Here is a 115,343-nt window from a genome sequence, read left to right as displayed (position 1 = left end):
GAGTTAACTCTATGTTTTTGTACAAAAAATTAAAGTCATTATATCCGGCCTTTAGCTTTTCCAGATTTAATAGCTCTCTTTCCAGCATATCTTTTTCAAAGCGGTCATAAGGCTGTATCTTTTTTAGTATATCCTTACCAAATGGGGTAAGAAGCTGAAGTTCATTCAGTACAAAGTTTAAACCTATTTGACTTCGGCTATGTTTATTTAGAAACTTATTCATAATTAAAACCTCCTATATATCATGAACAACATCAAAAACTGGTAGGCATATGCTATGTCTAAGCTTATATAAAAGTTCTTCAGGAGAAAAATCGTACCCATAAGGAGAAGTAGGATTTGAGGTGATACATAAAATATTTATGGGGTTTAAAACCTTTAAAGTACAATTAAGAAAGAGTAAATTTTCATATGTATTTTTATCTATTAAAATTTTTGTTCCATCTTCAGCAATAAAGTTTTTATTTTTTAATTTTGAAGGATTTTGCAGTAAAGTTTTAAATAAATTTGCAGTTAATGCTCCTTTTATAAAAATATCAGTGATGGAATCATCAATAGAATCCGATATTTCTTTTGAAATATTTAAGGAGGTAAGGCTGTTAATAATTTTTAAGTTTCCTCTGTTATTTCTAAGAATGCAACGCTCATCTATTGAACTATTAAGACATCTTTCTGTAAGAAAAGTATTATCAAATGATGGCAGCATAAGCATAGATACAGCATGAGAAGTATCGCTGACAACCTTATCTATATTTCTATTTAATGAAGCACCAGTTGCAAGGATAGCACCTTGATTTATATTTCGTCCTATAAAAGATTTTCTATTAATTGCTCCATCTACAAAGATTTTTTTGCATCCACAATCTTTTAGAATTTCGCATACATGTTCCATTTGAGAATTTAGAGAAGGGCCTGCAAGGTCAATATAACCATCACTTAAAGCTTTCACTATTATTACTTCTCCCATGGAAGTATGTATGTCAGTAGTATTAAAAATTTCCCTGGTAATATCGCTGTTTTTTAAGCAGTCTTTAGCCGTTGCTATAAATGTGCCTTTTTTTATATAAATTCTAGGCTTAGGTGTGAAAGTCACTGCATCAACATCTTCACCATCTCGTCCTATAGAAGTTATACCTATGGAATAATCATTAGAAGAAATATTAGAAATCAGATAATTTAAAACTGTAGTTTTTCCAGCATTTTTATCCATTCCTATTATAGAGATTATAGGTGACTCTTTTGTTATATCTATTATAGATGTATCGCTTCTCATACTTAAACCTCCATTAAAAGTTATCAAGGGAAACACATATAGTATTTCCCTTTGAAGAAAAGCTATTTTCCATTTCGCTTCCTTCGCAACAAATCTTTTGGCTCTATGGATATTGAAAGTCCTTCATGTAACCCAGATACTCCTGTATACTTGAAAGGCCTCTCTCCATTGCATATTTCACATTGACAGTTAGAGGAATAGTCTTTTGGCTCAGTGTAAGTAGTTATTACTCCTTCAAAATTTCTTAGTATAACTTTGTTAGTACCTTGAGAAATTACATAGTTAGGCATAACAGGTATTTTGCCGCCTCCATGGGGGCCATCTACTACAAAAGTAGGCACACAGAAACCAGAGGTATGTCCCCGTAACCCCTCTATAATCTCGATACCTTTAGATACAGGAGTTCTGAAATGTTCAAGACCAAAAGACAAATCACATTGATAGATGTAGTAAGGTCTTACTCTTATTTTTACTAATTCATGGACTAGAGTTCTCATAACATGTACACAGTCATTTACACCTCGAAGGAGAACTGATTGATTTCCTAAAGGGATACCTGCATCAGCTAGTTTTGCACAAGCAGCAGCTGATTCTAGAGTTATTTCATTTGGATGATTAAAGTGAACATTAACCCATATAGGATGATACTTTTTTAGCATATTTACTAAGTCATCAGTGATTCTTTGAGGCATTACAACGGGGATACGACTTCCAATACGTATTATCTCTACATGAGGTATTTCTCGTAATTTTTTTATTATATACTCAAGAGTTTCATCTGAAACTAAAAGAGCATCTCCTCCCGATAAAAGGACATCTCTTATCTGCGGAGTGGCAGCTATATATTCAATAGCTTTATCTATTTGATTGAGAGTGAGGGCTTTATCGTGATGGCCGGCAAATCTTCTCCTAGTACAATGTCTGCAATACATAGAACATTTATCAGTTATCAAAAGAAGAACCCTGTCAGGATATCTATGCGTAAGACCAGCTACAGGAGAATCTGAATCCTCATGAAGAGGGTCCTCTAAATCTGAAGAGGATTTGTGAAGTTCTAATATAGTTGGAATTGCTTGCTTTCTGATTGGATCAAAAGGGTCTTTAGGATCGATAAGACTTAGGTAGTATGGAGTTATAGCCATACGAAGTGTCCCAAGACATTGTCTTACACCTTCTTCCTCTTCTATAGTAAGAGGAAGGTACTTCTTCAGTTTTTCTAAGGTTGTGATTCTATTTTTAAGCTGCCATTGCCAATCATTCCATTGTTTATCAGGAACATCTTTAAAAAGATCATAACGCCTATAAACTTTCATAATTACCCCCTATATTAATTATATATATCTATTTTGGAATATATTTCTTAGGGTTTCGCTTTCTCTCAATTCTTCAAGTGTAATAGCTGCATGGTCTTTAGTGTAGCCATTTCCAACTATCATAGTTACATCTTTGCCGATACCTTCAGCTCCAAGAGCTGCCTTAGTAAAGCTTGTTGCCATTGAGAAGAAATAAACTATACCTTCATCTTTTACAGGAAGTATGCAGGACATTTCAGTATTTGGGATGTTTACACAGCTTATTGAAATATCAACTTCCTTTCCTCCATTAGCAGCTAAAGTTTTATTCAATACATCCATAGGAACTGTCGCATCACTTATTATTGTTTCGTGACACAATTTCCAATCTTTTAATTCCTTAGCTTGAGAATCTTTTCTTACCATAGCTATAACTTTACCTGTTGGACCAACTCGCTTCATAGCTTCATAGCAGCATAACATTCCAGATTTTCCGGCAGCACCTAGAATCAAAACACTTTGACCTGGACGAACAAGTTTTGCTGTCTGAGCTGGGGCACCTGCAACGTCAAGAGCTGCAAGAGCTAGATTTTCAGACATATCTGAAGGGAGCTTAGCATATATGGCACTTTCAAATAATATAGCTTGTGCTTTAACCTCAACTCTATCAATATCTTTTTTTATGTTTAAAATCTTTTCTATCTTTAAAGGAGTAAGAGATAGAGAAACTAAAGAAGCTATTCTATCGCCAACTTTTAAATCTATATCTTTAAGATCTTCGCCGATTTTAGAAACAGTTCCTATAAACATTCCGCCAGAACCTGTAACAGGGTTTTGCATCTTACCTCTTTCATTCACTATTGACATGATTTTTTCAGCAATCTTATAAGAATCCCCTTCAGCTTCTTTTTCTATTTGAGTGAAAGAAGCTGAGTCTATATTTAGAGCTTGAACATCTACGAGTATTTCATTTGAATATATATCCATATTGTTGTCTATTTTATAAGCAGCTTGAGTTAAAACTCCTTTTGGTTCAATAACTCTATGAGTTCCATATTTACATCCTTTAGTCATAATAAAACCTCCATAAAATTTATAATTATTTTAGACCTAACATAATTCTTGCTTCATCAGGGGATGCAATTTCTCTTCCTAAAAGAGAAGATAAAGCTACAGCTTTTTCAACAAGCTCACTATTAGATTTAGCTAGTTTTCCTTTTGAAAGATAAACATTATCTTCAAAACCCACCCTTACATGTCCTCCAGATATTATAGACATAGCAGCCATTGGGAATTGGGCTTTTCCTATACCTGATACGGTAAATGTACTTCCAAAGGGTATACTTTCACGCATAAATGAAAGACTTCTTAGATCAGCTGATATACCTCCATTTACTCCCATAACAAAATTAAAATGCATAGGAGACTTGATATAACCTTTTTTATTTAATCTTAAGGCCATATCAATCATTCCTTTATCAAACACTTCAATTTCAGGCTTGATATTTAATAATGACATCTTTTCAGCAAATTCTTTTATTGTATTTTCAGTATTTACGAAAATATCATCTCCACCAAAATTACAAGTACCACAATCTAAGGTAGCCATTTCTGGATTCAAATATATTGGCTGTAATCTTTCCTCATTTGACATACCTACAGCACCACCTGTAGAAGGCTGAATTATTATATCTGGGCATCGAGATGTTATAGCATCTATACATAGTTTAAATCTATCTTTTGATTGAGTTGGAGTACCATCATCATTTCTTACATGAAGGTGGATTATGGAGGCTCCAGCTTTATAACATGCCTCAGCTTCATCAGCTATTTCTTTTACTGTATAAGGTACATTAGGGTTATTTTCCTTCATAACCTCTGCGCCACATATGGCAGCAGTTACAATTAGCTTTTCCATTACAGTCAACCTCCTGATTTTTTCTTTGCTTTTCTTTTGGAACTACACAAGTACCAGAAGCCCTGCATACAACTATAGGTTCTTTTAAAATATCACATGCAGAATCGTTTACATCAGGGCGTGGAACTATAATTTTTTTGGCTTCAAACATCATTTTCCTTGAGGTAGTTCCAAAGCTTATAATTTCTCCTGTAGCTTCAATGTAGTCACCAGCATAAACAGGAGCTAGAAATTCTACATTATCATAAGCTCTGAAAAGACCTTCATCACCATCATTCATGATAAGAAGCTCAGTAGCAACATCACCAAAAAGCTGAAGAATTCTGGCTCCATCTACTAAGTTACCGCCATAATGAGCATCATGGCTGCTCATCCTTAATCTTATTAAGGATTTCAAATTAAAACCTCCTTTGATTTTAAATCTTAAATTTTTAAGTCTTTGGTAAATTGAAGAAAATTAAATCTTTAGATAGTTAATAGATATTTGTGAAATGAATTTAGAGTAAGAATTGATTTTAAGCAAATAAAAAAGCACTGAGGTTTCAGTGCATAGATGCTTAAAAATTATAGACTACCTATGCAATGAAAAACCTTCTTTTCATTACATAAATAGCGCTCCATATTTTCATGGCAGGAGTAAGGATGTTGTACCTTAATCCCAAGAATTTATAGATGAACCTATAAATTCTTTCGGCAAATAAAGAATTCGCTTATATCCTAAGGGGTTCATCCCGGGTTTTAATATATGCTACCACTTTATTTGCGCCTCTATTTATGTTAATTATTCTATATGATTTAATTATAAATTTGCTTCAAATAAATGTCAATAATCTATCGTAGGACAGAATAATACAAAAAAACTGATTAACCATGAAGGGTAATCAGTTTTTAATTTAGTTATCCTCAGTGTGGATAACTTTTTCTATTTGTTGTGGATTGGTTATTACTATTTTTCCACCATCTAATTCTACTTTTATTTTATTGCCTTTAATTTTAAGAGAATCCAAATATTCATGTGGTATTTGAAATCTTCCTGCTCTATCGAGAATCATGAGTTCTTCATGAGTTTCTTCGTTTCCTTCTAAGGTAAGACCTTGAGATATAGACTGAAGCTCTTGTGCATAACTATCTTTTCTTATAAACTCTGAAGAAGTTTTACCATCTCGGATAGCTACAACTCTTTGAACTTTGGCTGACAGCTGTCTGTCATGAGTTACTATTAGAATTGTGAGTCCTAATGTGTTGTTAAGTTCCCTAAATAGATCCAGTATCATAGATGCAGTTTTAGAATCAACAGAGCCTGTAGGTTCATCTGCAAGAAGCAGCTTTGGATTGTTGCAGAGAGCTATAGCAATAGCAACTCTTTGTTGTTCACCGCCAGAAAGCTGGCTTAGTTTACTGTTTTTTCTATGAACGATACCTGTCATATCTAAATACTTTAATGCTTCATTTCTCATATCTTTAGATTTTCCGCCTATGGATAAAGCAAGCTCTATATTTTCAGCAGCTGTTAAATAAGGAATTAGATTTCTCGCATTGTTTTGCCACACGAAACCAACAGTTTCTCTTTTATAAATTTCTATTTCTTTTTTTGTAAGCTTAAATAAATCTTTACCATCTACAAATAGCTTTCCAGCAGATGGGGTATCAAGGCAGCCTATCATATTTAAAAGGGTAGACTTTCCACTACCACTATTTCCTATGATAGCAGTAAGTTCTCCCTCTTCAACAATGAGATCTAAGCCTTGTAAAGCTACAACTTCTAAATCAGCAGTTTTATAAATTTTTATCAGGTTTTCACATTCTATTATATTACTCATGAACTATTTCACCATCCTCTAAAGTAAATACATTATCTGCTATTTCCAACATGTTGGGGTCATGAGTGGTCATAACTATTGTGATATCCTGATCTTTTATCAGATCTTTAAATAATTTTACCACTTGAAGCGCCGTTAGAGTGTCCAAAGCGGAAGTAGGTTCGTCTGCAAAGATAATTTTAGGTTTAGGACATAAGGCTCTAGCAATTGCAGCCCTTTGGACTTCTCCGCCTGAAAGTTCTTGAGGAAAGTGGGAAGATCTTTTTAAAAGCCCTACAAGCTTTAAACATTCATTGACTCTTTCTTTTCTATCCTTTATTTCAGGTCTTGATACTCTAAGAGCAAATTCAACATTTTCATATAGTGTCATATTAGAAAGAAGTGCGCCAGATTGAAATACAAATCCTATTTGAGTTCGTCTAAGTTCATCTTGTTCAGAAGGAGATAGTGTAGTGATATCTTTTCCGTCAAACATTATACTGCCGCTAGTTGGCATACTCATAGCACCTAATAGGTTTATAAGTGTAGTCTTACCAGAACCTGAACGACCTTTAAGTATGGTGAATTTGTTCCTGTTTATAGAGAGGGATATATTCTTCAAAACAGATAAAGTTTCATCACCAATTTTAAAATCCATACAAAGATCTGTTGTTTTAATCAATTCACACACACTAATCATCTCCTAACTTTAAGGCTTGATTTAAATCTAGTTTTTTAACTATATTTATAAGAACTAAAAGACTTATAGAAAGCATTATAATCATAAATATTGCCAAATTAATGTATCCTGATATATAAGAGACAGCTTTAAAAGGTAATATTATTTTTTCATTAGGATTTGTTGACAAATTAAGCATAGGTATAAATATGTTTGACGCAAATCCTCCAATGGCAAGTCCCATTACCATAGCAGCACCAGATATAAAAATTTGTTCGTTTATAAGAACGGTTATAACTTTCTTTAGTGTAAGTCCCATTGCACGAAGTATTCCAAAGTCCAATGTTCTCTCTTTTATAGAGAGTATCCAGTAAATTAAAAATCCTAATGTAGTTATTATAAGAGAAGCTATAAATGATAGTGAAAGAAGTCCATTTGTACCTTGAATTATAGGCGATGTTCTAAGAGCAACTAAATCATTATAGGTTAAATGAATATTTTCATAGTAAACTTTATTTTCTTTTACTGAATCAAAGATAGTACTGTAAGATGAACTATCACTTTTTTTCATCCATATCTCATAAGGCTGAATAGAGCACATAGCATCTATATATTTTAAATTCATGACTACAAAGCCAGATCCAAAGGATAAATTAGGGTCATAACTTGGCCAATAATCTATAATTTCACCAACATAACATTCTAGATAGAGATTTCCATCAAATCTTACATCAACTCGCGTTCCTTTAGAAAGTTTCAAGTCTTCAGCTACTTTTGAAGAAACTAAGATAGCTTTAGGCTCTTTAGATAATAAATTTAGATAGTTATACCAGTGATGAGGTAAAAGACTAGAGTCAAACCAAGCTGTTTTGCCGAATTCATCAGGAATTATACCTATTATTTGAGTTTTTTCTGAAGAGAGATTTCCATTAAAATTTAATCTCCCATTTTTGGATTTTAATACTTTTGTAGTAGACTCTATTCCATCTATTTCTGTGTAAGGAGCATAGTCTATATCTTTGTAAAATACTCCAGCAGCACTTGTACCATCTGAATTTAAAGCGGATACTGAAGTACTAGAACTATCCTTCTCATCTTTTTCGGTCTTAGCAGGAATCCACCAAGGTCGGATTACTATATCTGCACCATTTAAATATTTAATTCTATTTTCTGCCATAGTGTTTATAGTGGAAGCAGCTTTAAGATTAAATATTCCAGTAGATAAAGTAAGAATTAGGAATATCATAAGAAAGCCATTTTTTCCATTACTTCTAGTTATATTTGTAAGGCATATATACATTGAAGGACTCCACTTGTCTTTTCCTAGCTTTAATATAAATTTTATTAAATAAGGATAAAGCCTTAGCATTACAAGACCAATACCTAATATTAGAATTGTAAATGATATATACATAAATGGAGAAATAGGTAGATTAGATGTTTCAACATTGGACACATTTAGTACACTTTCAAAGGATTGAAATTGATATACAGCATATAAACCAATTGCTAAAAGTACTACATCAAAGTAAAATCTTTGCCATATTGGTTTGCCCTTTCTAGATTTTGATCTTTTTTGAGCAACTATGCTGTCTTTTGAAGAAAGAGCTATAGGTATAAACATTATAAGGAGAAATGCAAAAGCAGAAACTAAAGCATAAATCCATTCCACATGAGTTATTTTTATATCAAGAGGAGGACGAGAAACAAATTTTAAGAAACCACTAGTTGCACCAAATACTCTGGTTATTAGATAAGCAACAAAAGGGCTTATTAATACAGTTATAAAAAATAATATAAGGTTTTCACTTAGATATACCTTTAAAACTTGAAGTTTCGTAGCACCTCTGCTTCTCAAAAGTGATATTTCATCTTTATCATGCTCTAATATTAATGTTGATACCATGAATATATAGATTATTATCATAAGTATTACTGGAGAAGCTATGGTCCACATAGTTATGGATAACTGTTTAGTTTTTGGAACATACTCTTTTAATGTATCTAATGCCGCTAAATAGATTGAAGAATTTTTCTTTTGGTTGAAATCTTTTGAAGCAGTATCTAATGTTTTTATAGCATTAGGTAGATTAGACACATTTATATTCGTATAGTCCAATACGTATTTTATATTATAGGAACTTAAATAAAAGTTATCTTTGTACATGCTTAGCTTCATCAACGAATCATAAGGAATAATAATGGTATCTGATAGAAGAATATTTCCATCTTTCCAATAGCTGCTATCCTTATTATCAACCTGGAATACACCAGCTATTTTAATTTTTATAAAATTATTAGTGCTGACTTGCCTAAAAGCAAATGTATCACCTACTCTTAAGTCAAAGGTACGTTTTGTAGATTCTGAAATAATTCCCTCTATAACGTCAGAAGAACTATCAGAACTAAAAAGATTACCATCCATAATGTTTATATTGTTTTCGATATCACTGATAGCTTTCAGTGATATTCCCGGGCCTTTTTCATCTACAAGTTCACCTTTGTCATTGTATTTTGATACGGAAAAGTCATTGCATGCGATTTCTGTTTTTTTACTCATCACAGGCATTCCCAAATCATCAACTATATTTTTAATTGAATTATCAAAGGAACTGTTTGAAGTTTTAACCTCTTTCATTAAATTTTCAACGTCTTTGCTTTCGAAATCACCGCCAGTTAATTTTTTGTTGGCAGTAAAAATTCCAGGAAATATATTATCTACTTTTTGGAGTTTTTCTAAGTCAGTAGCAAGAATTTTTTTGAATATGGAAGATGTATACATTGGCACCGCAGTTATTATGGAGGTAGCCGTGATGAATCCTATAAGAAGACTTATTACAAGCCACTTATTTTTCATCATCTTTTTATATAAAAATGAAAGCATATCCTTCACCCCCTAGTTACTTAAAACTTCGTCACCCTCTGACAAACCAGAAAGAACTTCGAATTCTTGAGAACCTTCTATTCCTAGGGTGATGAATTTTTCAACTCTGTCTCCATCCTTTAGGACCCTTACATAAGGGGCAGAGTTATAATATTTTACTGCTGACTTTGGAACTTTCAATACGTCATCTTTAGAATCTAAAAGGATTGATAATGTGATTGAAGAACCTAATTTTTCTGGAGAAAGTCCATCCATTTCTATACGGATAGAGTTGTAACTTTTATTATCCTTACCACTTTGAAGCATGGATTGGAAAGGCGTTATATCTAATTGTGATATCTTTCCCTTCTGGTTATCTTTATTAGTAACGTCCATACCTACTTTTAATGCATCAGTTTTTTCAACAGTTCCTTCAACTACTAGTGAATTAATATCAGATATCATATATATAGGAGCACCTGCAGATATCATCTGACCAGGAATAACATAAGGATACTGATATGTTATTTGACCGCTTATAGGAGCTACAAGTGTAAGGTTTGCAAGGTCATTCTTTAATTTATCTACTTTGAGTTTTTGAAGTTCTAAATCCAATTTAATTCTGTCTATTTCATTTTTAGATGATTCAGGATTTGCTAAAAGTTCTTGATAAGAGTTACTAATTTGATTGTATGCTAATTGAGCTTGCTTTAGAGAAAGCTTTATATCATCAGTATTCAATTCAGCAATAGCTTGTCCTTTCGATACTGTATCGCCAACTTTTACATGAAGTTTTGTAATTACACCTGATCCATCTTTAAAAGAAGCAATCTCATTCATTTTAGGAACGATAAATCCACTCAAGGATAGTTCTTGGATTATTGAACCTTTTGATACTGGAACTGTTTTCATTTCAATATCAATTGGAGTTATAAGAGGAGGAACTATAACTGTTTCCTCTTTTGAAAGGCAACCACTAAATGTGACTGTAAGTGATGCACAAATTATACAAAGTAATATCTTAAAGCGCTTCATAATAATACCTCTTTTCATTAATCAATATTAATTATCTAAGATTATTTCATCACCTTCGGTAACTCCTGATATGACTTCAGCTTCAGTTTCGGTAACTACACCAAGAGTTACGAATCGTTCTATTTTGTTTTCTCCATCTTTTATTTTCACATAAGTTTTATCATTAAAACTTCTAACACCTTTTGCTGGTATTTTTATTACATCAGGTTTTTCCTCTATACATACTTTAAGGCTTATGGAATCGTGTATTTTATCAACAATTTCTTTAGGAAAAGAAATTGTAATACTAGGATTTTGCTTTTTAGAGTTTGTCTTAGAATCACTATTGTTTTTTGGTGGTATTCCTATTATTTCACCTTCATTATTTTCTGAATCAATTACTTTCATTCCAAGCTTTATATCATCTGAAGTCGAAGCAGGAAGTGTTAAAATTCTGCTGTTGATATCAGCTACGGCACAAATCTGCATATTTACATGTAATTTTGAGCCGGTAACAAGATTTTCGGAAATAAAAGTTATATTTCCATCCATAGGTGATATTATACGAAGGCTATCTAAATCTTTTTGAGCTTTCTCCACATTTAACTTTTCTATCTCAACTGCTAAACGTGCATTTTCCTTTTGTACATCTGTAGAATTGGGATTATTTAAAACTGAGTCGTATTGGTTATTTACTTTTTTATATAAGAGTTTTGCTTCATTTAAAGCGAATTCACATTCAGATGTGTCAAATTCAGCAATGACATCCCCCTTTTTCACATCTTCACCTTGGTTAAAGTTGAATTTTAGAAATGTTCCACCTACGCGTGTAAGTGAGATAATCTCAAATTTATCATAAGATATACCTGCAGTTATGGGGGCAGTTTTAGTTATAGTACCTCTAACTGCTTTTTCAGTTTTTAAGGTTCCAAGGGTAACAGGCTGAAAATTATCAAATTCATTAGTTGTGCTACTTTTGCAACTAGAAGCTGTAATCATACATGATGCACAGAGAATTAGGGACACTAACAATTTATTTCGACTAATCATAGCATTCCTCCAAAAATTTTATAAAATAGAAAATTGTTTATACTATATATTACGAATGGAAAATTACAAAGTAACTTAGTTTTTGAATTAACTGAATAAAAAATATATTCAGTTAAAATGTTGACATATTAATAACATAATGTTAACATTTTTATGAAATATAAAATTTAATATTTATTTAATATAGTTACTTATTTTTAGTATTAAAAGGGAATGTCAGTGAGAATCTGAAGCAGCCCCCGCTACTGTAAGAAGGACGAAAGCTTATTTAGATATTTTATATCTATCCACTAACTTATTAAGTTGGGAAGGATAAGCAATTAGGATGATATCAAGTCAGGAGACCTGCTATATTAATTTATTTAATTAAGTCTTTCGGTGGGAGAGAGTTAACTAAAGTGAAACTCAAAAAGTTTAATGGAGATTGTTTCAAGTTAACGAACCACAAAAGTGGTTCGTTTTTTATTTGCCTCTATATAAATGAAATGAAAGGATGTGAAATTCAAATCACAGTATAGGGAGCAGATAATATAAATTTTATATAAAAACAAGGGGGAAAATATGAAAGGGAATTTTAAAAGAATAATATCAGTATTAATAGTATTTTTGATGATAGTATCATTAAATGCTGATTTTATACCTGCTTCAGCAAATGCTTTTAAAACTGTAAAGAAAGATACTACATTAAATTGGTCTCAATTTTTAGGTAATTTAGAACTTCAAGGAGTATCAGATGCTAAGACACCTAGAACTAGTGAAGAGCTTAAAGAGAATTGGAGATATTATGAAAATGGTGGTTGGGAAGTTACACCAGGCACTCCTATAGTAGTTGGAGATTATGTTTATTGCTACGTAAATGAAAAAATCCTAAAAATAAATTCAGAAACTGGAAAAGTAGAAGCAAGTGCATCAGCACCTGGCAGTGCTATGTTCTTTATTTACGCATGTTATGGAGATGGGAAAATATTTGTTCCAAGAAAGAATTTAGAAACAGGAGTATCTAATATTATTGCATATGATGCTGATACTTTAGAACAATTATTTGTGACAGAAAATATAAAAACTAAGGCTGATTTACAAACTCCTGTCATGTACTACAAAGGTTATATTTATTTCGGTACTTATGGAGGAAATGCTGTTTACGGATGTTATCCAACAAAGGATAATGACACTACAAAAGCAGATGAAGTTGTGAATGCAACATGGACTAAAACTACAAAAGCAACTGTTGGATTTAGTTGGAATGGGGCAACATTTATTGGTGATACATGCATCTTTGCTGATAATGGAATAAAGAGAAGAGAAGGAAGTAATGTTTACGCTGTTAATTATAAAACTGGAGAGGAAATAGATAGATTTACTTTGCCTAAAAATGCAGAAGTAAAATCTACAATTGTATATTATGAAAAGAACAATAGGGTATATATATCAGCAGCAGATAATGGACATGCTAGTATAAGATCTATGGAAGTGAATAAAAATGGTACTTTTAACAAAGAAAGCTTAAAGACATATACTTCAACAACTGAAGGTGGAGGAACACAGTCTACACCTGTAATTTATAATGATAGATTATATCTTGGTGGCGGTGGAGCAACTATGGGTTCTGCAGAGCCATTTCATGTAATTGATGCAAATACATTAGAGGAGATTTACAAAATAGATGAAATCATAACTAAAGGATCTGCAGCAATAACTACAGCATATGCTACTAAGGAAAACAATCAACAAGTATATATTTATATGGTGCCTTATGCTCCTGACAATGACCAAGCAGCACTTTATATAATTAAGGATTCTGTTGGACAAACAGCTCCAGACTATGAGAAAGTTTTAGGGGTTGGTACATCACAATACTGTTCTCAAAGTATAGATATAGATAAGAATGGAAATTTAGTATTCTATAATGATGCAAAGATATTATATAGCTTTGGAAAAAAGAACAAAGAAAATTCCATAATAACAGGAAAAGATGTATTTAATCAAATAGATAGACTTCCGGAGACAAATGACTTTAAATATTATAATGATTTTGAAATAAGAAGAATTAAAGAACGTTATGATAATCTTAGCAGTGAGGAGAAAGCTAAGGTAACTAACATTCAAAAGCTTAATGATATATTATTAGTTTCTAGTGAAAATCCAATTGAAAGAATGAATAAAGGAATAGAATCACTTCCAGCTATTGAAGATATAACATTAGAGCATGAGCAAAAAATACAAACTCTTATTACTGGATATAATAGTCTTTCAGACGAAGAAAAAAGTAAAATAGTAGGTTCTGATAAACTTGTAGCAGCATATAACAAAGTTGTTCAATTACAACAACAAGCTCAGGTTGATACAATTATAAAAGATATAGATAATCTACCTGATAAGGATAAATTGACTTCAGATGATAAAGGATTAGTTGATGCTATATATTCTAAAATAAGTAATTTAGATGAAGACTTAAAATCAAAAATTACAAATATAGATAAACTAGAAGCTACCAAACAAAGAATAGAAGATATAATTAAAAAAATGAATTATGCTAATGACTTAATAAAGGAAAAATTAGACGGAGTAGAAATAACATTAGATTCTAGAAGTGTAATTTTAGAATTAGATAAAGTGTTAGAAGGATTATCAGAATCAGATATTAAAAAGTTAAATAATTACGAGTACTATCTAAGTCCTGCAAAAGCTAAAATAGTTAATCTGCTTATTGATAAGTATGTATATATAGATGGTAAGGATGTTGAGGTAACTTCTAAAAATATTGATAATCTTAAATCCACTATTGAAGAGATAAAATATTATTACAATGGAGTTCTGAATGATGACAAAAAGTACATTAAGAACTATGACAGTTTAGAAAGAGTAGAAAATAAAATTTCACAATTTGAAAGCAATAATAATGGTGAAGATAGCAATAAAGGACCAAATAAATTACCTACAACAGGGGACGCAGCAGGATATACTTCGCTTATAACTATGATACTTTCTTGTGGAGGTATAGCTGTTATTAAAAGAATAAAAAAATAATCTTTTCATTAGATAACTTTATAGAATAGATAACTATGACACATGGCCTTTGGTGATTTCACGAAGGTCATGTGTTGTAATTTATTCTATAGTATATATTTATATACTGGAGGTAATAAGAAAATAATATGAAAAAAAATACTACGAGAAAAGTAATTTTATTTTCAATAATAGTTTTATTCGTAATATCTTCCCTAGTGAAACTTAATATAGAACCATCGGATTATAGTAAAAGCATATATAAAGAAGTAATAAAGGCAAATAAACTTATAGATAAAGCCGTCATTGGGAATGACAATGGAGAATATTCCAATAATGAAATTAAAAAATTAAGAAATAGCATATCAATATCTCAAAATACAGTAGATAGTGATTCTAGTACTGTAGAGGAAGAAAAAGAAGTATTCAATTCTTTAAAAAATGATATAAAGGCATTTAAAAAAGCCCAAAATAAAAACTCAATTTCAAAAGGAGAAGTAGAAAAGATAAAGGAAGATGACGAAGAAGTTATAAAGGAAATAAAGTTAGATGACACCTCTACTATTAAATGGACAATAAAGGGAAAGACAGTGAAAGAGGCTTCTCCTATTAATTTGGATACAAGCTCTGAATCAGTAAACAAGGAAAAAATACTTGAATTGCTTAGCAATAAAAGTGTAGATAAATATCTAATATCATTCAGGCATAATGGAGCTTTTCCAGGCTTTATATCAATGAATTTGGAAAACAATAATGATTTTAAAGAGGCATTTCTATATTCATATAATGAAGAGAGTAACTCATTATCATATTCAACAGATGTTGCAGTAAGTGAAGGAAAGTTAATGTTTTCAGTGAATGAAGGTGGAGACTATATCATTACTGATAAGAAAATAGAGACGTTAGATAAGGAGAATTCGGAAGAATCTAAAGGGAATGAGGAGTCTAAAGATAATAATTCTGAATTAGCTGAGAATGTAGATGGGACTTCTTCAGATAACGAATCTAAAAATCCTTCGAATGGAGATAAAACCTCAAAACCAAATGGAGCAGCACCTCCTTCCAATGACAATACATCATCAGATAAAAATAATAATGAATCAAAACCAAAATCTAAAACATGCACTATTGAAATTAGATGTGATACAATATTGAAAAATATGGATAAATTACGACCTGGATTAGATAAATATGTACCGAATAATGGTGTGATTTTAGCAACTACTACGGTAGAAATATATGATGGTGAAAATGTTTTTGATATATTGAAACGTGTAACAAGAAATAAAAAGATTCAAATGGAATTCAGAAATGATCCTGTATATAGTGGTGCTTATATTGAAGGAATAAATCATTTATATGAATTTGATTGTGGAACAGAAAGTGGATGGATGTATAAAGTTAATGGTTGGTTTCCGAACTATGGATGTAGTCAGTACAAGGTTAAGGATGGAGATGTTATCTCTTGGGTATACACTTGTGACTTAGGAAAAGACGTGGGAGACCAGTACTATGATAAATAATTAATGAGATAATAAAAATATATTTATAGAAATATACATACTTATAGAGTATGTATATTTTTTTTCAGAATAAATTAAATAAAAATATTAAATTACAATTATTATTTGTAATATTTTATAAATTATATATTAATTTCTGTAATTTTATAAAAATGTAAAAATTTAAAAGGATTATTTTCAGAAAAAGAAGAAGTTAATAATGTAAATAAAAGTAAATAAAAGTAAAATACTTGGGGAGGTATGAGATGAAAGAAGTTATAAGAATAAATCAATGTATTGATGACATAGAGGATGAACTTATAACTATAAGAAGAGATATCCATAAATATGCTGAGTGGGGATGGACAGAGTTTAGAACATGCTCTAAAATATCTGAATATTTGGGAAAATTGGGTTTTAATATTCGAGTAGGCAGAGAAATTTTTGATAGGCAGACTATGCTTGGACTTCCTAATGAGGAGACTTTAAAAGAACAAGAAGAGAGAGCAATATCTCAAGGTGCATTAAAAAGATATTTAGAGAAAATGTCAGGAGGATATACTGGGGTGCTAGCAACTTTAGACACAGGAAGAGCTGGTCCAACTTTAGCATTTAGATTTGATATTGATGCTAATGAAGGCATAGAGGCAGACTCATTAGAACATAGGCCTTTTAAAGAGGGATTTGCTTCTATAAATAAAGGAGCTATGCATTGTTGTGGTCATGATGGTCATACTGCCATAGGGCTTGGTGTATCAAAAATATTAAAAAATTTAGAAAATGAACTTTGTGGAAAAATAAAAATAATATTTCAGCCTGCAGAAGAGGGAGTAAGAGGAGCTTATTCTATGGTTAATGCAGGACTTTTAGACGATGTTGATTATTTACTAAGTGGACATATTGGATTATCTACAGAAAATGTTGGACAAATAGTATGTAATACCAGTGGATTTCTTGCAACTTCAAAGATAGATGTAGAGTTTAAAGGGAGAAGCACCCATGCAGGGGCTACTCCAGAAAAGGGTAAAAATGCACTTTTAGGAGCTGCAACAGCAGCTTTAAATCTTCATACAGTATGTCAGCATGGAGATGGCTCTTCAAGAATTAATGTTGGTGTTTTAAAGGCTGGTACAGGAAGAAATGTAGTTCCTGATAGGGCTGAAATGAAACTAGAAATCAGAGGAGAAAATGATCAGATAAATAGTTATGTAGAAAAGCGTGTTAAAGAAATTATAAAAGGTGCTGCAATCATGTATGACTTAAGATATAACATAACATTAGCAGGACAGGCCATAAATGGAAATAGTGACGTAGAATTGGCGAAGATTATAGAAAATATAGCTAAAGAGATTCCAGAAGTTACAGAAATAATAAAACAAGACAAATTAACTGGTTCTGAAGATATAACACATATGATGAAGAGAGTTCAGGAAAATGGAGGTAAGGCAGCTTACATGATGTTTGGAACTAAAAGAGCAGCGGATCATCATAATAATTACTTTGACTTTGATGAAAGAGTGCTTAAAATTGCAGTAAAAACTTATGTTAGTGCTGCTTTATATATAAATGGAAGGGAGGATAGAACGTAAAAGTAAGTTATTAATAAAAAATGGAGGTGTATAAAAATGACTGCGCAGAAAGAGCTAAAGGGATCTAATAAAAAGACAGGAGGATTTTTAGGCTGGGTAGAAAGAGTAGGCAATAAGATACCACATCCATTCATATTATTTTTAATACTTATAGTAGTAGTTTGGATAGCGTCAGCTATATGTTCACAATTAGGTACTAGTGTAACAAACCCTGTAGATGGTAAAGAAGTTTATGTAAAGAGCTTGTTATCAGGCGAAGGAATTGTTTATATGTTAAAAAATATGGTAAAGAACTTTACAGGTTTTGCACCATTAGGCCTAGTGCTTACAATGACTTTAGGTATAGGTTTTGCTGAGCATATAGGGCTTATATCTGCATTTATGAGAAAAACAATGCTTGGTGCTTCTCCAAAGCTTGTAACATTTATCATTATGATTATAGGAATTGTAGGTAATATAGCATCAGATGCAGCCATAGTTATAGTTCCATCAATAGCTGCTGCCATATTTGCATCCATGGGAAGACATCCTTTAGCAGGTATTGCTATAGGTTATGCATCAACAACAGCTGGATTTAGTGCAAATTTAATAATAGCCGGTACAGATGCACTTCTAGCAGGAATTAGTACAGAAGCAATTCACATAGTAGACAAAAATTTATCTGTAACTCCTGTTGATAATTGGTTTTTCATGTTTGCATCTACATTTGTATTAGCAATAGTAGGAGTAATAATAACTGAAAAGATAATAGAGCCACGACTTGGTGAGTACAAAGGCAAAAAGTCCATAGAAGCCAAGAAAGTAACTCAAGAAGAGAATAAAGCTCTTAAGAAAACTGGGATAGCAGCACTTATTTATATAGCTGTATTAGCCATTTCAATAATACCTAAAAATAGTTTCTTTAGAAATTCTGAAACAGGTGGTATAGTGCCATCACCATTTTTAGATTCCATCATTCCATTGTTACTATTCTTATTTGTGATAATGGCATATGTATATGGTAAATCAATAGGGGAATTAAAAAAATTCTCTGATGTACCCAAGCATATGGCAATTGCTATAAAGGATATGGCATCATATATAGTTCTTGTGTTTGTAATTGGGCAATTTATTGCATTCTTCAATTGGAGTAATTTAGGTTATGCTATAGCAGTAAATGGAGCAGATGCATTAAAGGCATCTAATATGACAGGAGTTCCTTTATTTATATTATTTATATTATTTGTAGCATTTGTAAATTTATTTATGGGAAGTGGATCAGCAAAATGGTCATTGCTTGCACCTATATTTATACCTATGTTCTATTTATTAGGATATAATCCTGCCTTCACTCAATTACTATATAGAATAGGTGATTCAACTACAAATATCATAAGTCCATTATTCCCATACTTCCCTATAATCTTAGCTTTTGCTAATGAATATGACGAGAAAGCAGGAGTTGGTACTATATTATCTTTAATGATTCCATATAGTATAATAATGCTTGTAGTATGGATAATATTTGCAATCATATGGACTCAATTAGGATTACCAATAGGTCCTGGAATAGGTGGAATAGGTCTTTAATAAACTTTTAGGAGGCTGATTATCTAAATATAATCAGCCTTTATAAGAATGGGGGATTTAAGTTATGTTGAAAGATGAGATAGAAAGACTTATAGAAGGGGAATTGAGCAATATTATTAGAATTAGAAGAGACATTCATCAGTATCCAGAGTTAGGTAGAAATGAATTCAGGACTAGTGAATTAGTATATAATGAGCTTCAAGGTCTTGGCTTAGAAATTCAAAAAGGAGTGGGAGGCACTGGAGTTGTAGCATTACTTAAGGGAAAAAATCCAGGTAAAACATTTCTATTAAGGGCAGATATGGATGCACTTCCTATAGATGAGGACACTGGTTTAGACTTTAAATCAGAAAATAAAGGTGTGATGCATGCTTGCGGACATGATATGCATACCTCTATACTTTTAGGAACTGCTAAGGTTTTATCAAATATGAGAGAGCATATAAATGGAAATGTAAAGTTTATATTTCAGCCTGCAGAAGAGTGCAATCCTGAAGGCGGAGCTAAGTTTATGATAGAAGATGGGGTGTTAGAAAATCCTAAAGTTGATGCTGGGGCTGCACTTCATGTTTGGAATTTTCCAGTTGGAAATATAGGGGTTAGATATGGGGCTATGATGGCCCAATCAGATAGGATATTTATTAAAGTAAAAGGAAAGAGTGCCCATGGATCTGCACCTCAACAAGGAGCTGATGCAATAGTTGCTTCGGCATATATTATAACGGCGCTTCAAAGTATAGTGAGTAGAAATGTGGATCCGTTAGAAAGTGCAGTTGTTACAATAGGAGCTATAAATGGAGGATACAGGTACAATGTCATAGCTGATGAGGTTAATTTAGAAGGGACAGTAAGAACCTTTAATAAAGATATTGCATATATTATGCCTCAAAAAATAAGAAGTATAGTAGAAAATATAAGTGAAGCTATGGGATGTCAATGTGAGTTTGATTATGTTGAGGGGTATGCCCTTACTTATAATGACCGAGAACTTACAGAACAATTAATGGTAGGATTAAAGGATATGTTAGGAGATGAAAAGGTAATTATGCCTGAAAAACCTGCCACAGGAGCAGAGGATTTTTCGGCTTTTACTAAATATATTCCATGCACATTTATGTGGCTTGGGTGCGAATCAGAGGTGAATAAAGGAAAGTGCATAATTCACAACCCTAATTTTGTTTGTGATGAAGGGGCTATTCCTGTTGGTATAAAAGCCCTATGTGGAGCTGTTTTAGAGTATTTGAAATAAGAAAAGGTATAGTCAAACCTTAAACTCTAAGTTTGACTATACCTTTTTTAATACTTATCATAATCTTTGTGCAAGACTTTTTCTCTCTTTTTCTCTTTACATCTGTTACATATGGCCCATATTAAAAGTACTATAGAACCAATGATTATTGAGAGATAAAAAAGTGATATTAGAATCATAATAATATACATATTAATTTTACTCTGAAATAACTACAGCGGTTCCATAAGCAACAATTTCAGCAGCACCGGCAGCTATTGCAGAAGAAGCAAGTCTCATACACACTATGGCATTAGCTCCTTGAGCTGTGGCATCATCAACCATTCTTCCTATAGCAATCTGCCTCGCTTCTATAAGCATTTCATTGTAGCCTGTCATTTCACCACCAACTAAGTTTTTAAAGCTTGCACCTATATCTCTACCAATATTTTTACATCTTACTGTGCTTCCTTTGGTTAAACCTATTACTTCTACTATTTCTTTTCCTGGAATATTATCAGTAGTTACAATTAACATGGTATCGCCTCCCTATTTGAAATTTGGTTCAAAATCTTATTTACACAATATTAACATATTTAGTAATCTTATTCAAACAATCCAATCTTAAATTAACTATAATTTTTTCCCCGTAGATATATCTATGAATGTAGACTTTCCATTTTCATATATACATACACTAGGTATTCCATCACCTTTAGGTACAGAAATAGATCCTGGGTTTATATATGTTACACCATCTTTAGTTAGGCATTTTCTTACATGGGTATGACCGGTTATGATTACATCTGCATTGTAGGTTGATGCTATTTTTTCAAGATCACAGCCATCTTGATTATGACCATGAGTCATTATGAATCTTGTACCATCTTTTTCATAAACTATGTATTCACTTATTAGTGGGAGATCTAAAACCATGAGGTCAACCTCAGCATCACAATTTCCTCTAGAAATCAAAATAGGTATTGGACATTTTTTGATTTCTTCTACTAGGGCTTTAGGATTATAACCATCTAATATTGGATTTCTTGGACCATGGTAAAGTATATCTCCAGCACATAAAATCATATCGCAGCCGCTGAAATATTCTAGAGCTTTAGAAAAATTTTCGGGATATCCATGAATATCAGATAATATTGCTATTTTCATTAATGACACCTTCTTTAATTACTATTTTGAATAATATTTTAATATATATTTGATTTTATAACAACATAATTGTAAAAAATGTGATATAATAGTAATATATTTACATAAAGTAAAGCAAAAGCAATTAAATAATTGGTTTACAAATTATTAATAATAATTTTATGGAGGATGATTTTATGAAATACGAGAAGATAGTACTACCATATTCCTATGATGCATTAGAGCCATATATTGATGCAGAGACTGTAAATATTCATTACAATAAGCACTTACAAACCTATGTAAACAATCTAAATGCACTTTTAGAAGGCTATGATAAATTTACCGATGACAAGTCACTTGAACAAATACTCTCACACACAGACAAGATACCAAAGGATATTAGACAAGGTGTAATAAACCAAGGAGGAGGAGTAGCAAATCATAATTTATATTTTTCACTTTTATCTCCAAATCCTAAAAAATCACCAGAAGGAAAATTATTAGAAGAGATAAATAATACATTTGGTAGTGTTGAAGAGCTTAAAGAAAAATTAAGTGCAGAAGCAATATCTCAATTTGGATCAGGATATGGATGGCTTGTAAGAACAAAACATGGACATTTAGAAATAGTAAAGACACAAAATCAAGATACACCTTTAAGTAAGGGACTTAAACCAATATTAACTATAGATGTATGGGAACATGCATATTATCTAAAGTATAAAAACTTGAGAGCTGATTATGTTAAAAATATATGGAATATAATCGATTGGGCTAAAGTTGAAGAATATTATAATTGCTAAACTAAAGAAATTTGAATTATAAAACAACATCTTATGGAAGAAGCATATAAATGTTGATTAAAAAGTAGATAACCAAAACAGGTACGATATTACAGAAAAATAAAACATTCTAGTAATAATGATACCTGTTTTTTTTACCATACAGAATTAATCGAACTGTGGCTAAGGGGGGAATTTATTTTGAAAAGAGCCAGTAGTAAGGAAGTTGCTAAAGCTTCATCTCAAAAAGGAAGTGAAAGCAAGAAAGACACGAAGGAGAAAAAACAGAGAATAAATAAAAGTACTATCACTGAATATAATGCTTATTTATTTCATGAAGGGAAAAATTATAATGCCTATGAAATTTTAGGTTCTCATGTAGTCACAGAAAATAATAAACATGGGGTTAGATTTTCAACTTGGGCCCCTAGAGCAAAGAATGTATGGGTGGTATGTGATAAAAATGATTTCCAAATTAATGATGAATACAAGATGACTAAACTTTCAAAAGGTGGAATTTGGAGTGCATTTATAGAAGGGATTGAACCAGGAACATTATATAAATATGCAATAAAAAGTGAGAAAGGCGAAGTTATATTTAAGTCAGACCCATATGCAATAATGTCTGAGATAAGACCAAACACTGCTTCCATAGTATATAAAAAGGAAAGATTCAAATGGACAGATAGAAATTGGAATTTAAGGAGAAACAGAAAAAAACTTTATGAGAGCCCTATAAACATATATGAAATGCATATAGGATCTTGGAGAAGAAATGATGGAAAGTTCTTAACTTATGATGAGTTATCGGAAAAATTGACTGATTATTTAGAAAATATGTCATATACTCATGTGGAATTTATGCCGTTAGTTGAATACCCTTTAGATGAATCTTGGGGTTACCAAGGAACTGGATATTATTCTCTTACATCAAGATATGGAAATATAGAAGGATTTAAAAGGCTTGTCAATAGACTTCATGAAAAAAATATTGGGGTAATACTAGACTGGGTACCAGGACATTTCTGTAAAAATCTTTATGGATTATATATGTTTGATGGAACACCAACTTATGAGTATGAAGAGTTTTGGAAAGCTGACAATAAAGGATGGGGGACCTTTAATTTTGATTTAGGACGACCTGAAGTTAGAAGTTTTCTTATATCTAATGCAATGTATTGGATAAAGGAATTTCACTTAGATGGATTGAGAGTGGATGCAGTTTCAAATATTCTCTATTTGAACTATGGAAGAAAAGATGGAGAGTGGATTCCAAATAAATATGGCGGAAATGAAAATATAGAAGGCATAGATTTTTTAAAGGAACTAAATAAGGCTATATATGATGAAAACAATAATATAATGATGATTGCTGAAGAGTCAACTACATGGCCAAATGTAAGCAAGCCTTTAGAAGAAGGAGGATTAGGATTTAAATTTAAGTGGAATATGGGATGGATGCATGATTCTTTAGAGTATATGGAACTAAGTCCAGAAGAAAAGAAGAATAACCACAACAAATTAAACTTTGCAATGATGTATCAATATAGTGAAAACTTCATTCTTTCAATATCTCATGACGAAGTTGTTCATGGTAAAAAATCATTAATAGGAAAGATGTATGGTGACTGGTGGAATCAATTCGCTGGGGTGAGGATGTATCTATCCTACATGATGGGACATCCAGGGAAAAAGCTTACCTTTATGGGAATGGAGTTTGCACAGTTTATAGAATGGAGAGAATATGAAGAGCTTGAATGGAACCTTATAGATGAATTCCCAATGCACAAGATGACTCAGGATTTTGTTAGAGATTTAAATAAACTTTATATAGAAAAGAAAGCATTATGGGAACTTGATGATAGCATAGATGGCTTCAAATGGATAGATGCTGATAATAATAAGCAAAGCATAATTAGTTTTATGAGAATGGGCAAAAAGGAAAAAGACACTCTTATCTTTATATGTAATTTTACTTCGGAGGTGTATTACGATTTTAGAGTAGGAGTACCTCATTTAAGTGACTATGTTGAAATTATGAATAGCGATAGTAAAAAGTATGGAGGATCTGGACAAGTCATGGGAGACAGTCCATTAATAGTTCAAAATATAGCAAGTCATGGGCAGCCTTATAGTATAGAGATAAAGGTTCCACCAATGGCTGCAATAATTATAGGATTAGATGATGGGAGGAAATGTTAATGAAAGTACTTATAGCAGCTTCAGAGTCACATCCTTTTATAAAGACAGGGGGACTGGGTGATGTTGTTGGGGCATTACCAAAGTCATTAAAAAAGGAAGGTGTAGATGTTAGAGTTATCATTCCAAAATATAAAGATATAAGACAAGATATAAGAATGGAACTTAACTTTGTTAAATGGTTTATGGTAAGGCTAAGTTGGAGAAATCAGTATTGTGGCGTATTTGAATATACTCTTGATGGTGTTAAGTACTATTTTATAGATAATGAGTATTATTTCAACAGAGATGGACTTTATGGTTACTATGATGATGGAGAAAGATTTGCGTACTTTGACAAAGCGGTGCTTGAAGTTTTAAAAGAGATAAACTGGAAGCCTGATGTTATACACTGCAATGATTGGCATACAGGAATGATACCAGTGATGCTAAATGTTGAATATAAAAAGGATGATTTTTACAAAAATATAAAGACCGTATTTTCCATTCATAACATATTATATCAAGGAGTATTTGATCCAAAGGTACTTCCAGACATATTTGGGTATGATATGAGCTTGTTTAATGATGGAAGTCTTGAATTTTATGGCGGTATGAGTTTTATGAAAGGAGCATTAAATTATTCTAATAGAATTTCTACAGTAAGCAATAGCTATGCAGAAGAGATTAAGACACCTCAATATGGGGAACGCCTTGATGGAATTCTAAGAGATAAAAAAGATAATTTAAAAGGTATCCTAAATGGAATAGATTATAGTGAGTATAATCCAACAGTGGATAAATATATATTCAAAAAATATAATCTGGATACTTTCGAAGAGAAGAAAAAGAATAAAGTAAAACTTCAGAGAGAATTAGGGCTTACCTTAAATAGAGATATTCCTGTCATAGGAATGGTTTCAAGACTTACAGCTCAAAAAGGTGTAGATCTTATTATGGATGTGATAGATAGGATACTTCAATATGATGTGCAGCTAGTCATACTAGGAACTGGAGACAAATATTATGAGGATCAATTCATCAATCTTCAAAGGAGATACAAAAATAAGGTATCAGTAAATATAAAATTTGATAATGCACTTTCCCACAGAATTTATGCTGGATGTGATATGTTCTTAATGCCATCTTTGTTTGAACCATGCGGTTTAGGTCAGATGATAGCTTTAAAATATGGAACAATACCTATAGTTCGCGAAACTGGCGGACTTAAAGATACTATACGTTCATACAATAAGTATGAAAACAAAGGTAATGGCTTTAGTTTTAAAGGATATAGCTCTAATGAACTTTTAATTATGACAGAATATGCCCTTAAACTATTCCAAAACAAAGATATATGGATGACTATTGTAGCAGAAGCAATGAATGATGATAATAGTTGGAGTAAATCTGCAAAAGAATATAAAGAACTGTATAAATCGGTGATGGAAAGTTAGAAAGTAAAGAGGAAATAAAAGCAGCTTTATTAGGAGGAGCATATATGGATACGATGAGCAAAAAAACTTTCATAAAAAACTATCAAAGTAAATATAGAGAACTTTATGGTGAGGAAGTTGAATTTGGAAGCAATCAGCAGAGATATGAAGCTTTAGGAAGTCTTATAAGAGAGATGATTTTAAAGATTTCTATGGATACAAACAAGCGATATAACTCTACAAAAGAAAAGCAAATATATTATTTTTCTATGGAATTTCTTCTAGGAAGACTTTTAGGAGATACCCTTTTAAATATGGGAATGCTTGATGTTTGCAGAGAAGGGTTAAAGGAACTTAATATTAATTTAAAAGATTTGGAAGAATGGGAACAAGATCAAGGTCTAGGTAATGGAGGTCTTGGAAGGCTTGCAGCATGTTTTTTAGACTCAATGGCTTCATTAAATATAGCAGGACATGGATGTGGAATAAGATATAAATATGGATTTTTCGAACAAAAAATTATAAATAGAAAACAAGTAGAACTTTCCGATAACTGGCTTAGAGAAGGAAATGTGTGGGAAAGGAGGAGACAGGACAAAGCTGAAATAGTAAAGTTTGGTGGCGATGTAAAAGTTGAAAATGTAGATGGAAAGCTTATTTTTCACCATATAAATTATGAGCCAGTCTTGGCTGTTCCTTATGATACCCCTATAGTTGGATATAGAAATAAAGTAGCAAATAACTTAAGGCTTTGGAGTGCAGAGGCTGTAAACAATGAATTTGACTATTCATCCTTTAGAAGAGGTGACTTTCTTAAGGCCATAGAGTACAAAAATTCAGTGGAATTAATATCTCAAGTGCTTTATCCAGAAGACTCTTTCTATGAAGGAAAAATGCTGAGATTAAAGCAGGAGTATTTCTTTGTATCTGCAGGAGTTCAAAGTATAATAAGGCACTACAAAAAACACAAAGGAGATATATTGGACTTTGATGAAAAGGTAGCTCTTCATATAAATGATACTCATCCTACTTTAGTAATACCTGAACTTATGAGAATTTTATTAGACGAAGAAAATCTATCTTGGGAAGAAGCTTGGAGAATTACTACAAATACTGTATCTTATACAAACCACACTATAATGTCAGAAGCTCTTGAAAAATGGCCTGTAGATATGTTTAAAAAGCTTTTACCAAGAATTTATATGATTGTAGAAGAGATAAATGAGAGGTTCTGCAAAAGTCTATGGGGAAAATATATAGGTCAGTGGGATAAGATATCAAGTATGGCTATTATAGCTGATGAATATGTAAAAATGGCTCACCTTGCAATCGTTGGAAGCCATAGCGTAAATGGAGTTGCAAAGCTTCATACTGAAATATTAAAGAAGGAAGAAATGAAAGATTTTTACTACTTCTATCCAAATAAGTTTAATAATAAAACAAATGGAATAACCCATAGAAGATGGCTTATAAAATCTAATCCAGGGCTCACAAATCTTTTATGTGATACCATAGGAGAATCCTTTATAAAACATCCTACAGATTTGCTAAACTTTGAAAAATTTGCTAATAAAACCGATATACAAGAGGAACTCGGAAGAATAAAACTGGAAAACAAAATGAATTTAGCAAAAATAATAAAAAACAAAACAGGCATCATAGTAGATCCAAATTCCTTATTTGACGCTCATGTAAAGAGAATTCATGCCTATAAGAGACAGACCTTAAACTGTCTTAGAATAATGGATTTGTACAACCAGCTTATAGAGAATCCAAACAAGGATATTATACCAAGAACATTTATATTTGCAGGAAAGGCAGCGCCTGGATATTATCTAGCTAAGAATACTATAGAGTTAATCAATTCAATAGGAGAAGTCGTAAATAACGACCCTAGAGTAAATGAAAAGATAAAAGTTGTATTTCTAGAGAACTATGGTGTTTCCCTTGCAGAGGATATAATTCCAGCAACAGATTTGAGTGAACAGATATCAACAACCACTAAGGAAGCGTCAGGAACATCAAATATGAAGTTTATGATGAATGGAGCTATTACTATAGCCACATTAGATGGAGCCAATATAGAGATTCATGATGAAGTTGGTGATGAAAATATATTTATATTTGGAATGAACTCTAGGGAGGTATTAAATTATATAGAAAATGGCGGCTATTCTGCCGTGGAGATGTGCAAAGAAGATAAGAAACTTGAGAGAACAGTTGGAGATCTTATAAATGGGAAGTACTGCCAAGATAAAAATGCCTTTAAGAGTATCTATGACAGTTTGATGATTTACAACGATGAGTTCTTTGTACTAAAGGATTTTGAGTCCTATCTAGATATTCAGAAAAAAGTAGATGAAACCTTTAAAGATGCAAGAATGTGGCAGAAGATGTGCGGTATAAATATAGCTCACTCTGGTATATTTTCATCAGACAGAACTATAAAAGAATATGCTGCAAGTATATGGGGTTCAACTCTTTTATATAAAAACTTATAAGGAGGCACGCTTTGAATGACCTTTGCTTTTCACAATTCGCAGTCAAAGGGATATAGGAATCCCTTTGGTGCTGTGAAAAAAGGTACAAAAGTTGAAATTATATTAGAGACGGAAGTGTTCAGTAAAGTTGAATTAAACCTAACATTCTTTAATGAAAGAAAAGAAAATATAGTAATGAATTATGAAAATATGGGTGGATTAGGTGCGAGATACAAAGCTGAAGTCTATACAGAAAATGAATTAGGTCTGATAAATTATTACTTCACTATAGAGAATAATGACAATAAGTATTTCTATGGTAACAATGATGAAGCCCTAGGGGGAGAGGGTAAGATATATACAGAAAACCCTAAACAATATCAGATTACTGTTTATGAAGATCAGTATATTCCAAATTGGTATAAAGAAGGAGTAGTTTATCAAATCTTTGTAGATAGATTTTTTAATGGAAATGAAGATGGTCATATAAATAGTCCTAAAAGAAATAGCTTTATATATTCAAATTGGTACGATGAGCCTATGTATATAAAGGATATGGATGGAAGTATAGCCAGATGGGATTTTTATGGTGGGAATATCAGAGGCGTTATAAATAAACTTCCATATTTGAAGGACTTAGGAATAACTATTATATATTTAAACCCAATATTTAAAGCTTTTAGCTGTCATAAATATGATACGGGTGATTATGAGAAAATTGATGAGATGTTTGGTAGTGAAGAAGACTTTAAGGAACTTTGTTTTAAAGCAAAAGAAAATGGAATTAGAATAATACTTGATGGAGTGTTTAATCATACTGGTGCAAATAGTAAATACTTTAATAAATTTGGAGAATATGAGGGATTAGGTGCTTATGAGAGCAAAAAATCCCCATATTATAAATGGTATAGATTTAGAAAATTTCCAAATGACTATGAATGCTGGTGGGGAGACAAAAATCTTCCTGACGTAGAAGAACTTGAACCTAGTTATTTAGATTATATAATAACTGGCAGAAATTCAATTTCGGCAAAGTGGATAAAACTAGGGGCCAGCGGATGGAGACTGGATGTTGCTGATGAACTTCCAGACAAATTCATAGAACTATTAAAGCAAAGAATAAGAAAAGAAGATAGAGAATCTATTTTAATAGGTGAAGTATGGGAAGATGCATCAAATAAAATTAGCTATGGTGAAAAAAGAAAATATTTATTTGGAAATGAGCTTGACTCTGTAATAAATTATCCGTTTAGACAGGCGATAATTGATTATATCATTGGGGATATAACAGCAGAAAACTGTAAAAGGCATATGCTAAGTATTTATGAAAATTATCCAAGGGATATATTTTATAGCAATATGAACTTACTTGGAAATCATGATACAGAGAGAGTTTTGACTAAGCTTAGAGGAGATATAAGAAATTTAGAATTGGCTGTCCTAATGATAATGACATTACCAGGGGTTCCTCTTGTATATTATGGAGATGAGGCAGGTCTTACTGGGGGGAAAGATCCTGACAATAGAAAAACTTATCCTTGGGGCAAGGAGAATAATGAAATTTTAAGCATATATAAGAAGCTTATAAGTCTTAGAAAAGAAGATGAGATATTTGTAAAAGGAGATTTGTCTATAGTTTCAATTTCAAAGGAAATTTTGTCATATAAGAGAAGCTATAGAAATAACCATATAGTAATAATAATAAACTCATCGGATAAAAGTAAGACTATTTCAGTAATAGATTTATTAAGATATCAATTTAAGCTTGATTTAAAAGGTGCTGATGAAAAGTTCAAAAATCCTACAATTATTAAGCCTAAAGGCTATATTATTTTAAAGGATTTATAGAAAAGAACTAAGCTTGATCAGTTGAAAAAGGGGGAGAATTTATGAGAAAGAAAGAGATTGTAGCCATGATTTTAGCTGGTGGACAGGGCTCCAGATTAGGGGTACTTACAAAAAATTTAGCAAAGCCAGCGGTTCCTTATGGAGGAAAGTATAGAATAATTGATTTTGCTCTTAGCAACTGTGCAAACTCAGGTATCTATACTGTAGGAGTATTAACTCAATACAAACCTTTAGAACTTAATTCCCATATAGGAATAGGGGTCCCATGGGATTTAGACAGAAGAGATAGTGGGGTTAGTATATTACCACCATATCAAGAAGAAAAAGGCGGGAAATGGTACAAAGGTACTGCAAATGCTATATACCAAAATATTGAGTTTGTAGATAGTTATGACCCAGAATATGTACTAATATTATCTGGTGATCACATATACAAAATGGATTATTCAAAAATGCTTGATTTTCATAAATCTACTGGTGCCGAGGGAACTATAGCTGTAATAGAAGTTCCTGAAAAAGAAGCAAGTAGGTTTGGGATAATGAATACCAACGAAGACATGTCTATATATGAATTTGAGGAAAAACCACAATATCCAAAGAGTAATAAAGCGTCTATGGGAATCTATATATTCAACTGGAAACTTCTAAAAAAATATTTAAAAGCTGACGAAAATGATAAAAACTCTAGCAATGATTTTGGGAAAAATATAATTCCATCCATGATAAGAGACAAGAGGCATATGTTTGCTTATCCATTCCAAGGATATTGGAAAGATGTAGGGACTATAGAAAGCCTTTGGGAAGCAAATATGGATTTATTGAGAGAAGGAAATGAACTTGATCTTTACGATGATAATTGGAAAATATTCTCCGCAAACTCAGTAAGCTCAGCACAATATATAGGTGCAGAAGCGAAAGTTAGAAATTGTCTTCTTTCAGAGGGCTGTACAATTCATGGAAATGTTGAGAATTCAGTATTATTCCAAGATGTATCAGTAGGGAAAAACTGCGTTATAAAAAATTCTGTAATAATGCCAAATGTAAAAATTGGAGATAATGTAATAATTGATAAAGCTATAGTGGGAGACAGTGTAAAAATAAAGAAAGATTCTTTAATTGGGGATGGAACAAAAATAGAAGTAGTGGCTAGTGAAAGAGTACGAAAAGAAGACTTTTTGGATGTGGTATAACGTATATAGGGGGTAATGTTATGAACAGATGTTTAGGGATAATAAATTTAGATGAAAGTGAAAGACGTATGGAGGAACTAGTAAACAATAGACCTCTTGCATCAGTTCCTTTTGGGGGAAGATATAGAATAATAGATTTTGTTCTTTCAAATATGACTAACTCAGGCATAGAGAGTATAGGAGTGTTTACTAAAAATAAGTCTAGATCCCTTATGGATCACATAAGTAATGGTAAGCCATGGGATTTAGATAGAAAGACAGATGGACTTAGAGTATTTAATTTTGGAGATGATATACCATTCCTTAATGATGTACACAATTTTTATAACAATATAGATTTTTTAGAATTAAGCAAATATGATTATGTATTGTTATCGCCATCATATATGATTTGTAATATAGATTATGCTGAGGCATTAAAAGACCATATTCAAAGTAAAAATGATATAACTATAATATATAAAAATGTTCGCAATGCAGATAGTGCTTTTGAAGACTGTGATGTAGTGAATTTGGATGAAAATAAAAAAGTTGTTTCTATGGGGAGAAATATAGCTAGATCCTCTGTAGCTAATATAAGCATGGAAATGTATATAATGAAAAAGAGTTTATTTATAGATATGCTAGAGAAGTGTATGCTGAACGGAGTATACAAGAAGATAAAGAGTTTCATTAATAATAATGTTGCAGCATTGAATGTAGGTACTTATGAATTCAAAGGTTATCTTGCGTGTATCAATTCATTGAACAGTTATTATAATGCAAATATGGATTTGTTAAAGAAGAAGGTTGCAAAAGAATTGTTTAATAAGGACAATCCTATTTATACAAAGGGAAAGAGTGAACCTCCAACAAAGTATGGGGCTGAAAGCAGTGTAGTAAACTCCATGGTTGCGAATGGCTGCTGTATAGAAGGAGAAGTGAAGAATTGTATACTCTTTAGAAAAGTTAGCATAGAAAGGGGAGCCAAACTAGAAGATTGTATCATACTTCAAAAATCTTCTATAGGTGAAAATACAATTCTAAAGAAAGTTATAACAGACAAGGGAACAGAAATTAAAGCTGAAGGATATTACAGCGGATCAGAGTTCAAGCCTTATGTGGTAAACAAATTACAAAATACAGTGAAAGAGAAGGAAATAATTATAAAGTAAAATATAGATGATCTTATTGTTAGAAGGCGGTAACGCCTTCTTTATTTTTGGAAAAGATTCTGTTGACAAAATTATCAAGTGAGATTATAGTGTATATATAGAATATAAACAGTATGAACGGTAATAACAGATAAAACTATAAGGTGAGGATAAATATGAGAATAATAATATCAAATAGCAGTGGCATGCCAATCTATGAACAGATAAAAGAACAAATAAAAGAAGCTATACTTTCAGGAGAAGTAGCTGAAGGGGATATGCTTCCATCTATAAGGCAGCTAGCAAAGGATTTAAAGATAAGCGTTATTACAACGACCAGAGCTTATAATGATTTACAGCAAGAGGGTTTTGTCACCAATGTTCAAGGCAAAGGATGCTATGTGCTTCCTCAAAATAATGACATGATAAGAGAGCAGCTACTTAGGGAAATAGAGGAATCATTTATAAATGCATTTAACAAAGGCAGAATAGCGAAAATTAGTAAAAGTGAACTTACAGAAATGTTTAGTATGATGTTGGAGGAAGAGAATTATGAGTAATGCTATAGAAATTAAAAATGTTACAAAAAGATTCAAGGAATTTACACTTAATGATGTGTCTTTCGAATTACCAAAGGGATACATTATGGGATTAATAGGTCCTAATGGAGCAGGTAAAACTACAACAATAAAGCTTATTTTAAATATGCTTAAACGTGATAGTGGAACTATAAAGGTTTTAGGACTAGACAATATAGATGATGAGTCAAAAGTAAAAGAGGAAGTGGCTGTAGTATTTGATCAGCCCTATTATATAGATGAGTGGAATTTAAATGATGTAGAAAAAGCTGTAGGTATGTTCTATAAGAAATGGGATGGTAAAGTTTTTGATTCTTATCTTAAAAGATTTGGACTTTCTAGAAGCAAAAAGGTAAAAGACTTATCCAGGGGTATGAAGATGAAGCTTATGATAGCTGTTGCATTTTCTCACAACGCAAAAGTCCTTATACTAGATGAGCCAACAGGGGGACTTGACCCAGTAGCTAGAGATGAATTTATAGATCTTTTAGGAGAGTATATTCAAGATGGAGAGAGAAGTGTAATATTTTCAACTCATATAACTTCTGATTTAGAAAAGATAGCTGATTATATAACCTTTATAAGGAAGGGAAAAATCATCTACACTGGCACAAAGGATGAACTTTTAGAAAAGTATTGCATAATAAAGGGTGGAAATGATGACATAATGCTTTCAGACAAGAAAAATATTATAGGATTAAGAGAGCATTCAACAGGTTTTGAAGGGCTTATAGATGTAGAAAATTTAAGAGGATTTTCGACTCACGTTATAACAGAAAAAGCTACTTTGGATGATATTGTAGTTTATATGAATAAGGAGGATCATTAGTATGGAAAAGACAATTAAGTGTTGTAAACTAGATTTTATGATGATAAAAAGCTATTTGGTTAAGAACATAGCCTTGCTTTTAGTAATGAGTATATTTATCTCAGTAATGAATAAGAATGTAATAATGATTTTGGGCATGATGGGCATATATGGGGTTATGGTTTTGAGCTACCCATTTGTATTGCAAGAAAAGAATGGAATAGATAACTTTTATGGTACTCTATCTTTGAATAGGAAGATTATAGTGAGAGGAAGATATCTTTTCACTATAGGACTTGGAATATTGAGTGGAGTTATTTCTTTAATAAGCTGTATAGTTTTAAATAAGATAATGAGTTTCGGAATGAGCATAGAAGAAATAGCTTTTACTGCAGCAATCATGTTCGGAATATATATAGTTTTAGCTTCATTACAATTACCAATATACTTTAAATTTGGGTACACAAAGGCAAAGATGTATGCAATGTTTCCTATATTTTTAATACCTATAATAGCAGTTGGAGGAACAACTCTTATAAAAGATAGACCAGAACTTATAGAAAAAATAAAATATATAGGAACAATGATAGAAAATAATTCTTTGGCTTTTGGGGTGATGATAGTAGCGGTAGTACTTCTTATAATGGAGATATCACTTATAATATCATCAAAGTTTTATGAAGAGAGGAAAGAGTAGCTTATGGATTTCAAAGATATAATAATTATATCTGCTACTATTATTTTCGTAGTACTGACAATTAAATTCATGCCTAATAATCCGTTAAGCATAATGACAAACTATATAAAGACTTGTTTTAAAATAAAAGTTAATAATTGAAAATCTAAACGAGTTATCCTAGCAACTAGGATAGCTCGTTTAAATTTACCCAATATCTTTTAGGCATATAACCCCTTTGCTGGCGTGGATTAAGCCGCTCTTTTATAGTAGTGGATTTATAGAAACTTTTCCAAAGCTCTTCATAATCCTCATTAATAGAACTATTAGATAGCTCATCACCTTTTTCTTGGGAAAGCGGAGCTATTATGGATTCCTCCTTGTTATAAAATATGGCTAGCTCCCTAGTGTGATCATGAATTATAAAATTTTGGTCACTAAATCTATTTGCAAAATGATTTATAAGAAGGGGGAGAATGTTATAGTCAGGAGTTATCTTTGAATAAAATACCATTGGAGAAACCTCTTTAAATCGAACAAATCCTGTGAATCTATGAGCTTCAAGAGTGACTCTGCGGCAATATTTATCTACCAAAATTATAATATCATTATTTTTTGCTAGTGAAATAGAAGATCCATACTTAAAAGCTAGTTTTAGATATTTAAAAGCTAATGTAAATGAGGCATTTGTATCGTAAAGATAGAGATAATAAACTTGCCTTAATATATCTTTATTTAATTTAGTTTCAATGGATCTGTATACTTTTTCTGCTTTTATTTCGTCAGTTTCTACAAGTACTTCCATGTTTAAAAAGTTTGAGCAATGAGTTATAACGCTATGAATTTCTACATTCATGGTTCGTAGATAGAAACTATCGTAAATAGCTGTAAGAAATCCTTCGAAGGAAGCATCAAATATTAAAGTTTTAATCATATTACATTTCCCCCGTAATTTTTGTGCTTGTTATTGAAGTAAGTACTGTTTGAGAGAAAAAGGAAAGCTGTTCAAAAGGCTTTTCAGAATCAGCAGTTAGATCTACATTTGGACTTAATGCCCTATATAAGGTATCTTCTCTAAACTTTATATCACCATAGTATCTTCCGCTGCAGGTTATAAAGTACACAGCTCTTTTTAGTGTTATATTCATTTTTCTGAGATCTTCAAAGGTAAGTGGACCAAGTCTTCTGGCACTTATTATTTTCCTAGCACCCCTAAAACCTATACCTGGAATTCTTATTAATGTTTCATAGGAGGCTTTATTTATTTCCATAGGGAATTTATCTAAATTGTTTAAAGCCCAAAGACATTTAGGGTCTACATTCACGTCTAAGTTAGGATTTTTATCATTTAAAATCTCATTTACGTTAAATCCGTAAAGTCTCAAAAGCCAATCAGCTTGATAAAGTCTGTGCTCTCTTAAAGTTGGAGGCTGAGTAACTTCTGGAAGGAGTTTGCCGCTATTCACAGGAACATAAGCTGAGTAGTAAACTCTTTTTAATTTGTATTTATCATACAGATTTTCGGAGAGATTTAGGATTTTTAAATCTGTTTCTTTTGTAGCACCAACAATCATCTGAGTGCTTTGCCCTCCAGGAACGAACAAAGGGGCTTTTCTAAAAATTTTTCTATCATCGTTATTTTGAATTATAGATTTAGAAATTAGAGACATAGGAGTAAATATATTTTTGCTCTCTTTGTCTGGAGCTAAAAGCTTTAGAGAATCATTTGAAGGAAGTTCTACATTTACACTCATTCTGTCTACAAAAGAACCGGCTCTCTTTACAAGAGCATCATCAGCACCAGGTATTGCTTTAAGATGAATATATCCATTAAAGCTTTCTCTAAGCCTTAAACGTTCAACTACATTTGTAAGCATTTCCATGGTATGGTTAGGATTTTTTATAATGGCAGAACTTAAAAATAAACCTTCTATATAATTGCGTCTATAAAAATTTATAGTTAAATCAACAACTTCATCTACTGTAAAGGATGCACGTCTCACATCATTTGATTTTCTATTTATGCAGTAAGCGCAGTCATAAATGCAATAGTTTGTAAGCAATATTTTTAACAAGGATATACATCTTCCATCAGGTGTAAAGCTATGGCAAATTCCACACGCTGAAGCATCCCCAAGAGAACCTTTGGAAGATTTCCTATTGGAGCCTGATGATGAACATGATACATCATACTTAGCTGCATCTGAAAGAATCTCCAATTTTTCTTTTATATCCATCACAATCACCTCTACTACTAGTATACCAAACGTATGTTCTTTTTGAAACAAATATTTTTCTTTTTAGAGCATAAAAAAGCCTATCAAAATTGATAGGCCGCTAGTGTAGACATTGTGCAATTAGGGTACAATATTTTTTAATCTATGATTATTTGGCTAAATGCAAAATATCTATAAATTTATTTTTATCTAGAGGAATATAATGACCTACTGTAGAGGTATTATTATTTGTAGCTCTTAGAGCCATTTCCTCAAAATGTTCATCACCAATATTTAGTTCACTAAGAGTTGTTTTTAGATTAAGAGATGAGAAGAACTCTTTTAATTTCTTAGAAAGAATTAAGGCCATCTCCTTTTCTGTATAATTGTGATAATCAATTCCGTATAATCTATTAGCTAACTGAGCTAATTTTTTGGGTTTATTTAATGCCATATAATGAGTCCAAGCAACTAGAACTACTGACATTCCTTCACCATGAGTTATACCATATTGTGCACTTAACTCATGTTCTATTCTATGAGATCCCCAATCACTAATTCTTCCTGTATCTAAAAGATTATTGTGAGCTATGGATGCTAGCCATTGAACTTCAGCACGAGCATTATAATCTTTTGGGTTCATCATAAGTCTTTCAGCATTAAGCATTAATGCTTTAACTGCTCCTTCAATTAAATAGTCAGTAGTATCAACATTTTCTACATCTGTAAAGTAACGCTCTAATAGATGAGAAAGTATATCTGCTAGTCCACAAGATGTTTGGTAAGGTGGAAGTCCCATTGTAAACCTAGGATTCATCACTGCAAATTTAGGGATTATTAAATCACTTTCAACTCCAACTTTTAAAATTCCGTTAGATATAATTGAGCAATTTGAAGTTTCAGATCCACTTGAAGGCAAGGTGGTAATAACGCCTATTGGAAGAGCTTCTTTTATGTTACTTTTTCCTTCAAAGAAATCCCATACATCTCCATCATAAGGAACTCCAATAGATACAGCCTTAGCAGTATCTATTGAACTTCCTCCTCCTACAGCTAGAACAAAATCTACTGACTTTGATTTGCCTAGAGAAACTAAATTCCTAACTAATTCTATCTTAGGGTTAGACACAACATTGCCTTCTTCATAAAAAGCTATATTTAACTTTTTACAAGTTGAATGAACAGTATCCCATATTCCAAGATCCTTAATAAAGGATCCACTATAAACTAAAAGCAAAGATTTAACATTATATTCTACGAAAAGTGCCTCTATTGATTTTTCAGCACCATCACCAAAAATAACTCTTGCAGGATTATTGTATTGAAAATTTATCATAATAAGCCTCCTATAATTATAGTAAGCTATGTAAATGGAGCTTATTTATTAAATGTAGTCTAATTTAATGTTTAGAGATGAACACTTATCTTCCCAATTAGAACTTAACTTTTTATCAGTCACTATCACATCTATATTGCTTAAATCAGCAAAGATAGAATTTGTTGATTCTGAAAACTTGGTGTGATCTACTACCAAAAAGTTTTTTCTAGATTGCTTAAGCATACATGCTCTAACCATACCTTCATTGACATTATTGTCAACAAGTCCATAGTTTATATCTACAGAAGGGCAGCTTATAAAACTTTTATCTGCCACAAAGTATTGTAGAGCTTCAGTGGTTCTGTAACCAACAAAAGAACTATTTCTTGTAACCAAGGTTCCTCCTAGACATACAACTTTAACGTTTGAAGTAGCTTCATTGCATAGGTTACAAATTTTTAATGAATTAGTTACTATAGTAACATTGATATTAGCCAAGATTAATTCTTGAGCTAATGTTAAACATGTACTGCTAGAGTCTAACAGTAATAAATCATTTTCTTCTATATAAGTATTAATAATATGTTTTGACATCATTGTCTTTTCTTTTACGAAATAGATTTGTCTAAGCTGTAATGGAATTCCTTTTGTACATTTCTCAGGGAGATATGCACCACCATGAATTCGAACTAATTTATGGTCTTGTTCCATTTCTTTTAAATCACGTCTAATTGTTTCTTCACTACAGCATAATTGCTGGCTTAATTCAGATATTAAAACACTACCATTAGAATTAAGCTCTTCTTGTATCTTACTTTGTCTATCAATTTTCAACATTTCAGGGTCTCCTTAATAACTAAAATTAATTGTTAAACGAATAAACACATTATATAACACAAACCAAATAAAAACAATATAAAAGACCTAATAAAACAATATAAACAACAAAAAACAAAAAAATATATCAAAAACTCACATAAATATATTTACTTTTGAAAGAAAATGTTGTATATTGTTGACATGACGTATAGAAAGGAGGCGGAAAAATGGAAGAAAACAAAATTGTGCTAAAAGCCGCAAAAAAACTTTATAATCAGAAATTAGTAGCAGGAACTAGCGGAAACATAAGTATGAGAAAGATAGATAGCAGTGATAACAGCTTCTTTATAACACCAAGTAGTCTTCCTTACGACACAATGGTTGAAGGAGATATAGTTGAAGTTGAAGGCAATGGAGTAACTAAAAACCCAAATCAAAAACCATCATCAGAATGGAAAATGCATTTGGCTATATATAAAAAGTATCCTAATATCAATGCAATTGTTCATACGCATTCACCTTTTGCAACTAGCTTTGCTGTAACTAGACAGGATATCCCTCTTATTTTAATAGAGATGAAACCGTTTTTGGGAGGAGATATCAAAGTGGCACCTTTCAAACCTGCAGGATCCGCAGAATTAGGAGATGCGATACTTCCTTATTTAGAAGATAGAAATTCTTGTTTATTAGCAAACCACGGTACTATAAGCTGTGGAAAAAATATGGACGAGGCATACACTGCAAGTGAATATGTGGAGGATGCTGCAAAGATATATTATTATGCTAAGACATCAGGAACTCCTATTATACTTGAGTAAACTTTAATAATTAATTGTTAAACGAGTAAATGATTTTGTTGATCAACAATTTTCTATAAAATAAGTCCAAAAACAACATTTATAAAATATAAATAAAATTAATAATGACAACGTTTATATTATTTTAAATTATAAGTTTTAAGCAAAATTTAACTTCAGGCTGATGACGTGAATAAATAAGTTTATTTAAAGGGGAGATTAACAATATGGAACAAAACTCAAATAAAAAAGGGAATTTTCTAGGCCTTCTACCATTAATAGTTTTTTTAGTGCTTTATATGAGCACGGGTATTTTTACAGGTAGCTTTGATAACATGCCTCTTATGATAGGAATTATGATAGCATCTGGTATTGGACTAGCACTAAAAAAACCAGGAGAAAGAAAACCAACTACTTTTGATGAGAGAGTATCAATGTACTGTAAAGGCGGCGGAGAAGAAACATTAATTTTAATGGTAATAATCTTCTTACTTGCAGGAGCTTTTTATGGTATAGCTAATGAAATGCATGCAGTAGAATCTGTCACTAATCTAGGACTTTCAATATTACCTTCTAAATTAATACTACCAGGATTATTTCTAATAGGATGTATATTAAGTTTTTCAATGGGAACTTCAATGGGAACTGTAGCAGCATTAATGCCAATAGCTGTAGATATTGCTAATAAAACTGGATTTAATATAGCCTTAGTTAGTGGAGTTGTTGTAGGCGGTGCAATGTTTGGGGACAACCTATCATTTATTTCAGATACTACAATAGCAGCCACTCGTACACAAGAAGTATCTATGAAATCAAAGTTTAAAGCTAACATACTTATGGTATTACCAGCGGTAATTATAAACTGCATATTATTATCTATGCAAACAGCATCTACTCCTATAACTCAATCAGTATATAATTTTAATATTGTAAACCTTATTCCTTATGTTGTAGTTATAGTATTATCATTAGTAGGATTAAATGTTATAACAGTTATGACACTTGGTGTTGCTTCAGGAATTATAATAGGAATCATACATGGAGATTTTACATTGATATCTTCTTTAGGTATTATACATACAGGTATGACTTGGATGGAAGATATGTCACTTATAGCGATACTGGTAGGTGGTATGGTAGCCTTAATGAACTATCTAGGCGGAATAGATTGGCTTCTTGAAAAGTTAACTAGAAAAACAAAGACAGCAAAAGGCGGAGAATTAAGTATAGCTGCTTTAGTAAGTTTACTAGATATAGCTACTACAAATAATACAATTTCAATAATTGCGACAGGTCCTATTGCTAGAGAAATAGCTGATAAATTTGGAATCGCTAGAGAAAGGGTTGCAAGTATTCTTGACTTATTCTCATCAGCATTTAATGGATTGCTTCCATATGCTGGACAATTATTAGTGGCAGGAGGTATTGCAAAAATCTCACCTATGTCAATAATGCCTTATGTATGGTACTGTATACTTATGCTTATATTTGGTACTATATTTATAATTATTGGATGGCCTAAATTTAAGAAAAAAGACGCAAAACAATTAGAAACTAATTTACAGTAAGAGAAAATTTGTGATTTGATAGGAGGAAAATAAAATGGATAAATATTGTAAGCATTTTTTAATGGATACAGAAGAAGCAAAAATTTATTCTAAAGATGTAGTAAAATATTTCGCTCCTGATGAGAAGCTGGAAGCTAAAGAGATTGGAGACGGAAACATAAATTACGTATTTAAAATATGGAATCCTGAAACAGGAAAATCTCTAATTATAAAGCAGGCAGACACTCTTTTAAGATCTTCTGGAAGACCTTTAGATGTTAGACATAGCAGAATCGAAGCAGAAATTTTAAAGATACAAGGACAATTGGCACCAACATATATACCTAAAGTTCATCATTATGATGAAATTATGTGTGCAATTTCTATGGAAGATATATCAGAATATAAAAATTTAAGAAAAGAACTTATGGATGGAAAGACATTTAGTCATTTAGCAGAAGAACTATCTACATTTCTAGCAGATACCCTTCTTCCAACAACAGATTTAGTAGTAGGTAGAGCAGAAAAGAAGGATAGAGTTATAGAGTTTACAAACAAAGAGCTTTGTGATATTAGTGAAGACTTAGTTTTTACAGAGCCTTATTACAACTATAAAAATAGAAATATAATTATAGATGAAAATAAAGAATTTGTTGAAGAGCATTTATATAACAATGAAAAATTAAAAGCTGAAGTTGGAATGCTAAGAAATAACTTTATGAATTGTGCACAGTCACTTATTCATGGGGATCTTCATTCAGGCTCAATTTTTGCTAACGAAAAAGGAATCAAGGTAATAGACCCTGAATTCGCATTTTATGGACCTATGGGATATGATATAGGTAATGTTATAGGAAACTTATTCTTCTCTTGGGCTAATAAATTCTATACTGACAATAAAAATGAAGAGTTTTTAAATTGGATAGAAAAAACCATAGAAGATACTGTTGATCTTCTTATAAATAAGCTTTCAAAGAAATATGATTTAGTAGTTACATTTGACCTATACAATAAATATTTCAAAGAAAATTATCTTAAAGAAGTATTGGCTGATTCCATGGGATATGCAGGAACTGAAATGATAAGAAGAGTAGTAGGAGATTCTAAAGTTATCGAAGTAACAAGCGTTGAAGATATGAAACAAAGACTTCCTTTAGAAAGAGCTTTAATCAAGATGGGTATTGCTTTAATAACTGATAGATATAAGATTACAATGGGAAAAGATTTAACTGAGAGATTTAATTTAATATTAGCATAATAGTGACATATGATTAATTTACAGAACATTTAAAAGTTATGATAAATATAGAAAAAGGTGATATATATGAAAAGAATGGATGAAGGATTAGCTTTTTTGTTACAGTATGAAAATGTAGCATGGTATGAAGGTGGAAAGGTAAGAATTCTTGATAGAAGAGTTTATCCAAGAGAAGTGCGTTTTGTAACATGTACTACATATATGGAAGTAGCTTATGCTATTAGAGATATGGTAACCCAAAGTGCAGGACCATATACAGCAGCAGGAATGGGAATGGCCTTAGCAGCTCATGAAATAGAACATAAGACAGAGGAAGAACAAATAAAATTCCTTGAGAAAGCTTCTTATGATATATCACATGCTAGACCAACTACTGCAAATCGTATGGGAATCATAACTAATAACTGTTTAGAAGCAGCTAAAAAAGCTTTATCACAAGGAAAGAATGCATCAGAAGCTATCTTTAATACTACTGTAGATTCGTTGAATAGACGTTATTCTACAATGGAAAAGGTAGGAGAATATCTTGCAGATATGTTTCCTCAAAACGGAACAATAATGACTCAATGTTTTGGAGAGACTATCATAGGAATGATGCTTAGAGCTGCTAAGAAAAGAAATAATGATATAAAAATTTATTGTGCTGAGACTAGACCATATTTGCAAGGAGCAAGATTAACTGCTAGTTGTTGCAGCCAAATGGGTTTTGATACCACAGTAATAACAGACAATATGGTAGCATATACGATGCAAAATAAAAATGTAGACTTATTCACTTCTGCAGCTGATACAATAGCTAGAGATGGGCATATTGCAAACAAAATAGGAACTTTACAAATAGCTATACTAGCCAAACACTTTGGTATACCTTATTTTGTAACAGGAATACCTGATATAGGGAAAAAGAGTGGAGCAGATATAATTATAGAAGAAAGAGATCCTAAAGAAGTTTTATCATCTGGTGGATTTAAGAATACATTAGATACAGTTAAGGGAATATATCCATCTTTTGATATTACCCCACCACATCTTATTAGTGGAATTGTAACAGATAAGGGGATTTTCTCAAGCTATGATTTGCAAAGATACTTTGAAACAGAGGTTCAGCAATTTTACTAGAAACAATGTGATAAAAATAAATGAAGAAAAATCAGCTTTAGATTTAAAATAAAGAAAACTTAGCAGTTATCTGCTAAGTTTTTTTATTTATAACATAATTACTATCTAAAATTATTTATCAAACTTGTTTTTGCTTTTTATTCTTAAAGAATATTATAGCGTAATTTGTTAGAGCTACGAAAGCACTTAATACAGCTATATAAAGAAGATAACTTCCAATATGGAATCCTAAAGCTTCTGCAAGAATTGCCACATAAAATAGTACTGTAGATGCCTTACCAAAGAAATTAGAAGGTATTACGGTGTCCTTTTTGTACAAAAATACTCCTGATACTATCATACTTAAATCTTTTACAGCTATTACTATAAACACCCAAAAAGGTATTATTTCTTTAACTGATAGACAAAATAGTACAGTTAGAAGCATTAGTTTATCTGCTAAGGGATCAAGAACTATGCCATATTTAGTTACTAAATTAAATTTACGAGCTATGTGACCATCTAATACATCTGTAAAACCTGCGATTAAAAATATTATCGCTCCGTAAATAAGACCTTGAGTACCATAAGAGAAAAACACTAAAACAAAAACAGGAATCAAAAGTAACCTTATGGTTGTTAAAATATTAGGTAAGTTCATATAATCTGGCAGTCAATTCTGCCGCACCTCCCCTGTATAACGGATATATACTTGTAATTATAACATATAATTAATCTTAATAATACTTAGTCATTTATAAAACAAGTTAAAAATTTGAAAAAATTATAATTTTGTTAATAACATCTTGAAACTATGCAAAATCATTGACTTTCCTATATCTTTTTTGATATTATAAACTGTCATTGTTATAGTAAAAGTTTACGGTTTAGGGAATATTATAATAAGGCACATACTTTAGAGTAGAGGAGGAAAGGCAAAGCTGAAAAATCAGTGAAGCCGAAAAAATATGTCATCATTCGTAGTTTTAGGCGCTCAATGGGGCGATGAGGGAAAAGGAAAGATTACAGATTACCTTGCAGAAAAAGCTCACGTAGTAGTTAGATTCCAAGGGGGAAACAACGCTGGTCATACAGTTGAAGTAGAAGATAAACAGTATAAACTTCACTTAATACCATCAGGAATATTATACGATAACAAAGTAAACATAATAGGAAATGGTGTTGTTGTTGACCCAGAAGCATTACTAAGTGAAATAAATTATCTAGAAGGTTTAGGCGTAAGCATAACTCCAGAAAAATTAATAATAAGTGATAGAGCCCATGTTATAATGCCTTATCATAAAGTATTAGACGCTTTAAAAGAAAAAGCTAGAGGAGCAAACAGCATAGGAACTACTGGAAAAGGTATAGGACCATGCTACACAGACAAATTTGAAAGATGTGGAATAAGAATTTGCGACCTTATCAATAAAGATGTTTTAAAGGAAAAGCTTCAAGAAAACCTAACTCTAAAGAACAAATATATAACTAAGGTATATGATGGAGAAGCTTTAGACTTTGACACAATATACAACCAATATGTAGAGTATGCAGAAAAGGTGAAACCATTTGTAAAAGACGTTTCTGTAATATTAAATGAAGAGATAAAAGAAGATAATAGCATTTTATTTGAAGGTGCTCAAGGTATGCTTCTAGATATAGATTATGGAACATATCCATTTGTTACTTCCTCTAATACTACAGCAGGAGGCGTAAGCAGCGGAGCTGGTATAGGACCAAACAAGGTAAATGAAGTAATAGGAATAACTAAAGCTTATACAACAAGAGTTGGAAAGGGACCTTTCCCAACAGAGCTTGAGGATGAAACAGGAGAATGGATAAGAACTCAAGGTCATGAGTATGGAGTAACTACAGGAAGAGCTAGAAGATGTGGATGGTTAGATATAGTTATCGTAAATACATCTGTTAGAGTTTCTGGATTAACATCTCTTGTAATAACAAAGATAGATACATTAGCAGGACTTGATAAGATAAAGATGTGCGTAGGATATGAATTTGAAGGAAAAGTTATAGATTACTTCCCAGCATCATTAGAAGATTTAGCTAAATGCAAACCTATCTATGAAGAATTCGAGGGATGGGGCGAAGAAATCAAAAATGCTAAGACTTTTGATGAACTTCCAGAAAACGCAAAGAAATATTTAAATAGAATAGAAGAGCTTACTGGCGTAGAAATATCTATAGTTTCTATAGGACCAAAGAGATCTGAAACTATAGAAGTTAAGAGAAATAAATAATATAAAAAATGAGAATGGCATTACTGCTGTTCTTATTTTTTATATTTGTAGACATGCTATAAATATAGTAAATGGTAGAAAACAAAGAATTTTACATTAACTTTACAAATCATAGTTAGAAATATAAATCTAAAATAGTATAATTAAATTATTGTGAATTAAATATAGTAATCTATATTTATGGATATAAATATAAAAGTAAGTATAAAAAATATTACAATATTTAATGCAGAAAGGAAGTTGGAAGATGGGGAAACGATTTGAAAAGGAGTATGAGTTCTTTTATCATGACCTTAATTACAGGAAGGAACTTTTACTAACTTCACTTGTAAACTACTTTGGTGACGTAGCCATGGTTCAAAGCAATGAAGAGGGAGTAGGGATAGAGTTCCTAGATGAAAATAATATGGCATGGGTTCTTTATAAATGGGATATAAAGATGATAAGGTATCCTGTCTATGGAGAAAAGCTTAAGATAAGCACCACACCTGTAGCATTAAAGAGATTCTATTCTTATAGAATTTTTGAGGTTGTAAATGAAGAAGGAGAAGTTTTATGCGAGGCTATATCTATGTGGCTTTTGATAAACACAGAAAAGAGGAGAGCTATAAGGATACCTCAAGTTATGTTTGATGCTTATGGTACTAACAAAGATGAGGGTCTCAATATAGAAATGGATGATATAGAAGAAATGCAAAATCTAGCTTTTGAACAAGATTTTAAAGTTAGATATAGTGATATAGATACAAATATGCATGTGAATAACACTAAGTATATAGATTGGGCAATAGAAACCATTCCATTAGAAGTGGTAAAGACTAAAAGATTAATTAGACTAAAGATGGTTTACAAGAAAGAAGTTCATTATGGTCATATAATTAGGTCTTTATGTGAAGAAAAGGAAGAAGGACACTATATACACAAAATTGTAAGTGATGAGGGCATAGAGGTTAATTTAGCAGAATCATTTTGGGAGTAATTATTTTAAATAGCATAAGATGAAGGAGATTATATATGAAGAGATTAATGGTGAGTGATTTAGATGGTACACTTTTGAATGAAAAGGGTATTGTATCAAAAGAAACAGTGCATGCAGTAAAACAAGTAGTAAAAAAGGGTAATATATTTGCAATAGCCACAGGAAGGATATATTCTCAAACAGAGCATGTGAGAGATGCACTAGGTGATGAGATATTATGTATCTGTAGTAATGGGGCAGTAGTTTATGAAAATGGCAATATAATAAGTAAGCATCCACTATCAAAAGATAGTGTAGAGAAGCTTCTAAATATAGACTTAAGTAAATATAGCAGCAATATAGCTTTAAATGGATTTACTATAGATGAATGGATTACGACAACTTTTGATGAGTTTATGGATGAGCTTGGAAAGCGCACAGGTACTCCTTGTCGAGTATGTTCTTCCGAGGAATTTAAAGGTCATGAGTGCCTAAAAGTATTCTTTTCAAGCTTAGATCATGAATGCCTTGTTGAACTGGAAAAGGACTTGAAGGAGCAGTTTCCGCATTTGGAAATAGTATTTAGCCATCCATCATGTTTAGAGGTGAATGAAAAGGGAATATCAAAATTTAGAGCATTAGAAAATTACTGTAAGAGAACAGATATAGATGTATCAGATGTTATAGCATTTGGGGATGCTTTTAATGATTATGAAATGCTTAAAAATGTTGGACATCCTTGTCTAATGGGAAATTGCCTTCCAAAATTGAAAGAAGCAATAACACACGGAACTGTAATAGATAGTAATGTGAATAATGGAATAGCAAAATATTTAACTAAAAACTTTATATAGTTTATAAATAAAGGGTTTAACTTCTGTATCTATGGCAATACTTAAAGAAAAATAACTTTAGGAGGAAGTCATAGTGATAGCAGAAGTTGTACCTAAGCCAAACAGAGAAAGTAGAAATATGATAATAGTATTATTTCTAGTATTCTGTGTAGGCTTTATTTTTGGATCTACAGCAGCAAATCCTGTTGAGATTAAGTATGGAGATGTTGTTCAAAAAGATGAAATTGAAATTGAAGCCAGCGCTCCTGTATCTGAGGAAGATGCAAAATCTAAAATGATTGAAAAGAACAAAGATATCTTGGTTTTAGCTAACAAGGAGAATGATTTAGATAGTGACTATATTCCTGAGGATTTAAGAGAACTAAATATTCCATTTAGTTTTAAGGGATACAATGAGCAGAAGGAAATGAGAAAAGAAGCTGCAGATGCATTGGAGACAATGATAAAGGAAAGTCAATCCAAAGGACTAAAGCTTGTTGGTGTATCGGCATTTAGATCTTTTGACTCTCAATATAATATATATAACAATTCTGCAAAAATGCAGGGAAAAGCACATGCAGATAAATATAGTGCAAAACCTGGTATGAGCGAACATCAAACCGGACTCGCCATAGATTTGAGTACTCCTTCCATAAAAAATGAGCTTGTAGAGAAATTTGATACCACAAAAGAAGGAATATGGCTTAGAGATAATTGCTATAAATATGGATTTATAATAAGATATCCTAAGAGTAAGGAAGATATAACTGGATATGCTTATGAACCATGGCATGTGCGGTATGTAGGAAAAGAAGTGGCACAAGAAATCTATGATAAAGCTTTGACTTTAGAAGAGTACTTAAAAGAGAGAGAAGTTGTATAGATAAGAGTGAAAAGGTGATGGAATGATTTTAAGGCTGGCTATTATAAATGAAAGAGTATTTTTAGGTAGTGATATTTTAGGCTGAAGATGATAAAGCCTAAAGTATTACTGCCTTTTATGGTTTTGGGGTAAAAAAATATATGAGACCTTCATGTTAGAAGATCTCATTCTCTTTGTATATCTAAATAAAACTATTTATTATTAGTGATATCATTTTTCACTGCTTTAGCTGCCGCTAGGGCTGAACTCCAAGCCCATTGAAGATTAAAGCCACCGCAGTCTCCATTTACATCTAAGACCTCACCACAGAAGAATAAATTTTTACATAGCTTTGATTCTAGAGAATTAGAGTTTACTTCACTAGTATCTACGCCACCAACTGTAACTTGTGCATTAGAAAATGAATTAGTATCACTGACTTCAAATGCCCATGATTTTAAAAGATTATATATGTTTGATTTTTCTTCCCACTCAAGCTCGTAACATGGTTTATGAAGGGAAGATATATGAGCTTCCTTTAAAATAGTTGGAATGAGCTTCTTGTTTATTATTCCGATAAAGCTTTCTGTAACACTTCTATGACCAAACATTCCAAAATGACCTTCTAAAAAGTTAATTAAAGTATCTTCATCCATATCAGGAAGCATATCTATTTTTATCTGAACCTTTTTTTTCATACTTAAAGCAATGGATGCATTACTGCTAATTTGAAGAATAGGAGGACCAGATATTCCATAATCAGTGAATAGTATTTCACCAAATTCTCTTCTAATAAGTTTATCATTAATGAATAAATCTACCCAACCGTTAAATTTCACACCTGATAGAGCTTTTAAATGAGGATAGTTTAACTTTAACTGAACGATACCTGGAAGCGGATTTATTATATTGTGGCCTAAAGTTTTTGCTAAAGTATAACCAGAACCATCAGAACCTGTGTTAGCTGCACTTTTTCCACCAGTACATAAAATTAGTTTTTTACAACTGAAGGTGTCCTCACTATTTTTTATAGACAAAGTAAAACCTTTTTTGGTTTTTATTATTGAATTTACTTTGTGGTTGAGGTATAAAGGTATTTCTCTATCATCTAAAGCCATTCTAAATATATCTATGACTGAAGAAGCTTGAAGGGAACGAGGATACATTTTACCGTTCTCTAGTTCTATTAGAGGAAGACCTAAAATTGAAAAGAAATTTATAGTATCGTTTACCGAAAAGTTTTTTAATGTGTCTGTAAAAAAGTCATTATTTTTGCTGTGATAACTTAAAAAAGGTTCTTTTATAGAACTATTAGTTATATTACATCTACCATTTCCGGTAGTTAAAACTTTTTTGCATATTCTATCTGTACCTTCAAGAAGGACAACATCAAGTCCGAAATCTTTGCAGGCAATAGCACACATAACTCCTGATGCACCGCCACCTATAATTATAACATCATGATGATTCATAAGTTTATCTCCTTTATTTAAAATAGAGTCTAATAAAATCAATAGGATTTATCATTAATTATATCATAGAGTAAAAAAACTAAAAGTTTTTTGAAAAAAATTATAAAAATATGTTGACATAGAAGCAGAATTTCGGTATTATAGTCTATGTCAGGTTCGCAAGAACAAATGACAAATGAATGTGATGAATAACTGGCTCCTTGGTCAAGCGGTTAAGACACCACCCTTTCACGGTGGTAACAGGGGTTCGATTCCCCTAGGAGTCACCAAGTATATGGGCGCATAGCTCAGCTGGGAGAGCATCTGCCTTACAAGCAGAGGGTCACAGGTTCGAGCCCTGTTGTGCCCACCATATACGGCCTAGTGGCTCAGTTGGTTAGAGTGCCGGCCTGTCACGCCGGAGGTCGAGGGTTCGAGTCCCTTCTAGGTCGCCATCACATATTTAAATAACAAACACTTTTGTGTTTGTGCACATATGGCTCCTTGGTCAAGCGGTTAAGACACCACCCTTTCACGGTGGTAACAGGGGTTCGATTCCCCTAGGAGTCACCAATGTATATGGGCGCATAGCTCAGCTGGGAGAGCATCTGCCTTACAAGCAGAGGGTCACAGGTTCGAGCCCTGTTGTGCCCACCATATACGGCCTAGTGGCTCAGTTGGTTAGAGTGCCGGCCTGTCACGCCGGAGGTCGAGGGTTCGAGTCCCTTCTAGGTCGCCAATTTTATATGCTGGCATGGCTCAATGGCAGAGCAGCTGACTTGTAATCAGCAGGTTGTAGGTTCGACTCCTATTGCCAGCTCCAAGCTTGGATTTTTATCCAAGCTTTTTTATTTTGTCTTTTTTATGATAAAGTATCTAACTTATGTTAGATACTACTATTAGGAGATATCTTAATTGCTATACTGCTGCCAATTCCTGCAATAATTCCAGTTAATATATAATAAACAAAATTTGGGGTAAAAATGACATATATACCTAAAATACTAATAATAAGTATAAATAAAAGTATACAGCAGACACAAAAAACTGATTTCCACTCTTGTTTGATAGCAATATATGAACTAATTTTTTTAGTAAATAATAAAGACTCTAGGATTTTCCTAGAGTCTAGCGTTTAATCTTTTTAGATTTTTACATATTCTTATGTCATCACCATAAAACTTAGATACATCAAAATTACCTAGAAGCCTAGAAGTTATTCTTTCAGAGTAGGTTTGAAGAAGCTGTTCCATAGTAAGATTTGTTGATATAATCATTTTATTTTTAGTTAATATCTTTTTGTTGATTAAATTAAAAAGCTCACCTTTTGAAAAGTCATTTATGTTTTCTGTTCCAAGATCATCTATTATCAAAAGGTCTGAATTAAAAATAAGTTCTTCTAATGGCTTATTATCATCATATCTTATAGATCTTAAATCCTTTATCAGTTCCTCTGCTGTTCTGTACACTACCAAAAAACCTCTATCTAAAAGTTCTTTTGCTATGCAGTGAGTCATAAATGTTTTACCTGTTCCAGAGTTTCCATAAAACAGAAGATTATCTGAATGAAGTTTAAAAGTATCCACATAGGCCAAAGCCTTGCTATAGATGTTTTCTATGTTCCTTCTAGGAGTTTCTTTTTCTGAGCCGTTTTTACGTGAATTAAATAATGAGATATCAAATGTATTAAAATTTTCGGCTCTAAGCATATCAGCAACATGAGAGTCGCTATAATAAAGGTTAATAAGTTTTTTATTAAAGCAGCTACATTTAGTCACTCCTATGAAGCCTGTATCTTTACATTTAGAACAATTATAGTGCAGAGATAAATCGTCCATATTATATCCATTAGTAACTAAAAGTTCACTTTTCTTTACTCTAAGGTCTTCAAGTTTATTTTTAAGGTTTTGAAGCCTTTCTTCTCTGTTTGGAATGTCTTTAAAGGAAGTCATAGCGATCTCTAAAGAAAGCTTACTGATAGATTGCTCTACATCCATAATTTCAGGATGATTTTTGAATATTTCTTCTTTACGATTTTTTAGAGCCTCTCGTTCTCTGTATCTTATGTCATCATATATTTTTAATACTTTTTCTTGATAACCTTTAATCATCGTCTTTATCCCATCCTAATAATTTTCTTTCTAAAGATTCAAAATCATAGCTTCTCTGATCAAAATTATTAAAGTTACCTTTAGAAATTGGAGAAGCATTGAATTTCTGTTTTTTAGTTACAGACTTTTTAGTATCTTTATTAGCTATATCTTGCAAAGTTTTTATATTATCCTTTTTCCAACTATTAAGTATACCATCGATATACTTAAAGTCTGCTCTTCCAAGTCTATCAAAACATATTTTGCAAGCCTGTTGAATTACCTCTACTGAAAAGTCCCAAGTATTCACCCATTTATCAAGAAGTTCTTCTTGAGGTTTCATTATTTCAGCATCTTTTATTCCAAGGAAACTTAAGATTTTTCTGTAGTTAGACCATTTATCTTCATGTTTTTTAATATAATTTTGAGCTTCATCAATATTTTTTATTCCTCCATCATGCCACGCTAAAGCAACCTTTTCAAAATATCTTGAATCATATTTTCCTTTTGAAACGCAATATTGTATTAAAAGAAGAATTAGTTCTAGTGAAAAACCAAGATTGTTTTGCCAGCTTATGTAAGTTGACATTTCTGTTGGAGATAATGGTCTTCCAAGTAGACTTTCAATTTCCTCTAAAGTATCTTTTAAAGAGTTCTTGTTTAGTTCCTCCAAAAGATTGATATCTTTATTTGAGGAAGAATTCTCATCATTAGATAAATTCATAAATTCTATACTATAATTACCGTATTTATCTACGGATATTAATTTTATAACGCCTTCGTCACTCCAATAGTTAAGAGCATTCATAATATCAGATTCTAGGAGATTTAAGGCAGAAGCAAGTATAGATGAGCTTACACCTGGTTCTCCATTTAAACTGTATTTAAGAAGAAGTAAGTAAACCTTGACGAATTCTCCTCTAGCTTTAATCATGTATTTTTCTATAAAAACATTACTTACTGGGGTGTAGTTTAGAGAAGAAGATTTAAACATAAGGGTACTCATAAGCATCCTCCTTTCATTTTAGATTTACTTAACTACTCTATTATAGCAAAGGCGAAAAAATCTCTCAACATATAAAAAATGAATATAATATGGTAAAAGAGGGTAGATTAGAAGAGGAAGTGCCAGAAATACATGACAAAAGGAGTGGACATTTATTGGAATCAGGTAGTAGGAGCAGCCATGGTAAGCTGCTTATATTGATTTTAGCATCAGTCTTACCATGGCTTGCAGTTTTTTTTATAGGAGAAAGTAATTTAGCCTATGGAGTATATGTAGACGACAATTTGATTGGATATGTAAAGAATAAAGAGGATATAGATTCCTCACAGATGCAGGTGCAGAGTTGTTTAGCTGCTAATTATAGTGATACATACGTTGATGAAAAAATCAAATTTGAAAAATTCTTTGTAAAGAATGATGTTTTAGCAGATACAGATGAATTAAAGAAAAACATACTTACGGCATTAAACCCTAACATTGGATGTTACAATCTTAAAGTGAGTAATAGGTCTTTAGGGGTAGTAGCAGATAAAAAAAGTGCCAATTCTATAGTAAATAAGGTTGCAGATTATTACATAGATAAGAATGGGATTGAAAAGGATCAAATAACTGAAACCGGCATAAAAAATTCTGTAGCACTTGAAGAAACTAAGTCAAAAGTTAATGAGATACCAAATGAAGATAAGTTGTGTGAAGCTATAATAGCTTTTAATGAAAAGACGAAGAATGAAGGATTAAAGATAGAAATAAAAAGCAAAGAGAAACATGATGAAGATATTGAACCATCGATAGTTATAAAAACATCTTCTGAAATGTTTAAAGGACAGGAGAAGGTTTTAAATGAAGGTACACCTGGCACTAAAGAGGTGGTAAAGGAAATAACCCGTATAAATGATACCAAAGTCAATGAAAAGGTAGTTAAAACTACAGTTACTAAGGAACCAGAAGAAAAAATCATTCTTAAAGGTACAAAAGACCCGATAAAAGAAGATATAGCTTTTCTAGATGTTCCATCCAGAGGAACTGTAACTTCTGGCTTTGGAATAAGATGGGGTAGACAGCACAATGGGATAGATATAGCAGCAAATATAGGAGATCCTGTAAAGGCAGCCTTAGATGGAGTAGTCACATATTCAGGATGGATGGATGGCTATGGATATCTAATAAAGTTAAATCATGGTGATGATATAGAAACTTTGTATGGACATTGTAGCAAGCTCAACTCTAAGGTAGGGGATAAAATAACTAAGGGCGAAGTTATAGCCCAAGCAGGAAATACTGGTAGAAGCACGGGTCCTCATATACATTTTGAGGTCAGATATAAGGGGGTTCCTAAGGACCCTACAAAATATATCCTTAAATAAGCACATAAATATAAAAAAGTTCATCAATATCAAAATATATCTATAGATATAAATTTTGATATAAAGATGAACTTTTTATTATGAGAAAATCATATTTAAGTCGGGAAGGCCCGCACCCTGTATTTCTTTTGGAAGATTTATATCTCTAGAGCATACCTTTAGAAGAGAATTTACATCTTTAAAAGCAAGCTTTGGATTGTTTTCAAGAATTAATGCACAGACTCCGGATATAAATGCACATGCTGTAGATGTTCCTGAATATACGGCATAAGGTTCTTCCAAATGAGGAGGGTAAAGCTTTATTCCATTTCTTTCAGGGATAAAAGTTTTTACTGTATTTAGAGATATTATATTAGTACAAGCTGCACTTATATCAGGCTTATCAACTTTTTGAACTGGACCAGCAGAAGAATATTTATATCTTTGATATCCACCATTAAAGGTATTGATGCCTCCTACAGTTATAACATTCTTACAAGAGGCAATACCCATCAAGGTACCTTCGGTAGACTCATTACTACCTGCTGGCACAACAGGAATTAAGTTTTTCTCTTGAGCCATATCAAATAGCTTTTCGAATAAATCATCAATAAAAGTATTTGTGATTAGAAGCTCAAATGGAAGACAAAGCACCCTTATATTGTATGATTCGCTATCTTCAATAAGTTTTGACAAACTGTAAAGTACATCAGATACATAACCCCTGCCATTGCTGCCAAATGCCTTGTAAACGCAAAGATGACTTTGAGGAGCTACTCCTTTAAATATGCTGTCCTTAGAAGAAATGCCACTACCGCATATTATGCCACTAATACAAGAGCCATGACCACTATCATCATAAGGATAGTTAAACTTATTTATTATATCAAAAAATAAATTTATTCTATTAGGATTAATTAAATCACTATGAGGATAGACCCCAGTATCTATAATACCTATACCTATACCGGCTCCAGTGATTCCGTATTTAGGATTAAGATAAGTACGATTTGCGCTTCTTAAATTTATACCCCTTAACTCATGTCGTTTACCACATAGAAAACAAAAATTATCCAGAGATATATACTGAACTTCAGGATATTCTATAAGCCTTTCAATACTATGGGCAGTAAGAGAGGCGCTTATTATTTTCAATGAATAAATAGAACTATATACTGTACCTTTATAAGATATGATTTTACTCACTATATTTTTTTCTAAATCTTTATATTTTATCAGAACTCTAAAGGTTTTAAGTGTCCTTTTGTCCATAGATCTTTTCAATTCTTCATGTAACTTATTCTTAAAAGAAAACATAAATAACCCCTTAACAATGATTTCAGTATATATTATATGTTATACTGATTAATTTGTTGATAAAAATCATCACTGTTAAGAGGTTTATTTTGAAGAAATATGTTTAGAAAAAATACTATTCTATGTTAAACTCTTCTTTGCAAAGAGCAAGGAAAGCTTTAGCTGTAGGTGACAGTGTACGCTTAGAATTATACACTAGATAAATTCCCCTAACCATCGAAACTCCCTTAATAGTAGAAGCATTTATCTTGCCACTTTCTACATAGTCTTTGCATACATTTTTTGATAATATAGAAATTCCAATACTAGTCTTTACAAACTGAACTATGGTGTCTAAACTATTTACTTCACATAATATATTTAATTTATCTAGATTGATATCACAATCGAGAAGCTTGTCCTCAAAAGTTTTTCTTGTAGCAGAGTCACGTTCTCTCATTATAAATTTATATTTTAACAGATCTTCTACTGGTATCTCGGAAGGAAGCTTAAGTTCAGGACTTGATATTATAACAAGTTCGTCATCCATAAGTTTAAAAGAATTAATTTTGTCACCCTGAACATGATTTCCGACTATACCCATTTCACAACTTAAATCTTCAATAGCCTGAACTATTTCCCCAGAGCCTTCCTCTTTAATGTTAAATTTTATATGCGGATACTGAGTACCGAATTTATCAATTAAATGAGGAACTATGGTATTACATGGTGTAGTACTGGCACTTAAATTTAATGAACCAGAAACATTGTTGTTAAAATCGCATATACAATTTATAGCGTTATTTCTAGTGTTTATGATATCTAAAGCATACTCTAAAAAACAACGCCCTGCTGGAGTTAAATTTACTTCCTTAGAAGTCCTGTCAAAAAGCTGAATATTTAAATCTTTTTCTAAGCTAGCAATATGAGAACTTATAGTTGGTTGTGATAAGTATATTGTATTTGCAGCCTTTGAGAAACTCTTTAATTTGGCTACACTAATAAAAGCTTCAATTTGTTTAAAATCCATTTGTATCCCCCTTAAATCACACTATAATAAATCAGCTTTTCCACTTGAATATTATAATTCCTACAATCATTATAGCAATTCCAATAACTTTAGAAAAGCCAAAAGAAAGCTTTTGTGAATCAAAAAGACCAAAAGCATCAATGATTCCAGCTGTTAAAAGTTGAGAGACTAATATTGTGGATATAGCATAAGTAGGACCTAAATCACCTATGCCTTTCATTACTGTGAAAGTTATAACGGCACCTAAAACTCCACCTAGAAGATAGAGTTTATTTGCAGAGGCAAGTTCTTTAAAGTCACCTTTACCAAAGAATAAAACTATTATAAGGGTTAATAGAAAAGCTATACCTTGAACAAGTACATTAGTTTCCCAAGTACCTATCTTTTCTTCAAGTCTTGTATTGAAAACTCCTTGAAAGCTCATAGCAGCACCAGCTATTATAGAAAAAATTATTCCTATCACGAAAAACTCATCTCCTTTTACCTATTTTTTAATCAGTTAAAGATAGTTTTTCCAAAAAAATAAAAACAACCCTAGCAAATTTTACTAGGGTTTAGAATAAATAATTATAATTGCTTCTATTTAATTTTTTTTAAATTTGTCATTGTTTCTATATAGGCATTTTCTATTTCTTCTTCAGTAAATCCTAAAGATAAACCTAATGCCAAGAAGTCATCAAAGATAGTTTTATAATGATCTTTTGATGAAGTTATAACAAGATCGTTTATGTCTATGTATAGTGTTAAAAATTGATCAGTTAAACAGTATTCACTGTGTCTAGGATTTAATGTTATATCTGTATAGCATTTATCAATACCTATACTTAATATAAAAAATAATGAGTAAAGATAATCTTCTAAAACAACTTTTCTATCTATTGAGTCTTTTTTACCCCAAAATCTAAAACAATTAGTTGAATTAGCTAATTTACCAATTTGAACGTGAAGTCCTAATGCTTTCCTTTGTGATAAAACATATTCATCTAATTCATGCCCTTCTACTAATTTATCATTAAGAACTCGTTGAAGGTCAAATAGTTTGTTTAAGTTCATACAACAAGGCCGCCTTTCTTTTCTATAAACTCAAATATTCTAAGCAATATTAATATTGTAGACCATAAAAGAATTTTTGAAAAGATAAGTAATCGTTTCCTAATTAAAATATTTTTCAAAAAAATTTAAAAATTTTTAAGAGGATAAGATTTTATTATAAACTCTTTTTTACCACCTGTAGACTTCCAAAGCTCTATTCTATTGATTTTTATCATCTTTACATTGGGAGATAAATTGTTATAAGCTTTGTTTAAATCCTTGGAAACGCTATTTATGTTATTTAAAGCCACATACATGCTGTTTTCGGTTTCTATATCTCTAACTGAAAATCCATGAAGCTTCAATGTATCATTCATAATTCTGGATAGTCTTCTTATATATCCTTTATTTTCTATTTCAAGACTAAAAGTTTTAGCATTTTCATCAGAAAATAAGGTAGAACCTAATTCTACTTTAAATGTTTTATAAGGTTTTAGTATATTTGAAATTATTTCATCAAACTTATCCATGTTTGGATTATCAATGACACTTAAAGGAATGTGAAAAGTTGAGTTACTGCGAGAAAGCCTGTACTTCCTTGCTATATTCCTTTGAAGAGGTTCTATTGATTTGTAAGATTCATCATCTAGCAATGCTACTATATAGTACTTCATATTTATATTGTCATTACATAATGCATAAGCTTAAAGCACAATGCTGTAATGCAATAACCTCCCTTCAATAGTCTTAATGACTTATATTTATATATTTTACCATATCAATTATAACATATATTATTTAAGCAAATATACACAAATTTTAATTATCAGATTATATTACACATTAATTAAGTAGATGTAAATAGAAAATTGTCAAGAATTATTAATAAATAACACAAAAAAACATTGTTAAAAACCATGTATATTATGATATAATGAGATTTATGAAAGTATGGTTAAATAAAAGAATATGATTTTTATTTATTGAAGAAATGAAATATCATATAAATTGTCATGCATTATTATAAAAATATTATGCTATTATATAGCTTAGAAATTTGTATGCATGGATAAAATTATACTTATAAGAGTACAAATGATACAAAAAATGAATTGAAAATTTTATTAGTATATCAAGAAGTGGGAATACTATTAATTAAGTATCAGACAGAGTTTTGATATTAGATTTTTTGATTATATGGTTTTGGTGAAAAAGATTTTGTGGATTATGAAATAATGAGATAAGGGTGGAATAGATGGAAAAGCTTGTTATAAATGGAGGAAGGCCTCTTAATGGAGAGGTAAGTATTAGTGGATCAAAGAATGCAGCAGTAGCTATATTGCCAACGGCTATAATGGCTAGCAGCAAAGCATGTGTTATAGATAATATACCAGATATTGAAGATATCAATTGTTTAGAGAGAATAATAGAATCCTTAGGATGCACAGTTAGGAGAACAGGAAATTCTCTAACTATAGACAGTACATCTTTAAATGTTTTAGAAGCATGTACAGAGGATGTAAGACGTATGAGAGCTTCTTACTATTTAATCGGTGCTTTGTTAGGAAGATTTAAAGAAGCTAGAGTTGAACTTCCAGGGGGATGCCCAATAGGGGTTAGACCTATAGACCAGCATATAAAAGGTTTTGAAGCATTAGGAGCAGAGGTTAAGATAGAGCATGGTGCAGTTATAGTAAAGGCAGAAAAACTTATCGGAACAAATATATTTTTCGACGTTGTAACTGTAGGTGGAACTATAAATGTTATGCTTGCAGCAGCTCTTGCAGAGGGAACTACGGTGCTTGAAAATGCAGCTAGAGAACCTCATGTAGTAGACGTTGCAAACTTTTTAAACTCTATGGGAGCAAATATAAAAGGTGCAGGAACTGATGTTATAAGAATAACAGGAGTTAAAGAACTTAAAGGCTGTGATTACAGTGTAATTCCTGACCAGATAGAAGCTGGTACATTTATGATAGCATCCGCTGCTTGTGGTGGGCATGTTAAGATAAATAATATAATTCCAAAACACTTAGAATCTATGGGGGCTAAGCTTATAGAGATGGGTGTTGATTTAGAATATGGTGACGATTATGTTGTTGTAGACAGCAGTAGAGAATTAAAGGGAGTAAACCTAAAGACAGCCCCATATCCAGGATTCCCTACAGATATCCAGCAGCCAATGAGCACATTATTATCCATATCTAAGGGAAGAAGTATGGTAAATGAAAGTATTTATGAGTGCAGATTAAAGCATGTTGATGAGCTTAAGAAAATGGGTGCAAATATCAAAGTTGAAGGAAGAACTGCTATAATAGATGGAGTTGATAAGCTTACAGGAGCAGTAACTAAAGCTACAGACCTTAGAGCAGGTGCAGCTATGGTTATAGCAGGACTTGTAGCAGAGGGAACGACAGAAATATTTAATATTGATCATATAGATAGAGGTTACCCTCATATTGAAAATAAATTTAAAGCTTTAGGAGCAGATATAAGAAGGGAAACCGTTACGGAGGAGTAATATGAGATTTTATTCTTTATATAGCGGTAGTAGTGGGAATAGCATCTTTATATCTTCGGGAAATACAAATATTTTAGTAGATGCAGGCATGCCGGGAAAGGCCATAGACAGCGCTTTAGATAGTATAGATATAAACCCAAAAGATATAGATGGAATTTTTATAACTCATGAACACATAGATCATGTTAAGGGTGCAGGAATAATTTCTAGAAAGCATGATATACCAATATATGCTAATGAAGAAACTTGGTGTGCCATGGAAAAATCATTAGGTAAGGTTAAAGAATACAATATAAAGGTTTTAAAAGAAAATCATGTCCTCATAAAAGACATAGACATGATAAATTTTTCAATACCACACGATGCTGCGAATCCAATTGGTTATACAGCTATCTGTGGGAATAAAAGGATAAGCATAGCTACGGATCTTGGATGTTTTACTGAAGAAGTTGAGAGGAATATAAAGGATTCTAATGTTATACTTCTGGAAAGCAATCACGATGTAGAAATGCTGAAATTTGGACCATATCCTTATAATTTAAAGAGAAGAATATTGAGTAACGTAGGACACCTGTCTAACGAAGCTTGTGGAAATGCTATAATGAATTTATTAAATGGAAACCATAAGAATATTATACTTGGGCATTTAAGTAAAACTAATAACTATCCGGATTTAGCATATGAAACAGTCACATCAGTACTTAAAGAAAATGGCGTTAAATTAAATCACGATGTGACAATAACCCTAGCGGATAGAAAGGAACCTAGCAGTTACATAGAGTTTTAGTTTAATATAGATATTTATAGGCATATGAGAAAAGGAGACAGGTATGAAAAATATTTTAAAAAAAACCTTATTTTTAACCATGACTATAATTTCCTTAACTTTAATGGGATGTAATAAAGCTGATAAAGTCAGCATAAACAACAAAGACAAAATAAAAAATATGAAACTTTTGAATGAAGAAAATAATCTATTAGACTTAGAACTTTATTTTGATGACTCTACAGATGAATCCAAGGCAAAAATAGGTATGGAAGAACTTGTTATGGATAAGGAAGAAGTTGTAGGAGAAACTCTTGTAAACTCATTGATTGCAGGTCCATCTCTAAATAGCAAGCTTAAACCTATTCTGCCTAAAGATACAAGACTTTTAAGTTTTTCAATAAAGGATGATATTGCTGTAGTAAATTTAAATAGTCAGGCGATTATAAAAATGAGTGTTACTAAAGAGGAGGCATGTATTAAGGGTATAGTAAATACTTTATGCCAGCTTCCTAAAGTTAATAAAGTTAAATTTTTGATTGAGAATAAAGACATCGAAACTATAGGTGGGAACTATAATACTATGGAGCCTATAGGAAAAGATGATATATTAAAAATAATAGATTCAAAATAAAATAATCAATAGATAAAAAAATGAGATACTAATGTATTGAAATTATTCCATATTTATTTATAATATAAGAATAATAAATATACAATAATTTAATAAAAAGGGAGAATGAATAAGATGAGTTTGTATGCACAATGGACCGACATGGTTGTTGACTATGTTAAAACAAAGGGAGAACAAGCTTTTTGGAATGAGTATAGCAATATAGAAGAAAGAATATATACAAAAATTTTAGCTAATCATGGAGAAGTTGTAAAAACAACTATAGCTGATTTAGCAAAAGAATTCGGAGCTACTAATGAGTTTGTTATGGGATTTGTTGATGGAATCAATGATAGCTTAGTTACTCCTTTAGATTTAGAAGAAGTTGAAGCAGATACAACTTTAGAACTAAATATAGATTTAGAAAAGCTATATTTCAATATGTTAGACGCAAAAGCTGATTACTTATATGAACTTCCACAATGGGATGGAATATTCTCAGACGAGAAAAGAAAAGAAATTCAGAAATCATGGAGATCTTCTAAGACTATAGTTAACGAAAACAAAGTTGGAAGAAATGACCCATGTCCTTGCGGCAGCGGCAAAAAGTACAAAAAGTGCTGTGGCAAAAACGCTTAATATGATATGATAGGTCTTACTGAAAAGTAAGACCTTTAGTTTTATATAAAAATCATCAAGGAGAATGAAGAATGAATATAACCCTTATAACAGTAGGAAAAATAAAAGAAAAATTCTTAAGAGATGCTATAGATGAGTACTCAAAAAGATTAAGCAAATACTGCAAACTTGAAGTTATAGAAGTGGCAGATGAAAAAACACCAGATAATGCTTCAGAAAAGGAAGAACTTCAAATTAAAGAAAAGGAAGGGGCCCAAATCCTATCAAAAATCAAAGATAATGCCTATGTAATAGCTATGGATCTAAAAGGAAAGACACTTTCCTCAGAGGAATTTTCATCTTTCATAGATAACTGTGGCATACAAGGTAACTCAAATCTAGTATTTATTATAGGAGGAAGCCTTGGACTTTCACAAGATGTTTTAAATAGAGCAAACTATAAATTATGTTTCTCAAAAATGACATTTCCACACCAACTATTCAGAGTTATGCTTCTAGAACAGATATATAGAGGATTTAGGATAATTAAGGGAGAACCGTATCATAAATAAATGAGATGCAAGAAATTTAATCTTGATAATTAGTTTAGAAATAAAAAGATTATGTTTTAAAACTAATCTAATAATATAAATAGCAACAAAGCTTTTTATAGTTAATTCCAGCATATCCAATACCACCTCCTAACTATTATGAAATAATTACCAATAGTCCAAGGAGGATAAAACGTTTAAAACCTCCGTAGCCATCCATTACGGAATTGTTAATATAAAAAAGGCGATTATACATATCACAGAATATCCTTTATATTATGTAGCATTTACAGCATGCAACCTTAAGTTGCATATATTAAAAAAATAGAAAATGTAAGTTGGTGTACTACTCATTATTTATTAGTTACAATTTAAGTATCAATTAAATAGGGGGATAACAAAATGATATTTGGACAAAATCTACAGTTTCTTAGAAAAATGCATGAAAGAATGACACAAGAAGAATTGGCTGAAAAAATGAATGTATCCAGACAAACGGTATCCAAATGGGAAATGAATTCTGCCTTTCCAGAAATGGAAAAGGCTATTCAACTTTGCAAACTTTTTTCTTGTTCTTTAGATGAAATAATATTAGGAAATATGAATTCAGATAATGAAGCTTATACAAATATTCGTGTAGAAAAGGTTCCTTTATTCAGATATGTTAAATATACAGTAATTAGTAGTAAACCAGAAGATGATGCAAAAAAACATGTGTATGATTGGGCTATTTTAAATGGTATTGAGAACCCCGAAATAATAGGTTGGAATTTTCCTTTTGTATCACAAGAACAGGTAAATGTATATCATATGCATGGCTATGTAGCAGCATGTATAATACCAGAGAATTTTTCAGATGATTGCCCAGAGGAAATCATACAAGAACATCATCAGTACGTAGCTATTACAATCAAGGAACCGTTTAAGGCGCCATTTACGTTAATTCCTAATGCATACAAAACACTTATACGATATATGGAAGTAAATAGTTTAAATCATAAACAAAATAAAGAGGTTTTATCATGCTTTGAAAAAGAATACAATAAAGATGGAGTTTCTTATATGGATGTATATATTGCTGTCGAGTAATGATAATATGAATAAAATAAATGCAATAACAAATGTGATAAGGTGTAAAGTATGCTAAATATTAAATTAATTTTGACTGTTTATAAAAATCAATCAAAAAAAGATTGCAATTAGATAAATACTGTGATATACTAAATAAGTAGCGAAGTGCTAACAAAAAAAAGTTTCATTTAGGTAAATAGTTTCTTGAAAATTAGAGATTATTATATCAATTTAGAATCTTTAATTTTAGGAGGAATATTTATGACAGATAAGACAATAACATGCAGAGATTGCGGAGCAGAATTCGTATTTTCAGTAGGAGAGCAAGAATTCTACAAGGAAAAAGGATTTGAAAATGAGCCAACAAGATGTCCAGCTTGTAGAAGAGCTAAGAAGGAACAAAATAGAAGATAATTTTTGATTATTAAAGGTTGTAGTTTATACTACAACCTTTTTTAAATTTATCATAATAAAAGGAATTATGTAATGAATAGATTTGAAAGAATAAATAGTGATCAAAAGATAATTGAAGTTTTATTGGATAAATTGGGTTGTGATGAAAATTTTATAGAAGAAGCAAAAATAGCTGCAATATTACATGATATAGGTGCAATATAAGGAAAAATAATCATTATGTTTATGAGTTCTTTTTATTAAGGCCATACAGAGGAAGGAATATTGCATCCATTGCAGCAAAACAGATATTTGATAAATTTTTAGGAGAGTGGAAATTATATGTTGCACCATCAGGAACAAATCCAAGGGCAGAAAAGTTTTGGAGAAAAACCATTAGCGACTATACAAATGGGAACTTTGAAGAAAAACATGATGTAACATTTGACGGATATAAACTAATATTTACATTTAACAATATATCTAAATAGATAGTACAGGCTATTTAATAATATTTTAGACAAGACAAAAGATAACACAAAAAGTCGGGAATAGCCGCCTAAAAAGAGATAAGATGTATGTACAGACAGGGGGAATGGTTATGGGATGGATTGAAGGAATAGGTGAAGCTATAAGTTACATTGAGGAGAACATCACTGAAGAAATTGTAATAGAAGATATTGCAAAAAAAGCATTTATGTCTCCGTTTTATTTCCAAAAAGGATTTGCAATGCTTTGTGGTTTTACGGTGGGTGAATATATCAGACAACGCAGGCTCACACTTGCCGGCAGTGAGCTTGTTTCAACTGATGAAAAAATTATTGATATTGCTCTGAAATATGGCTACACTTCACCGGATAGTTTCACAAAAGCCTTTACTCGATTTCATGGGATAACACCTACTGCTGTTCGAAAAGATGGAGCAATGGTTAAATCATTTGCTCCACTGAAAATCAAATTTTCATTGGAAGGTGGTTATATTATGGATTACAAAATTATTGAAAAAGATTCGTTTACGGTAATGGGCATATCAAAGGTATTTAAATATGATAGTGCAACTGCAGAAATCCCACAGTTTTGGACAGAGCATTATAAAAAAGGAAATGGGAAATTTGTATGTGGAATGTATGGGGTTTGTATAGATGAGAGCATGGATTCAGATGAGTTTGAATATTTGATTGCAGATAATTATAATCCGTCTATAGAGATACCTAATGGCTTTGTTACAAAAATCATTCCTAAACACATGTGGGCTGTTTTTGCTTGTAAGGGTGCAATGCCAAAATCTTTGCAAGATGTGAATAAAAAAATCTTTTCAGAATGGCTACCTAATTGCAAGGATTATGAAATTGCAGCAGGGTACAATATTGAAATGTATACAAATATAGCTGATTATCCAAAAGGTAATCAAGATGAGAACTACTACAGCGAAATTTGGATTCCTGTTAAGAAAAAATAATTCATGACATGAAGTTAAACGTAAAAGCACTATTCTTGAGGGGGTAGTGCTTTTTTGTTTTAAGCATATTAACTAAATTATAAATAGTATAGGATGTGACTTAGACATGAAAAAGTATTATATGATTACAAAGATGTGATAAAGAAATTGCCTTTAAAAGATAAATATACAAAGGATGAGCTATTAATAAATGATTTTTTAATGAAGTATGTTTATGAAAACTTTATAGAGGAATTAGAAAGTTTAGATAATCCAAAGGAAGTTTTATTAATACCATTAGGAAAAGCTGTTGAAGAGGTTTTATGTAAATTAAAGGAGCAGGGAATCATAGGAGAAAATCAAATTCTCACAGAATTTCCACATCCATATGGTGCTAATGTTAATAGGCTTATTCAATTTGAACAGAATAAGGAAAATATGATTAAACTTATAGAAGAGTATGCTTCCTTTAAATAGATAGTATGATTTTTAAGCAAAAATTCATTAGAAAAAGAAATTAGGTAACTTAAAGGTTTCTAGAAACTTAAAAGTGCCTAATTGTGAGTTTATTGTTTAGCTATTATTATATAGTCATAGCAAGTGATTTAAGCCTTATAAAAAATTAGGAGAGTGATTTAAATGAAGTTTAACAATAAAGAAACAGCAGTAGTAGTGGTAGATCCACAAAATGAATTTTTACATGAGATGGGTGAAGGTTATAAATTGGCTAAGGATGTTGTTAAAGCTAACAACACTATAGAAAATATGATATCTTTACTTAAAACAGCAAAGGAAAATAGATATAAAGTGTTCGTATCACCACATTATTACTACCCTCACGATTACACATGGAAGTTTGGTAGCAATGGAGAGCATATGATGCATCAAATGAAAATGTTTGAGAGAAAAGGTCCTTCAGAGGCTGTAGAAAAAAATTCAAGAGCAGATATACTTGATGAGTTTAAGCCATATCTTGAAGATGGAGAGACTATAATTGCAAGTCCACATAAAATTTTTGGACCACAGACAAATGATTTAGTATTACAACTAAGAAAGCAGAAGATAGATACAGTAATACTTGTAGGAATGAACTCAAATATATGTATTGAATCACATATGAGAGATTTGGTTGAACAAGGTTTTGAGGTTTATATAGCAAAAGATGCAACAGCAGCACCGGGAGAAGAAGCATATAAGGCAGCTGAAGTTAATTTTGGAATGCTATCAAGCGGATCATTAACAACAGAAGAAGTACTAGAAAGATTAAAATAGATATTGATATTAATAGGCACAGAGTGTACCGACCCCAAAAGTTAGACCAAAAAATCTAACGATTGGAGGTCGGGTTTTTAATGGCGAAATATAGATATGAATTAAAAAAGGAAATTGTTACTGCTTATCTAAATGGTGAAGGTGGCGATATTCACCTTGTTAAGAAATACGGTATTCCTGATAAGGATAAAATCAAGTTGTGGGTGAATAATTACAACTCATTCGGTGATGACGCTTTAATGCGTTCCCGAAAACAAAAAAACTATCCTTTCGAAAAGAAACTTTTTGTTGTAGAATTATACCTATCAAGTGAGATTTCATATAGAGACTTGGCAATCCAAGAAGGTATAACCAATCCAAGCATGATTGTTAACTGGGTTAACCGCTTTCGTGTAGCCGGTCCTGATGCTTTTAGACCTCATAAGAAAGGTCGGAAGAAAATTTTGGATAAGACTAAGACAAATATAAAAAGAGAAGAAACAGTCTCCGAGGAGAATTCAAACTAAAAGACCTTCTCTCATACACTGGTATGCCAAAGGTAACATATATGTATTGGAAAAAACGATTTGATAGAGACAATCCTGATAAGGAAATAAAGGAAAAGATACTTGAAATCTGTAGGAACAACAAGGATTATGGTTATCACTTATTATGACCTTATTATTTACTAATATAGGTATTACAAAAGTGTTGGGGGAAGAGAAGGTGCCAGATATAAAAGACTTTAAAAACATATTAGATGTCAGTGGAAATCCAAAGATACAATTAAATGATGATTATGAAACAAATATAGACAATCCATTTTCAGATATGGGGGCTTGGCATGGATATTATTTACCCAAGAAGGATATGAAAGAGCTATATGGAGGATTTCCTGGCCCATTGATAATTGGAGAAGAGTATCCAATTAATTTATCAAATATATTTAGTAAATTAACTATAATAAATGCATCGAATAATACTAAATATGATTTGTCAAAGGCTAAAACATCATTTGATTTTTACCCAGGTACACTAGTTCAAAGCTATGAGTTTGATGATTTAGTGCTTAATTTAAGGCTTATATTTGCAACTAACAGAACAGCTTTAATTAAGACAGATATAGAAAATAAGGGAGATAAAGATTTAGCATTAAACCTTCAATGGTCAGGAAGCATATTTAATAAATCCCCATATTACACTGCTAAAGATGAAGCAGGTAATAAATCTTATGATTTAAATTTAACATTAAAGGAAGAAGATAATGGTGTGGAGGTTAACTTTAAAAATATAAGGTCAACATGGGGATTTTTCTCTACTAATGAGACTAAGTTTGTAAGCAACCATGATAGAAAAACGCAAACAACTATAAATGGAGATTCATACATTACAAAACTTGTTGAAGAAGTTAAAATAGGTCCTAAAGAACACTTTAAAACCTATTCTACAGATACATATGCCTTTACAGAAGATGAACTTGAAAAAGAAGAAGATAAAGTTGAGGAATTATTAAAGAATGGAGACTCATATTTTACTAAAAACCAAGAGCGTTGGCAGAATTATTTAGCCAATACGTTTAAGGATTTAGATAAAACTGTAGATAATAAATATAGAAATGCTGCAGTAAAATCAATGATAACTTTAACAACTAACTGGCGAAGTGCTGCAGGTTCATTTAAACATGATGGAGTGATCCCATCTTTATCCTATAAATGGTTTGTAGGATTTTGGGCATGGGATTCATGGAAACAGGCTGTAGCTACATCTCATTTTGATGGTGAATTGGCAAAAAACAATATAAGAGCTTTATTTGATTATCAGATAAAAGAAGATGACAATGTAAGACCTCAGGATGCAGGAGCAATAATAGATGCAGTATTTTATAATAAAGATGAGGCTAGAGGCGGAGATGGTGGCAACTGGAATGAAAGAAATTCAAAACCTGCTCTAGCAGCATGGTCTGTGTGGAATGTTTATAAAGCTACAGGAGATAAAGAATTTCTTAAAGAGATGTATCCAAAATTGGTTAAATATCATGACTGGTGGTATTCAAATAGAGATCATGATGGCAATGGTGTAGCTGAATATGGCGGAATGGTTCATGATTTAAATAATAGTGAAGAAGAAATAATCTTAGCGGCTGCTTGGGAAAGTGGAATGGATAATGCCACTAGATTTGATAAGGAAGGTCAAGGAGAAGGAGATATAGGAGTAAAAATCTTTGAAAATAAAAATAAAGATGGAAAAATTGTAGGATACTCAATTAATCAGGAGTCTGTTGACCTTAATGCTTATCTATATGCAGAAAAGGGATTTTTAAAATCCATGGCTGATGAATTAGGATATAAGAAAGACAGTAAAAAATATGATGAGAGTGCTAAAAAGCTACAAAGTTATGTAAATGATAATATGTATGATAAAGAAACTGGATTTTATTATGATTTACAAATCAATGAAGATGGAAGTCAGAAAAAACTTCTTGTAAATAGAGGAAAAGGAACTGAAGGATGGATACCACTATGGGCAAAAATGGCTGAGAAGGACCAAGCAGATGGTGTCAAAGACAATATGATGAATCCAGATGTATTCAATACATTTGTACCTCTACCAACTGCAGCAAAGGATAATCCTAAGTTTAATCCCAATAAATATTGGAGAGGACCAGTTTGGTTGGATCAAGCATTATATGGAGTAGAGGCTTTACAGAATTATGGATATTATGATGATGCATTGGAACTTTCAAAAAAATTATTTGATAATGCTGAAGGATTAACTGCGGATGGCCCTATAAGGGAAAACTATAACTCTGAAACAGGAAAGGGGCTCCATACAAAGAATTTCAGCTGGTCAGCATTAAGTTATTATTTAATGTATAGAAATACTTTAACTCGAGATGTAACAACTTCACAAACGTCTTTAGGAGAATTAAATTCTGAAGATAAAACTATTTATAGTGAAAATAACATATCTACAAAGATATTAATAGGTGGAGTAGCCATATTAGCAATAGGTGGATTGTTCATTTATTTAAACAAGAAAAATAAACAATCTAAGATATAAATTTAAAGGTCTGTATCAAAATGATTCTAAGAATCATCTTTGGTACAGACTTCTTTATTTTTATAGGCAATTCTAAAATTACAGCTTATTGTAAACTTAATTTTAAAAATTGGTTGACAATAATAAGCCGATATAATATTATAAAATAAATTGGGGGAGGATAAAAAATGGAGAATACAAAAACTACAATAATGATCAGATGTGCGTTATTTACGGCTCTTATAGCGATAGGGGCGTTTATTCAAGTACCGGTTCCTTATTTAGATTATTTTACGCTACAATTTTTGTTTGTGATTTTATCTGGAATGATATTAGGACCTAAATATGGAGCTATTTCTGTTGTAATTTATGTTTTAATGGGACTCATGGGAATACCTATATTTGCTGCAGGAGGAGGTATTCAATATATCTTTAGACCAAGCTTTGGTTATTTATTAGGTTTTATAGCAGCAGCTTTCACAGTTGGAATAGTAGCAAAGAATATTAAGGCTAATAAATTTTCAAAGTATCTAATAGCAGCATTTTCAGGATTTATAGTAACTTATGCTATAGGAATCTTTTATAAATTTATCATATTAAATTTATATTTAGGAACTCCTACAACATTATGGATTATATTTTTATCTTGTTTTCCACTAGATATACCAGGGGATATACTTTTATGTGTCATTGGATCACTTTTAGCAAGTAAAGTAAATTCAATTTTAGGAGTTAAATATGACAAATGTAGATAGGATAAAAAAACAGGTTTTAGAAGGAAAAGTTTTAGAAAAAAAGGATATAATACTCTTATTTAAAGAGGATACTTTTGAATTAGCTAAAGCTGCTGATGAAATAAGAAAAACCTTTTGTGGCAATAAATTTAGCATTTGCACAATTATCAATGGAAAGAGCGGAAGATGTAGTGAAAATTGCAAGTACTGTGCTCAGTCTATTTATTTTAAAACCAATATAGAAGAATATGATTTATTGAGTCAAGATACTATTAAAAACAGTGCAAAATCCAACTATAAACAAGGAGTACATAAATTTTCTATAGTTACATCTGGAAAGAGAATGAGTGCAGAAAATATAGATAATTTATGTGATATATATAAAAGTATACATAGCGATATTCCTATAGAGCTTTGTGCATCTCATGGACTTTTAGGGTATGAAGAATTGAAAAAATTAAAAGAGGCAGGTGTTATTCGATACCATAATAATTTAGAAACATCAAAGAATTACTTTAAAAATATATGTACAACCCATACCTTTGATGAAAAGATAGAGACAATAAAGAATGCAAAGCTGGCAGGACTTGAGGTATGTAGTGGAGGAATTATTGGATTAGGTGAGAATATGGAGGATAGAATGGATATGGCATTTACCCTTAGAGAACTAGAGGTAAATAGTGTTCCTATAAACATACTAAATCCAATTAAGGGAACCCCATTAGAAAATCAAACGCTATTATCTTATGAGGAAATAATAAAAACTATATCTTTAATTAGATTCATTCTTCCAAAAGCTGAAATCAGGCTTGCGGGTGGACGAGCACTATTATTAGATAAAGGTTTTGATGCTTTAAAAAGTGGAATAAACGCATGTATTTCAGGGGACATGCTGACAACTTCAGGGATAAAAACAGAAGAAGATATTGAAATGATAAGAAAATTAGGGTTCGAGGTGTAATATGAGCAAAGGGATTTTTATTACAGCTACTGGAACAGATGTAGGAAAAACCTATATTTCGTCTCTGATAATAAGCAAATTAAGAAAAGCAGGTATTAATTGTGGCTATTATAAAGCAGCGCTTAGTGGGGCAGAAGAGATTAATGGAAAGCTGATTCCAGGTGATGCCTCATATGTATATGAAAAAGCGAATATTCCTGGAGACCCAAATAAATCGGTAAGTTATATATTTGAAGAGGCTGTATCACCTCATTTAGCGGCTAGACTTAATAGAGAAGAGGTAAGATTAAATAAGATTAAAGCTGATTTTAATAGAATAAAAAGTGAATGCGATTATGTAGTAGTGGAGGGGTCAGGTGGAATCATATGTCCATTATATAAAGGAAAAAAGACTATCATGCTTACTGATGTAATAAAGGAATTTAATTTATCAACCATAGTAGTAGCAGATTCAGGTTTAGGAAGTATAAATGCAACTTTATTGACTATGGAATATATTAAGAGTCAAAATATAAAAGTTAATGCTTTAGTTTTAAATAGATATAACGATGATGATATCATCCATAGAGATAATAAAAAGTATTTTAAAGATACCCTAAGTATTCCGATTTATATATGTAAAGATAATCATGGAAATCTTAATATAGACAGTGAAAAGATTATGGATTTATGCACAGAAATTTAAAATAGCTAGAACATCTTTTAATTATATATTTTAAGAGGTTCTAGCTATAACATTTTGTCTGAAGGTTAGAGGTCAATCTATTCAACTATGGGTTGAATCCTATCAACGCTTCGGTTATTGAATAATAGAAATGTCTATATGATAATAAGATTATGGTCGACCAAATAATTTTGAAAAGGTGACGGTAATGAAGATAGAGATAGGAAAGATGATAAAGAAATTAAGACTAAAGAGAAGCGTGACTCAAGAAGAATTAGCTTTAAAAATGGGAGTATCTTGTCAGGCAGTTTCTAAATGGGAAAACGGAATTACTGCTCCAGATTTAGCATTGCTTCCAGAGCTTGCTGTATATTTTGGAGTAACGATAGATGAACTTTTTGAAATGACGGATGAATCCCATCTAGAGAGGATTCAAAACATGATAATAGATGAGAGGATGCTTAGTGAATATGATTTTAACTACGCTAACCAATTTTTGTTAGATAAGATAAATGAAGGAGGGAATGAAGCTGTATATTTTAGAACTTTAGCTGATTTATATGCTCATAGAGCAGAGGAATATAAGTATTTAGCATCAAACTACGTTAAGAAAGCCATTGAGCTTGATCCAGAGAACAAAGATAGCCATGCTATTTTAAACTGTGTTTTGAATGGTATCATTCCTGACTGGAATGTATCAAATCATCATGAGCTAATAGACTATTATAAAGAATTCCTAGAAAAGAATCCTAACTATGCTAGAGGATATCTGTGGCTTTTAGATTCACTTATTGAGGATGGAAGAACTGAAGAGGCAAGAGTTTATCTAGGAAAAATGAGAAAAGTTGAAGATGATTTGCGTGTACCATTGTATATGGGACTTATCTTGAAAGAAGAATGTAAATTAGAAGAAGCTGAAAAAGTTTGGAATGAAATGTTGGAAAGATATTCTGAGAACTGGTTATCAAGTGCTTCTTATGCTGATTGCATGGTAAAGCTTTGTAGATATGATGATGCTATAGAATATTATAAAAGAGCATTTGAACTTCAGCCAAAGCCTAGATATACAGATGCTTTTGAAGCCATAGCACACATTGAGGAAATAAGAGGCAACTATGATGAAGCTATCAAAGCTAGAGAAAGTCAAATAAAGTTATTGAAAGAGGAATGGAATATATATTTAGGAGAAACAGTAGATTTTCCGAAAAGAGAAATAGAAAGGCTCAGAAATTTAAAATAATCAGTATACTGAAAATTCATCGGGAATATATATAAATTAACAGTTTTTCTGTTTAATCTATATCATAAGGAGATGGATCTATGAGCGGTATTGGACAATATGTTTTTCCTGTGATTATGGTTATTCTAGGCATAATAGCTTTATATCTTTTGATATTTAAAGTGTTTGGATTAACCATAATTGGTACAAATGAAGTAGGAGTTGTAGAAAAATGGTGGTCGCCAAAAGGAAACTTAAAAGATGGTAAATTTATAGCCTTGAATGGAGAAGCAGGATTTCAGCCAGATGTATTGAGGACTGGTATACACTTCAAATCACGTTTGTTATATAAAATTATAAAAAGTCCTTTAGTAACTATTTCTCAAGGTCAGATTGGATATGTATTTTCAAGAGATGGAGAAGCATTAGGTGAGACTCAAACATTAGGACGAGTTGTTGAATGTTCAAACTATCAAGATACTAGAGCATTTTTAGCTAATGGGGGACAAAAGGGTCCTCAAAGGACTATCCTTAGAGAGGGAACTTATGCATTTAATTTAAGCATCTTTATAATACTTACAGAGGCCACAAATTACTATATCAATATTGGAGACAAACTTGAGATAGATCAAATTTCAAGAATGGCAGATGATTTGAGAACTCAAAAGGGATTTAGACCAGTAGTCATTAAAGAAGGAAGCAAGAATTCAGCAGGAGAAAGCATAAAAGATCCAATGGGTATAATTACAGTTCAAGATGGCCCATCACTATCCAATGGTGAAATAATAGCACCAGTAGTGGGGGATGACCCTAATGACCAAGAAACCTATCATAATAATTTCCAAAATCCTGAAGCATTTTTGAAGGCTGGAGGATATAGAGGAAAGCAGTATCAAGTAATAAGTGATGGTACTTATTTCATTAATAGATTGTTTGCAAGCGTAGATATAATTCCTAAGACTATAATTCCTGTAGGATTTGCAGGGGTCGTGAACTCATTCGTAGGAAAGAAAGGTGAAGACGTATCAGGAAGCAGTTATACTCATGGAGAGTTAGTTGAAGAAGGGTGTAAAGGAATATGGGTAAATCCTTTGAAACCAGGTAAATATGCGTACAACCTTTCAGCAGGAATATTGACACAAGTTCCAACTACAAACTTTATACTAAAATGGGTTCAAGCAGAAGTGGGTGGACATAAATATGATGAGAACCTTAAAGAAGTAACATTAATAACCATGGATGCATTTGAACCAACACTTCCGCTATCTGTTGTCGTTCATATAGACTACAAGAAAGCACCTCTTGTAATTCAAAGATTCGGAGATATAAAAAGACTTGTAGATCAGACTCTTGATCCTATGGTTTCTTCATATTTCAAAAATATTGCCCAGAAAATGACGCTTATAGAACTTATTCAAAATCGTTCAGAAATACAAAAACAATCTACCGAAGAGATGAAATCAAAATTCCAAAACTACAATCTAGAACTTGAAGAAGTGCTTATTGGAACTCCTTCACCTAATGGGGATAAAAAGATTGAAGAAATTCTTAAGCAGCTAAGTGATAGACAGCTTGCTAAAGAAAAAATAGAAACTTATAGTAGTCAGATGAGGGCTAGTGAAAAGGAAAAGGAACTAAAGGAATTCCAAGCAAAAGCAGAGCAGCAATCTGAATTGACCAAGTCTTCTATAAATATAAATATTCAGGATAATATAGGTAGAGCAGAACTTCAAAAAGCAAGGCAGGATGCTGAAAAGCAAAAGACACTTGCCGATGCAGAAGCATACAAGGTTAAGAGACTTGCTGAGGCAGAAGCGGAAATGAAGGCTAGACTTGGAATAGCAGAGGCTATAGCAATTAAGGAACAGGTTAATGCTTATGGCGGTCCTCAATACCAAGTTATCCAAGATGTAATGAGCAAATTTACAGAGGCTATAAGGGATGGCAAGATTAATATAGTTCCTAATAACGTAGTTACTATGGGAAGCAGTGATGGCTCTGGTAACAATGTTAATGCTGTAGAAAGTCTTCTTGCTGTGCTATTATCAGAAAAGCTTGGAGTAGATTTTAAAAATGATAATGAAGAAAGTGATTTTACTAAAAAAATGAAAGAAGACATATACAAAAAGATGAATGAGGAGAATGCTAAAAATAATACAACCATTGAAGTTCCTTTAAACAGTGAAAATTAGCCTTATTGTATTCAAATATGTAAAAAAGTACTACTCACTTTAGAGAAGTACTTTTTTATTTTTAAATAATAAAAATATTAAAATAAATATGATAATATAGTATTAACAAGAAGAAAATGGAGGCACGGAAGATGGAAAATAAAATTAAAATTGGAGTAGTAGGATACGGGAATTTAGGTAGAGGGGTCTTAAAAGCAATAAAAGAACATAATGATATGCAGTTAGAAGCTGTATTTACAAGAAGAGAAGAGGTTTTTCTTGAAGATGGAAGCAAAGCTATACATATCTCTAAAATTAATCAATATAAAAATAAAATTGATGTTATGATACTTTGTGGTGGCTCTGCCACTGATCTTCCACAGCAAGGACCAAACGTTGCAAAGATGTTTAATACTGTAGACAGCTTTGATACTCATGCAAAGATACCTGAGTATTTTGATAGTATGGATAAGGTTTCAAAAGAAGCGGGAACATTAAGCATAATTTCAGTAGGCTGGGATCCAGGTTTGTTTTCATTAAATAGACTAATGGGTCAAGCTATACTTCCACAAGGAAATGATTATACTTTTTGGGGAACAGGAGTAAGCCAAGGCCATTCAGATGCAATAAGAAGAATTGATGGAGTTAAAGATGCAAAGCAATATACCGTACCAAGAGAAAATGCATTAGAAAAAGTTAGAAATGGAGAAAATCCAGAGCTTAAGGATAGGAAAAAACATCTTAGAGTATGCTATGTAGTGATAGAAGAAGGTGCAGATAAATTAAGAATAGAGAACGAAATTAAAACAATGCCTAATTATTTTTCAGATTATGATACAGAGGTTAATTTTATAAGTGAGGGGGAACTAAAAAAGAACCACTCAGGAATGCCTCATGGAGGATTTGTTATAAGAACGGCAATTACAGGTGACGGAAATAAAGAAAAAATGGAGTTTTCTTTATCCTTAGACAGCAATCCAGAATTCACATCAAGTGTATTAGTTGCTTATGCTAGAGCTATAGCTAAAATGCATAAAGAAGGAAGAACCGGAGCATGCACAGTTTTTGATATTCCAATGGCATATCTCTCGCCAAAAACGGGTGAAGAATTAAGAAAAGAGTTGCTATAAGGTGTAATGAATTTAAAGCTTTATATTAATTATAATGTATCATCAAGTTTATTGATGATACATTAATCTAAAATAAAATTATCTAAGACATTGATTTAACTATTTATTATATGCACATAGTTCGTAAGCAAATACTACATTTAAAGTAAAAGGATAATCACAACTACTATCGTATACTTTAAATGATAAAATATCATAGGTTCCAGGTTTCATAGAGCATGAAGCACTTAAAAGAATACCTGAATTTAATAATGTGTATATACCTAGGTTTCCACTTATATAATTTTTGTCAGGATTAAAGTTTTCACCTAAATAAGAAAGTGTAACTAATCCGTGAGATTCCTTTGATTTTATGGGAAAGAATTGATCCTTACCATTAGATACATAGATGATTTTATTAGAGTCAGATACCTTGACATCAGTACAACATGGAATAGTTTGAGGGATTAGTATTCCAAATGCAACTGCTTGTCGTCCACCATTAAATGTAGAACCTAATGTTGCATTAATTTCAGTTGGAGAATGAGTTGATAATATATAAGCTCCTGGTAATATGGCTAAGGAAGGAACACGAATTCCTATTATTTTTACGAAATTTGTATCTAATCCCTTGATAATGGGATAAATTGAAATAGGAGAAACTGCTTTTAGAGAATCTAGTAACTTCCAGCATGATCCATTAGTTTTAAAGTATAGGTATTCTGGAGTTGTATTGTTTATTCCAGCATAAGTGTTTTCTGCATCAGCGGCAATAATTGTATATTTAGATACAGGAAGACCTGATTTGTCTGTTATAGAAATATTACTTAAGCTTATTGGGGCTATACCCTTTGGAATTACTGCTAGGGCACTTTTGTTATTTGGAGAGAGACCCAAATATCCAGTAATACCTAATGGAGCGAAGTCATCTACTGGTATAGATACAGGAGTTACATTAGTAACATTTGAAGTATTAGTCAAATCGAAATTAAGTTTATAACCATTATCAAGGTAATTAGTTAGAGATACAGTTTGGTTAGGCAATAAATTTCCTGTAATTTCATCATAGTTTAACCATCCAATTGTGTTTGATAAAGTTCCAGGACTATTTTCTTTTGCATATTGAACAGATATCATTATATTTACCTCCTAAAGTTTATTTTATTATTTTAATAAATATAAAAAACAAGCTAAGTTCTTACTTAGCTTGTTAAATTTTAAAAACAAAAAATAAAATTAGTTAATTTTATTTTTGCAACACTCACATAATGCATAAGTGAAGACAGCATTTAAAGTAAACGGAGTGTTACAACTGCTATCGTTCACCTTAAATGACAATATGTCGTAGTCCCCTGGATTTAAGTGACATGAAGCACTTAAAAGAATACCTGAATTTAATAAGGTATATTTTCCTAAATTTCCACTTATATAATTTCCATCGGAATTAAAATTTTCGCCTACATAAGAAAGAGTAACTGTACCACAACATTTGTTGGATTTTATTGGGAAAAACTGTTTTTTACCGGGACATACATAAATAATTTTATTATTTGGGGAAACTTCTACATCCAAGTAACAAGAAACATTTTGATTAAACATGATGCCAAAAGCAACTGCTTGTTTTCCTTCAATTGTAGATGTTGATGTAGCAGTAATACTAGTAGGAGATATAGTGGAGAAGATAGGATCTGATGGTGAAGTGCTGCTGGTAGGGATTACTCCAGTAATATTAACCGTATCATTGCCTGTATAAGATATATTAGGACCAAGTTCAAGCGTAGGTGAAATTGGCGAAAGCATATCAATTAAAGACCAATTCCCCTTAGTAGTAATGAAGGATAATTTTTCTACACCTTTATTTGAAGCTAAGGTTTTTTCAGCATCGGCAGCAATTAAACAATAGTTATCTATTTTAATTCCATTTTTATCTGTAACGGTAATTCCAGTTAATGTAATATTCATAGAATTTGAGTTAGTTACAGTTAAAGCAACTTGTCCACCAACATTTAGATAGCCAGTATTACCAAATGGAGCAGTTGCTTCTACTGGGGTAGGACTTGGAGTTATAGTAGATGAATTATTATTAGTTAAAGTAAAATTTATATTATAATTATTATCAGGAGTTGAATTTGTTACTGCAACAGAGCCGTTAGCTGGTATAGTAATACCAGTGAAATCTATCCAACCAATTGTATTAGCAAATGCACCTGAACTATTTGAACTTGAATATTGTAAAGTTGTCATTATTTTTCCTCCTTAGTTTTCATACTATATTATATTTTATAAAGGTATAAAGAGTTACAAAATGATTTATAAGATAGAATATTATAGATTGATTAGAATTAATAAATTTTAGATATATAATTATGTAGAAATACATAAAGTCGATTAGGAACAAAAATTAGTCGTAATTAAGGACACACGGATATTCATTTTGAATATAATATTTACAAAAGAGTTATATAATTTAAAATGAAAGAAGAGTTGTTAATATGGAGAAAAATTTGAGCCATAGATGTATAACTATTCCTTGTAATAGTATAGATATAAGTATAAAAAGAATTGAACCATATTATATATGCCAAAATAGACCATTATTTTTATGTTTAAGGATTAATGATAAATGTTGCATAGAGAACAGAATAAAGATAAATATTTATCCTAAAAAGGGTACGGCTAAGTGGGGATCAGATGGGGTATTAGTCTATATACCGAATAAATGTACTTGGGGATATGATTTTTTTCAAATTATGATACAAGATGAATGTTGTAGAAAAAATATTGAGAATATTTTGATTTATATAAGACCCTTATGCAGACTAGATTGTTAACTGAAGAAATTGATGTGCTGAATATTTTTAGTACATCAATTATTTTTTTGAAAATTATAGGTAAGAGAGAAAAGTATATGGTTTAGTTATAATAAAAAATCCTCATTTAAATGCTATGCTGTTATATAAAATTTTATGTAGATTTATATTAATTATATTTATATGCATGAATTTTTTAAATTAAGTTTATATATGTAATATTTTAAAGGATAATAAACAATACTATTCTATAGCAAGCTATAACATTATGCACTTTTTTATAATTAAGAAAGTGTAGATAAATCATGGTATAAGACAAATAATAAAAATTGTTAACTAATAATTTTTAAATATATTTCAACTTTCCTATATACTTTTTTGGAGTTTGTGATATAATTAACATATGGATAATTGATATCAGATAGTTATTCTTATTATATAAAAATATTTATGAAAAGGGGCGTATATTTATGAAGATAATAGTTGTTGGATGCACACATGCAGGTACTGCAGCAGTAGTAAACTTAAAGGAGCTTCATCCAGATAGCCAGATAACAATATACGAAAAAAATGATAATATTTCATTTTTATCATGTGGAATAGCATTAAATGTTGGAAAAGTTATAGAAGATACAAAGAGCTTATTTTATAACTCACCAGAAAATTTAGCAAAGCTTGGTGTAGTTACAAATATGAAGCATGAAGTACTAGACATAGATTTTGATAAGAAAGTAGTTAAAGTTAAAAATCTTTTAACCGAGCAAATATTTGAAGACAATTATGATAAGTTAGTTCTTACTTTAGGATCATGGCCAATAGTTCCAAGATTTGAAGGTGGAGAGCTTAACAATATAGAATTATGCAAAAATTATGACCATGCTATTACAATAATAGAAAAATCAAAAAATGCAAAAAATGTAATAGTTATAGGTGCTGGATATATAGGCGTTGAATTAGTAGAAGCTTTCGAAATGCAAGGAAAGAATGTAACACTAATTGATGCTGAAAATAGAATAATGGCTAAGTACTTAGATAAAGAATTTACAGATATAGCTGAAAAGGAATTTTCAGATAGAGGAGTAAAGCTTGTTCTAGGTGAAAAAGTCCAAAGGTTTAATGGCGAAAATGGAAATGTAACAGAAGTTGTAACTGAGCATGGAACTTATAAGGGAGACTTAGTTGTATTATGTATAGGCTTTGCACCAAATACTAAGATAGTAAAGGAAAAGTTAGATACTCTTCCAAATGGAGCAATAATCATAGATGAATATATGAGAACAAGCAGAGAAGACGTATTTGCAGCTGGTGACTGTTGTGTTGTAAGATATAATCCAGCAGGAGACAAGAGATACATTCCTTTAGCAACAAACGCAGTAAGAATGGGAACGTTAGTTGCTAAAAACATTGAAAAACCAACACTTAAGTATATGGGTACACAGGGAACTTCAGGCATTAAGATTTATGATCAAAATATAGCATCAACTGGTTTGACAGAAGAAGTAGCAAAAGCTACAACATCAATGAATGTTAAGAGTGTAGCTGTTATAGACAACTACAGACCTGAATTCATGCCAACATTTGAGCCAGCAACAGTGAAGCTTGTATTTGACGCTGATACAAGAAGAGTTATAGGAGGACAGATAATCTCCAAGATAGATTTAACTCAATATATGAATACACTATCGGTAGTTATACAAAATAATATGACTGTTGAAGAACTTGCAATGACAGATTTCTTCTTCCAACCACATTTTAATAAGCCATGGAGTTTATTAAATACTGTAGCTCTAAAGGCACTTTAATAAGATAAAAATTAAGGATATATAAATTTTTAAAATAGCTTCTAGTTTTAAACTGGAGGCTATTTCTTTTAAGTGTATGTCATATAAAAGCAAAACTTAACCTTGACATATATAATATAATTAAAGATAGGTCAATAAAAGTTTAGAGGTGTGAGATGAAAGAAAAGAATAATATTTCTAATGAAAATGTAGAAATTTTAAATGGAGTAGAGGAAATTAAAGAGAGCTTTGAAGAGGAATTAGAGGAGCTTGTTAATAAGAATATGGGAAAGAAATTGAAGAGAGTATCAAAAAGAGCATGTTCAAACAATTTGCTAGAGCTTTTAACTACTGAAACTAAAGATACTCTAAAAATTATAATGGATAATTTAAATATTTCCTACAAATCTAGTGATAAGAAGGAAGTTTTAATAAATAATATTAATGAAAACTACAAGAACTCTATCATAAATTTATCAAAATGCATGAATTTAGAATGTTATGATGTAATGGAGATTTTGTGCAAAAATAATGGCATACTTCTTATGGAAGAACTAGATGAAAAGATGGATACAGTTGTATTTATGGAACAGCTAGGTATTATTTATACAGCTTTAAAAGATAATGAACTTTATGCTTGCATACCATCTCAAATAAAAGAGATTCTTTCTGAAATAGATAAGAGCAAATTAGTCTATAACTCAGAGATAATAAAGCTTTTTAAAGGAATGCTTTATTATTACGGAGTATTAACAATAGAAGATTTTATGGATAGGCTTCCACAGGATGTAGAGATCGAATTAAGTTTAGATGAATTAGATATGCTTCTTGCTATGGAAGAGATATCTACAGAAGAATATATTTATATTGATGGACTTGGAGTAAACTCATTAATGGACAATGAAGAGCAGCTTGAAGCTAATGTCAATAATTCAGAAAAGCTTACAGACTATAAGAAACTGACTAAGCATGAAATACTTAAGGCTTGTGGAAAAGAGTATATAGGAGATAGAAAAAACTATAAGGAACTTGAAAAGTTTATAAAAGAATTCTACACTATAACTGAGGATAATTTTGATGAGATGCTCATATCTACTTACCAATCTTATCAACGTTTAGGTCAGAATGATCTTATCAAAGATATGATAGAGAATTTTCCTGTGCCACAATACATACAAGGTGAATTTACAATAGTTATGAATGATGTATGTAAGAGAATACCTGTATGGAGTTTAGGAGGATATACTTTAGCTGAGAATAATACTTATGTAAGAAGTGATAAAGAAGTTAAAGTAGGAAGAAATGAACCTTGTCCTTGTGGAAGTGGAAAGAAATATAAAAAATGCTGCGGAAAGAATGCTTAAAATATAATAAGAATAAAAGACAGAAGAGATTGATAAAGTGGAACCTATGTCAAGGACACTAAAAAAAGAGAGCTAGGCTACTAAAAGCTGATTTCTGTATTGAACAGGAGTCAGCTTTTTTAAATTCCACTGGCAACGATCATTGTTATAGTAGTCGATATAGTCATCAATAATTAACTGTAGTTCAGATAAAGTTGAACAAGATTTATAATCAATTTCATCTTTCATATGACCAAAAAATGATTCTTGAGGAGCATTGTCCCAACAGTTACCACGTCTAGACATAGATTGTCCAAGATTCTTAGATTTTAAAAGTTTTTGAAATATTGGACTTGTATAATGACTACCTTGATCTGAGTGAATAAAAGCATCTTTTGCTAATTTGACATTGGAGTTGGCCATTAGTTTAAGTATTGTATTCGTGGCGATATCTAAGGTTATTCTATTAGATAAATTATATGCTAGGATTTCATTAGTAGAAGCGTCTTTGATGGTCGATAAATAAGCCATATTATTATTTGAATATGGTAGATATGTGATATCTGTAAGCAATACTTTACCAGGTATTTCTTGCTTGAAATTTCTATTGAGTAGATTAGGTACCACGGTATGTTCCTTTGTAGCCTTAGCTATACGCTTATATGGATTAGGTTTCCTAATAGGGCAAACTATATTGTACTTTCTCATTATTCTTTGGATACGCCTTCTGCTATACACAATATTAAATTTATCTTTTAAAATCATTTTGATTGATCTTGATCCTTTTTTATAACCTCTATAATTCAGCGCTTCAAGAATAGTATTTCTAATTAAATTATCCTTGTTTTCGCGATTAGTTCTAATATTTTTACAAGACAGATATCTATAGTAACCAGAGCGTGAAACACCAGCCGTACTGCATAGATGTTTGACTACATTATGATTTTGCAACTTGCTAACAATATATTCTATTAAGGCAAATGCTTGTGCTGCAATTAATTTACCTTTTCTCACCTGCCTTTCGTGCAGCTCTAATTTTTTTAACAATTCTACCTCAGCCTTTAAATATTCAATTTCTGCTTTTTGCTTTTCTATTATTTCATCGCTAGTAATACTACGCTTACGTGGTCGACCACTATTTTTTCGTCTAGTGTCATCTAATCCTAATATTCCATTATCCTTAAATGCTTTTCTCCATCTTGTACCAGCGCATTCAATACGACGAATACCGAGGGTATTTATATCAAATCCAGCTTCTTCAAAAATAACTCTTGAAGTTTTCCCTTTGCTACATTCAGCGATAAAATGTATTTTAAATTCATTAGTATATGTTATTGCTTTTTCACTTACATTGCTCACATATTTATTTCTTGATAGTCTACTAATTTCATCATTTGAAAATCTTATTTTACTCATAGTTAATTCACCTCATAAACTTATTGTACAAAAAAAGAACCTATATAGATAGACTCTCTTTTATTAGTGTCTATCTTATAGGTTCCATTTTATGACTTTCTTCTGTCTTTTTTATTAGAGTTTATAACCGTATAAGAAAATATCTAAGTCATAATTAAATGCATCAAAAGACACTTTCTTTTCATTTAAGCGCTTAAAATTTTGGCTGTCATAAAATCCATAGTTACATTTTGTATCTGTATAAAGATATAAAGATTTTACATCCATCTTATTCATATAATTAAAAAGCTGTGATACTAAAGCTTTTCCCACTCCAAGCCCTCTTGATTCTTTAGATACAATAAATAATTGTATGCATCCTTGAAAGTCACACTTTTTTCCTTTAATGAGTTCATCATAGGTATTATGGATTTTTGAAAATTCTTTAAGAACCTTTTTATTTTCCTTTTTAGATATAAGAAGTTTAAACATTGTAGAAGCAATGTTTGTTAAGTTATGAAATTTTCTCAAATTAGTATTATCATCTTTAGCTTTACCAAGGATTATTCCTATAACCTTATTATCTTTTTCAGCAACTTTTCCAAAAGAACTGGCTAGTATGCAGTCCTGAAGGTAAATATTGAGTATATCATTTAAAAATTTTTTATCTGATATAAATTCATTGAAGCCAAAAGCATCTCCTATGAGAAATTTTATGGCATTATAATCTTCTTTTCTTAAATCTCTATATATAACATTACTCATCTTTAAAACACCTTCCCATAAATAACTTTTCTACTTTTAATAATTATTTTATAATGATAGTAAAATATACCCTAAGAGGAGAGTCAACTGAATTTAAAAATTTAAAGGAAGTGAGTAAAATGAAAAAATTATATTCTATTGGAGAAGTGTCGAAGATTAAAGAGGTAACTATAAAAGCATTAAGATATTATCAGAAAGTAGGCATTCTTATACCTGCATATATTGATGAGAATACAGGATATAGATACTATTCAATAGATCAATTTGTTCATATAGATATAATAAAAGGATGCAGGACTTTGGGCACAAGTATTTCTGAACTTCAAGAAATATTCAAGGAGAAAAATACTGATAAACTTTTAGATTTTCTTCAAGATAAAAAGAAAGAAGCTGAGGAAAATATAAATAGAATGAAGGATATAATAAACAACATAGATGAGTTAAGTTTTAGCATACAAGACTCTAAATATATAGCTGAAAATGATGATATAGTTGAAAGGTTTTTTGAAGATAGATACATCATTGTAACACCTTGCAAAGAGGTAGGAGACCTTAAAGAACTTATTTATTATTCAAATTTAGAAAAAATGATTCGTCATAAGAAAGTGGAAAGCTCTATGGATAGAGGTATAATTTACAAATTTAATTCTCCTAGAACTGCAAAACCTGTATACGTATTTGATGGAATAAAATTTTCTAATAATGTTAAGATAGATGAACATATTAAAATTTTGCCTAAGGGAAGATATATAACTTTAAGCTATACAAAAGAAAATGAAAGCAAGCGTATAGAGAAATTAATTAAATATGCAAAAGATAATAATTTGAAGGTTAAATGGTTTATTGAAATGGAACTATTTAATGATTTATTTAACGTTGATTCATATAGCTGTCAAATCCAAATGTTTATTGAGGAGAGAAGTATATAGGAGTATATATTTCTCTCATCTCTAAAAAGTATTAATTAAAACATATATTTTTGACTGATTTTAAATGTATATAAGTGGTTAATAATAATCTATAAAGAACTAAATGAATTTATTATTCTTAAGTTGATTGATTTATGGTAATTAGTTATCATAATAAGAAGAAGTTTAATTTGGAGGGAAAGAATAATGAAAAAATTTATAGAAGATTTTAAAGCTTTTGCTTTAAAAGGTAATGTCTTAGATTTAGCAGTTGGTGTAGTTATTGGAGGTGCCTTTAATAAAATAGTATCATCACTGGTGAATGATATTATAATGCCAGTTGTAGGTTTACTAACTGGAGGTGTAAATTTTAAAGAATTTACAGTTGTCCTTGTGGAAGCTACAGAAAGTAGCGCTGCTGTAACCTTAAACTTAGGAATGTTTATTCAAAATATAGTTGATTTCCTTATAATATCTCTTTCAATATTTGTGTTCATTAAAGTTATAACACGATTTGAGAAAAAGAGAAAAGAGGAAGTAAGAGAAGTAGTAGAAGAGAAAACACCTGCAGATATAGAATTACTTACAGAAATAAGAGATTTATTAAAGAAGGAATCAATATGAACATAAGGCACTTAAAAATTTTCATAACAGTTGCTGACTGCGGTAAAATGAGCACTGCGGCAGAAGAATTATTTATATCTCAACCATCAGTAAGTCAGGCTATTAGGGAGATAGAAGAGTATTATGGAATTAGACTTTTTGAAAGGCTTTCCAAGAAATTATACATAACAAAGAGTGGAGAGATGCTACTTAAATATGCAAGACACATAGTAGAATCATTTGATGAGATGGAAAGGGAATTAAAAAATACAGGACAAAACATATGTCTTAGAGTAGGGGCTACTATAACCGTAGGAACTTGTCTCCTTAATCCTATAATAAAAAAATTTGAGAAGAATAAGAATAATATATTAACCAAGATTACAATAAACAATACAAATGAAATAGAACATATGATATTGACTAGCCAATTGGATGTGGGAATTGTGGAAGGTGTCATAACTAATAAAGACATAATAAAAATTCCTATATATAGGGATAAGATGTCTCTTATAGCAGGACGAGATCATAAATTCTACAAGAAAAGCAGAATAAAGTTAAAAGATTTAAATGGCGAAGACATGATTATGAGAGAAGTTGGAAGTGGAAGCAGAGAAATTTTTGATAATGTAATCCATGGAGAAAATGTAGAATTAAATGAGAAATGGATCAGCACTAATACTGATTCTATAAAGCATGCTGTAATTGAAGGACAAGGACTAGGAGTTTTATCCACTTTAATAATAGATGAAGAAATAAAGAATGGTAAATTGCATGTTGTAGAGATTGAAGATGTAGACATATATAGGGATATATGTGTAATTTATCATAAAAATAAATTTGTATCAGATTATCTTAAAAACTTCATAGAAGACAGTAAAATGTTTTCTAATATTTAAGCATAAATTATAGAATCAAAAATTACTATCATAGTGGTAAGTTTAAACCTTCTACTAATAAAAACTATATATTATTAAAATGACAATGATTTTCTATATATGATAATTTATACTAAAAAATATATTTACACATCTGTCTGAAAATATATTTATATAAAAAAATTGAACTTTTTATATTAAATTATTATATTATACGGTATAATATTGAAAATAAAATAATATATAAATAAAAACTATGGAAGTATGGTAGGAGGATAGTGCATGAAAGAAAAGAGATATGGTTTGTTTACGGCTATAGCTATGATAGTAGGTATAGTAATTGGATCAGGAATATTTTTTAAGAGTGATAATATTCTAGTAGCTACAGGGGGAAGCATCAGTTTAGGTGTGCTAGTTTTTTGTATAGCCGCAATATCTATTATATTTGGTAGTCTTACAATAGCAGAATTAGCTTCACGAAATACAGAGGCTGGAGGAATTATAACTTATGCAGAAAATGCATACAACAAATATATAGCATGCGCCATAGGATGGTTTCACACATTTTTATATTATCCAACATTAGTTGCAGTTGTAGCATGGGTAGCAGGAATTTATATATGTATGTTATTTGGTATCAATAGCACATTAGAAACACAAACATTAATAGGTGCAATAGTAATAATTTATATGTATTTATCAAACGTATTGTCAGCAAAATTGGGAGGATACTTTCAAAATGCCTCTACAGTAATAAAAATAATTCCGTTAATATTAATAGCAGCTACAGGACTTATATTTGGAGATGTCTCTACAGTTGTAGTGTCAGATGTAACAAATATGCAATCTTTTGGATGGATAGCAGCAATAGCTCCAATAGCATTTTCATTTGATGGATGGATAGTTGCCACAAGTATAGGACATGAAATGAAAAAGCCCGAAAGAGATCTTCCTAAGGCTTTGGTTATAGCACCATTATTTATATTGGCAATATATCTATTATATTTTGTAGGTATAAGCAGTTTCTTGGGACCAGATGTAGTAATGCAAATGGGAGATTCTCATGTTGATTTAGCTGCAAATAAGATATTTGGACCTATGGGAGCTAAGATAATAGTAACTTTCGTTGTAATTTCAATTTTAGGAACCGTTAATGGACTTACAATGGGACATACTAGAATGCCTTACTCTTTATCAATCAGAGGAATGTTCCCAAATTATAAGAGATTTTCTGTTATGAATGAAAAGCTTGCTATGCCAGTTAATTCATCTATTATCGCTTTTATTATAAGTTGCGTGTGTTTAGTAATTCATTATTTAACTCAAAAGTTTTCAATGCTTCAAAACTCAGATATATCTGAGATATCAATAACAATAAATTATGTTTTGTATATTCTTTTGTATGTTAAAGTATTTAGAATGGGATGTAGCAGGGAGATAAAGGGAGTATGGAAAGGAATTATAAATCCTATCTTTGCAACCATAGGATCCCTTATAATATTATTTGGAAGCATTAGTAACCCATTATTTTCCCTATACACACTCATATGCGGATTACTTTTAATAGGTTCAGCCCTATTTTGGAAATACCAAAGTAAAAATATTGGCTTAGTAGATAAAATATCCAATTATTAATTTCATAAATACTATATTGAAATCAAATGACTTATTTGTAGAAGGATAAGTCATTTTTTTTATGTATAAATTAAAATGATATTTCTAAAAGTAATAGAGTAAGAGTTTAATTTATTTTATAAAGCTATTGACTTAAATTGGATAAAGATATATACTTATGTTAATTTATTAAATAATAACAATTATTGTTTAATAAAAACTGTAGGAGGTTTTTATAATGATAAATGGAAATTGGAACGGATTTAGAGAACTTGTTTTAGTAGATAAAGTAGAAGAATGTTCAGATATAATATCATTTTATTTTAAAGCAAAGGATGGAGGGGAACTTGCTGTTCATAAAGCAGGACAGTTTCTACCTTTCAAGATAAAGACAGAAGATCCAAAGTATAAAGATGTGATGAGAACTTATAGTTTATCGAATCACCCTAATGATTTTGTATATAGAATAAGCGTAAAAAAGGTTGAAGGTGGGCTTATAAGTACTTTTCTTCATGAAAATTTTAATATAGGAGATTCAATTGAAGCCATGGTACCAACAGGAGCTTTTACGATAAAGAACCGTCCAAAATCAAGACCTATAGTTTTGATATCCGGAGGAATAGGTGTTACGCCTCTATTATCAATGCTTTATGATGAGTCAAAGAGAAATAGCAATATTCATTTCATTCAAGCTGTACAGAATTCTAAAATGCATCCATTTAAAGATGAAATTGAATTAACCTCTAAGAGAATGGGAACAAAAAATACTGTATTTTACTCAAAACCTCTAGAAGAAGATAAAGAGGGAGTAAATTATGACTTTGAGGGAAGAGTTACAAAGGAATGGATAAATGAGAATCTTTCTTTAGAATCAGATTTTTATTTCTGTGGACCACCTCCATTTATGAAAGGATTAGAAAGTTCTCTGTTAGAACTTGGAGTAGATAAAGATAGAATTAATTATGAATTCTTTGCATAAAGATAATAAAATATACTAAAGAAGATGCCTCCTTATTATGGGAGGCATCTTTTTATGAAAATAAATAACCATCTCTAGTGTAAAACTTCTTAAAGATTTTATTTTTGAGTCTAAAGATTTGTCTATTTTAAATGTTTTTTTCATGATTTCACATCCCTATTGAATTTATAGTTTATTAACTATTATACTTAGATGTAAATAAATTTTTTATTCAAAGGGAGAGAAAAATGAGATTTCAAGGATATACAATAGTCACTGATATGGACGGAACTCTTTTAAATAGTAAGGGGAAATTGTCAGAGGAAAATATAGAGGCTATAAAAGAATTCACAGAACATGGTGGTAAATTTACGGTAGCAACAGGAAGAATGCTTCCATCAGTAAAAAGATTTATGGACAGGCTAAATATCAATCTTCCAGCTATACTATATAACGGAACGAAGATATATGATTTTGAGACAGGTGAAACAATATTTGAAGTTTTTTTAGAGGAAAACAGAAAGCAGGTTATAAAGAAAATTTTAAAAGAAAGACCTTCTTTAGGGATAGAGGTATATGCGGAAGAGATAGTTTATATTTACAACTCATGCAAATACACTGAGAGATTTTCAAAGTCAGGCTATGATGTAATATACGAAATAAACGAGGACTTGTTTGATAAAAACTGGGCTAAAGTTCTTATAATAGGAGAAAAAGAAGAGATAGACCTGTTAGAGGAAATATATCAGAAGCAATATGATAACGGACCAATAGTGAGAACTGGAGATAGGTATCTAGAGTTGGCGCCATTCAATACATCAAAAGGACATGCTCTAGGTATATTATGTGACAAACTAGGTATAGATAGGGATAGGCTTATTACGTTTGGAGATAATATGAATGATTCAGAACTTTTAACGGTTGGAGCTTTAGGATTTTGCGTAGAAAATGGAAGCGAAAGACTTAAAAGAGAAACAGCACATATAGCTCCTTCCAATGACAATCATATTATAGATTATGCAATAAAAAACATAATAAACTGAGAAAGGTTTTCAATTAAACAAAGATGATGAAGAATAATATATATTAGAGTATAAACATAGGAGGAATTTTAGATGAATTACATATTGTTTTTCCTTGTAGTATTAATTACTAATATAATTCAAGGAATAACGGGTTTTGCTGGTACGGTATTGGCTATGCCTTTTTCAATATTACTTTTGGGTATAGACGTAGCAAAGCCAGTGCTTAATATAGTTACAATCGTTGCATGTGGAATAATAGTTATAAAATCTTATAAGCACATAGTCTGGAATGAGTTTTTTAAGATGTCTATAATAATGCTCATAGGGGTTTTCATAGGAGAATATCTTTATAGTATATTTTCTGTAGATATATTATTGACTATATATGCAGTTTTCGTAATAATAATAGCCCTTAAAGGATTATTTGTGACTAAGGAATTTAATTTATGTGAAGCAGCACTTATAACAATAGTATTAGCAGCAGGAATAATACATGGTATGTTTATTTCGGGAGGACCTCTCCTTATAATATATGCTGTGAAAAAAATTAAAAATAAAGAACAGTTTAGAGCAACATTATCCCCAATGTGGATAGTTTTGAATGTTTATATCTTAATAAAACAAATAATAGATGGAGTTATAAATGCAACAATAATGGAAACTGTAGTTGTAGCTATTCCTGCACTTCTTATTGGAGTTATAATTGGGAATAGGCTCGCAGAAAAAATGAGTCAAAAAGCATTTTTAAAATTGTCTTACATTTTATTATTAATATCAGGAGTAAGCTTGATTATATAAAGTTGTATAAAATATCTAAAAAACAAATAAAAATATGTGAAAAATTAAAAAATTTTCAATATTCCTTGACGATATAGTAAATATTACTATATGATTAATATCAAGTTAACAAATTAATATGTATGTAAATAGAGGCGCAGTTAAAAAGAGTAATGAGAAAGAGGTAGACAGACCTAAGATAGCTCATGAAAGGGTTGATTGCCGAAGAAGGTGTGTATGTCAGCACATCTATCTGGGATTTGATTTAATAAATCAAGTACTCTCACTATTAAGTGATGGAGCTATTGCAGATTAAAAAAGAATTTTTGAGCAATAGTATTATATTTATACTATTGCTCTTTTTTATCAGCAAGTGCTTCCCCGATTACTGCATAAATTTTTTTATTAGAAAGGGAGAAGAACATGACAAATTTTATTAATGCTTTAAACGACTTTATCTGGGGGCCTCCCCTAATCATTCTAATGCTATCCACGGGAGTATATTTCACTGTGCGATCGGGATTTTTCCAAATAAGATATTTCAAATATATAATGCAACAAACGCTTGGAAAAGTGTTTAAGAAACAGGAAGACAGTGATGAAAAAGGAGTACTAAATCCTATTGAGGCAATTTCTACCGCAATAGGTGGCTCTGTTGGATTTGGTAATATCGCTGGTGTTGCTACTGCCATAGCTATGGGAGGACCTGGAGCCACTCTTTGGATGTGGATTACTGCTTTTTTAGGAATGCTTTTAAAGCAGGTAGAGGTAACACTTGCAGTTTATTACAGAAGAACAGATGAAAATGGTGATCCTTATGGAGGGCCTACTTACTATATGGAAAGAGGTCTTGGCGAAGAAAGAAACTTTAAGTTTTGGAAGGTTCTTGCCGCTATCTTTGGATGTGGAATCTTTTCAACATTTTTTATAACAGCTAGTAATTACACTGTATCAGAAGTTGTTGCATCAACTTTTAAGATCAATCAGCTTGTTGCAAGTTTATTTATAGTAGTTTGTACATACCTTATGATTTGGAAGGGAATGAAGTTTGTAGGAAAGGTATTTACGAAGCTTGTACCTTTAATGAGCGTTTCATATCTAGTATTTGGACTTTTAATAATAATTTTAAACTATAAGAATATACCTCATACTTTTTCACTTATATTTAATGGTGCTTTTTCAGGCAGTGCTGCTGTTGGAGGATTTGTTGGAGCAGCGGTATCTAAGGTTATATCTACTGGTATGGCCAGAAGTGTTTACTCTAATGAGGCTGGTTGGGGTACAAGCCCGATGGTTCATGCATCAAGTAAAACGAGACATCCTATTGAGCAAGGATTATGGGGATCATTTGAAGTATTTATAGACACTTTTGTTGTTTGTACTATAACATCTTTAGTTGTTATAATAACAGGAGAATGGTCTTCAGGAGTAGAGAGTGCAACTCTTACACTTAATGCATTTACAATGGGCCTTGGAAATTTCGGTAAGTACTTTTTAACTGTTACAATGCTTATATTTGGGCTTACTACATCAACAGGATGGTACGTTTACTATGAGGTAGTTTTAAGACATTTAGCAGACAAAAATGCAAAGCTAAAAAATGCTATTTTAAAAGTATTTAAATATTGTTACCCATTGCCGGGCTTTATTATGACAGCCTACATACTCTATGTTGGAGAGATAAGCATATGGACTTTTGTTGATATAACAAGCGGAATCCCAACATTTATAAATGTTGCTGTGGTTCTTGCACTTTCAAAACAGTATTTCGTACTTCTTAAAGATTATAAGGCTAGATATCTAGGAGTTGGAACTGTAGATGAATCCGTAGATATATTCTATGAAGATAAGTTAGTTAGAGAAAAAAGGGAGGTTGCTTAGATGAGGGAAATATTCGTAAATGGACAAGTTTATACTGTTACTAATGGTATGAAAGAAGCTTTTGTTTTGGAAGATGGACGTTTCATTTATGTAGGAAAGAATGAAGGTGCTCTTGAATTCAAAGAAGAGGAAAGCACAATTACGGATTTAAATGGCAAATTTGTTACTGCAGGATTTAATGATTCTCATATGCACTTAGTTGGATATGGATATTCTCTTCAGATGATTAAGCTTGGGGAGCATACATCATCTTTAAAAGACATGAAGGATGCCATAAGAGAATTTATAGAATCTAAAAATTTAAGACAAAATGAATGGATAAGGGGAAGAGGATGGAATCATGATTATTTCACAGATGAAAACCGATTTCCAAATAGATATGATTTAGATGAGATAACAACAGAGTATCCAATATGTATAATACGTGCATGTGGACATGCATGTGTAGTTAACTCAAAAGCCTTAGAGATTATAGGAATCACTAAGGATACTCCTCAAGTAGAAGGTGGACAGTTTGACATAGATGAAAATGGAGAGCCTTTAGGGATATTTAGAGAAAATGCTTTAAATATGATTTATGACAATATACCTGTGCCTTCAAAAGAAGAAATAAAGGATATGATAGTAGAAGCTAGTAGCAGCTTGAATTCTTATGGAGTAACTTCTGTTCAGACAGATGACTTTATAGTATTCCCTACTATGGATTATGAAGTAATAATTGAATCTTTTAAAGAGCTAGAGAGTGAAGGAAGACTTAACGTTAAGGTTTATGAACAGGCGCAACTTGTGAATTTAGAACTTCTTAAAGAATTTATTGAAAAAGGATATAATACTGGGTTTGGAAGCAGTTATTTTAAGATAGGACCTTTAAAACTTTTAGGAGATGGTTCATTAGGAGCTAGAACAGCTTATCTTAGTTCACCTTATGAAGACGATCCGAGCACTTCAGGAATATCTGTTTATACCCAAGAACAATTCGATGAAATGATAGGATATGCTCATGCTAATGGAATGCAGGTAGCAGTTCATGCTATTGGTGACGAAATCATGGTTATGATAGTAGAGGCTATAGAAAAAGCACTAAAGAAAAACCCAAGGGAAGATCATCGTCATGGTATAGTTCACTGCCAGATAACCACAAAGGATCTTATAAATAAATTTAAAGAATTAGATCTTCACGCATATGTACAATCTATTTTTTTAGATTACGATATAAATATAGTAGAAGATAGAATAGGGAAAGAAAGAGCAAAGACAACTTATAACTTCAAAACCCTTATGAATAACGGCACCAAGGTTTCAAATGGCTCGGATTGTCCAGTAGAACTGCCAAATGTTCTTAATGGAATACAATGTGCAGTTACAAGAATGAATCTAGAAGGAACAAAAGGACCGTTCTTAAATGAAGAAGCTCTTTCCGTAGAAGAAGCTATTCAGTCATACACTACAATGGCAGCTCACAGTTCGTTTGAAGAGAACATTAAAGGGTCAATAGAATGTGGAAAATGTGCTGACTTTGTGGTCTTAGATAGAAACTTACTAAATAGTGATTTGAAAACAATAAAAGATATAAAAGTGCTAGAAACTTATGTGGATGGAAAGTGCGTTTATAGAAAATAAGTATAAAAAAAGGTTATTTATTTTTTTAATAAATAACCTTTTTTTGTTGATAAATCTTAAGATTTTTATAATGTATTTCTTAAGCGATTAATGATAATATTTATATAATAAACAACTTAAGGGAGGTAAGATATGTTCGGCTTTATAAAAGAATTTATAAAAAATCCTAGAATAGTTGGAGCTGTAGCACCAAGTGGAAAGCGGTTAGCTGAAAAAATGATAGAAGATGTAGACTTTAGAAATTGTAGATGTATAGTAGAATATGGACCAGGAACAGGAGTATTTACAGAAAAAATCATAGCAAGAAAATGTGAAGATACATTATTTTTAGTTCTAGAAAAGAATAAAGCTTTTTGCGACGATCTAGATGTGAAATATGGTCACAAGAAAAATATTAAAATAATAAATGATGGTGCAGAAAATATAAAAATGTATTTAGAGATATATGAGATAAACAAGGTAGATTATGTTGTATCAGGATTACCTTTTGCATCTCTTCCAAAGATGATAAGTCACATGATATTAGACAATACTAAGAACATATTAAAGCCAGATGGAAAATTCATCACTTTCCAATATTCCCTTGTAAAAAAAGAGTTTATGAGAACATATTTTCAAAGTATCAGCACTAAGAGAGTAATGATAAATTTCCCTCCAGCATATGTTTTAAAGTGCAATTAGAGAGATATGAAAAGCTAAAAGTATTTAAAACTAAATTTACCAGTAATAAATAAGTTAATATTAACTCAAAATAGTCTAAAGAGTATCTTTAGGCTATTTTTTATTATTTTTCTATTACTTAAGAGGAGGGAGAACCTATGAAAAAGTTATTTAGAGGGATAATTTTATTTATATACATGATAACATTATTTATAGTATGTCCTGCAATGGCTGAAGAAGCCAAGGATGATGAAGCGTATTCTATTACAACAAAACAAGATATATTGACTATGATGATGGCATATCCAGAATATATTAATGATATTGAAAAGAGCAGTGATGGAAAAGTATTTATAATAACTAAATCAGGAAAGAAGATACTTTACGATGATGGAAAGAAGAAGAATTTTGATGGAAAGATGAATAATGCGGATATTCAAGATATACTGGAAGAGCCTTATCCACTTAATATGATAGATCATCTGATGGAGGTAAATAAAGACCCAGGAAGATTTAGATGCTATGCCTTATTAAATGAAGTTTATGGTGCTAGTCAAAGTCAAGTTTCAAAACATCTTGTGGGAGTCAGTGCTCCTTACAATAAATATTTGTTTAATAAGAATAATGGTGCAGCTGAAGCGCTTGGAAAAGCTATGGAAGAGCTTAGAGGTATAGCTTCTGGAAATGGAAAAGTTGCCGGATTAATTAATCCAATAAATGGGAGCTTTAATTATAGAGTAATATCAGGTACAGGACAGCTTAGTCCCCACGCTTATGGAATAGCTCTCGATATAAACAGTAGTCCTAGTGACTATTGGAAATGGGCAACTAGAGAAGCAGGAGAAAAGCGTATGAAATACTATCCAAAGGAACTTGTTGAGACATTTGAAAAATACAATTTTGTTTGGGGAGGAAAGTGGGGACACTTTGATATCCTTCATTTTGAATATAGGCCTGAGATAATTATTAAAGCTAAATATTTTCAAAATGGTTCATTTACCAAGGATAAGTGGTTTGGAGACGTGCCAATGAATGAGGAAGTGGAGTCGTATATAAAGAAAATTAACGAGGCACTAGATTAATATAAGCAATAGTAAAATCAGGAGGACATTTATGAGATCTAAGGATGGCATTAAAAAATTAATCTTATGCAAATATGTAATTATAATATTATTAATGTTTATGTCCATGAATTTTTCTACTGTAAAGGCCTATGGAGCTGAGAAGGTAGATGAAGAAGTCAAAGCTGAAATACGAAGTTTTATAGAAAGGGTAATATCAGAAAGAAATAAAGCTATAGTGACAAATGAGCCAGAAAATATAAAGGCTGTTTATGATGTAAGCACTAAATTTGGGCAATGGTCTTACGAGAGCGAAGAAAAAAAGATGATTTATCTACATAATTGGGAACAAAAACAAGGTGTGAAATTTACAGAGATAATACCTATGGTATTTATAACTAGGATAAGTGAAACTGATAGCGGAGGCTTTAAAGTAAACTTTACTTGTTCTACTGAGTATAGATACATATATGAGGATAGACCTGAAGAGGTTAATAAAGCCAGAATAGGTACATATCATGTTCAGACTTTAGTAAACAAGAATGATAAGCTATTAATTTCAAAAGAATGGTATACAGACCCATTTGCAGATTCTTTAAATTTAGAAAAATTAAAGGTGGATGATGTTAAACAATTCATACTATCCCAAGATTCACGGGATTTTTCTAATTTAAATGACAAGAGAAAGCGAGTTAAAGAATACGCTGACAAATATTGTGGGGCAGCAGAAGAAGAACAGTATGGTTTTAAGTATAACAAAGCTTATAGAAACTTTAATCCAGAAGGTGGGGATTGTGCGAACTTTGCCTCTCAATGCCTTCACGAAGGAGGAAAGTTTAGAAAAGGCGGTGCATGGAATTATAATAAAGGAGATGCTACAGCATCTTGGGTAAATGCAGATAAGTTTAAAAACTATTGGGTCTATAGCGGCAGAGCTTCAGTTCTAGCTTATGGAAATTATGAGAAGGTATATAAAGCATCATATAAACTTTTACCTGGTGACTTTGTAGCCTATGAGAAAAAAGGTGACGTAGAGCATATTTCAATGGTAACTAATGCTGACTCTAGAGGATATGCCTTAGTTACTTGTCATAATACTGATAGAAATGATGTACCATGGGATTTAGGATGGAGTGACAAAGACATAAAGTTTTGGCTAGTAAGAGTGCACTTTCCAAACTAGAAATATAAAAAAATAACCACCCTCATTACTGAGGATGGTTATTTTTGTTGAGATTTGAGGTTTTTCTATTTTGTATAATTATCAAAATATCCTTGTATGAATATTATTGGTGTTCCCTTATCCCCACTTCCAGATGTAAGGTCTGATAAAGAACCTATAAGATCAGTAAGTCTTCTTGGTGTTGTTCCTTGAGCTGCCATAGATCCTACAAGGTCAGCATCCTTATGCTTGATATACTCAGAAATTGCAGTCTTTAATTCTTCACCTCTAAGATTTGCAAATTCATTATCAGCAAGATACTTTAATTTAACTTCATTTGGAGTTCCATCAAGTCCTTCAGTGTAAGCTGGTGAAACAACTGGGTCAGCAAGTTCCCAAATCTTACCCACTGGATCTTTGAAGGCTCCATCTCCATATATCATAACTTCAACAGTTTTACCTGTCTTTTCTTTTAACATAGCTTGTATCTTATCTACAACTGGCTGACACTGACGTGGGAAAAGCTTAACGCTTTCTTCAGTTGCCTTATTTGAACCTAGTAAACCATAAGATTCATTAAATCCACTTCCATCAATAGATTCAGTTAATATTTCATCAAGGCTATACACTTTTTCTCCGCCATTTGCCTTTAGTATTCTCTTACTTCTAAATCTTGTATGGATATCACAAGTAAGAACACTCTTAGTATACTCTAATATAGTCTTAGGATTGTTTGAGAATATAACCTCACACTCTACTCCATAGCTTTCAATTAGAGATTTGTAGTAGTCTATATAATCAACACCAGTAAAAGTATGTTTATTGTATCCGAATAAATCACGGAATTGTTTTTCTGTTAGAACATCTGTCCAAGGATTTACTCCTTTTTCATCAAGTAAATCTATATCTACTAAGTGATTACCAACTTCGTCAGACGGATAGCTAAGCATTAAAACTACTTTCTTAACGCCCTTTGCAATTCCACGAAGACAGATAGCAAATCTGTTACGGCTTAGTATTGGGAATATAACTCCTACAGTATCATCACCGAATTTTGCATTGACATCTTTAGCTATATTATCGATAGTTGCATAGTTTCCTTGAGCACGAGCAACTACAGATTCAGTTACAGTAACTACATCCTTATCGTTTATTGAAAAACCTTCAACTTCTGAAGCTTTCATTACGCTGTCAAAAACGATTTGAGCTATGTCATCTCCTTCATTTATGATTGGGCAACGAAGTCCTCTAACAACAGTTCCAACTACTCTTTCCAATGTTATCTCTCCTTTTGAATGAAAATTAAAATATTTTTATCTCACTCTTGTAATATACCTCATTTTAGTGTTATAAGTAAAATAAATAGATATAATAATAGATATAAGGAGTGCTTATATGGCTAGTAAATTAGATTTGTACAAAGTGTTTTGTATGGTTGGAAAACATAAAAGCTTTTCAAAAGCAGCAAAGGAATTATATATGACACAGCCTGCAGTAAGTCAATCTATAATGCAGCTTGAAGATGAACTTGAAATAAGACTTTTCACTAGAACTTCAAAGGGAGTTATTTTGACTAATGAAGGAAAACTCATATATGAATATGCTAATTCAGCTATTAATTTAATAAATACTGGAGAGGAAAAACTTCTTGAAGCAAGAAACCTTTTAATTGGAGATTTAAAGATAGGTGTAGGTGATACTATATCAAAATATTTTCTAATGCCTTATTTAGAAGAATTTCATAAGAGATATCCAAACATAAAATTTAAAATAATCAATGCAACTACATTGGAACTTTGTTCTATAGTAAAAAGTGGAGAAATAGATATTGCTATATGTAATTTGCCTATAACTGATTCAGCTCTAGAGACAAAACAGTGTATGGAAATACAAGATATATTTGTATGTGGCGAAAAATATAAAAATAAATTTCAAAAGCCAATAAGTTTTAAAGAACTATCAAAGTTCCCACTTATACTTTTAGAATCCAAATCTCTCTCACGACAGTACATAGAAAAGTATCTTTTATCTAATGGAATTTCTATAAATCCTGAAATAGAGCTAGGATCATATGATCTTCTATTGGAGTTTACGAAGATAAACTTAGGAATAGCTTGTGTTATAAGAGAATTTTCAAAAGAATATCTGGAAAAAAATATAATTTATGAGGTTCCGTTAAAGGCTTCTATTCCTAAAAGGAGCATAGGGATATGTTTTTTAAAGAGTGTTCCGTTATCCCCTGCATCCACAAAGTTCTTAGAAATTTTTGATGAAAGATTAGAAAATTAAAATGGAATATGTTGATGGATATATATGTAATTAATATAATGAATATAAGGAGTAAATGATTTTTGTTAGAGGAGATTTTATAATGAAAAAATTTATCAACATAGTCTTTATTTTTCTTTGTATCTTTATATTCTCATCTTGTAAAATAAATCTTAATTGTGTAGGACAAATAAAACAAAGAACCTTAACAAAAGAAGAAACTAATGTCTTAAAACTCATGGGACTTGATGATAAAAGTAAAATATATGATTACAACGTAGACAAAGGTGCAAAAGCTATTTATGTTAATCTTTATTTTTTAGATGAAAATCTTAAATGGGAAAACAATGGAGGTATTGGGGCAAATTTAGATTCTTTTAAAGGTACTATTGGTATATTGAAAGATGAAAGTGAAAGATTACAGGTAAGTCTTGAAGAAAAGAATGGAATAAGCATGTTTAAATCAAATTCAGATTTATACCTTGATGCCGATAAGAAAATCAGAAGTATTTGGTGGAATGATAAAGCAGACATTGAACATGAAAAAGAAATTCCTTTAGCAATTCAAGTTATAACAAAGTCAACTAAGGTTATGAGCTTCTCGGGAGAAAGTTTTTATGAGCCAGAAAGACTAAAAGGTCATGATGCAGTAATTGCATTGACTGTTAAGTTTTCTAAGAATGAAATAGAATAAATATCATATAGTTTATAAAAATTAAGGACAACTTTATGTTAAGTAAAGTTGTCCTTTTTAAAACACAAAATAGGAAACACAATCTAAATAAGTAAAAATATAGATAAATATTTTAAGATTTAGAAGGTGAAATATTTAAAATGTATAATGTAAATTGTAGGTAACTTAAAAATATTAAAATTAAGTGAAAATTAAGCTGTATACATTAGATGGAGTTTCGAATGTATACATTTCTTATGAGAGGAGAAGATTATGAGAAAGTTTTTAAGGTGGATCTCTCAAAATTTTATTTTAATTCTTATACTTATGGCTATTAGCCTATTTTTCTCGTTAGGCTTATCAAAGGTTAAAAATTTTTCAGAGCTAGCATATGAAAATGAATATTATATTGGAAATAACTGTATTGAACTTAGTATAGATGATTTTGAAACTTCTTATAAAGAAGTCATTACTTCTATTATGGATAATGGTAGATATAATTTATTTAACACAAGAATACCTGGTCAATCTTATTCTGCTAATGGAATATATTTAAATGAAAATTTAAAAGTAGTCCCATCACTTATAAGAGGGAGATTTTTTACTAAAGATGATTTTTCAACTGAATATAAGGAAAGTTTAGTTGTCATAGGTAAAGGACTATTAGATAAGGTTGAAAAGCAAGGAGAAGATGAATATATTTTTTTTAATGAGAAAAGGTGTAAGGTAATAGGGGTTATGGGTGATGAGAAAAAACAAAAAATGCTTGATTACACTTTAATTTTTAATTTAAAAGATTTTTATAATACCAATCAATATCCTAAGGTTTCAAATGGATGGTATCTAAGTAGCAAGGATAAATCATCAGATTTATATGAGGTGATAGATAAAGCAAATGAATCTATGGGTAAGAATAGTAATACAAGATTTACGGTGTCAAAGCACAATATACAACCTAATCCTATTAAGACAGCACTGAAAGGGACGAGCAATATCACTACATATTTTGGATGCTTTGCAATCGTAATAGCTTTAAATATATTTATAATAGTTAAACAATGGATAGGGGAGAGGATTAAAGAAATTGGAGTTAGAAAAGCATTTGGAGCAAGTGATAATCAGATATATAAATTGGTGTTTAAGGAATATATGGAGATTTCATTATTCTCCTCACTTGTGGCTCTTTTAATCCAGGGCATATTAATTAAATCTGATATCTTTGATATATCTGGAAATATCGCATTTTTAAATTTTGTAGCAATCACCATATTTTCTTTTATTTTTTCATCAATACTGCTTCTTATATCAATCAGAGAAATAAATAAGATTCAAGTAAACAACATTATGAGGGGAGATGTGTGATGTGAAAATATTTAAGTATGCATATCTTAATATAAGCAAGAAAATGTTAATAAACTTTATAATAATGATTCAGGCAGCAGCAATATGTTTCCTTTTCTATTCAGTTATGGATGTTAATAAAAAGATATCTGATGAAGCAGATAAAATTCTTAATGTTTTTAATGGGAAAAAAGCATGGTACATGAAAAACTCAGGAGAATTTCATTACAGATTTTTTGATGGAACTATAACTCCAGATAGAATATTAGAAGCATATAAAACAGTAAAGGAGGGGGACTTTATTCATTTTTATCTTGATGATGATTTTTCTATGATGAAAAAATTTAAAAATATGGATAATTTTATAGCTAATCCTTCAAGTAAAGTTATTGATGGTGAGGAATATCTAGCAGTTAAAGGCTTTAATATAGATAAAGATATGAACAAACAGTTTAAAATGAAGTTTATATCCGGCAACAGGTTTGAAGACAAGGATTTTGAAACTATACAAGATGTGATGCCAGTAGTTTTAGGATATGATTATAATGGTAAATATAAAACAGGAGATACGATTACATATTTTGACAATGTAACTTCAAAAATTAAAAAATGTATAGTTATAGGAATACTTGAAGAAGATACTTCTCTTTTATATAAAATAAATACTGTTGATAGTTTTTTGAATCTTAATTCAAGTATTGTAAAACCCTTTATTGATTTAGATAAATTACCAAAGAGTGAACTTATGACAACATATAAGAGTCAAGTATTTAATTTTTTTAATACTTCATATTTTTTATTTGATGCTTCTAAGAGTGATGAAGAAATTAAATCTATTGTAGATGATATAAACAATAAATTTAGTGAGCTTAAGATAGGAAAACAAGAGATCACCACTGCTGATAAATATCTTGCTCTTAATAAGGAAATGCTTTTGGCTCAGAAGAAAAATTCAGAAACATTATCAATAATAGTAACGCTATTTTTATCAATTGGAATAACAAGCTCTATGATGTATAGCATAAAACGAGAAAAAAGCCAAATAGGTGTGCATATTTTAAGTGGAGCTACTTTAAATGATGTATCTCTGACCTTGTTTATACAGAATTTTATGATTATGTGTATAGGTGGAATAGCTTCCTTTGGATTTATTAAAGCTAAATATTCAACTATAAATTATAAGTTTATTATATATATATTAATTATAATGTTTGTAATAGATATTATAATTAGTATCATACCAATAAAGACTATAAAAAAGCTTAATGTTAATGAATTGATTAGGAGTGGTGAGTAAAATGAGTCTAATTGAACTTAAAAATATATGTAGATTTTATGGGAAAGATGATGCTCAAACTAAAGCACTTAACAATGTAAGTTTGACAATAGATAGTGGAGAAATGGTTGCAATTATGGGAACTTCAGGTTCAGGAAAATCCACTCTTTTAAATATAATAGGATGCTTAGACAAAAAAACAGATGGGGAATATTATTTTGATGACAAAAGGATAGATGAATATAGTAAAAATGACCTTGCAGAATTGAGAAACTCAGCTTTTGGTTTTGTAGTACAGTATTTTGCTTTGATAGATAGCTACTCGGTCTATGAAAATGTTGAAATTCCTTTAGTTTATAATAAGACTAAGGTTTCCAATAAAAAAGAAAGAATTAAGGAGACGCTATGTAAGTTAGGAATAGAACATAAAATTCATAAACATCCTAATGAACTATCAGGTGGTCAATGTCAAAGAGTAGCTATAGCTAGAGCTATAGTAAACAATCCTAAAGTTATCCTTGCAGATGAACCTACAGGAGCATTAGATCAAAAGACAGGTCATGAAATAATGGACATATTAAAAAAATTAAATAGTCAAGGAAAGACTATAATAATAGTAACACATGATCCTAATGTAGCAGCTTCATGTCATAGAACAATAATTCTTGAGGATGGAAAATTAAAGAACCAAGAAACTAAATTAAATTCTTAAATAAAAAATATAACTGGAAATAAATATTTCCAGTTATATTTTTTATTCTAATTTATAAAGATTAATTGTATATTTGAAAACAACTAAGTTTCAGTATCTTTATTTTTAACTTCATATTTTTTTCTAACGTCATATAAGCTTAAATCCCCCATCAAAAGGAGAAGCCCTAGTAACAAAACTAATATTGCTATAGGCCAAAAAACAATAATAAGTATGGAACCGCAGATCAATGTAGTACATCCAACAATTACATCTATTAAATCTCTCATTGAATTATTGATATTAATCAACCCCTTAAGAATTTTATGAAAAATTAATTTTTGAGATTTAATATAATGATAACATATTTTGTATAAAAAGTTAATTAAATATAGTATTATAAAATCCTATAAACTCAGCATTTAAATGTTAAGTTTATAGGATTTTTATTGTTTAAACATTAATCTATTTATTTATCATATAACCAACTTTAAATTATCTAGCTATACTATTCTTTGCGTAACTCTTCATTTTTCACTACGTAACTCTTCACTTATTTATAAGTAGTATGAGTAGATGGTTCTTCCTTTCCATAAGGACTTTTATTATGAGCTTTACTATTTACTTCATGTTGATAATTTGGTGATGTAATATCAGCGTGAGCTTTTTTATGTTTATTTTCACAATCACATCCGCAGCATTTATGATCACTCATTACTATCCCTCCTATTTATTATGAGATAATTTTGATCTCTTTGTGAATTTCTTTCCGCTTACATTGGAACCTCTTTTTTCACCATGCTCTATGGCTATTTCTGAGCCAGCTTCAGCATACATTTTTCTCATTTCAGCATTAGATTTTGGACGATCTTTTATTCTATTTTTATTATTATCCATTTAGAATTCCTCCCTCATTAAATATTTGGATTCCTTCTATAGTAGTTTCTCCGCAGAATAAAAAAATATTATTTATGAAAGCAAGAATGTTAAGGGTAAAATGTTTATAATTAAAATATAGAAATATAATTTAATTATTTAGATAATATTGGAGCATATGGTATGATAAAATATTTGTTATAATCAGACATTTAAAGATAGATAAGGAGAATTTTTATGGAAGAAAAAGAGATGCTAAAGATATATGATTTAAATTTAGAATATATAGATGACATTGAAAGAAATGAAGCACACCAAAAAGAACTATTACACGAAGTAGTTCATTGCTGGATTGTTGATGTACACGATGATGAACCATGGATTTATCTGCAGCAAAGATCTTTTTTAAAGAATGAGTTTGCAGGTTTATACGATATATCTGTGGCTGGACATGTGAGTTCAGGTGAAGAGCCAGAACTGAGCGTTCTTCGTGAAATAGAAGAAGAAATAGGATTAAAAGCTGAATTGAAAGATTTAAAATATCTTGGTTATGCTATAGAACATTTAAAATGCAAAGGATATTATGATAATGAACTTTGTAGAATCTTTATTTATAAAACTAATAAAGAATTAGATTTTAAGACAAATCAAGAAGTAGAAAAAATAGTGAAGGTTCCTTTTAGTGAATATAAAGAGTGGTTCTTAAAAGAAAAAAGTGATATTTGTGGTATAGATATAGAAAGTGGATCAAAAATAACTATAAGTTCAAAAGATATTTGTAGACATAGCGAGGAAGCAATTAGCATTCTAATTACTCATATTGCCACACATAAAAATTCTAATTAGGTAGCAAAATATTAGAGAAAGGATGTGTTGTATATGGTAAACAAACCTGGCGCATGCAACCGAGTACAAAAAGGTAAAAGAAGACAAAAGCTCCATGCAGATCAAAATAATGTAGGTGATCCTAAAAATAAACCTGAATATAAGAATTTTAATGGAGAACCAATAGAATAATTTAAAAATTTCTTACCCAATCTTCTCAGAAGATTGGGTATTTTTTATATAAAATAATATTTATTTTTATATTTACACATAATATAAAAAGTATAAATTATAGTAATTTAAAAATAATGAATAAAACCTATGAGGAAGGAAGGGAAGATATGAAACAGATGAAAAGCATGGATGGAAATACTGCTGCAGCATATGTTTCTTATGCATTTACAGAAGTAGCATCCATATATCCTATAACTCCATCAAGCCCAATGGCAGAAGTAGTAGATGAATGGGCAGCTCAAGGAAAGAAGAATATTTTTGGAGAGCCTGTAAAAGTAGTAGAAATGCAATCTGAAGCAGGAGCAGCAGGAGCTCTTCACGGTTCTTTGCAAGGAGGAGCTTTATCAACTACCTATACAGCATCTCAAGGATTACTTCTTATGATACCTAATATGTATAAGATGGTGGGAGAAAGACTTCCAGCTGTAATTCATGTAGCAGCAAGAGCTTTGGCAACATCATCCTTAAGTATATTTGGAGATCATCAAGACGTGATGGCAGCAAGACAGACTGGATTTGCTATGTTATCAGATGGTTCTGTTCAAGAAGTTATGGACTTATCTGCAGTAGCTCATCTTACTGCTATAAAATGCAGAATGCCTTTTTTAAATTTCTTTGATGGATTTAGAATTTCTCATGAGATACAAAAGATAGAGGTAATAGATCAAGAACATTTAGCAAAGCTAGTAGATTATGATGCACTTCAAAACTTTAGAGATAGTGCTTTAAATCCTAGCCACCCAGTTACAAGGGGAACAGCTCAAAATCCAGATGTATACTTCCAAATGTGTGAATCTATAAATAAACACTACGACGATATTCCAGAGATAGTAGAGCAATATATGAATGAAATAACTAAAATTACAGGAAGAGAATATCACTGTTTTGACTATTATGGAGATCCAGAGGCAGATAGAATCATAATAGCTATGGGTGCAGTGATGGAAGTTGTGGAAGAGACTATAGATTATTTGCGAGCTAGAGGAGAAAAGGTTGGTTTAGTCAAGGTTAGATTATATAGACCATTTTCTATGGAAAGACTTCTAAAAGTTATACCAAAGACAGTTAAAAAGATTGCTGTCCTTGATAGAACAAAAGAACCTGGAGCTATAGGAGAACCTTTATATCTTGATGTTATAAAGACTTTTTATGGCAAAGAAAATGCTCCATTAATTGTAGGAGGAAGGTTTGGATTAGGGTCAAAAGACCCAACACCATCTCATATATTAGCAGTTTATGATAATTTAAAAGCTGACAAACCAAAAGAAAGATTCACTATAGGAATAATAGATGACGTAACAAATTTATCATTAAATTCAAAGGAAGAAATAGATGCAGCACCATCAGGCACAACAGCATGTAAGTTCTGGGGATTAGGATCAGATGGAACTGTTGGAGCTAACAAGAGCGCTATAAAGATAATAGGAGACCATACTGACATGTATGCTCAAGGCTATTTCTCTTATGATTCTAGAAAATCAGGAGGAATAACTATTTCCCACTTGAGATTTGGTGATAGTCCTATAAAATCTCATTATGAAATAGATAAAGCGGATTTTGTAGCTTGCCATAAGCAGTCATATGTTTATACATATGATTTACTAGATGGATTAAAGAAAAACGGAAAGTTCCTGCTCAACACTATATGGTCAGCAGAAGAACTTGGAGAACATCTGCCAGGTAATTTAAAGAGATATATAGCTGAAAATAATATAGATTTTTATACCATCAATGCTGTAGATATTGCACAAAGAATCGGACTTGGTGGAAGAATAAATATGATAATGCAGTCCGCTTTCTTTAAACTGACAAATATAATTCCAATAGATGATGCAGTAAAATATCTAAAAGAAGCTGTTGTAAAATCTTACGGCAAAAAAGGCGATAAGGTAGTTAATATGAATTACGAAGCTATAGAAGCAGGAATAAACTCTATAGTAAAAATTCAAGTACCTGAGGATTGGAAAAATGCAGAGGACTCTAAGAATCACAGCATAGGTGATGTACCAAAATTTATAAAGGAAATATGTGAACCTATGAATAAGCTTCAAGGAGATAAGCTTCCTGTATCTACATTTATAGATAATGGAGCAGGTGATGGAACTTTCATGGCTGGAACCACAGCTTATGAAAAGAGAGGAATTGCGGTAAATGTACCAGAGTGGCTTCCTGAAAACTGTATTCAATGCAATCAGTGTTCATATGTATGTCCTCATGCTACTATAAGACCTTTCCTATTAAATGAAAAAGAAGCAGCTGATGCTCCAGAAGCATTTAAGCTTCTTAAAACTAAAGGAATAAAATCAGAAGATGCAACTGATTTTACTATAGCTATTTCACCTTTAGATTGCGTGGGATGCGGAAATTGTGTTGAGGTGTGTCCAGCACCAAATAAGGCGTTAATAATGAAACCTAAGGATAGTCAGGATGACCAAATTCCTTGTTGGGATTATGCTGTAGAAAAAGTATCGAAGAAAGTAAATCCAATGAAAAAAACTACAGTAAAGGGCAGTCAGTTTGAACAGCCATTACTAGAATACTCTGGTGCTTGTGCAGGATGTGGAGAGACTCCTTATGCTAAACTTGTGACTCAATTATTTGGAGACAGAATGATAATTGCTAATGCCACAGGATGTTCATCAATATGGGCATCAGGAGGAGCCGCAACAGCATATACCGTAAACAAAAATGGTCATGGACCTGCTTGGGCAAACTCTTTATTTGAGGATAATGCTGAATATGGATTTGGAATGCATATGGCATCAAGTACTATAAGAAAGAGATTGGAAAATAACATAATAAAAGCTATAGATTCAGACTTAAATAACGAAGTAAAGTCAGTTCTACAAGATTGGCTAGATAATGTAAATCTTGGAGAGGGCAGTAGAGAAAGAGCTGAAAAAGTAGAGAAGGCATTAGAAAATATAGATAATCCTATAGCTAAAGTTATTCTAAAAGATAAAGATTTCTTAATTAAGAGATCGCAATGGATATTTGGTGGAGATGGCTGGGCTTATGATATAGGATATGGTGGCCTTGATCATGTATTGGCATCAGGAGAAAACGTCAATGTACTTGTATTTGATACAGAAGTATATTCTAACACTGGAGGCCAATCATCAAAAGCAACACCAATGGCTGCAGTAGCAAAATTTGCAGCATCAGGAAAGAGGACGAAAAAGAAAGACTTAGGACTTATGGCTATGAGTTATGGCTATGTATATGTGGCTCAAATAGCTATGGGAGCAGATAAAAATCAAACAATAAAAGCTATAACAGAGGCAGAAGCTTATGATGGACCATCGCTTATAATAGCTTACTCAACATGTATAAATCAAGGGCTTAAGGGTGGAATGACCTTATCTCAGGAAGAACAAAAGAGAGCTGTAGATTGTGGATATTGGGCTTTATATAGATATAACCCAATGTTGAAATCTGAAGGAAAGAACCCATTCTCTTTAGATTCTAAAGAACCGAAAGCAGACTTTAAGGAATTCTTGATGAGTGAAGTTAGGTATGCGGCTCTTGCAAAGACTTTCCCTGAAATAGCAGATAAGTTATTTGAAAAAACTGAAGAGGATGCAAAGGAAAGACTGGAAACTTATAAAAAGATGGCTGGTCAATAACTTTACAAAGGGAGTCTATATTTCTTCTTCGAGTGTTAATGACTTTTGTATTGGAGAGAGAAATAAAGATGGATGAAAATAATAATCCTTAAAACTTTATTTTTTAATAAAATTTGATATACTAAAAGTAGTAATTTTTCATTATAAATTACTACTTTTCTTTTACTCATATATAATAAAAAAAATAAATTAAAGGTTTTAATGAAAACAATAGGAGGGGTTAAAGTGAGGATTAAAAGAAAGCATATAATATATTTTATAATGTCAATAATGATTATGGCATTATTAGCAGGATGTGGAGACAAGACTGTTACTAAAAAGGATAGAGAAGGTAATGAGTTTACTCAACCTAAAAAAATAGAAAAGATCGTATCAGCCTCATCCTCTAATACAGAAATATTAGCTGCATTAGGATTAGGGGATAAAATCATATGCACTGATAAATATTCAGATGATATAGAGGGTCTTAGAGAAGATAGAACCAAGATTGATTTCATGAATATAAATGCAGAAACAATAATTTCGTTAGAGCCAGATATTGTTATAGCATCTACAATGAGTAAGTCGGGAAGTGAAGATCCATTAAAGAGCATAAAAGACGCAGGAATACCAGTCGTATATATGCCAAGTAGCAAAAACTTAGATGGTATATATGATGACATAACATTTTTATCTGATATTACAGGAACATCTGAAAAAGGAAAACAACTTGTAAAAGATATGAAAAAAGATGTAGAGGATATAAAGAAAATTGGAGACACAATAAAAGATAAAAAGAAAGTTTATTTTGAGATAGGATCTACTCCTGGACTATATAGTTTTGGAACGGACACTTTTTTAAATGAACTAATAAATATTATAGGAGCTGAAAATATATTTGCTAATGAAACTGGATGGATTGCTCCAAGTGAAGAAAATGTTATTTCAGATAATCCAGATGTAATATTGACAAATGAAACTTACATACCAAATGCTGTAGAATTAATAAAGCAACGTCCAGGCTGGGAAAATGTTAATGCAATTAAAAACAATAAAGTATTTTTAATTGACCAAAATTCATCATCTAGATCAACACAAAATGTTGTAAAAGCTTTAAAGGAAATGGCGAAAGCTATATACCCAGAACAGTATGAATAGGAAACTAAATAAATCACTAAAATTACTGCTAATCCCCGCAGTAATTTTAGTGATTTTTATGGGAACTTCTATTGGAAGCTCCTATATAAGTATAGGCGAGGTTATATCCATAATAGGGAATAAGCTTTTTAATTTACCAATTATGAAGGGGATAGAGCCAAAGGACGTATCAATAATATGGGTTATAAGATTTCCAAGAGTGCTTTTAGCATTTTGTGTGGGAGCAGCTATTTCAGTAAGTGGAGCTGTAGTTCAATCTATTTTAAAGAACCCATTAGCATCACCATTTACATTAGGAGTTTCTTCAGGAGCATCTTTAGGGGTGGGAGCGTATATAATACTAGGAATATCAATACCTGTTATAGGAAATTTAGCATTGCCTGTAATAGGATTCATTTCAGGCGTTATCACAGTATTCGCAGTTATAACTTTTTCTAATAAGGTTGATAGAAGTCTTTCTAATAGTACGATAATCTTGGCAGGAATGGTGTTTTCTCTTTTTACTAATGCGATACTTACAACTATTTCTGCATTATATAGCGAAGATATAAAAACGATAACTATGTGGCAGATGGGATCTTTCTCTATGAAGGGATGGTCATATCTTGCAATGGGGATGCCATTTTTCATTATAGGCATATTGATTGTTTTAAAATATTGCAGAGAAATGGATGTTTTAAGTTTTGGAGAGGAACAAGCCAAGTCTGTAGGAGTAGAAACGAAATCAGTGAAAAAAATATTATTTACAGCTACAGCACTTTTAACAGGTACTTCTGTAGCATTAAGTGGGACTATAGGATTTATAGATCTTATAATCCCTCATTTAGTAAGAAAGATTTTTGGATCAAGACATAAGGTGGTAATACCTATGTGTATGGTACTTGGAGGAACTTTAATGGTTGTGACAGATATGGTTGCTAGAACTATAGCAGCACCATCAGAACTGCCAATAGGAGCAATAACTGCAATTATAGGAGCTCCATTCTTTGCGTACTTATATTTTAACAGGAGAAGTAGGTGATTAGGTGCTTGAGATAAAGGATTTATATTGCGGATATGATGGAACTGATGTTGTTAAGGGAGTCTCCTTTAAAGTAGAACCTGGTCAGAATTTATCTATAGTAGGACCAAATGGCTGTGGAAAGACGACTTTGTTAAGAGCTATTGCAAATCTTATTGATTATAAAGGTATTGTAAAAATAGATGGTGAAGAAGTGAAGCATACCAAAAGAAGAGAACTAGCTAAAAAAGTAGCGCTTATGACTCAAACTTCAGAAATTTATTTTCCTTATACAGTTTTTGAGACAGTTGCTTTAGGAAGGTATGCACACATTCAAGGAGCATTTTCAACACTTTCTAAAAAAGATGAAGAGAAGGTCTTAAGCTGCATAGAAACTGTAGGGCTTTTGGATTGCAAAGATAGGGTTATAAATGAATTATCAGGAGGACAGCTTCAAAGGGTTTACCTTGCAAGGGCATTTGCTCAAGATCCTGACATTCTTTTATTAGACGAACCTACTAATCATTTGGACTTAAAATGTCAGATAGAAATTTTAATGTATGTAAACAAATGGATAAAGGAGAATAACAAAACTGTCATAGGAGTTCTACATGATTTGAATTTAGTTCAGATGTTTAGTGAAAGTATATTGATGCTTAAGAATGGTAAAATAGTATCTTTAGGCAATGCAAAAAGTGTTTTAGAGAAAGAAAAACTAGAATCTGTTTATGGAATAGATATAAAAAGTTTCATGATTGAGGCGCTAGAAAAATGGAAATAGGAGAGATATGCTATGGGCAAAAAATTTATTATGTCATACAGCTGTGGAAAGGACAGTACTCTTGCATTATATAGAATGATAAAAGAAGGGAATACTCCAGCAGGTCTTTTAGTTACTATAGATAAGGATAAAGATAAGAGCTGGTTTCATGGAGTACCACGAAATATTCTTAATGAGGTATCAAAATCATTAGATATTCCGCTTATACCAGTTGAATGCGATGGTAATCAATATGAAAAGGTTTTTGAAGAAGTTCTACGAAGTCAAAGAGATTTAGGTGCTGAAGCATGTGTATTCGGAGATATAGACATAGAACATCATAGAGCATGGTGTACTGATAGATGCGAAGCTGCGGTAATGGAAGCTATATTTCCATTATGGCAAGAAGACAGAGAAAAGTTAACTTACGAATTTATAGACAGTGGATTTAAAACAGTTCTTAAAAATGTAAAGTTAGAATTTTTAGGGGAAGAATTCTTGGGAGAAATTCTAACAAGAGAGCTTGTAGCGAAAATAAAGAACACTGGAGCAGACCCATGTGGAGAAAATGGGGAATATCATACATTTGTTTTTGATGGTCCTATCTACAATTACTCAATACCATTTGAAATTCAAGAAAATACTATAACAAATGATTACGGATATTTAAATATAAAATAGGAGGAAAAACTATGGGTACAAAAAAGATAATGTTTCTTGGAACTGCTTCTTCAGTAGGAAAAAGTACTGTTGCTACAGCCTTTTGCAGATATTTCAAAAGAAAAGGTTATAATGTAGCTCCATTTAAAGCATTAAACATATCATTGAATTCCTTTGTAACTAAAGATGGAGACGAAATTGGAAGGGCTCAAGTTGTACAAGCTGAAGCATGTGAAATAGAGCCTAAAGAATATATGAACCCAGTTCTTATGAAACCAAGCGCCGGATATAAAACTCAAGTTATAGTAAGAGGAAAAGTACATTGTACCATGGATGCTTACAAATATAGAGAGCTAAATCCTTATTTAAGAACCATAGCCAAAGAGGCTTTTGATGACATATCAAAAGATTATGATGTTATAGTTTTAGAAGGTTCAGGAAGCTGTGCTGAAATAAATTTAAAAGATACAGATATAGCAAATATGAAGATGGCTGAAATGGCAGATGCCCCAGTAATACTAGTAGCAGATATAAGCAAAGGAGGGGTTTTTGCATCTATAGTTGGGACTATAATGCTTTTAGATGAAAATGAAAGAAGCAGAGTAAAAGGAGTTATAATAAACAAATTTAGAGGAAGAAAAGAATTATTTGAAGGTGCTATGAGACAGATAGAGGATATAATACATATACCTGTTTTAGGGGTAATGCCTCATGTGGAACTTGATATAGAAGAAGAGGATGCAGCTACTGAAAATATAAGAAACACAAAAGGACAAGGCGTAGATGTGGCTGTAATAAGGCTTCCTCATATGTCAAACTTTACAGACTTTAATTCTTTAGGAAAGATAAAAAACGTGAATGTTAGATACGTAGAAAATCCAAAAGATTTAAGCGGTGCTCATATGATAATAATTCCTGGAAGTAAAAATACTATTGATGATTTAAATTTTGTAAAGAATAGCAGGTTTAAAGAGGCTCTAGTCAAAGCAAAAGAAGATGGAATGTTAATCTTAGGGGTATGTGGAGGATATCAAATCCTAGGAAAAAGGATAAGCGACCTTGAAGGGGTGGAAGGGGAGCCAAGAGTAGAAGAAGGTCTTGGGTTCTTGGACATGGAAACAACATTCAATAAAATAAAAAATACCAGACAAATTAAGGGTATAGATTGCAATGGAAATGAAATAACTGGTTATGAAATACACAATGGAGAGAGTTCTCCTCTATGTCAGGAAAACATATGGATAAAGGGAGAGGATGGAAAGGTTCTTGGAATGAAGAGTCCTGATGGAAGAGTCCTAGGAACATATATACATGGATTATTTGATGAAGGAGACTTCGCATTAAAATTAGTGAATGAAATAAAA

104 protein-coding genes, 7 tRNA genes, 1 pseudogene and 3 riboswitches (2 of these 115 only partly in view) are annotated in these 115,343 nt (G+C 31.3%); of the genes and pseudogenes, 78 read left to right on the top strand and 34 right to left on the bottom strand.

The window, feature by feature from the left end; translation table 11 throughout:
- The 11 genes from kamC to KQH81_RS17145 all read right to left on the bottom strand — a co-directional run.
- Positions 1–223 carry the 5' portion of a lysine 5,6-aminomutase reactivase ATPase KamC gene (gene kamC, locus KQH81_RS17195; protein ID WP_027639720.1) on the bottom strand. Its footprint begins 1,265 nt before the window's first position, so 223 of the gene's 1,488 nt are visible here — the first part of the coding sequence; the start codon lies at positions 221–223; its stop codon lies beyond the left edge, outside the window.
- A gap of 12 nt (positions 224–235) precedes the next feature.
- Positions 236–1,273, bottom strand: a complete 1,038-nt coding sequence (gene kamB, locus KQH81_RS17190) for a lysine 5,6-aminomutase reactivase subunit KamB (RefSeq protein WP_027639719.1) — start codon at positions 1,271–1,273, stop codon at positions 236–238.
- A 62-nt stretch (positions 1,274–1,335) separates the two neighbouring features.
- Positions 1,336–2,586 (bottom strand): lysine 2,3-aminomutase, encoded by a 1,251-nt coding sequence (gene kamA / locus KQH81_RS17185; protein WP_230028560.1) that lies wholly within the window; start codon positions 2,584–2,586, stop codon positions 1,336–1,338.
- A gap of 18 nt (positions 2,587–2,604) precedes the next feature.
- On the bottom strand, positions 2,605–3,639 hold the full coding sequence (kdd, locus tag KQH81_RS17180; RefSeq protein WP_027639717.1) for an L-erythro-3,5-diaminohexanoate dehydrogenase: 1,035 nt from the start codon (positions 3,637–3,639) through the stop codon (positions 2,605–2,607).
- A 25-nt stretch (positions 3,640–3,664) separates the two neighbouring features.
- Positions 3,665–4,483, bottom strand: coding sequence for a 3-keto-5-aminohexanoate cleavage enzyme (gene kce / locus KQH81_RS17175; RefSeq protein WP_027639716.1), 819 nt, complete (start codon positions 4,481–4,483; stop codon positions 3,665–3,667).
- Positions 4,425–4,880, bottom strand: coding sequence for a 3-aminobutyryl-CoA ammonia lyase (kal, locus tag KQH81_RS17170; protein ID WP_343750915.1), 456 nt, complete (start codon positions 4,878–4,880; stop codon positions 4,425–4,427). The genes kce and kal overlap by 59 nt, the downstream gene beginning before the upstream one ends.
- A gap of 205 nt (positions 4,881–5,085) precedes the next feature.
- A riboswitch (Lysine riboswitch) is annotated at positions 5,086–5,262 on the bottom strand.
- 114 nt (positions 5,263–5,376) lie between these two features.
- A complete protein-coding gene (locus tag KQH81_RS17165) occupies positions 5,377–6,303 on the bottom strand; it encodes an ABC transporter ATP-binding protein (RefSeq protein ID WP_035771192.1) in 927 nt (308 codons plus the stop codon).
- Complete coding sequence (locus KQH81_RS17160) at positions 6,296–6,973, bottom strand: ABC transporter ATP-binding protein (RefSeq protein WP_099336383.1); 678 nt, start codon at positions 6,971–6,973, stop codon at positions 6,296–6,298. Before KQH81_RS17160 ends, KQH81_RS17165 begins: the two co-directional genes overlap by 8 nt.
- A gap of 1 nt (position 6,974) precedes the next feature.
- Entirely contained in the window at positions 6,975–9,845 is a 2,871-nt protein-coding gene (locus tag KQH81_RS17155) for an ABC transporter permease (protein WP_230028558.1), read from the bottom strand.
- Positions 9,846–9,857: 12 nt separating this feature from the next.
- A complete protein-coding gene (locus tag KQH81_RS17150) occupies positions 9,858–10,859 on the bottom strand; it encodes an efflux RND transporter periplasmic adaptor subunit (RefSeq protein WP_027639713.1) in 1,002 nt (333 codons plus the stop codon).
- A gap of 27 nt (positions 10,860–10,886) precedes the next feature.
- Positions 10,887–11,888, bottom strand: coding sequence for an efflux RND transporter periplasmic adaptor subunit (locus KQH81_RS17145; RefSeq protein WP_027639712.1), 1,002 nt, complete (start codon positions 11,886–11,888; stop codon positions 10,887–10,889).
- A gap of 167 nt (positions 11,889–12,055) precedes the next feature.
- A riboswitch (cobalamin riboswitch) is annotated at positions 12,056–12,255 on the top strand.
- A gap of 194 nt (positions 12,256–12,449) precedes the next feature.
- Here KQH81_RS17145 and KQH81_RS17140 point away from each other — a divergent pair.
- The 5 genes from KQH81_RS17140 (at position 12,450) to KQH81_RS17120 (ending at position 20,803) form a co-directional block, all read left to right on the top strand.
- The gene (locus KQH81_RS17140; RefSeq protein WP_230028556.1) at positions 12,450–14,915 is read left to right on the top strand and encodes a PQQ-binding-like beta-propeller repeat protein; all 2,466 of its coding nucleotides are present in this window, start codon (positions 12,450–12,452) and stop codon (positions 14,913–14,915) included.
- A 128-nt stretch (positions 14,916–15,043) separates the two neighbouring features.
- Positions 15,044–16,417 (top strand): DUF4430 domain-containing protein, encoded by a 1,374-nt coding sequence (locus KQH81_RS17135; protein ID WP_230028554.1) that lies wholly within the window; start codon positions 15,044–15,046, stop codon positions 16,415–16,417.
- 245 nt (positions 16,418–16,662) lie between these two features.
- Entirely contained in the window at positions 16,663–17,985 is a 1,323-nt protein-coding gene (locus tag KQH81_RS17130) for an amidohydrolase (protein ID WP_230028552.1), read from the top strand.
- Between the two features lie 36 nt (positions 17,986–18,021).
- On the top strand, positions 18,022–19,554 hold the full coding sequence (locus KQH81_RS17125) for an AbgT family transporter (protein WP_027639709.1): 1,533 nt from the start codon (positions 18,022–18,024) through the stop codon (positions 19,552–19,554).
- A 64-nt stretch (positions 19,555–19,618) separates the two neighbouring features.
- Positions 19,619–20,803, top strand: a complete 1,185-nt coding sequence (locus KQH81_RS17120) for a M20 family metallopeptidase (protein WP_230028550.1) — start codon at positions 19,619–19,621, stop codon at positions 20,801–20,803.
- Positions 20,804–21,001: 198 nt separating this feature from the next.
- Here KQH81_RS17120 and KQH81_RS17115 read toward each other — a convergent pair whose 3' ends face one another.
- Both KQH81_RS17115 and yfcE read right to left on the bottom strand, forming a co-directional pair.
- Positions 21,002–21,319: a heavy metal-binding domain-containing protein gene (locus tag KQH81_RS17115; RefSeq protein ID WP_027639707.1), complete on the bottom strand. Its 318-nt coding sequence runs from the start codon at positions 21,317–21,319 to the stop codon at positions 21,002–21,004.
- Between the two features lie 96 nt (positions 21,320–21,415).
- Positions 21,416–21,949, bottom strand: coding sequence for a phosphodiesterase (gene yfcE / locus KQH81_RS17110; protein WP_230028548.1), 534 nt, complete (start codon positions 21,947–21,949; stop codon positions 21,416–21,418).
- Between the two features lie 176 nt (positions 21,950–22,125).
- On the opposite strand from yfcE, the gene KQH81_RS17105 reads away from it, so the two are divergent.
- The 10 genes from KQH81_RS17105 (at position 22,126) to KQH81_RS17060 (ending at position 35,061) form a co-directional block, all read left to right on the top strand.
- Entirely contained in the window at positions 22,126–22,734 is a 609-nt protein-coding gene (locus tag KQH81_RS17105) for a superoxide dismutase (RefSeq protein ID WP_074845604.1), read from the top strand.
- A gap of 180 nt (positions 22,735–22,914) precedes the next feature.
- Complete coding sequence (gene glgB, locus KQH81_RS17100) at positions 22,915–24,915, top strand: 1,4-alpha-glucan branching protein GlgB (RefSeq protein ID WP_243174278.1); 2,001 nt, start codon at positions 22,915–22,917, stop codon at positions 24,913–24,915.
- Entirely contained in the window at positions 24,915–26,348 is a 1,434-nt protein-coding gene (glgA, locus tag KQH81_RS17095) for a glycogen synthase GlgA (RefSeq protein WP_230028546.1), read from the top strand. The genes glgB and glgA overlap by 1 nt, the downstream gene beginning before the upstream one ends.
- 44 nt (positions 26,349–26,392) lie before the next feature.
- On the top strand, positions 26,393–28,828 hold the full coding sequence (locus tag KQH81_RS17090; RefSeq protein ID WP_230028544.1) for a glycogen/starch/alpha-glucan phosphorylase: 2,436 nt from the start codon (positions 26,393–26,395) through the stop codon (positions 28,826–28,828).
- 15 nt (positions 28,829–28,843) lie between these two features.
- On the top strand, positions 28,844–30,655 hold the full coding sequence (locus tag KQH81_RS17085) for a glycoside hydrolase family 13 protein (protein ID WP_230028542.1): 1,812 nt from the start codon (positions 28,844–28,846) through the stop codon (positions 30,653–30,655).
- 41 nt (positions 30,656–30,696) lie between these two features.
- Positions 30,697–31,845 (top strand): glucose-1-phosphate adenylyltransferase, encoded by a 1,149-nt coding sequence (locus KQH81_RS17080; protein ID WP_074845613.1) that lies wholly within the window; start codon positions 30,697–30,699, stop codon positions 31,843–31,845.
- A gap of 20 nt (positions 31,846–31,865) precedes the next feature.
- Positions 31,866–32,999, top strand: coding sequence for a glucose-1-phosphate adenylyltransferase subunit GlgD (gene glgD, locus KQH81_RS17075; protein WP_027639699.1), 1,134 nt, complete (start codon positions 31,866–31,868; stop codon positions 32,997–32,999).
- 155 nt (positions 33,000–33,154) lie between these two features.
- Complete coding sequence (locus tag KQH81_RS17070; protein WP_027639323.1) at positions 33,155–33,538, top strand: GntR family transcriptional regulator; 384 nt, start codon at positions 33,155–33,157, stop codon at positions 33,536–33,538.
- Positions 33,531–34,385, top strand: coding sequence for an ABC transporter ATP-binding protein (locus tag KQH81_RS17065; protein WP_230028540.1), 855 nt, complete (start codon positions 33,531–33,533; stop codon positions 34,383–34,385). The genes KQH81_RS17070 and KQH81_RS17065 overlap by 8 nt, the downstream gene beginning before the upstream one ends.
- Position 34,386: 1 nt before the next feature.
- Positions 34,387–35,061 (top strand): ABC-2 transporter permease, encoded by a 675-nt coding sequence (locus KQH81_RS17060; RefSeq protein ID WP_230028538.1) that lies wholly within the window; start codon positions 34,387–34,389, stop codon positions 35,059–35,061.
- A 166-nt stretch (positions 35,062–35,227) separates the two neighbouring features.
- Here KQH81_RS17060 and KQH81_RS17055 read toward each other — a convergent pair whose 3' ends face one another.
- The 4 genes from KQH81_RS17055 to KQH81_RS17040 form a co-directional block, all read right to left on the bottom strand.
- Positions 35,228–35,974, bottom strand: a complete 747-nt coding sequence (locus KQH81_RS17055) for a TIGR03915 family putative DNA repair protein (protein ID WP_207719581.1) — start codon at positions 35,972–35,974, stop codon at positions 35,228–35,230.
- A gap of 1 nt (position 35,975) precedes the next feature.
- A complete protein-coding gene (locus KQH81_RS17050; protein ID WP_027639319.1) occupies positions 35,976–37,277 on the bottom strand; it encodes a putative DNA modification/repair radical SAM protein in 1,302 nt (433 codons plus the stop codon).
- A gap of 148 nt (positions 37,278–37,425) precedes the next feature.
- Complete coding sequence (locus tag KQH81_RS17045) at positions 37,426–38,592, bottom strand: iron-containing alcohol dehydrogenase (RefSeq protein ID WP_230028536.1); 1,167 nt, start codon at positions 38,590–38,592, stop codon at positions 37,426–37,428.
- A 48-nt stretch (positions 38,593–38,640) separates the two neighbouring features.
- The gene (locus KQH81_RS17040) at positions 38,641–39,411 is read right to left on the bottom strand and encodes a DeoR/GlpR family DNA-binding transcription regulator (protein ID WP_027639317.1); all 771 of its coding nucleotides are present in this window, start codon (positions 39,409–39,411) and stop codon (positions 38,641–38,643) included.
- A 209-nt stretch (positions 39,412–39,620) separates the two neighbouring features.
- Between KQH81_RS17040 and KQH81_RS17035 the strand changes: the two genes are divergently transcribed.
- From KQH81_RS17035 to KQH81_RS17020, 4 genes are all read left to right on the top strand, one after another.
- Positions 39,621–40,211, top strand: a complete 591-nt coding sequence (locus KQH81_RS17035) for a class II aldolase/adducin family protein (protein WP_027639316.1) — start codon at positions 39,621–39,623, stop codon at positions 40,209–40,211.
- A 206-nt stretch (positions 40,212–40,417) separates the two neighbouring features.
- Positions 40,418–41,758, top strand: coding sequence for a Na+/H+ antiporter NhaC family protein (locus tag KQH81_RS17030; RefSeq protein WP_027639315.1), 1,341 nt, complete (start codon positions 40,418–40,420; stop codon positions 41,756–41,758).
- A gap of 34 nt (positions 41,759–41,792) precedes the next feature.
- Complete coding sequence (gene mtnK, locus KQH81_RS17025; RefSeq protein WP_074845630.1) at positions 41,793–42,995, top strand: S-methyl-5-thioribose kinase; 1,203 nt, start codon at positions 41,793–41,795, stop codon at positions 42,993–42,995.
- A gap of 66 nt (positions 42,996–43,061) precedes the next feature.
- Complete coding sequence (locus tag KQH81_RS17020; protein ID WP_074845633.1) at positions 43,062–44,114, top strand: S-methyl-5-thioribose-1-phosphate isomerase; 1,053 nt, start codon at positions 43,062–43,064, stop codon at positions 44,112–44,114.
- 118 nt (positions 44,115–44,232) lie between these two features.
- On the opposite strand, the gene pgsA is transcribed toward KQH81_RS17020, so the two are convergent.
- A complete protein-coding gene (gene pgsA / locus KQH81_RS17015; RefSeq protein ID WP_074845635.1) occupies positions 44,233–44,754 on the bottom strand; it encodes a CDP-diacylglycerol--glycerol-3-phosphate 3-phosphatidyltransferase in 522 nt (173 codons plus the stop codon).
- A gap of 307 nt (positions 44,755–45,061) precedes the next feature.
- Between pgsA and KQH81_RS17010 the strand changes: the two genes are divergently transcribed.
- The 4 genes from KQH81_RS17010 to KQH81_RS16995 all read left to right on the top strand — a co-directional run bounded on the left by KQH81_RS17010 (position 45,062) and on the right by KQH81_RS16995 (position 49,025).
- The gene (locus KQH81_RS17010; RefSeq protein WP_074845638.1) at positions 45,062–46,351 is read left to right on the top strand and encodes an adenylosuccinate synthase; all 1,290 of its coding nucleotides are present in this window, start codon (positions 45,062–45,064) and stop codon (positions 46,349–46,351) included.
- A gap of 247 nt (positions 46,352–46,598) precedes the next feature.
- Positions 46,599–47,330, top strand: a complete 732-nt coding sequence (locus KQH81_RS17005; RefSeq protein WP_027639310.1) for an acyl-[acyl-carrier-protein] thioesterase — start codon at positions 46,599–46,601, stop codon at positions 47,328–47,330.
- 35 nt (positions 47,331–47,365) lie between these two features.
- Positions 47,366–48,163, top strand: coding sequence for a Cof-type HAD-IIB family hydrolase (locus KQH81_RS17000; RefSeq protein WP_230028534.1), 798 nt, complete (start codon positions 47,366–47,368; stop codon positions 48,161–48,163).
- A gap of 73 nt (positions 48,164–48,236) precedes the next feature.
- Complete coding sequence (locus KQH81_RS16995; protein ID WP_178310888.1) at positions 48,237–49,025, top strand: M15 family metallopeptidase; 789 nt, start codon at positions 48,237–48,239, stop codon at positions 49,023–49,025.
- A gap of 191 nt (positions 49,026–49,216) precedes the next feature.
- Here the strand turns inward: KQH81_RS16995 and KQH81_RS16990 are convergent, their stop codons facing one another.
- Positions 49,217–50,476 (bottom strand): BaiN/RdsA family NAD(P)/FAD-dependent oxidoreductase, encoded by a 1,260-nt coding sequence (locus tag KQH81_RS16990; RefSeq protein ID WP_178310886.1) that lies wholly within the window; start codon positions 50,474–50,476, stop codon positions 49,217–49,219.
- A 194-nt stretch (positions 50,477–50,670) separates the two neighbouring features.
- Between KQH81_RS16990 and KQH81_RS16985 the strand changes: the two genes are divergently transcribed.
- The 7 genes from KQH81_RS16985 (at position 50,671) to KQH81_RS16955 (ending at position 51,278) form a co-directional block, all read left to right on the top strand.
- Positions 50,671–50,745 (top strand) — tRNA-Glu (locus KQH81_RS16985).
- 7 nt (positions 50,746–50,752) lie between these two features.
- Positions 50,753–50,828, top strand: a tRNA-Val gene (locus KQH81_RS16980).
- Positions 50,829–50,833: 5 nt separating this feature from the next.
- Positions 50,834–50,910, top strand: a tRNA-Asp gene (locus KQH81_RS16975).
- 43 nt (positions 50,911–50,953) lie between these two features.
- Positions 50,954–51,028, top strand: a tRNA-Glu gene (locus tag KQH81_RS16970).
- Positions 51,029–51,036: 8 nt separating this feature from the next.
- Positions 51,037–51,112: transfer RNA gene (locus KQH81_RS16965), tRNA-Val, on the top strand.
- A gap of 5 nt (positions 51,113–51,117) precedes the next feature.
- Positions 51,118–51,194 (top strand) — tRNA-Asp (locus tag KQH81_RS16960).
- A gap of 9 nt (positions 51,195–51,203) precedes the next feature.
- Positions 51,204–51,278, top strand: a tRNA-Thr gene (locus tag KQH81_RS16955).
- 298 nt (positions 51,279–51,576) lie between these two features.
- On the opposite strand, the gene KQH81_RS16950 is transcribed toward KQH81_RS16955, so the two are convergent.
- Together KQH81_RS16950 and KQH81_RS16945 are read right to left on the bottom strand one after the other, a co-directional pair.
- Positions 51,577–52,566: an ATP-binding protein gene (locus KQH81_RS16950; RefSeq protein ID WP_230028532.1), complete on the bottom strand. Its 990-nt coding sequence runs from the start codon at positions 52,564–52,566 to the stop codon at positions 51,577–51,579.
- On the bottom strand, positions 52,559–53,551 hold the full coding sequence (locus tag KQH81_RS16945) for a DnaD domain protein (protein WP_027639305.1): 993 nt from the start codon (positions 53,549–53,551) through the stop codon (positions 52,559–52,561). Before KQH81_RS16945 ends, KQH81_RS16950 begins: the two co-directional genes overlap by 8 nt.
- Before the next feature lie 89 nt (positions 53,552–53,640).
- Between KQH81_RS16945 and KQH81_RS16940 the strand changes: the two genes are divergently transcribed.
- Positions 53,641–54,915: a peptidoglycan DD-metalloendopeptidase family protein gene (locus KQH81_RS16940; RefSeq protein ID WP_051196293.1), complete on the top strand. Its 1,275-nt coding sequence runs from the start codon at positions 53,641–53,643 to the stop codon at positions 54,913–54,915.
- A gap of 78 nt (positions 54,916–54,993) precedes the next feature.
- On the opposite strand, the gene KQH81_RS16935 is transcribed toward KQH81_RS16940, so the two are convergent.
- The 5 genes from KQH81_RS16935 to KQH81_RS16915 all read right to left on the bottom strand — a co-directional run bounded on the left by KQH81_RS16935 (position 54,994) and on the right by KQH81_RS16915 (position 58,926).
- The gene (locus tag KQH81_RS16935; RefSeq protein ID WP_230028530.1) at positions 54,994–56,211 is read right to left on the bottom strand and encodes a S8 family serine peptidase; all 1,218 of its coding nucleotides are present in this window, start codon (positions 56,209–56,211) and stop codon (positions 54,994–54,996) included.
- A gap of 115 nt (positions 56,212–56,326) precedes the next feature.
- Positions 56,327–57,220 carry a selenium metabolism-associated LysR family transcriptional regulator gene (locus KQH81_RS16930; protein ID WP_027639303.1) on the bottom strand — a complete coding sequence of 298 codons (894 nt, stop codon included), beginning with the start codon at positions 57,218–57,220 and terminating at the stop codon, positions 56,327–56,329.
- 31 nt (positions 57,221–57,251) lie between these two features.
- Entirely contained in the window at positions 57,252–57,683 is a 432-nt protein-coding gene (locus tag KQH81_RS16925; protein WP_022788123.1) for a DMT family transporter, read from the bottom strand.
- 116 nt (positions 57,684–57,799) lie between these two features.
- Positions 57,800–58,273, bottom strand: a complete 474-nt coding sequence (locus KQH81_RS16920; protein ID WP_027639302.1) for a dUTP diphosphatase — start codon at positions 58,271–58,273, stop codon at positions 57,800–57,802.
- 125 nt (positions 58,274–58,398) lie between these two features.
- On the bottom strand, positions 58,399–58,926 hold the full coding sequence (locus KQH81_RS16915; protein ID WP_027639301.1) for a hypothetical protein: 528 nt from the start codon (positions 58,924–58,926) through the stop codon (positions 58,399–58,401).
- Between the two features lie 581 nt (positions 58,927–59,507).
- On the opposite strand from KQH81_RS16915, the gene KQH81_RS16910 reads away from it, so the two are divergent.
- From KQH81_RS16910 to KQH81_RS16825, 19 genes and pseudogenes are all read left to right on the top strand, one after another.
- Positions 59,508–60,773 carry a UDP-N-acetylglucosamine 1-carboxyvinyltransferase gene (locus tag KQH81_RS16910; RefSeq protein WP_027639300.1) on the top strand — a complete coding sequence of 422 codons (1,266 nt, stop codon included), beginning with the start codon at positions 59,508–59,510 and terminating at the stop codon, positions 60,771–60,773.
- Between the two features lies 1 nt (position 60,774).
- Positions 60,775–61,560, top strand: coding sequence for an MBL fold metallo-hydrolase (locus tag KQH81_RS16905; RefSeq protein ID WP_027639299.1), 786 nt, complete (start codon positions 60,775–60,777; stop codon positions 61,558–61,560).
- 43 nt (positions 61,561–61,603) lie between these two features.
- Entirely contained in the window at positions 61,604–62,173 is a 570-nt protein-coding gene (locus KQH81_RS16900) for a GerMN domain-containing protein (RefSeq protein WP_230028528.1), read from the top strand.
- A 114-nt stretch (positions 62,174–62,287) separates the two neighbouring features.
- Positions 62,288–62,791 (top strand): SEC-C metal-binding domain-containing protein, encoded by a 504-nt coding sequence (locus KQH81_RS16895; RefSeq protein ID WP_027639297.1) that lies wholly within the window; start codon positions 62,288–62,290, stop codon positions 62,789–62,791.
- Between the two features lie 71 nt (positions 62,792–62,862).
- Complete coding sequence (gene rlmH, locus KQH81_RS16890; RefSeq protein ID WP_074845652.1) at positions 62,863–63,342, top strand: 23S rRNA (pseudouridine(1915)-N(3))-methyltransferase RlmH; 480 nt, start codon at positions 62,863–62,865, stop codon at positions 63,340–63,342.
- A gap of 381 nt (positions 63,343–63,723) precedes the next feature.
- Positions 63,724–64,410 (top strand): helix-turn-helix transcriptional regulator, encoded by a 687-nt coding sequence (locus tag KQH81_RS16885; protein WP_074845682.1) that lies wholly within the window; start codon positions 63,724–63,726, stop codon positions 64,408–64,410.
- Positions 64,411–64,653: 243 nt separating this feature from the next.
- On the top strand, positions 64,654–64,806 hold the full coding sequence (locus tag KQH81_RS16880; RefSeq protein WP_027639289.1) for a zinc-ribbon domain-containing protein: 153 nt from the start codon (positions 64,654–64,656) through the stop codon (positions 64,804–64,806).
- A 72-nt stretch (positions 64,807–64,878) separates the two neighbouring features.
- Positions 64,879–65,010 carry a hypothetical protein gene (locus KQH81_RS17660; protein ID WP_267890575.1) on the top strand — a complete coding sequence of 44 codons (132 nt, stop codon included), beginning with the start codon at positions 64,879–64,881 and terminating at the stop codon, positions 65,008–65,010.
- 376 nt (positions 65,011–65,386) lie between these two features.
- Positions 65,387–66,244: an AraC family transcriptional regulator gene (locus KQH81_RS16875; RefSeq protein WP_027639288.1), complete on the top strand. Its 858-nt coding sequence runs from the start codon at positions 65,387–65,389 to the stop codon at positions 66,242–66,244.
- Between the two features lie 99 nt (positions 66,245–66,343).
- Positions 66,344–66,700 (top strand): annotated as a pseudogene (locus KQH81_RS16870) (hypothetical protein); the annotation flags it as partial.
- A gap of 162 nt (positions 66,701–66,862) precedes the next feature.
- Positions 66,863–67,495 (top strand): cysteine hydrolase, encoded by a 633-nt coding sequence (locus tag KQH81_RS16865; protein WP_027639286.1) that lies wholly within the window; start codon positions 66,863–66,865, stop codon positions 67,493–67,495.
- Between the two features lie 80 nt (positions 67,496–67,575).
- Positions 67,576–68,001 carry a helix-turn-helix domain-containing protein gene (locus KQH81_RS16860; protein WP_099336510.1) on the top strand — a complete coding sequence of 142 codons (426 nt, stop codon included), beginning with the start codon at positions 67,576–67,578 and terminating at the stop codon, positions 67,999–68,001.
- A 199-nt stretch (positions 68,002–68,200) separates the two neighbouring features.
- Positions 68,201–70,534: an MGH1-like glycoside hydrolase domain-containing protein gene (locus tag KQH81_RS16855; protein ID WP_230028526.1), complete on the top strand. Its 2,334-nt coding sequence runs from the start codon at positions 68,201–68,203 to the stop codon at positions 70,532–70,534.
- A gap of 167 nt (positions 70,535–70,701) precedes the next feature.
- Entirely contained in the window at positions 70,702–71,268 is a 567-nt protein-coding gene (locus KQH81_RS16850) for a biotin transporter BioY (protein ID WP_099336508.1), read from the top strand.
- The gene (gene bioB, locus KQH81_RS16845; RefSeq protein WP_099336507.1) at positions 71,252–72,208 is read left to right on the top strand and encodes a biotin synthase BioB; all 957 of its coding nucleotides are present in this window, start codon (positions 71,252–71,254) and stop codon (positions 72,206–72,208) included. Before KQH81_RS16850 ends, bioB begins: the two co-directional genes overlap by 17 nt.
- 1 nt (position 72,209) lies before the next feature.
- Positions 72,210–72,893 (top strand): dethiobiotin synthase, encoded by a 684-nt coding sequence (bioD, locus tag KQH81_RS16840; protein ID WP_099336506.1) that lies wholly within the window; start codon positions 72,210–72,212, stop codon positions 72,891–72,893.
- Between the two features lie 187 nt (positions 72,894–73,080).
- The gene (locus tag KQH81_RS16835) at positions 73,081–74,112 is read left to right on the top strand and encodes a transcriptional regulator (protein WP_074845696.1); all 1,032 of its coding nucleotides are present in this window, start codon (positions 73,081–73,083) and stop codon (positions 74,110–74,112) included.
- 80 nt (positions 74,113–74,192) lie between these two features.
- Positions 74,193–76,283: an SPFH domain-containing protein gene (locus KQH81_RS16830; RefSeq protein WP_099336505.1), complete on the top strand. Its 2,091-nt coding sequence runs from the start codon at positions 74,193–74,195 to the stop codon at positions 76,281–76,283.
- A 131-nt stretch (positions 76,284–76,414) separates the two neighbouring features.
- Positions 76,415–77,392: a diaminopimelate dehydrogenase gene (locus KQH81_RS16825; protein WP_099336504.1), complete on the top strand. Its 978-nt coding sequence runs from the start codon at positions 76,415–76,417 to the stop codon at positions 77,390–77,392.
- Between the two features lie 99 nt (positions 77,393–77,491).
- Here KQH81_RS16825 and KQH81_RS16820 read toward each other — a convergent pair whose 3' ends face one another.
- Both KQH81_RS16820 and KQH81_RS16815 read right to left on the bottom strand, forming a co-directional pair.
- Positions 77,492–78,508 carry a CshA/CshB family fibrillar adhesin-related protein gene (locus KQH81_RS16820; protein WP_099336503.1) on the bottom strand — a complete coding sequence of 339 codons (1,017 nt, stop codon included), beginning with the start codon at positions 78,506–78,508 and terminating at the stop codon, positions 77,492–77,494.
- 99 nt (positions 78,509–78,607) lie between these two features.
- The gene (locus KQH81_RS16815; protein ID WP_051196288.1) at positions 78,608–79,615 is read right to left on the bottom strand and encodes a CshA/CshB family fibrillar adhesin-related protein; all 1,008 of its coding nucleotides are present in this window, start codon (positions 79,613–79,615) and stop codon (positions 78,608–78,610) included.
- 248 nt (positions 79,616–79,863) lie between these two features.
- Between KQH81_RS16815 and KQH81_RS16810 the strand changes: the two genes are divergently transcribed.
- From KQH81_RS16810 to KQH81_RS16800, 3 genes are all read left to right on the top strand, one after another.
- Complete coding sequence (locus KQH81_RS16810) at positions 79,864–80,202, top strand: hypothetical protein (RefSeq protein WP_230028524.1); 339 nt, start codon at positions 79,864–79,866, stop codon at positions 80,200–80,202.
- A gap of 449 nt (positions 80,203–80,651) precedes the next feature.
- Complete coding sequence (locus KQH81_RS16805; protein ID WP_230028522.1) at positions 80,652–81,983, top strand: FAD-dependent oxidoreductase; 1,332 nt, start codon at positions 80,652–80,654, stop codon at positions 81,981–81,983.
- 155 nt (positions 81,984–82,138) lie between these two features.
- Complete coding sequence (locus tag KQH81_RS16800) at positions 82,139–83,326, top strand: YecA family protein (RefSeq protein ID WP_099336500.1); 1,188 nt, start codon at positions 82,139–82,141, stop codon at positions 83,324–83,326.
- Positions 83,327–83,398: 72 nt separating this feature from the next.
- On the opposite strand, the gene KQH81_RS16795 is transcribed toward KQH81_RS16800, so the two are convergent.
- Both KQH81_RS16795 and KQH81_RS16790 read right to left on the bottom strand, forming a co-directional pair.
- On the bottom strand, positions 83,399–84,721 hold the full coding sequence (locus KQH81_RS16795) for an IS3 family transposase (protein WP_022788069.1): 1,323 nt from the start codon (positions 84,719–84,721) through the stop codon (positions 83,399–83,401).
- Between the two features lie 114 nt (positions 84,722–84,835).
- Entirely contained in the window at positions 84,836–85,465 is a 630-nt protein-coding gene (locus KQH81_RS16790; protein ID WP_230028520.1) for a GNAT family N-acetyltransferase, read from the bottom strand.
- A 119-nt stretch (positions 85,466–85,584) separates the two neighbouring features.
- On the opposite strand from KQH81_RS16790, the gene KQH81_RS16785 reads away from it, so the two are divergent.
- The 12 genes from KQH81_RS16785 to KQH81_RS16725 all read left to right on the top strand — a co-directional run bounded on the left by KQH81_RS16785 (position 85,585) and on the right by KQH81_RS16725 (position 98,633).
- Positions 85,585–86,394, top strand: a complete 810-nt coding sequence (locus tag KQH81_RS16785; protein ID WP_099335898.1) for a MerR family transcriptional regulator — start codon at positions 85,585–85,587, stop codon at positions 86,392–86,394.
- A 186-nt stretch (positions 86,395–86,580) separates the two neighbouring features.
- The gene (gene mscL, locus KQH81_RS16780; RefSeq protein WP_027638386.1) at positions 86,581–86,997 is read left to right on the top strand and encodes a large-conductance mechanosensitive channel protein MscL; all 417 of its coding nucleotides are present in this window, start codon (positions 86,581–86,583) and stop codon (positions 86,995–86,997) included.
- Positions 86,994–87,875 carry a LysR family transcriptional regulator gene (locus KQH81_RS16775; protein WP_027638387.1) on the top strand — a complete coding sequence of 294 codons (882 nt, stop codon included), beginning with the start codon at positions 86,994–86,996 and terminating at the stop codon, positions 87,873–87,875. The genes mscL and KQH81_RS16775 overlap by 4 nt, the downstream gene beginning before the upstream one ends.
- Before the next feature lie 261 nt (positions 87,876–88,136).
- Positions 88,137–89,489, top strand: coding sequence for an APC family permease (locus tag KQH81_RS16770; protein WP_027638388.1), 1,353 nt, complete (start codon positions 88,137–88,139; stop codon positions 89,487–89,489).
- 217 nt (positions 89,490–89,706) lie between these two features.
- Positions 89,707–90,447 (top strand): FAD-binding oxidoreductase, encoded by a 741-nt coding sequence (locus KQH81_RS16765; RefSeq protein ID WP_099335899.1) that lies wholly within the window; start codon positions 89,707–89,709, stop codon positions 90,445–90,447.
- Between the two features lie 227 nt (positions 90,448–90,674).
- Complete coding sequence (locus tag KQH81_RS16760) at positions 90,675–91,469, top strand: Cof-type HAD-IIB family hydrolase (RefSeq protein ID WP_099335900.1); 795 nt, start codon at positions 90,675–90,677, stop codon at positions 91,467–91,469.
- Between the two features lie 72 nt (positions 91,470–91,541).
- Positions 91,542–92,249, top strand: coding sequence for a sulfite exporter TauE/SafE family protein (locus KQH81_RS16755; protein WP_027638391.1), 708 nt, complete (start codon positions 91,542–91,544; stop codon positions 92,247–92,249).
- A 121-nt stretch (positions 92,250–92,370) separates the two neighbouring features.
- Positions 92,371–92,541, top strand: a riboswitch (Lysine riboswitch).
- A gap of 110 nt (positions 92,542–92,651) precedes the next feature.
- Positions 92,652–94,109 carry an alanine/glycine:cation symporter family protein gene (locus KQH81_RS16745; RefSeq protein WP_099335901.1) on the top strand — a complete coding sequence of 486 codons (1,458 nt, stop codon included), beginning with the start codon at positions 92,652–92,654 and terminating at the stop codon, positions 94,107–94,109.
- Positions 94,110–95,729, top strand: coding sequence for an amidohydrolase (locus KQH81_RS16740; RefSeq protein WP_027638393.1), 1,620 nt, complete (start codon positions 94,110–94,112; stop codon positions 95,727–95,729).
- 132 nt (positions 95,730–95,861) lie between these two features.
- Positions 95,862–96,410 carry a class I SAM-dependent methyltransferase gene (locus KQH81_RS16735; RefSeq protein WP_027638394.1) on the top strand — a complete coding sequence of 183 codons (549 nt, stop codon included), beginning with the start codon at positions 95,862–95,864 and terminating at the stop codon, positions 96,408–96,410.
- A 137-nt stretch (positions 96,411–96,547) separates the two neighbouring features.
- Complete coding sequence (locus tag KQH81_RS16730; RefSeq protein ID WP_099335902.1) at positions 96,548–97,471, top strand: M15 family metallopeptidase; 924 nt, start codon at positions 96,548–96,550, stop codon at positions 97,469–97,471.
- 31 nt (positions 97,472–97,502) lie between these two features.
- Positions 97,503–98,633: an amidase domain-containing protein gene (locus KQH81_RS16725; protein WP_230028518.1), complete on the top strand. Its 1,131-nt coding sequence runs from the start codon at positions 97,503–97,505 to the stop codon at positions 98,631–98,633.
- A gap of 65 nt (positions 98,634–98,698) precedes the next feature.
- On the opposite strand, the gene KQH81_RS16720 is transcribed toward KQH81_RS16725, so the two are convergent.
- Positions 98,699–99,889, bottom strand: coding sequence for a coenzyme F420-0:L-glutamate ligase (locus KQH81_RS16720; protein ID WP_074846498.1), 1,191 nt, complete (start codon positions 99,887–99,889; stop codon positions 98,699–98,701).
- Between the two features lie 118 nt (positions 99,890–100,007).
- Here KQH81_RS16720 and KQH81_RS16715 point away from each other — a divergent pair, with 118 nt between their 5' ends.
- The 5 genes from KQH81_RS16715 (at position 100,008) to KQH81_RS16695 (ending at position 104,882) form a co-directional block, all read left to right on the top strand.
- Complete coding sequence (locus KQH81_RS16715) at positions 100,008–100,901, top strand: LysR family transcriptional regulator (protein ID WP_027638398.1); 894 nt, start codon at positions 100,008–100,010, stop codon at positions 100,899–100,901.
- Positions 100,902–100,983: 82 nt separating this feature from the next.
- Complete coding sequence (locus tag KQH81_RS16710; RefSeq protein WP_099335903.1) at positions 100,984–101,574, top strand: hypothetical protein; 591 nt, start codon at positions 100,984–100,986, stop codon at positions 101,572–101,574.
- 252 nt (positions 101,575–101,826) lie between these two features.
- Positions 101,827–102,915, top strand: coding sequence for an ABC transporter permease (locus KQH81_RS16705; protein WP_099335904.1), 1,089 nt, complete (start codon positions 101,827–101,829; stop codon positions 102,913–102,915).
- A 1-nt stretch (position 102,916) separates the two neighbouring features.
- Positions 102,917–104,191 carry an ABC transporter permease gene (locus tag KQH81_RS16700; protein ID WP_035770582.1) on the top strand — a complete coding sequence of 425 codons (1,275 nt, stop codon included), beginning with the start codon at positions 102,917–102,919 and terminating at the stop codon, positions 104,189–104,191.
- Between the two features lies 1 nt (position 104,192).
- On the top strand, positions 104,193–104,882 hold the full coding sequence (locus tag KQH81_RS16695) for an ABC transporter ATP-binding protein (RefSeq protein ID WP_027638402.1): 690 nt from the start codon (positions 104,193–104,195) through the stop codon (positions 104,880–104,882).
- Positions 104,883–104,965: 83 nt separating this feature from the next.
- On the opposite strand, the gene KQH81_RS16690 is transcribed toward KQH81_RS16695, so the two are convergent.
- The 3 genes from KQH81_RS16690 to KQH81_RS16680 all read right to left on the bottom strand — a co-directional run bounded on the left by KQH81_RS16690 (position 104,966) and on the right by KQH81_RS16680 (position 105,758).
- Complete coding sequence (locus tag KQH81_RS16690) at positions 104,966–105,151, bottom strand: hypothetical protein (RefSeq protein ID WP_027638403.1); 186 nt, start codon at positions 105,149–105,151, stop codon at positions 104,966–104,968.
- Between the two features lie 263 nt (positions 105,152–105,414).
- Complete coding sequence (locus KQH81_RS16685) at positions 105,415–105,576, bottom strand: hypothetical protein (protein ID WP_168971998.1); 162 nt, start codon at positions 105,574–105,576, stop codon at positions 105,415–105,417.
- A gap of 11 nt (positions 105,577–105,587) precedes the next feature.
- On the bottom strand, positions 105,588–105,758 hold the full coding sequence (locus KQH81_RS16680; RefSeq protein ID WP_099335906.1) for a hypothetical protein: 171 nt from the start codon (positions 105,756–105,758) through the stop codon (positions 105,588–105,590).
- Between the two features lie 216 nt (positions 105,759–105,974).
- Here KQH81_RS16680 and KQH81_RS16675 point away from each other — a divergent pair, with 216 nt between their 5' ends.
- The 8 genes from KQH81_RS16675 to KQH81_RS16640 all read left to right on the top strand — a co-directional run.
- On the top strand, positions 105,975–106,583 hold the full coding sequence (locus KQH81_RS16675) for an NUDIX hydrolase (protein WP_230028516.1): 609 nt from the start codon (positions 105,975–105,977) through the stop codon (positions 106,581–106,583).
- Positions 106,584–106,616: 33 nt separating this feature from the next.
- A complete protein-coding gene (locus tag KQH81_RS16670) occupies positions 106,617–106,754 on the top strand; it encodes a clostri-philic family protein (protein ID WP_168971997.1) in 138 nt (45 codons plus the stop codon).
- Positions 106,755–106,903: 149 nt separating this feature from the next.
- Complete coding sequence (gene nifJ, locus KQH81_RS16665; protein ID WP_027638404.1) at positions 106,904–110,422, top strand: pyruvate:ferredoxin (flavodoxin) oxidoreductase; 3,519 nt, start codon at positions 106,904–106,906, stop codon at positions 110,420–110,422.
- A 261-nt stretch (positions 110,423–110,683) separates the two neighbouring features.
- Entirely contained in the window at positions 110,684–111,559 is an 876-nt protein-coding gene (locus tag KQH81_RS16660) for an ABC transporter substrate-binding protein (RefSeq protein WP_233429115.1), read from the top strand.
- Complete coding sequence (locus KQH81_RS16655; protein ID WP_074846480.1) at positions 111,552–112,580, top strand: FecCD family ABC transporter permease; 1,029 nt, start codon at positions 111,552–111,554, stop codon at positions 112,578–112,580. The genes KQH81_RS16660 and KQH81_RS16655 overlap by 8 nt, the downstream gene beginning before the upstream one ends.
- A gap of 4 nt (positions 112,581–112,584) precedes the next feature.
- The gene (locus KQH81_RS16650; protein ID WP_074846477.1) at positions 112,585–113,340 is read left to right on the top strand and encodes an ABC transporter ATP-binding protein; all 756 of its coding nucleotides are present in this window, start codon (positions 112,585–112,587) and stop codon (positions 113,338–113,340) included.
- Between the two features lie 12 nt (positions 113,341–113,352).
- The gene (locus KQH81_RS16645) at positions 113,353–114,000 is read left to right on the top strand and encodes a Dph6-related ATP pyrophosphatase (protein WP_074846474.1); all 648 of its coding nucleotides are present in this window, start codon (positions 113,353–113,355) and stop codon (positions 113,998–114,000) included.
- An 11-nt stretch (positions 114,001–114,011) separates the two neighbouring features.
- On the top strand, positions 114,012–115,343 hold the 5' portion of the coding sequence (locus KQH81_RS16640; RefSeq protein ID WP_230028514.1) for a cobyric acid synthase. The gene runs 135 nt beyond the window's last position; only the first 1,332 of its 1,467 coding nucleotides appear in the window; the start codon lies at positions 114,012–114,014; its stop codon lies off the right edge, out of view.

The organism is Clostridium cadaveris (assembly GCF_020911725.1).
GTDB lineage: Bacteria > Bacillota > Clostridia > Clostridiales > Clostridiaceae > Clostridium_X > Clostridium_X cadaveris.
This window is presented reverse-complemented; position numbering and strand designations above follow the sequence as displayed.

What these genes read in the sequence shown, in the direction of transcription:
- kamB (WP_027639719.1), bottom strand. Translation starts at nt 1,273, where the DNA reads ATGAGAAGCGATACATCTATAATAGATATAACAAAAGAGTCACCTATA.
- kamA (WP_230028560.1), bottom strand. Translation starts at nt 2,586, where the DNA reads ATGAAAGTTTATAGGCGTTATGATCTTTTTAAAGATGTTCCTGATAAA.
- kdd (WP_027639717.1), bottom strand. Translation starts at nt 3,639, where the DNA reads ATGACTAAAGGATGTAAATATGGAACTCATAGAGTTATTGAACCAAAA.
- kce (WP_027639716.1), bottom strand. Translation starts at nt 4,483, where the DNA reads ATGGAAAAGCTAATTGTAACTGCTGCCATATGTGGCGCAGAGGTTATG.
- KQH81_RS17165 (WP_035771192.1), bottom strand. Translation starts at nt 6,303, where the DNA reads ATGAGTAATATAATAGAATGTGAAAACCTGATAAAAATTTATAAAACT.
- KQH81_RS17155 (WP_230028558.1), bottom strand. Translation starts at nt 9,845, where the DNA reads ATGCTTTCATTTTTATATAAAAAGATGATGAAAAATAAGTGGCTTGTA.
- KQH81_RS17150 (WP_027639713.1), bottom strand. Translation starts at nt 10,859, where the DNA reads ATGAAGCGCTTTAAGATATTACTTTGTATAATTTGTGCATCACTTACA.
- KQH81_RS17145 (WP_027639712.1), bottom strand. Translation starts at nt 11,888, where the DNA reads ATGATTAGTCGAAATAAATTGTTAGTGTCCCTAATTCTCTGTGCATCA.
- KQH81_RS17140 (WP_230028556.1), top strand. Translation starts at nt 12,450, where the DNA reads ATGAAAGGGAATTTTAAAAGAATAATATCAGTATTAATAGTATTTTTG.
- KQH81_RS17135 (WP_230028554.1), top strand. Translation starts at nt 15,044, where the DNA reads ATGAAAAAAAATACTACGAGAAAAGTAATTTTATTTTCAATAATAGTT.
- KQH81_RS17130 (WP_230028552.1), top strand. Translation starts at nt 16,663, where the DNA reads ATGAAAGAAGTTATAAGAATAAATCAATGTATTGATGACATAGAGGAT.
- KQH81_RS17125 (WP_027639709.1), top strand. Translation starts at nt 18,022, where the DNA reads ATGACTGCGCAGAAAGAGCTAAAGGGATCTAATAAAAAGACAGGAGGA.
- KQH81_RS17120 (WP_230028550.1), top strand. Translation starts at nt 19,619, where the DNA reads ATGTTGAAAGATGAGATAGAAAGACTTATAGAAGGGGAATTGAGCAAT.
- KQH81_RS17115 (WP_027639707.1), bottom strand. Translation starts at nt 21,319, where the DNA reads ATGTTAATTGTAACTACTGATAATATTCCAGGAAAAGAAATAGTAGAA.
- yfcE (WP_230028548.1), bottom strand. Translation starts at nt 21,949, where the DNA reads ATGAAAATAGCAATATTATCTGATATTCATGGATATCCCGAAAATTTT.
- KQH81_RS17105 (WP_074845604.1), top strand. Translation starts at nt 22,126, where the DNA reads ATGAAATACGAGAAGATAGTACTACCATATTCCTATGATGCATTAGAG.
- glgA (WP_230028546.1), top strand. Translation starts at nt 24,915, where the DNA reads ATGAAAGTACTTATAGCAGCTTCAGAGTCACATCCTTTTATAAAGACA.
- KQH81_RS17090 (WP_230028544.1), top strand. Translation starts at nt 26,393, where the DNA reads ATGGATACGATGAGCAAAAAAACTTTCATAAAAAACTATCAAAGTAAA.
- KQH81_RS17085 (WP_230028542.1), top strand. Translation starts at nt 28,844, where the DNA reads ATGACCTTTGCTTTTCACAATTCGCAGTCAAAGGGATATAGGAATCCC.
- KQH81_RS17080 (WP_074845613.1), top strand. Translation starts at nt 30,697, where the DNA reads ATGAGAAAGAAAGAGATTGTAGCCATGATTTTAGCTGGTGGACAGGGC.
- glgD (WP_027639699.1), top strand. Translation starts at nt 31,866, where the DNA reads ATGAACAGATGTTTAGGGATAATAAATTTAGATGAAAGTGAAAGACGT.
- KQH81_RS17070 (WP_027639323.1), top strand. Translation starts at nt 33,155, where the DNA reads ATGAGAATAATAATATCAAATAGCAGTGGCATGCCAATCTATGAACAG.
- KQH81_RS17065 (WP_230028540.1), top strand. Translation starts at nt 33,531, where the DNA reads ATGAGTAATGCTATAGAAATTAAAAATGTTACAAAAAGATTCAAGGAA.
- KQH81_RS17060 (WP_230028538.1), top strand. Translation starts at nt 34,387, where the DNA reads ATGGAAAAGACAATTAAGTGTTGTAAACTAGATTTTATGATGATAAAA.
- KQH81_RS17055 (WP_207719581.1), bottom strand. Translation starts at nt 35,974, where the DNA reads ATGATTAAAACTTTAATATTTGATGCTTCCTTCGAAGGATTTCTTACA.
- KQH81_RS17050 (WP_027639319.1), bottom strand. Translation starts at nt 37,277, where the DNA reads ATGGATATAAAAGAAAAATTGGAGATTCTTTCAGATGCAGCTAAGTAT.
- KQH81_RS17045 (WP_230028536.1), bottom strand. Translation starts at nt 38,592, where the DNA reads ATGATAAATTTTCAATACAATAATCCTGCAAGAGTTATTTTTGGTGAT.
- KQH81_RS17040 (WP_027639317.1), bottom strand. Translation starts at nt 39,411, where the DNA reads ATGTTGAAAATTGATAGACAAAGTAAGATACAAGAAGAGCTTAATTCT.
- KQH81_RS17035 (WP_027639316.1), top strand. Translation starts at nt 39,621, where the DNA reads ATGGAAGAAAACAAAATTGTGCTAAAAGCCGCAAAAAAACTTTATAAT.
- KQH81_RS17030 (WP_027639315.1), top strand. Translation starts at nt 40,418, where the DNA reads ATGGAACAAAACTCAAATAAAAAAGGGAATTTTCTAGGCCTTCTACCA.
- mtnK (WP_074845630.1), top strand. Translation starts at nt 41,793, where the DNA reads ATGGATAAATATTGTAAGCATTTTTTAATGGATACAGAAGAAGCAAAA.
- KQH81_RS17020 (WP_074845633.1), top strand. Translation starts at nt 43,062, where the DNA reads ATGAAAAGAATGGATGAAGGATTAGCTTTTTTGTTACAGTATGAAAAT.
- pgsA (WP_074845635.1), bottom strand. Translation starts at nt 44,754, where the DNA reads ATGAACTTACCTAATATTTTAACAACCATAAGGTTACTTTTGATTCCT.
- KQH81_RS17010 (WP_074845638.1), top strand. Translation starts at nt 45,062, where the DNA reads ATGTCATCATTCGTAGTTTTAGGCGCTCAATGGGGCGATGAGGGAAAA.
- KQH81_RS17005 (WP_027639310.1), top strand. Translation starts at nt 46,599, where the DNA reads ATGGGGAAACGATTTGAAAAGGAGTATGAGTTCTTTTATCATGACCTT.
- KQH81_RS17000 (WP_230028534.1), top strand. Translation starts at nt 47,366, where the DNA reads ATGAAGAGATTAATGGTGAGTGATTTAGATGGTACACTTTTGAATGAA.
- KQH81_RS16990 (WP_178310886.1), bottom strand. Translation starts at nt 50,476, where the DNA reads ATGAATCATCATGATGTTATAATTATAGGTGGCGGTGCATCAGGAGTT.
- KQH81_RS16950 (WP_230028532.1), bottom strand. Translation starts at nt 52,566, where the DNA reads ATGATTAAAGGTTATCAAGAAAAAGTATTAAAAATATATGATGACATA.
- KQH81_RS16945 (WP_027639305.1), bottom strand. Translation starts at nt 53,551, where the DNA reads ATGAGTACCCTTATGTTTAAATCTTCTTCTCTAAACTACACCCCAGTA.
- KQH81_RS16940 (WP_051196293.1), top strand. Translation starts at nt 53,641, where the DNA reads ATGGTAAAAGAGGGTAGATTAGAAGAGGAAGTGCCAGAAATACATGAC.
- KQH81_RS16935 (WP_230028530.1), bottom strand. Translation starts at nt 56,211, where the DNA reads ATGTTTTCTTTTAAGAATAAGTTACATGAAGAATTGAAAAGATCTATG.
- KQH81_RS16930 (WP_027639303.1), bottom strand. Translation starts at nt 57,220, where the DNA reads ATGGATTTTAAACAAATTGAAGCTTTTATTAGTGTAGCCAAATTAAAG.
- KQH81_RS16920 (WP_027639302.1), bottom strand. Translation starts at nt 58,273, where the DNA reads ATGAACTTAAACAAACTATTTGACCTTCAACGAGTTCTTAATGATAAA.
- KQH81_RS16915 (WP_027639301.1), bottom strand. Translation starts at nt 58,926, where the DNA reads ATGAAGTACTATATAGTAGCATTGCTAGATGATGAATCTTACAAATCA.
- KQH81_RS16910 (WP_027639300.1), top strand. Translation starts at nt 59,508, where the DNA reads ATGGAAAAGCTTGTTATAAATGGAGGAAGGCCTCTTAATGGAGAGGTA.
- KQH81_RS16905 (WP_027639299.1), top strand. Translation starts at nt 60,775, where the DNA reads ATGAGATTTTATTCTTTATATAGCGGTAGTAGTGGGAATAGCATCTTT.
- KQH81_RS16900 (WP_230028528.1), top strand. Translation starts at nt 61,604, where the DNA reads ATGAAAAATATTTTAAAAAAAACCTTATTTTTAACCATGACTATAATT.
- KQH81_RS16895 (WP_027639297.1), top strand. Translation starts at nt 62,288, where the DNA reads ATGAGTTTGTATGCACAATGGACCGACATGGTTGTTGACTATGTTAAA.
- rlmH (WP_074845652.1), top strand. Translation starts at nt 62,863, where the DNA reads ATGAATATAACCCTTATAACAGTAGGAAAAATAAAAGAAAAATTCTTA.
- KQH81_RS16885 (WP_074845682.1), top strand. Translation starts at nt 63,724, where the DNA reads ATGATATTTGGACAAAATCTACAGTTTCTTAGAAAAATGCATGAAAGA.
- KQH81_RS16880 (WP_027639289.1), top strand. Translation starts at nt 64,654, where the DNA reads ATGACAGATAAGACAATAACATGCAGAGATTGCGGAGCAGAATTCGTA.
- KQH81_RS17660 (WP_267890575.1), top strand. Translation starts at nt 64,879, where the DNA reads ATGAATAGATTTGAAAGAATAAATAGTGATCAAAAGATAATTGAAGTT.
- KQH81_RS16875 (WP_027639288.1), top strand. Translation starts at nt 65,387, where the DNA reads ATGGGATGGATTGAAGGAATAGGTGAAGCTATAAGTTACATTGAGGAG.
- KQH81_RS16865 (WP_027639286.1), top strand. Translation starts at nt 66,863, where the DNA reads ATGAAGTTTAACAATAAAGAAACAGCAGTAGTAGTGGTAGATCCACAA.
- KQH81_RS16860 (WP_099336510.1), top strand. Translation starts at nt 67,576, where the DNA reads ATGGCGAAATATAGATATGAATTAAAAAAGGAAATTGTTACTGCTTAT.
- KQH81_RS16850 (WP_099336508.1), top strand. Translation starts at nt 70,702, where the DNA reads ATGGAGAATACAAAAACTACAATAATGATCAGATGTGCGTTATTTACG.
- bioB (WP_099336507.1), top strand. Translation starts at nt 71,252, where the DNA reads ATGACAAATGTAGATAGGATAAAAAAACAGGTTTTAGAAGGAAAAGTT.
- bioD (WP_099336506.1), top strand. Translation starts at nt 72,210, where the DNA reads ATGAGCAAAGGGATTTTTATTACAGCTACTGGAACAGATGTAGGAAAA.
- KQH81_RS16835 (WP_074845696.1), top strand. Translation starts at nt 73,081, where the DNA reads ATGAAGATAGAGATAGGAAAGATGATAAAGAAATTAAGACTAAAGAGA.
- KQH81_RS16830 (WP_099336505.1), top strand. Translation starts at nt 74,193, where the DNA reads ATGAGCGGTATTGGACAATATGTTTTTCCTGTGATTATGGTTATTCTA.
- KQH81_RS16825 (WP_099336504.1), top strand. Translation starts at nt 76,415, where the DNA reads ATGGAAAATAAAATTAAAATTGGAGTAGTAGGATACGGGAATTTAGGT.
- KQH81_RS16820 (WP_099336503.1), bottom strand. Translation starts at nt 78,508, where the DNA reads ATGATATCTGTTCAATATGCAAAAGAAAATAGTCCTGGAACTTTATCA.
- KQH81_RS16815 (WP_051196288.1), bottom strand. Translation starts at nt 79,615, where the DNA reads ATGACAACTTTACAATATTCAAGTTCAAATAGTTCAGGTGCATTTGCT.
- KQH81_RS16810 (WP_230028524.1), top strand. Translation starts at nt 79,864, where the DNA reads ATGGAGAAAAATTTGAGCCATAGATGTATAACTATTCCTTGTAATAGT.
- KQH81_RS16805 (WP_230028522.1), top strand. Translation starts at nt 80,652, where the DNA reads ATGAAGATAATAGTTGTTGGATGCACACATGCAGGTACTGCAGCAGTA.
- KQH81_RS16800 (WP_099336500.1), top strand. Translation starts at nt 82,139, where the DNA reads ATGAAAGAAAAGAATAATATTTCTAATGAAAATGTAGAAATTTTAAAT.
- KQH81_RS16795 (WP_022788069.1), bottom strand. Translation starts at nt 84,721, where the DNA reads ATGAGTAAAATAAGATTTTCAAATGATGAAATTAGTAGACTATCAAGA.
- KQH81_RS16790 (WP_230028520.1), bottom strand. Translation starts at nt 85,465, where the DNA reads ATGAGTAATGTTATATATAGAGATTTAAGAAAAGAAGATTATAATGCC.
- KQH81_RS16785 (WP_099335898.1), top strand. Translation starts at nt 85,585, where the DNA reads ATGAAAAAATTATATTCTATTGGAGAAGTGTCGAAGATTAAAGAGGTA.
- mscL (WP_027638386.1), top strand. Translation starts at nt 86,581, where the DNA reads ATGAAAAAATTTATAGAAGATTTTAAAGCTTTTGCTTTAAAAGGTAAT.
- KQH81_RS16775 (WP_027638387.1), top strand. Translation starts at nt 86,994, where the DNA reads ATGAACATAAGGCACTTAAAAATTTTCATAACAGTTGCTGACTGCGGT.
- KQH81_RS16770 (WP_027638388.1), top strand. Translation starts at nt 88,137, where the DNA reads ATGAAAGAAAAGAGATATGGTTTGTTTACGGCTATAGCTATGATAGTA.
- KQH81_RS16765 (WP_099335899.1), top strand. Translation starts at nt 89,707, where the DNA reads ATGATAAATGGAAATTGGAACGGATTTAGAGAACTTGTTTTAGTAGAT.
- KQH81_RS16760 (WP_099335900.1), top strand. Translation starts at nt 90,675, where the DNA reads ATGAGATTTCAAGGATATACAATAGTCACTGATATGGACGGAACTCTT.
- KQH81_RS16755 (WP_027638391.1), top strand. Translation starts at nt 91,542, where the DNA reads ATGAATTACATATTGTTTTTCCTTGTAGTATTAATTACTAATATAATT.
- KQH81_RS16745 (WP_099335901.1), top strand. Translation starts at nt 92,652, where the DNA reads ATGACAAATTTTATTAATGCTTTAAACGACTTTATCTGGGGGCCTCCC.
- KQH81_RS16740 (WP_027638393.1), top strand. Translation starts at nt 94,110, where the DNA reads ATGAGGGAAATATTCGTAAATGGACAAGTTTATACTGTTACTAATGGT.
- KQH81_RS16735 (WP_027638394.1), top strand. Translation starts at nt 95,862, where the DNA reads ATGTTCGGCTTTATAAAAGAATTTATAAAAAATCCTAGAATAGTTGGA.
- KQH81_RS16730 (WP_099335902.1), top strand. Translation starts at nt 96,548, where the DNA reads ATGAAAAAGTTATTTAGAGGGATAATTTTATTTATATACATGATAACA.
- KQH81_RS16725 (WP_230028518.1), top strand. Translation starts at nt 97,503, where the DNA reads ATGAGATCTAAGGATGGCATTAAAAAATTAATCTTATGCAAATATGTA.
- KQH81_RS16715 (WP_027638398.1), top strand. Translation starts at nt 100,008, where the DNA reads ATGGCTAGTAAATTAGATTTGTACAAAGTGTTTTGTATGGTTGGAAAA.
- KQH81_RS16710 (WP_099335903.1), top strand. Translation starts at nt 100,984, where the DNA reads ATGAAAAAATTTATCAACATAGTCTTTATTTTTCTTTGTATCTTTATA.
- KQH81_RS16705 (WP_099335904.1), top strand. Translation starts at nt 101,827, where the DNA reads ATGAGAAAGTTTTTAAGGTGGATCTCTCAAAATTTTATTTTAATTCTT.
- KQH81_RS16695 (WP_027638402.1), top strand. Translation starts at nt 104,193, where the DNA reads ATGAGTCTAATTGAACTTAAAAATATATGTAGATTTTATGGGAAAGAT.
- KQH81_RS16690 (WP_027638403.1), bottom strand. Translation starts at nt 105,151, where the DNA reads ATGAGAGATTTAATAGATGTAATTGTTGGATGTACTACATTGATCTGC.
- KQH81_RS16685 (WP_168971998.1), bottom strand. Translation starts at nt 105,576, where the DNA reads ATGAGTGATCATAAATGCTGCGGATGTGATTGTGAAAATAAACATAAA.
- KQH81_RS16680 (WP_099335906.1), bottom strand. Translation starts at nt 105,758, where the DNA reads ATGGATAATAATAAAAATAGAATAAAAGATCGTCCAAAATCTAATGCT.
- KQH81_RS16675 (WP_230028516.1), top strand. Translation starts at nt 105,975, where the DNA reads ATGGAAGAAAAAGAGATGCTAAAGATATATGATTTAAATTTAGAATAT.
- KQH81_RS16670 (WP_168971997.1), top strand. Translation starts at nt 106,617, where the DNA reads ATGGTAAACAAACCTGGCGCATGCAACCGAGTACAAAAAGGTAAAAGA.
- nifJ (WP_027638404.1), top strand. Translation starts at nt 106,904, where the DNA reads ATGAAACAGATGAAAAGCATGGATGGAAATACTGCTGCAGCATATGTT.
- KQH81_RS16660 (WP_233429115.1), top strand. Translation starts at nt 110,684, where the DNA reads ATGTCAATAATGATTATGGCATTATTAGCAGGATGTGGAGACAAGACT.
- KQH81_RS16655 (WP_074846480.1), top strand. Translation starts at nt 111,552, where the DNA reads ATGAATAGGAAACTAAATAAATCACTAAAATTACTGCTAATCCCCGCA.
- KQH81_RS16645 (WP_074846474.1), top strand. Translation starts at nt 113,353, where the DNA reads ATGGGCAAAAAATTTATTATGTCATACAGCTGTGGAAAGGACAGTACT.